The sequence below is a fragment of the Stutzerimonas kunmingensis genome (genome assembly GCF_900114065.1).
Taxonomy (GTDB): Bacteria; Pseudomonadota; Gammaproteobacteria; order Pseudomonadales; family Pseudomonadaceae; genus Stutzerimonas; species Stutzerimonas kunmingensis.
This window is the reverse complement of the sequence record NZ_FORS01000002.1, coordinates 171,953-287,295: the sequence shown is the minus strand read 5'-3', so window position 1 is coordinate 287,295 and position 115,343 is coordinate 171,953. Positions and strand designations below refer to the sequence as shown.

Sequence of the window (115,343 nt, the reverse complement as noted above, 5' to 3'; positions counted from 1 at the left end):
CGCCCTGCCCTGCAGCATCGGCGTGTTCGACCCAGCGCATGGATGGTATCTGCAACGCCGCCACGCCCGGTTGCATGCGCTCACTGAGCCAAGGATTGCGTTCCGGCAGGCGCCATTGCCATCCAGTCCTGTCTGACGGTGGCAACTGCTCGGCGACCAGGTCCAGCTCGAACCCAGCCTTTACCGGCTCGATGCGCTTAGTCCGAGCGCGACCTTCGCCGTCCACCGTCAATACGATCGGCCTGCTCGCATGAAGCTGCGCACCCAGCATCTCAAGCGCCTGCTGCACACGATTCGTATCGATCGACGGCGTCCAGGCAGCCGGGTCAATCCAGTAGCGCAACAGGGCCAGCGGCTCCTTGCCCATGAGTCCGCGCTGACGGATCTGCGCGTACTCACCCCAGAGCTCTGACCAGGCTGCCTGCGTGCTCATGAAATGCAGCCAGTCACGCACTGCGGCAACCATCTGCGCGCGTTCCGCCATGCCGCGTTCGGTCAACTGCACCTCGAAGACGGCCACACCCTGCCCGTCATGCCAGTACGGCACCCGCAACGAGACGGCATCGCACCAGTGGGCGTCGCTGAGGGTTTGGAAAAGACTCCGGTCGGCTTGCGAGCTCAACCATGAGCCGAGCACATCCAGCGCCACGCAGGCTTCATCCGGCAGCCCATCGAGGGCGAAAGCGATATCCAGATACGGTCGCGCGCCATCGACGCTCAGACGCAAGGTGCCGCCATCATCGGCGCGCAGTGGCTGTATCGGCCTCGCGACGATCGGTGCGACCGGTAGCTGGCATTCATCGCTCTGCAGCAGTTCCAGCACCTGCTCAAGGCTGCAGGGTGCGGCGACCAGCAGTTCCATCTGCCCGGTTTGATAGAAGTGCTGGTGATAGCCCGTCAGCGCTTTCTGGAACGCTGGCGCCTCTACCGGCAGCGTTTCGCGATTGCCCGCATGAAACCCTGAAAAGGGATGCGCGCAGCTCAGTGCCGTACCGATCGCGGCGTCGCACAGGGTCTCCCGGTCCCGCCCCCGTGCCAGGAATTCGGCCTGCAACACCTCGCGTTCGCGCGACTGCGCCGCAGGATCGAGCAGCGGCCGGGCGAGCATGTCGAGCAGGCGTTTGAGGGCTTCGCCGAAGGCAGCGGCAGGCACCTGGAAGAAGAAGTCGGTATGACGCTCACGGGTCGATGCGTTCAATTGCCCGGCGCAACCCTGCACGAACGGCATCAGGCCCTGGGTTGGCGCATAGGCCTGGCTACCCAGGAACAGCAGGTGCTCGAGAAAATGCGCAAGCCCTGGGTATTCGCCCGGCGCATCGTGTGCGCCGGCGTTCACGCGAACGAGGGCTGCTGCCTGACTGCCCGCTGGGAGCTGGATAAAGCCCAGCCGCAGGCCATTGGGCAGGAGGTGCCACTGCGGTAACACGGCAGGCGGAACGCTGTCTGGCGTCATGGATCGATCTCCTGTTGCCGGACAGCTGTGCGCATGACTCAGGTATCCAGCTCGCCGGCCAGGAACTGGCGCAGACGGCGCTGCATCAGCTTGCCGGAACTGCCGAGGCAGGCGATCGGCGTACCCGCCAGCGCTTCACGACCCAGTTCGGCCGCCTCCCCGGCCAAAGCCAAGGAGCAATCAAGCGCGAGGGACAGCTTGTTGAGCTGGCGCAACTGCGCCTCGCCATGGGGAACGTTGGAGAACAGCACCAGCCCCTGCGGTTTCATCTTGTCGCAGACTAGCGCGAGTTCTTCCAGCGGCTGCCCGATCGGCAACACGCTGACGGCCAGGCTGTCGCCACTGAGCATCAGACCTGCCACGAGCAATTCAAGCTCGCGACACTGCCCCGGCATCGCGGCGAGCAGTACGCGCTCGCCAGCCGGCATACGGGCCAGCTGCAGCCGCTGCAGCGCCCGGGCACGAAGGAAGGCATCGAGAAACAGCCACTCGCTGGTACCGCCAAATTCCTCCTGACGCAGCAGCAGCTCCTGCCACACCGGCAACAGGACATCCTGAAACACCACAGCCAGTGGATAGGTGGAGAATATCTGGCCGTATAGCTGCTCCAGTCGCACCTCGTCGAAACCATTCACCGCATCACGCAGTTGCCCCTGCCACTCGTTCCACTCGCTACTGGGGGTTGCGGTCGGTTCCTCTGCCTCGCGGGTCGCTGCGCTGCGCGCCAGTATGCTGCCGACCTTGCTTACCGCCACGCCACGCTCGGTCCAGGAAAGAATGCTGCGAACCGCCTCCACGTCGGCCATCGAGTACAGGCGATGGCCGCTCTCGGTCCGGGTCGGCCGGATCAGCCCGTAGCGGCGCTCCCACGCGCGCAGGGTGACCGGGTTGACCCCGGTCAGGCGGGAAACTTCACGGATAGGGAATAGATCCTGCTGCTCGAAGGCGCTCGAGGCCAGGTTCGAAGCGCCGGAAGAATCGGTCATGGGGCGGCTCGCTGGAAAAGAATGCCGAGATTGTAACCCAGCGTTTCGCAGCATACCCTCTACAAACTTTGTACAAACGCAAGGTGCGATGAAATGACGCCTGATTTGCCCCTGACGCTCTATGTCGATCGAGCCTGTCCGCTGTGTGCCCGAGAAGTTCGTTGGCTGGAACGCAGCGCCGATCCGGCAAGGCTGCGGCTGGTGGATATCAGCGCTGCCAATTTCGATCCTAAAGGGCTCGACCGGGATCTGGCGCAGCTCCGACGGCGTCTGCACGCCCGCAGCGCCAGCGGTGCCTGGCTGACCGGCGTGGACGCCACCTACTGGAGCTGGCGACTGGCAGGCCACGGTCGCTGGGCCGCACCGCTCGGCTGGCGTCCATTGCGGCCGCTGCTGTTGCTCGGTTACCAGCTGTTCGCCGTGCTGCGCCCGCATCTTGACTGGCTGCCGCATCCCGACGGTGCGAGTCGTTGCACAACCGAGTGCAATGTGCCGCAAAAGCCGTCGAAGACCAGCGCTGCAAGCGACGATCGCCTTTAGATGTCGGCAAGCAGAGGCATGCGCAGGCCAAACCCTGATTCCACAGCAGCCGGGCGGCCGATCATTTCGTCATGGCTGACCGGCTGCCGCCAGTAGACCTCACGCACACCGCACGCCCGAAGCTCCCGCTTCAAGCTGCCTTGGTCGCTCCAGACATTGCGTCTGGCCATCGGCGAACTGCCGGCGACGACCGCTGCGCTCGACCACCCAGGCGCTGTACCCGCAGCAGCGCAGACCATGCAGCTCGACCCGCTCTACTCGGCGGCGAAATAGCGCAATACGCAGCCCAAGCCTCGACACGCCCTGTTTCATACTCGGATACCTGTACAGATTCAGTTGGCCGCATAGCCCCGCAATCGCCCACCTGCCTGCCAAATGGCGGGCTCGGGCCAAGGAGTTCTTATGCAGCAGAATATTCCTGTACATTTACCTGTACAGGAAGCAATATTCGTATAGCTTTATCGCATCCCTCATCGATGCAACAGCATTCCCCTCCACGCAACAGCGCCCGGCGCACAAAAGGAACCGTCATGAACGATCTGCCTGGTCATTACCGCGAAATACTCTCCGGGGTGGGTGAAAACCCGGAGCGTGAAGGTCTGCGCGACACGCCGCAACGCGCGGCGAAGGCGATGCAATACCTGTGCGGCGGTTACAACCGCAGCCTGGAAGAGATCGTCAACGGCGCGCTGTTCGCCTCGGACAACGACGAGATGGTCATCGTCAAGGACATCGAGCTGTACTCCCTGTGCGAGCACCACATGCTGCCCTTCATCGGCAAGGCTCATGTGGCGTACATCCCCACCGGGCGCGTGCTGGGCCTGTCGAAGATTGCGCGAATCGTCGACATGTTCGCCCGCCGCCTGCAGATCCAGGAAAACCTGACCCGCCAGATCGCCGAAGCCATTCAGGAAGTCACCGGCGCCGCTGGTGTTGCGGTGGTCATCGAAGCCAAGCACATGTGCATGATGATGCGGGGCGTGGAAAAGCAGAACTCGGTGATGAACACCTCGGTGATGCTCGGCGCCTTCCGCAGCTCCTGCAACACACGGATGGAATTTCTACAGTTGATCGGGAGGGGCCAGTAATGCCGCGCCTGGAACCTGGCATGGCGCGCATCCGGGTGAAGGATCTGCGCCTGCGCACCTACATCGGCATCAACAAGGACGAGATACTCAATCGCCAGGATGTGCTGATCAATCTGAACATCCTCTACCCGGCGGTCGAGGCGGTGCGCGACAACGACATCGAGCAGGCGCTCAACTACCGCACCATCACCAAGGCGATCATTCGGCATGTCGAGCAGAGCCGCTTCGCTCTGCTCGAGCGCATGACCCAGGAAATCCTCGACCTGGTGATGGCACATCCCGCGGTGAGCTACGCCGAGGTGGAAGTCGACAAGCCGCATGCGCTGCGCTTTGCCGATTCAGTCTCGATCACCCTCGCTGGCAGTCACTGAGCACGGTGTCGTGAATATCCGCCGCGTCGTGCTCGCCAGCCTGCTTTCGCTGATCCCACTAAACGCAGCAGCGAGCTGGCGCGAAGCCGTGCCACAGGCGCGACTGATTGGCGAAGGCCAGTTGCGCTTCTTCGGCTTGCGCATCTATGACGCGCGCCTGTGGAGCGAAACCGCGCCGCTGCAAACCCGTACGGCGTTCGCGCTGGAACTGACCTATCACCGCTCCATCAGCCGCGACGACCTGGTGCGCACCAGCCTGGAAGAGATTCAGCGACTCTCCGGCGAGCCGCTCGATGCCGAACAACTGCGCCGCTGGCGCGCAGACATGCAGCAAGCCTTCGTCGATGTAAAGGCGGGTGACCGAATCACCGGCGTCTTCTTGCCCGGGCACGGCTGCCGCTTCTATGTGAATGATCGCCTGCAGCATGAGGTCGCCGACGCCGCGTTCGCCGACGCCTTCTTCGCCATCTGGCTCGACCCACGCAGCCGCGACCAGAAATTGCGGCGCAACCTGCTGGGCCAGCGATGAAAAGCCCGGCGCTGGCAGCCTATGGAATGCTCGGGCTGCCGCTGGCGATGGCCATGCTGCCGATCTATGTGCTGGTACCGAATTTCTATGCGGCCGATCTCGGCCTCGGTCTGACGCTGACCGGCGCCGTGCTGTTTCTCGCCCGTCTGCTGGATACCGTGCAAGACCCCTGGCTTGGCCGCCTTATCGATCGCCGCTCACCACGTGGCTGGACCATTCTGCTCGGCGTCGCGGCTGTGTTGCTGAGCCTGGCGATGGCGGGACTGCTGATCCCACCCGGCAACTTCGGCAGTTTTGGCCTAGCCGCGTGGCTCGGCGCGTTGCTGGCGCTCACCTATACCTTGCACAGCCTGATCAACATCACCTATCTGGCCTGGGGCGCGCGCCTCTCCGACCAGCCGGATACCCGCACCCGAGTCGCTGCCTGGCGCGAAGGTGCCGGGCTGTTCGGCGTGGTGCTCGCCAGCGTGCTGCCTACCGTACTGGCGACGCAATATGGCATGGCCGCGGCACTGGCAACCTTTGCTGCCACCTTCGCCGTGCTGCTGTTAGCCGGCACGGCGACCTTGTTATGCGGCGCCCCACGCCCCCACCGCACCGTGCGTACCGAAACCAGCAGCTGGCGACTGCCGCTGCGCAATCCGGCGTTCCGGCGCCTGGCGGGCGTCTACTTCATCAATGCCGTGGCGGTGGCGATCCCGGCCACCCTGGCGCTGTTCTTCATCGCCGACCGCCTGCAACTGGCGCGACTGACCGGCCTGTTCCTGGCGCTTTACTTCATCAGCGGCGCATTGGGTCTGCCGCTCTGGACCCGTCTGGCCGATCGCATCGGCAAACGACGCAGCTGGCGGATCGGCATGCTCACCGCCTGCGCCGCCTTTATCTGGGCGGTGCTGATGGAGCCGGGCTCGGCCTGGGCCTATGCCGGCGTCTGCATGATGTCCGGCCTTGCCCTCGGAGCCGATCTGGCCCTGCCACCAGCGCTGCTGGCCGACATCATCCCAGTCGAGGAGCGTGATTCCACTGCCGCCTACTTCGGCTTGTGGAGCTTTCTCGCCAAGCTGGCGCTCGCACTCGCCGGTCTGGCTTTGCCATTGCTGGCGTTGAGCGACTACCAACCGGGCAACGCGGCCGGCTGGAACCTTGCGCTGGTCTACGCCGGCCTGCCCTGCCTGCTGAAGCTACTGGCAGCGCGGCTACTCACTTCCCTGCCCTGCGGAGAAACGAAATCATGAAAAAGGTACTGATCCTGGCTTGCTGCCTGCTACTGCTCAGCTGCACCGCCGTCGATGTCGAGCATTACCGAGACGAGGAGCCGCAGCTGGATCTGCGCAAGTATTTCGTCGACACGGTGGATGCCTGGGGCATGTTCCAGAAGCGCTCCGGCGAGGTCGTCAAGCGCTTTCATGTCGAGATCGAAGGCAGCCTCGATGGCGACAAGCTGATCCTCGACGAACACTTCCGCTACAGCGACGGCACTACCCAGCAACGCGTCTGGACGCTGACCGAGGAACGCCCGGGGCACTGGCGCGGCACGGCTGCAGACGTGGTCGGCGAGGCCGTTGGCGAAGTGGCCGGCAATGCCCTGCGCTGGCGCTACGTGCTCAGCCTGCCGGCGGATGACAAGGTTTACGACGTAGACCTGGACGACTGGATGTACCTGATCGACGAGAACACCCTGGCCAACCGTTCGTTCATGAGCAAGTTTGGCGTCGAGGTGGGACAGGTCACCCTGTTCTTCCGCAAACGCAACGAATGAGCGGGTGGCCTGTGGTGAGTTGGTTGAGGCAAGTCCGGATGACCATGGTTCCGAGACAAGGCGCTGCGACGAGTCATAGCGGGCCATGGTGAGGAGCAGCAACGCAGTATCGGGGCCATGGGCGCAGAAATTGACCAACTGAACTTGCCAAACAGGCCACTGATGGCACCTGCAGGGCACCGAGCGGGCCAAGTTGTTCTAGAATGCGCGGCATGCCCTTTCAGGATGTCGTGACATGATCAATGCCAAGCTGTTGCAACTGGTTATCGAAGCCTCCAACGACGGGATCGTGGTCGCCGAACAGGAAGGCGATGACAACATCCTGATCTACGCCAACCCAGCGTTCGAGCGGCTGACCGGCTATGCGGTCGACGACATCCTCTACCGCGACTGCCGCTTCCTGCAGGGCGAGGACCGCGACCAGCCGGCCCTGCAGGCCATTCGCGAGGCGGTGAAGAACAACCAGCCGTGCCGCCAGATCATCCGCAACTACCGCAAGGACGGCACACCGTTCTGGAACGAGCTTTCCATTACGCCGGTGTTCAACGAGGCCGATCAGCTGACCTACTTCATCGGCATCCAGAAGAACGTCACCGCCGAGGTCGACGCCCTGCAACGCGTCGAAGCGCTGGAAGCCGAGATTCGCGAACTGAAGGCGAAGCTCGCGCAGAACTGAGCACGCCGCCCGGCCCGCGACCGCCGGGCCGTTGGCTCAACGATGCGGCAGCGCTGCGCCCTCAAGTACCCGGGCAACCCTACCTAAGTGCCGTTACTCGGTAGCGTGGATATGGGATACTGGCAAATCGCCATTTCACCATCCTGCAGTGGGCGGTTGCGCCCTAGGATTCTGTCTTGACTCTCAATGCCGTTGTACAGAACGCGGTCATGCTGCTCGCGTTGTGCTGGCTGCTGGCCTTCACTACACGCAGCTGGAACCGGAGCGGCAATCGCTCCGCACAATTGCTCGCCGGCCTCTGGTTCGGCAGCGCCTGCATCATCGGCATGCTGATCACCAGCGTCGGCCACACCGGAATCATCCTCGATGCGCGCACTGTGGTGCTGAGCATGGCTGGACTGTTCGGCGGGCCGCTGGTGGCCACGATCGCCGGCACCCTGGCTGGCGCCTATCGCCTCTGGCTCGGCGGGCCCGGTGTGGTACCGGGGCTTGCGAACGTGGCTTTGCCCATTGCGCTCGGGCTCGCCTACGGCTGTGCATATCGCAAGCGTCTGGTCGGCATCGGCTTCTGGCAATTGCTCGCGTTGGGCGTGTTGCTGCACCTTGGCGCGCTGGCGCTGGTTGCACTGATGCTGCCCAACGGGCTCGGCGCTGCCGCCGTACGGGAAGCTGCCTTGCCAGCGCTGTTGGCGCTGCCCATCGCCACCGCAACCCTCGGCGTCCTGCTCAAGGATCTGCTGGAGCGCAACAAGATCGAGCAGGCCCTGCGCTTCAGCGAAGCCCGGCTGCGCGCCATCACCCAAGCCATGCCCGACCTGCTCATGGTGCTCGACGAGGATGGCCGCTACCTGGAAATCCTCTGCGCCGAACGGAGCCTGCTGTATGACGATCCGAGCAAGCTGCTCGGTCGCCGTCTGCACGACGTCATGCCCGAAGAGGAAGAACGTCGCTTCCTCGACTTCATCCAGCTGACGCTGAACAGCGATGTACCGCAGCTGATCGAATACTGCCTGCCGACTCAGGGTGGCCTCAAGGTGTTCGAAGGCCGCGCGCTGCCGCTGGAGCAGCCGGAAGGACAGAAGCGTGCGGTGGTCTGGCTGAGCCGCGATATCACCGAACGGGTGAACACCGAGCTAGAGCGCAGGATCGCCGCCATCGCCTTCGAATCGCAGCAGGGCATGCTGATTACCGACGCGCAGAACCGCATCCTACGGGTCAACCGGGCTTTCACCCGCATCAGCGGCTACAGCCCCGCCGAGGCCATCGGTCAGACCACCGCTCTGCTCGCATCCGGCAAGCACGGCCCGGAGTTCTATCGCGCCATGTGGTCGAGCATCGAAACCACCGGCGTATGGGAAGGCGAAATCTGGAACCGGCGCAAGAGTGGCGAGATCTTTCCCGAATGGCTGACCGTCAGCGCGGTGCGCAACGCGCTCGGCGAGGTTACGCACTATGTCGCCGCCTTTACCGACATCACCGATCGTAAGGCGGCCGAAGAGCGAATTCATAATCTGGCGTTCTACGATCCGCTGACCGGTCTGCCCAACCGCCGGCTGCTGCTCGACCGCCTGCACCAGGCCATGGCCGCCAGCCGCCGCGGCAATCAGCTGGGCGCGCTGATGTTCATCGACCTCGACAACTTCAAGAACATCAACGACCTGCACGGGCACCAGACCGGCGACCAGGTGCTGCGCATCGCCGCCGAACGTCTGCACGCCGAGGTGCGCGCCAGCGACACGGTGGCGCGCCTGGGTGGCGACGAGTTCGTGGTGATGCTGGAGAACCTCGGCGATGACCCGCTACGCGCGGCGGGCCAGGCCGAGCACATCGGCATGAAGCTGCTGAACTCGCTGGATCGGCCGTATCGCCTGGCCGATCTCGCTCTGTACAGCAGCGCCAGTATCGGCGTGGTGCTGTTCGGTGCCGAAGCCAGCAGCAGCGACGAGCTGATGAAGCGCGCCGACATGTCGATGTACGAAGCGAAGATTTCCGGCAAGAACGCCCTGCGTTTCTTCGATCCGCGCATGCAGCTGGCCGTGCAGGAACGGTTGCGTCTGGAGGAAGAGATTCGCTTGGGTCTAAAGAACGGCGAATTCATACTCACTTTCCAGCCGCAACTGGAGCAGACCGAAGGCATCATCGGCGCCGAGGCGCTGGTGCGCTGGCAGCACCCGCTGCGCGGTCTACTCACTCCAGCGGCATTCATCGCCCAGGCCGAACACGCCGGTCTGATCCACACCCTCGATCAACAGGTGCTGGCGCAGGCCTGCGCACAACTGGCGCGCTGGGCCGAAACGCCGGAATTCGCCCACCTCAGCCTCTCGGTAAACCTCAGTGCACACCTGCTATACCAGGACAATTTCGTCGAGGGGGTGCTCGAGCTGCTGGAAGGGAGTGGTGCCGATCCGGCCCGGCTGAAGCTGGAGCTGACCGAAACGCTGCTGCTGGACAACATGCCCGAAGCGATCGCCCGCATGACGCGGCTCAAGCAGCACGGCATCCGTTTCGCCATCGACGACTTCGGTACCGGCTATTCCTCGATGAGCTATCTCCAGCAGCTGCCGCTGGATCAGCTGAAGATCGACCAGACCTTTATTCGCCGCCTGCCGGACGACAGCAGCAGCCTGACCATCGTGCGGGCCATCTGCGCCCTTGCGACCGGTCTGGGCCTGGAGGTCATCGCCGAAGGCGTCGAAAGCGAGCCACAACGGGCGATGCTGCTCGCCAATGGCTGCCATCGCTATCAGGGTTATCTGTTCGGCAGACCGCTATCGGCAGATGCGTTCGAGGAGCTGGTTCGCAGCACCGAGGCGGACGACGGCGTGACAGCCTGACGTGGGACGCATCGCCGGGCGATGCCCCCCGAGCCTGCGGTCAGAGCGCCAGAGGCGCGCGACCGCAGAGTGTCACCAGCGCCTTTACCCAATCCTCGTGGGTATTCAGACAGGGCACCAGCACCAGTTCCTCGCCACCCGCCTCGATGAACTGCTCACGACCGCGATCGCCGATCTCCTCGAGGGTTTCGATGCAGTCGGCGACGAAGGCCGGGCACATCACCAGCAGCTTCTTCACGCCCTGCTGCGCCAGCTCGTCGAGACGCGTCTCGGTGTAGGGCTCGATCCACTTGGCGCGGCCGAGGCGCGACTGGAAGGACACCGACCACTGATCGTCACGCAACCCGGCCTGCGCCGCGAAGCCGGCGGCGGTGCGCATGCACTGCGCGCGGTAGCAGCTGGCGAGTACCTCGCCCTCGGCACGCTGGCAACAATCATCGCCCTTCAGGCAGTGCGCGCCGGTTGGATCGGTCTTGTGCAGGTGACGCTCGGGCAGCCCGTGGAAACTCAGCAGCAGATGATCGAAATCCTGTTGCAGATGCGGCCTGGCACTGGCGGCCAGCGCGTCGAGGTACTCCGGCTGGTCGTAGAACGGCTGCAGGATCGACAACTGCAGAGACAGTCCGCGCTCGCGGATGACCCGGCGCGCTTCCTGAATGACCGTCGTCGTGGTGCTGTCGGCGAACTGCGGATAAAGCGGCGCCAAGGTGACCTGGGTGATGCCCTGCCCGGCCAGACGCGTCAGCGTGGTCTCAATGGAGGGCTCGCCGTAGCGCATCGCCAGCTCCACCGGGCCCTGCGTCCAGTGCGGACGTACCGCCTCGTGCAGACGGCGGCTCAGCACCACCAGCGGCGAACCTTCCGGCCACCAGATCGAGGCGTAGGCATGCGCCGATTGCTCGGGGCGCTTGATCAAGATCAGCGAGACCAGCAGGCGCCGCAACGGCCACGGCAGATCGATAACGTACGGATCCATCAGAAACTGGTTGAGGTAGCGGCGTACATCAGCGACTTCCGTGGAGGCCGGCGAACCCAGATTGACCAACAACAACGCCTGCTCTGTCATGCAACTTTCCTGACTACTGTTTTTAAGGTTGCGCCGTAACCCCAAGCGGGGGGCGCGCTATTTTCACACAGGGCGCACCCTTCAGGGGGGCGTCAATAGGTCGGTCAGGGCTGAATCCAGATCGTTGAAACGGAAGCGGAAACCTTCCGCCTCGACCCTCTGCGGCAACGCATGTTGCCCCCCGAGCAACAGCCCGGCCAACTCGCCGAGCAGGGGCTTGAGCACCGCTGCCGGGACTGGCAATACCGTCGGGCGATGCAGGCAGCGGCCAAGGCTGCGCGTGAACTCGACGTTGCGCACCGGGGCCGGCGCACAGGCATTGTAAGGCCCGCTTGCCGCCGGCTGGCGCAGAAGAAAATCAATCAGGGCGATTTGGTCTTCGATATGAATCCACGGCATCCATTGCCGACCATCGCCGATGCGCCCGCCCAAACCAAGCCTGAATGGCGGCAGCAACCGCTGGAGAAAGCCCCCGTCACGCGACAGCACCAGCCCGGTACGCACCAGCACCACACGCATTCCCAGCACTGTCGCCTCCATCGCGCGCTCTTCCCAGGCATTGCACAGCTGGCTGGCAAAATCGGTGGAGACCGGCTGATCGCCTTCGGTCAGGCGGTGCTCACCACCGTCGCCGTACCAACCCACGGCGGAACCGGAGATCAGCAGCGCCGGCTTCTGCTCGCACCGGCCCAGCCACTCGACCAGCTGTTCGGTGAGCTTGACCCGACTGTCCCATAGCAACGCCTTGCGCGACTTGGTCCATGGCCGATCGGCGATGGGGGCGCCGGCCAGATTGACCACCGCGTCCAGCGCCACGGCATCCAGCTGCTGCAAGCTGCCCACACCCTGCACCTCGGCACCACACAGCGCGGCAACGCGTTGCGGCGTGCGGCTCCATACCCACAGCCGATGCCCGTCCGCCAGCCAGCGCCGACACAACGCGCGACCTATCAGCCCGGTACCGCCCGTCAACAAGATGTTCATGGTGAGCTCCTGGCGCGCAGCCATTGCGCGGGTTTGACGACTTGCTTGAAAGCATACACCTATACACAGGCACATGAGCCGTACAGTATTTTCACGCCACCGCTTCGGCTGAGCCACTGACGCACATCAGGCCGGCCGACAAGCGCTGTAGATCGGTCAGCCACCAAAAACTCCCTCGGTACGCGGCGACAACTATCCAAAGCCATTCGTTGACACATTTGTACAGGATTATGCACTTACTTGTACATCATGTATTGACTTGTACAACACCGCGATTATGATGGCCACAAGTTGTACAGAAACCCAACTTGTACAAGACGAGGTCGCCATCATGCACACCAAGCTCCCCACGCCCAAGATTGGAATCAGCGCCTGCCTGCTTGGTAATCCGGTGCGTTTCAACGGTGGCCACAAGGAATCACGCCTGTGCAGCGAAACCCTGGCGCAGCACTTCGAGTTCGTGCCGGTGTGCCCGGAGGTTGCCATCGGCCTTGGCACACCTCGCGAGCCGATCCGCCTGGTCGGTGACACCGACGCACCAAAGGCTGTCGGCACCGTACGTCCCGAGCTGGATGTCACCGAAGCCCTCGCCGCCTACGGTCGGCAGATCGCCGAGCAGTTGCACGACATCAACGGCTACATCCTTATGCAGAAATCGCCGTCCTGCGGCATGGAGCGGGTCAAGGTCTATGCCGCCAACGGCCATACCCAGCCCGGAGGTGGTAGCGGCGTGTTCGCCCAGGCGCTGATGCAGGCCTGTCCGGATCTGCCGGTCGAAGAGGACGGTCGACTGAACGATGCCGTGCTGCGCGAAAACTTCCTCACCCGCGTCTATGCCCATGCCGACTGGCAGCGCCTGCGCCAGGCCGGCCTCAGCCGCCGGGCCATCGTCGATTTCCACTCGCGCTACAAGTACCAGCTGATGGCGAGCAACCCGCTGCAGTACAAGGTGCTCGGCCGGCTGGTCGCGCAACTGGCGGAACACTCGCTGGAGGAGTTCGCACCGCAGTACTTCAGCCAGCTGATGCAGGCGCTGAAGAAGCCGGCCACCCGCGGTACGCACTGCAACGTGCTGCTGCATCTAAGCGGTTACCTCAAGGACGCGCTTGGCGCGGAGGACCGCCGCGAGATGCGCCACCTCATCGATCAGTATCGCGCCGGCGTCATCCCGCTGGTGGTGCCGCTGACCCTGCTCAAGCACCACTTCCGTCGGCATCCCGATCATTACGTCGCACGCCAGGCCTACATGCAGCCGCATCCCGAAACCCTCAGCCTGCGCAACGGAATCTGAACATGAATGAATCAACGGACCTGACGCAGCTGACGGCCGACGGCCTCCTGCCGATCCGCGAAGTGGCGCGCATCACCGGCGTCAACGCCGTGACCCTGCGTGCCTGGGAGCGCCGTTACGGGCTGATCGTCCCGCTGCGCACGCCCAAGGGCCATCGGCTGTACGAAGAAGCACATATCCAGCGCATCCGCGACATCCTCACCTGGCTCAATCGCGGCGTTTCGGTCAGCCAGATCAAGCCGCTGCTGGACACCACCACGCCGCCGGAGCTGCCCAGGCAGAACCAGTGGTCGGAGCTGCTCGAAGAGCTGCTGCAGGCCATCGACCGCCTCAGCGAACGGCGCCTGGACGATGCCTTCAACCGGGCCATGGCGCTGTATCCGCCGCGCACGCTCTGCCAGCACCTGCTGCATCCACTGCTCGAGGCACTCGAACAGCGCTGGCAGGGCCAGTACGGTGCAGCGGTGGAGCGGGCGCTGGTTCATTCCTGGCTGCGCAGCAAACTGGCGACCCGCATCTATTTCAACAACCGGCAGCAGGTCGGGCGTCCGCTGTTGCTCGCCAATCTGGATAACGAGTCCTTCGCGCCCGGTCTGTGGTTGACCGCCTGGCTCGTCTCCAGCACCGACTGCCCAGTTGAAGTCGTCGAGTGGCCGGTACCGCTAAACGAGCTGAACCTGGCGATGGAGCGCATCCTGCCGCGCGCCCTGTTGCTCTATGCGAGCAACAGCCTGCCGGGCAACTGCCTGCAACGCGACCTGCCGCGTCTGATCGAGCAAAGCGTCGCGCCGCTCTGTGTGGCCGGGCCGGCCGTTCATATCCATGCACCCGAGCTGCACCGACATCGCGGGCTGATGCTCGCTGAGGGTCCCCTCGGCGCCCTGCAGCAACTGCATGGCGCCGGCCTGCTGCCCGGTAGCGAAGGGAGTGCGTCATGACCCAGCTGCTCTGGCTGCGCAGCGATCTGCGCACAAGCGACAACACCGCCCTCGCGGCTGCGATGGCTTGCGGCCCTACCGTGGCGCTGTATCTGGTGACCCCGGGGCAATGGCTCGCCCACGATGACGCCCCGTGCAAGGTCGACTTCTGGCTGCGTAACCTCGCCGAGCTGTCGACGCGGCTGGGCGCGCTCAACGTCCCGCTGCTGATTCGCGAGGTCGATGATTGGCAGACGGTACCCGACGCGCTGCTGAAGGTCTGCCGCGAACAGGGCGTGCAGCGGCTGCATTACAACGACGAGTACGGGGTAAACGAGCAGCGCCGCGATCAGGCAGTTACGACGCATCTGGAAGCGGCCGGCATCAGCGTGCGCGGCCATCTCGACCAGCTGCTGTTCACTCCGGGTAGCGTACAGACGCAGTCGGGCAGCTACTTCAAGGTGTTCAGCCAGTTCCGCAAGGCCTGCCTTGCCCGCCTGAGCGTATCGCTGCCAGCCTGCGAGCCGGTGCCTGCGGCCCAGGCGCCGCTGGGTATCACCAGTGACCCGATACCCACGACGGTCACCGGTTTTCCGCGACCCACGGACTATCTGCGCGCGCTCTGGCCAGCCGGCGAAGCCTTCGCCCAACGCCGCCTGGCAGCGTTCGTCGAAGATGACCTGAACGAATACCACCAGCGCCGCGACCTGCCCGCCGAGCCCGGCACCAGCCAGCTGTCGGCCTACCTCGCCGCCGGCGTCATTTCCATCCGCCAGTGCCTGCACGCGGCGCTTGGCTACAACCAGGGCGAGCTGGACAGCGGCAGCACCGGCGTCACCACCTGGATCAACGAACTGCTCTGGCGCGAGTTCTACAAGCACATCCTGGTCGGCTATCCGCGGGTGTCCATGTACCGCGCCTTCCGCCCGGAAACCGAGGCACTGCCCTGGCGGCGCACGCCGTATGAGCTGGAAGCATGGCAGCAGGGCCGCACCGGCTTTCCGATCATCGATGCGGCCATGCGCCAGATGCAGGAAACCGGCTGGATGCACAACCGTCTGCGCATGGTCGTCGCCATGTTCCTCAGCAAGAACCTGCTGATCGACTGGCGTGAGGGCGAGCGCTGGTTCATGCGTCACCTGATCGACGGCGACCTGGCCGCCAACAATGGCGGCTGGCAATGGAGCGCGTCCACCGGCACGGATTCGGTGCCCTACTTCCGCCTGTTCAATCCGATCAGCCAGTCGCAACGCTTCGACCCGGACGGGCAGTTCCTGCGCCGCTGGCTTCCCGAGCTGCAGCACCTGAGCAGGCGCGACGTGCATAACCCGTCGGCGCACCGCAGCCTGTTCGGCGTAACCGAGTACCCCGCCCCCATCGTCGACCTCGGCGCCAGCCGGGCGCGGGCGCTGGATGCCTTCCGCAACCTGCCGGATGCGCAAGCATGAGCGGCTTCCTGCAGTCTTTCGCCTGCGAGTTCGCCCGCCTCGACGCGAGCAATCTCGACCGCCTGCGCGACCTCTACAGCGCCGACGTGCACTTCACTGACCCGCTGCATGAGGTCTGCGGGCTCGTCGAGCTGGAACGCTATTTCAGCGAGCTGTACGCCAACGTCGAACACCTGCATTTCGAGTTCATCAGCCACGACGAGGTATGCGACGGCCAGGGCTATCTGCGCTGGATCATGAGCTACCGTCATCCGCGGCTGAACGGCGGCGAGCTGATCAGCCTCGAAGGCTGCTCGCTGCTGCGCTGGAATGGCGCAGGCAAAGTCGTCCGCCACCGCGACTACTTCGATGCCGGCGCCCTGCTCTATCAGCATGTGCCGCTGCTCGGCGCGGCCATTCGCTGGCTGCAGCGGAGGCTCGCGTGAACCTCTCGCGACGTATCTGGCTGACCGGCGCCAGCAGTGGCATCGGCCTGGAGCTGGCGCGCCAACTGCTCGCCGCCGGGCACTGCCTGGCACTCTCGGCGCGCCGTGCCGAGCCGCTGCAGGCCTTTGCCCGGCGTTACCCGGGGCGAGTACTGGTGTTGCCCGGGGATCTCACCGACAGCGAACAGGTGCACGACATCGGCACCGCCATCCAGACGCAATGGGGCGCACTGGACAGCGTGATCCTCAACGCCGGCACCTGCGAATACATCGACGCTGGCCGGTTCGACGCGGCGCTGCTGGGGCGTGTGATGGGCGCCAACGTGCTTGCCGTCGGCTACTGCATCGAGGCCGCATTGCCACTGCTGCGCCAAGGGGTGCGCCCGCATCTGGTCGGTGTCGGCAGCTCGGTGACCTGGCTGCCGCTACCGCGTGCCGGGGCTTACGGCGCATCCAAGGCTGCGCTGCGCTACCTGCTCGAATCACTGCGTCTGGATCTGGCCAGCGAGGGCATCGACGTTACCCTCGTCAGCCCCGGTTTCGTCGACACGCCGCTGACCCGTCGCAACGACTTTGCCATGCCCATGACCTGGCCGGCGGACAAGGCCGCACGGCAGATCGCCCGGCACCTGGAACGCCGCCCGCTGCACATCGCTTTTCCCGCGCCGTTCATCGCCGTACTGCGCCTGCTCTCACTGCTGCCCGCACGCCTGCAATTCGCCCTCGGCCGGCGACTAGCGCGCACGCCACTCAAGGAAGGATAACCATGAAGATCGCCATCATCGGCAGCGGTATTGCCGGACTTACCTGTGCGCATCTGCTGTCCCGTCAGCACCAGATCGCGGTGTTCGAATCCGCCAGCTGGATCGGTGGTCACACCCATACCGTCGACTTTCGCATGCACGGCCGGGACTACGCGGTGGACACCGGCTTCATCGTCTTCAACGACTGGACCTACCCCAACTTCATCAAGTTGCTGGACAAAATCGGGGGGCGCTACAAGCCGACCGAAATGAGCTTTTCGGTGAGCGACCCGCGCAGCGACCTGGAATACAACGGCCACGACCTCAACACCCTGTTCGCCCAGCGCAGCAACCTACTCTCGCCGCCCTTCTGGGGCATGATCCGCGACATCCTGCGCTTCAACCGCGAAGCGCTGGATGACTACAAGCACGGCCGCATCGGGGCCCAGGTCACCCTCGGCGACTACCTCAAGCTGGGCCGCTACAGCCAGCGCTTCATCGATCACTACATCGTGCCGATGGGCGCGGCGATCTGGTCGATGTCGCTGGCCGACATGCTGGAATTCCCGGTGGAATTCTTCATCCGCTTCTTCAAGAACCACGGGCTGCTGTCGGTGAGCGATCGCCCACAGTGGTACGTCGTCGAAGGCGGCTCCAGCGCCTATGTATCGCCACTGACGCGGGGTTTCAGCCAGCACATCCGTCTCAACTGCCCGGTGTTCGAGGTGCTGCGCGATGAGCACGGCGTAACGATCCAGAGCCCGGCCGGTGCCGAGCGTTTCGACAAGGTGATCTTCGCCTGTCACAGCGACCAGGCGCTGAGCCTGCTGGCCGAACCGAGCCGGGTCGAACGAGAGATCCTCGGAGCCATCGGCTACGCAGCAAACGACGTGGTGCTGCACACCGATACGCGCCTGCTGCCCAAGCGTCGCCGCGCCTGGGCCAGCTGGAACTACCGCCTCGGTGGGCCGACCACGCAGCAGGCCGCGGTGACCTACAACATGAACATCCTGCAGGGCATCGAGTCGCCGGAAACCTTCTGCGTCAGCCTCAACCAGAGCGAAGCGATCGATCCGGACCTGATCCTCGCGCGCTTCTCCTACGCCCACCCGCAGTACAGCCTGGCCGGCATCGACGCGCAGACCCGTGCCGACGAACTCCTCGGCGCCCGGCACAGCTACTTTTGTGGTGCCTACTGGGGCAATGGCTTCCACGAGGACGGTGTGGTCAGCGCGTTGCGCGTCGCCGCCGCCTTCGGAGAGTCGCTGTGAGCAGCGCCATCGTGCACAGCGCGCTGTACAGCGGCTGGGTGCAGCATCGGCGCTTCGCGCCGCGGGCCCATGCGTTCAGCTATCGCATGGGGTTGCTGTACCTCGACCTAGCCGAACAGGACGCCGTGCTCGGGCTTTCGCCCCTGAGTGGGCGTGCCCGCTTCGCCGCATTTTCCTTCCGCGAGCGCGACTACCTGCCGCAATACACCAGCCAGGGCATCGCGCTGGCCGACGCGGTCCGCCAGCGGGTCAGCGAAGCCCTCGGGCGGCCGGTCACCGGTGCCGTGCGCCTGCTGACCCAGCCGCGCAGCTGGGGGCTGTGCTTCAACCCGGTCAGCTTCTTCTATTGCTTCGACGAACAGGAACAGCTGACCGCGGTGCTCTGCGAAGTCAGCAACACCCCCTGGCGCGAGCGTTATCACTACGTGCTGCCGGCATCCGGCAATCGCAACCTGCGCTGCACGGTGGCGAAGACCTTCCACGTCTCGCCGTTCCTGCCCGGCGAGCTGGAATACCGCATGCGCTTCAACCCGCCGGGACGACGCATAGGCGTGCACATGGAGGACTGGCAGGGCGAGCAGAAGCTGTTCGACGCCACCCTCGGTCTGCAACGCCAGGCGCTGACTTGCGGCGCGGTGCACCGCTACCTGCTCGGCTTCCCCTGGATGACCGCCAAGACCCTGCTCGCCATCTACTGGCAGGCGCTGCGCCTGCTGCTCAAGCGCACACCAATCTTCACCCATCAGCCCGCTACCAAGGCGTACGGGCTGGCCGTCACGCAACCCACCGGAGCCCGCCATGAAGAGCCCTAGCCTGACCGTCAAAGTCCGTCCGCTGGCGGGCATGGGACTGGCCAGCAGCCTGCTGCGCCGTACCGTGCTGAATCAGCTCAAACACCTGCGCCACGGGTTGCTGAGACTGCAACACGGCGATGTCTGCCAGCAGTTCGGCGATCTGGCGAGCCCGCTCAAGGCAGAAATTCATATAACCGACAGTGCCGCCTGGGGCCTGATCGCCGCGCGCGGCTCGATCGGCGCCGGCGAAGCCTACATTCACGGCTACTGGCACAGCCCGGACCTGACCGCGGTGATCCGCCTGTTCGTCGCCAACATGGACGTGCTCGACAACATAGAGCGGGGCAGCCTGGCGCTGTTCGGCCAGCCGGTGATCAGGGCGTTGCACTGGTTCAACCGCAACACCCGCAGCGGCTCACAGCGCAACATCGCCGCCCATTACGACCTCGGCAACGAGCTCTTCGAGCAGTTTCTCGACCCGACCATGATGTACTCGGCGGCAATGTTCACCAGCCCCGAACAGGGTCTGGAACAGGCCCAGCTGCACAAGCTCGAACGCATCTGCGATAAGCTCGACCTGCAGCCCGAGGACCATCTGCTGGAGATCGGTACCGGCTGGGGAAGCATGGCGCTCTATGCCGCCATCCACCGTGGCTGCCGGGTGACCACCACCACGCTGTCGCGCGAACAGTTCGCCTACACCCAGCGGCGCATCGAAGAACAGGGCCTGCAGGACCGCATCACCCTGCTGCTGCAGGACTATCGCGATCTCGACGGTCAGTTCGACAAGCTGGTGTCCATCGAAATGATCGAAGCGGTCGGCCACGACTTCCTGCCGACTTACTTCCGACAGTGCTCGCGGCTGCTCAAGGACGACGGGCTGATGCTGCTGCAAGCCATCACCATTCGCGACCAGCGCTACGAACAGGCGCGCCGCAGCGTCGACTTCATCCAGCGCTACATCTTCCCCGGCGGTGCCCTGCCCTCCATGCAGCGCATGCTCAATGTCGTAACCAGCGACTCGGACATGAACCTGCTGCACATGGAGGACTTCGGCGAACACTACGCGCGCACCCTGCGCCTGTGGCACGAGAACTTCCGCCGCGCCCGCGGCGAGCTGGAGCGCCACGGTTACGACGACTATTTCTACCGGCTATGGGAGTTCTACCTGTGCTACTGCGAGGGCGGCTTCATCGAGCGCGCCATCGGCACCGCACAGCTGCTGCTGGCCAAACCGGGCGCTCGTCGGAAACCGCTCTACGACGGGTCAAGCGCGACATGAGGCGCCCGATAACAGGAGTGCGGACTTTCACCCGGAGTCATCCATGAACAGCGAAAGCGTCACGCTGCAAGCGCATTACCTCAAGGCCGATCGCATCATGCTGGGTGTGATCTGGTTTCTGGTCGCCTATTCGTTCGGCGTGGCGGCTTTCCATGGCACTTGGGCGCAAGCACTGGTCATCGGCGGGCTGACCGGCGTGGCCGTAACTGCGCTGTACATGCTGATCCCTGGTCAACGTCTGCTGCGCTGCCTGATCGGCGCAGCATTCATGGTGTTCTCCGCGCTGCATATCAACCAGGCACACGGCATGCTGGAGATGCATTTCGGTATCTTCGCCCTGTTGGCGTTCCTGGTGTATTACCGCGACTGGCTGCCCATCGTCGTCGCCGCGCTGACCATCGCCGTGCACCACCTGAGCTTTTTCGCCCTGCAACAACAGGGCACCGACGTATTCCTGATGCCCGATGGCAACTGGGGCGAGGTATTCCTGCATGCGTTCTACGTGGTGCTGGAAAGCGCAATCCTGGTCTATCTGGCAATCCGTGCCGCCGCCGAGGCCCGCGAAGGCGAAGCGCTGCTCGGCGCTGCCGCCGCCATCACCGCGCGTCCCGAACGCATCGATCTGAGCTACCGCAGCCAGGTCAGCGGGCCGGTCACCCAGCGCTTCAATCAACTGCTCGACCAGCTGGGCGATCTGGTCGGCGCCGTGGTACGCGACACCGCGGGGCTGGGCGGCACCGCCGCCAACCTCAGCGAGGCTACCCGCCAGCTGCGTGACGGTGCCAGCCGCCAACTGGACGAGACTGCCTACATGGTCGAAGCCATGCAGCAGATGACCGTAGCCATAGATGACGTCGCCGGCCACGCCGATCGCGCGGCGCAGGCTGCCCAGGGTGCCAGCCAGAAGGCCGGCCAGGGCCGCAGCGCGGTCAGCAGCGTACGCAGCGAGATCGGCACCCTTGCCGAACACATCGAAGGCACCGACCGCGTGGTTCAGGACCTGGCTGCGCAATCGGAGCAGATCGACCGCGTGCTGGAGGTGATCCGTACCATCGCCGAACAGACCAACCTGCTCGCCCTCAATGCCGCCATCGAGGCCGCACGGGCCGGGGAACAGGGTCGCGGGTTCGCCGTGGTCGCCGACGAGGTGCGCAATCTGGCGCAGAAGACCGCAGCTTCCACCACCGAGATCCAGGGCATCATCAGCCGCCTGCAGCAAGGCAGTCGCAAGGCCACCGAAGCGATGCAGAACAGCCGCGACAGCGTGGCCCGTTGCGTGAGCAGCAGCCAGGACACCACCGCCCTGCTGGACGCTATCGCCAGCGAGATCGAGGACATCAGCCAGATGAACGAAATGATTGCCGCCGCGACCCACGAACAGACCGCGGTTTCAGCCGATATGGGGCGTCATCTGCAGAGCGTGCAGCAGGTCGCCGAGCGTAACGCAGGGGACGCCAGCGAGCTGGATAACGATGGACGTCAGCTGCACGAGCTGGCCGGTCGCCTCGGCAGCCTCAGCGGCCGCTTCACCGTGCTGTGAAGCGGCGGCGCCAGTCAGCGCCGCCGGCGCCCGGCCGAATGACCAATCACCATTGCGTTTGGCTGTTCGAAGGCCGCACACACCGCCGGCACCAGTAGCCGAGCATGGAGCGGGATTTCCAGCCCGCTGTCGTCCAGTACGATCACCCCATCGGCATGCAGCTGCTGCAGCGCGGGCCAATGCCGCGCGTATCGCTGCCGCACATCTACGCCGCAGTGCTGGCTGAGCGCGTCGAAATCCAGCGCGAAGGTGCAGCGCAGGTGTTCGAGCAGCGACTGGTGCAGCGGATCGACATGGCTGGCGTGCAGACCGCAAATGCTCGGTAGCTGGTCCTGGTCGAGCGCCTGCTGATAGGCCTGCGCGGTGCTGGCGTTCTGACAATAAAGGCCATCGACCCGGCTTATCGCGCCTACCCCGAACCCCAGGTGATCGCATTCGCCGTGAAGGGTGTAGCCATGGATATCGTGGTGCAGCGCGCCGATCTCCTGAGCCATCGCCAGATCGTCGTGAGGCAGGACGAACTTGCCCAGCCCGATGTAGCGGTAGCCGGCGGCGCTGAGCTGCTCGACACCATGGCGGTACATCGCCAGTGTATCGGCCACCGAAGCCAGGCCGAGGCGCGCGGGATTGGAAGCGATCAGAGGCGCGTCGCGGTAATCGAACATCGTCACCTGATCGGGCGCCAGCTCGATGATCGACGCCAACTTGCGCGCGAAGCTGGCCGGCGTCTGCCAGGACCTGCCGTAGCCAAGATCCAGATTCACCGAGCGGTAATGCAACGCATGGGCGGCTTCGATCACCGCGCGGATGCGCGCCGAGCTGCGGAAGTACTCGACCGTGCTGCCGTCGTCCGCGCGCAGATCGGGCACCGCGACGCTGAGCTGGTTGAAGCCGAGCTCGTGCAGTGCGCCAATCAGCGGCCAGTCGACATGAGCCAGCTCGACTTCAGCGAGAAAGCTGCCGGCATGGGAATCGACGAAACTGAAACGGCTTCTGAGCAGCGTCATCAGTTCTCGTAACGCGGCGATGCCCAGCGTGCCGGTGCTCAGCCACAATTGCTCGACCTGCTGCAGCGGCCCGGCATGGCAACCGAGCTGTTCGATCTCGCGGTGCAGCCGCAGCTGATAGGCCGCGGCCTCGCCAGGCTGCAGCTCGACGCCACCGGGCTGGTGAATGGATATCGACAGCGGGCGGCCGGCGCGACGCCCCTCGCGCAACGCACGCAGCAGATCCAGCGGGGCGATCCGGTCGCTGAAATCGGCCGCAGCCGGATAGGTGCAGTGCCTCTGCCCAATCTGTCCGTAGCGTTGTACCAGCGCGTCGTCCCAGGTCACTGAGCCAAGCATGAGAGCCTCCCGGCTGCGAATATCGCGTCTGTTGCTTTACGCGGCATCATCCGCGAGCCGCTGCGGGCGACGTTGACGTCCGTCAAGTAGGTGACAGATGGCCACGGCGAGCAGCCGGACGGTCAGAACTCCGACGCGAAACACGATGTGCTGCTTGAACAACAGCCCCTCGCGAACGCCGTTCGACCAGCCAACGTTTTGAAAAAGCCCACAGCACGATGGTATTGATAGTGCGCCATCCATGCACCCCGGAGCCCGAACGTGATTCCAGCGTCCCTGATTTCCGCCCTGCGCTCGGCGCGCCATGTCGTCGTGTTCACCGGTGCCGGCGTTTCCGCCGAGAGCGGCATCCCGACCTTCCGCGACGCGCTGACCGGTTTATGGGAGCGTTTCGATCCGGGCGAGCTGGCCACACCCGAAGCGTTTCGCCGCGATCCGGCGCTGGTCTGGGGCTGGTATGAATGGCGGCGCATGCGCGTCCTCCAGTCCCAGCCTAATCCTGCTCATCTGGCCATCGCCGACCTCGCGCGCCATGTACCGCAACTGACGCTGATCACGCAGAACGTCGACGACCTGCACGAGCGTGCTGGCAGCGAGGATGTCATTCACCTGCACGGCAGCCTGCACCGACCGCGCTGTTTCGCCTGCGCCCGCGAGCCAGCCGAGCCACTGCCGGCCGCCGACGAGCCCGAACACGGTCGTCGCCTCGAACCGCCCCGTTGCAGCCACTGCGGCGGACGGCTGCGCCCCGGCGTCGTCTGGTTCGGCGAGAGCCTGCCCGTCGCTGCACTCAATGCCGCGTTCCAGGCGGCTGGCGAATGCGACCTGCTGCTGTCGGTGGGCACCTCCGGCGTGGTCTACCCCGCCGCCGAGGTGCCACACCGGGCGCGCGACGCCGGAGCCACCGTGGTGCATATCAATCCGCAGGGCGAACCAACTGCATGCAACCGCGAACACCTGCTTGCCCTCCCCGCCGGCAAGGCACTGCCCGAATTGCTCCGCGAGGCGTTTGGCGCCTGATGCAGAAACAATCTGCGCCCGGCCTCGGGTCCTGATCGCCCCAAAGCGGGGATCGCGCCCGCACCGTCGCACTGTTCTGGTTCAAGCCTGCCCCGCTCAGGTCGCAGTGACGGACGCTGATTCGCTCAGCGTCCAGGCAACCAGCACCGCGCAATACCCCGCAACCGCGCGCCTGGCAGCCACAAATCCACGCTATCGGACAAGCTGGCACACAACCTGCAATTACCCTCGCAACACCTGCCGCCTCGCGGCAGGACGTCCCAGACGGTCAGCGGCGACCGTCAAGCCAAGCGGCGCGGGACCGGGTGTAGCAGGCAACGAGGCCTGACCGACCACCCCACACACCACTAATTACCAGGCAAAGGCGCCTGGAGCTGATACCAGCTCCAGGCGCCTTTTTGCGTTTTGCCGGCCCAGTGCCGCAGCAGCTCGACTGAGGAAAGGCCATGAGTTCTACCGTCACTCCGCTCACGCACGAAAAACTGGTCATCGTCGGCAACGGCATGGTCGGTCACCACTGCATCGAACAGCTGATCGAGCGCGGCGCCCTCACCCGCTACGAGCTGCATGTGTTCGGCGAGGAGCGCCAGCGTGCCTACGATCGCGTGCACCTGTCCGAATACTTCGGCGGTCGCGATGCCGAGTCGCTGGCCATGTGCGAGGCTGACTACTACAGCAGCCACGGCGTCTACACCCATCTGGGCGTACAGGTGCTGGGTATCGACCGCGAACGTAAGGAGGTCGTTACCAGTTCCGGCCGCCAGCCCTACGACCAACTGATTCTTGCCACCGGCTCCTACCCCTTCGTGCCACCGATCAGCGGTGCCGAAGGCAGCGCGCGGCTGGTCTACCGCACCCTCGACGACCTTGATGCGATTCGTGCGGCCGCCAGCGGCGCCACGCGCGGTGTGGTGGTTGGTGGCGGTCTGCTCGGCCTGGAAGCGGCCAACGCGCTGAAGTCGCTCGGCCTGGAAGCCCATGTCGTCGAATTCGCCCCGCGCCTCATGCCGGTGCAACTGGACGGCGAAGGCGGCGCGGCATTGAAGGCGCGCATCGAGGCGCTGGGCGTCGGCGTGCACCTGTCGCGCGCCACTCAGGAGATCGTCGCCGGCGAGGACTACGCCTGGCGGATGAACTTCACCGACGGCGAATTCCTCGAAACCGACCTGATCGTGTTTTCCGCCGGCATCCGCCCGCAGGACGCCCTCGGCCATGTCGCGGAGCTGGAGATCGCTCCACGCGGCGGCATCGTGATCGACAGCGAATGCCGCACCTCGGATCCGGCGATCTTCGCCATCGGCGAGTGCGCCAGCTGGAACGGCAGCGTGTTCGGCCTGGTTGCACCGGGCTACAGCATGGCGCGCAGTGTCGCCGCGCAGCTGGCCGAGGAACCCCACGAGCCCTTCTACGGCGCCGACATGTCGACCAAGCTCAAGCTGCTCGGCGTCGACGTCGGCTCCATCGGCGATGCCCACGGCGCCACACCCGGCTCGCGCAGTTACCGTTTCATCGACGAGGCCAGTGCCAGCTACCGTCGACTGGTGGTATCCGCCGATGGCAAGACCGTGCTCGGCGCGGTGCTGGTCGGTGACAACAGCTACTACGACACCCTGCTGCAGTACGCGCAGAACGGCATCAAGCTGCCGGCCGATCCGTCCGCGCTGATCCTGCCGCAGACCGAGGGCGCTCCGACCCTTGGGCCGGACGCCCTGCCGGCCAGCGCGACCATCTGTTCCTGCCACAACGTCAGCAAGGGCGCGGTGTGCTGCCAGGTCGAGGCCGGCGTCACCGATCTCGGCGAACTCAAGGCGGCAACCAAGGCAGCTACCGGCTGCGGCGGTTGCAACGCCCTGCTCAAGCTGGTGTTCGATTCCGAACTGGCGGCGCGCGGCGTGGCGGTGGACAAAAGCCTGTGCGAGCACTTCGCCTACACCCGCCAGGAGCTCTACGGCATCGTCCGCGTCGAGGGCATCCAGAGCTTCGCCGAACTGCTGGCCAAGCATGGTCGCGGGCATGTTGGCTGCGACATCTGCAAGCCGACGGTGGGTTCGATCCTCGCCTCCTGCTGGAACCAGCCAATTACCGATCCGGCGCTGATTCCGCTGCAGGACACCAACGACACCTTCATGGCCAACATGCAGAAGAACGGCACCTACTCGGTGGTGCCGCGCATCCCAGGCGGCGAGATCACCCCCGAGGGGCTGATCGCCATCGGCCAGGTCGCGAAGAAATACGACCTCTACACCAAGATCACCGGGGGCCAGCGCATCGACCTGTTCGGCGCCCAGCTGCACGAGCTGCCGGACATCTGGGGCGAGCTGATCGCCGCCGGTTTCGAGACCGGTCACGCCTACGGCAAGAGCCTGCGCACGGTGAAATCCTGCGTGGGCAGCACCTGGTGCCGCTACGGCGTGCAGGACAGCGTCGGCATGGCGCTGCGCCTCGAGGACCGCTACAAGGGCCTGCGCGCGCCGCACAAGATCAAGTTCGCCGTATCCGGTTGTACCCGCGAATGCGCCGAAGCGCAGAGCAAGGACATCGGCGTGATCGCCACGGACAAGGGCTGGAACCTCTATGTCTGCGGTAACGGCGGCATGCGCCCGCGGCATGCCGAGCTGTTCGCCACCGACCTCGACGATGAAGCGCTGATCCGCACCATCGACCGCGTGCTGATGTTCTACGTACGCACCGCCGACAAGCTGCAGCGCACCTCGGTCTGGCGCGAGAGCCTGGAAGGCGGCCTGGACTACCTCAAGGCAGTGGTCCTTGACGACAGCCTGGGCCTTGCTGCCGAGCTGGAAAGCCAGATGCAGCACGTGGTCGACAGCTACCAGTGCGAATGGGCCAATGCCATCAGCGACCCGGAAAAGCTCAAGCGCTTCCGCACCTTCGTCAACGACGGCCGCGGCGACCCCGACATCCACTTCGTCAAGGAGCGCGGCCAGCGTCGGCCGGTGCGCGCCAGCGAACTTCACCTGATCCCACTTACCCAGGAGGTGCTCTGATGAGCCAGTCCAACGTCGTTCGTCTCGACTCCCGTTCCGCAGTCCCGGCGGCCTGGCAGGCACTGTGCAGCCGTGCCGATCTGGTCGCCAATTCCGGTGTAGTGGCCTGGCACGAAGGCGCCCAGGTGGCGCTATTCCACCTGCCCGACAACGCCGAAGGCGAGCAGCTGTTCGCCATCGACAATCGCGACCCCAAGTCCGGCGCCAACGTCATCGGCCGCGGCATCGTCGGCAACGTCAAGGGTGAGCTGGTGATCGCTTCGCCGCTGTACAAACAGCACTTCCGCCTCGCCGATGGCACCTGCATGGAATACCCCGAACAAAGCCTGCGCGTCTGGCCGGCACGCCTCAACGGCGATGCCGTCGAGATCGGCCTCGTCTGAGTTCCGCGCCGCCGCGCGTGCTGTCGGCGGCGCCCGGAAACACCGAATTTAAAAGCTTCTGCCAACTATTCGAGAGAAACCCGCCATGTCCTACATCATCCCCTCCGAGTTCGTCACCAAGATGGTGGACGCCGGTGAATCGAAGATCTTCATGTCCACCCGCGACACACTGATCCGCGCCTTCATGGCTGGCGCCATTCTTTCCCTCGCCGCGGTGTTCGCGGTGGCCGTGACCGTGCAGACCGGCTCGCCGCTGGTCGGCGCGATGCTGTTCCCGGTGGGTTTCATCATGCTTTACCTGATGGGCTTCGACCTGCTAACCGGGGTATTCATGCTCACCCCGCTGGCCCTGCTCGACCGCCGTCCTGGCGTGACCGTGAGCGGCATTCTGCGCAACTGGGGCTGGGTATTTCTCGGCAACTTCGCCGGTGCGCTGGTGGTCGCCTTCATGATGGCCTTCGTCTTTACCATGGGCTTTTCCACCGACCCGGGGCCGATCGGCGAGAAGATCTCGCACATTGGTGAGGCACGCACGCTGGGCTACGCCGAGTTCGGTGCAGCGGGCTGGGCGACCATTTTCCTGCGCGGCATGCTGTGCAACTGGATGGTCTCGATGGGCGTGGTCGGCGCGATGATCTCCACCTCGGTCAGCGGCAAAGTCATCGCCATGTGGATGCCGATCATGCTGTTCTTCTTCATGGGCTTCGAGCATTCAGTGGTGAACATGTTTCTGTTCCCCTCGGCGATGATCATGGGCGGCGACTTCTCGGTGATGGACTACATGGTCTGGAACGAGATCCCCACCGCGCTGGGCAACCTGGTCGGCGGCCTGGCCTTCACCGGCCTGACGCTCTACACCACCCACGTGCGCACCGCACCCAAGCGCACCGACTACTGACTTTGGAGTGAACGAAGGCCCCGGCTCGCATGCGCGCCGGGGCTTTTGCGCAGATGAAGATGCCCAGCCAACTCGCCATTTCCCTCGGCCAGCATTCGGACCGCGGGCGCAAACCGGCCAACCAGGACTTTCACGGCGCCTGCGTGCCCGCTGACGCCCAGCTCGCCAGCAAGGGCATCGCCATTGCGCTGGCCGATGGCATCAGCAGCAGCGAGGTCAGCCATGTCGCCAGCGAAACCGCGGTGGCGAGCTTTCTTTCCGACTATTTCTGCACCCCCGACGCCTGGTCGGTGAAGCAGTCGGCGCAGCGGGTACTGGTGGCGATCAATTCCTGGCTGCATGCACAGACCCGCCACAGCCCGCACCGCTATGACCGCGACCGCGGCTATGTCTGCACCTTCAGCGCGCTGGTGCTCAAGTCCGCTAGCGCGCACCTGTTCCACGTCGGCGATGCGCGCATCTATCGACTGCGCGACGGCGGCCTCGAACAGCTGACCGAAGATCACCGCGTGCGCGTGTCGGCGGATACCAGCTACCTCGGCCGCGCGCTGGGCATCGACCGGCACCTGGAGATCGACTACCGCACTCTGCCGCTGGTGGTCGGCGATCTGTTCCTGCAGGCCACCGATGGCGTCTACGAGCACATCGGCGCGCGGGAGGTGGCGCAGCTCGTTGCCGAGCATGGCGACAACCTCGACGTGGCGGCGCGACGGATCGTCGAGCAGGCGCTGGCCAACGGCAGCGACGACAACCTCACCGCACAGCTGGTGCGCATAGACAGCCTGCCGGAGCAGGCCGTCGACGATATGCAGCGACAGCTCGGCGAACTGGCGCTTCCACCACTGCTGGAGCCACGCATGCAGTTCGATGGCTATCGCATCGTCCGTGAGCTGCATGTCAGCAGCCGCAGCCATGTGCATCTGGCCGTCGACGAAGCCAGCGGCGCCAAAGTGGTGCTGAAGACGCCGTCGATGGATCTGCGGGGCGACGCGGCCTATCTGGAGCGCTTCCTGCTGGAGGAGTGGATCGCCCGCCGCCTGGACAATCCCCACGTGGTCAAGGCCTGCCCGCCGCCACGGCAGCGCCGTTACCTGTACACGGTGAGCGAATTTATCGATGGCCAGACGCTGGCGCAGTGGATGCTCGACCATCCACAGCCGGACCTGGAAACCGTGCGCGGCATCGTCGAGCAGATCGCCCGCGGCCTGCGCGCCTTCCACCGCCTGGAGATGCTGCATCAGGACTTGCGCCCGCAGAACCTGATGATCGACGCCACCGGCACGCTGAAGATCATCGATTTCGGCTCGACCCGCGTCGCCGGGCTGGCCGAACGCAACGCACCGGGCACGCAGGACAACCTGCTCGGCACCGCGGCCTATACCGCGCCGGAATACTTCCTCGGCGAGGCCGGCACGCCGCGTTCGGATCAGTACTCGCTGGCGGTGATCGCCTATCAGTTGCTCAGCGGTCGCTTGCCCTACGGCGCCGACGTCGCCAGGGCACGCACCACTGCAGCGCAGAAACGCCTCTGCTATCAGCCGCTGCGCCATGCACAGCGCGATATCCCGGCGTGGATCGACGAAGTGCTGGGCAAGGCGCTGCACCCGGACCCGGCGCGGCGTTACGCCGACCTATCTGAGTTCGTCTTCGAGCTGCGCCAGCCCAACCCGGCATTTCTCAACCGCGCCCGCCCGCCGTTGCTGGAGCGCAATCCGCTGCTGTTCTGGAAAGGGTTGTCGCTGCTATTGGCGGTGACAGTCGTCACGCTGCTGTTGCGTTGACGGCTAGCCACGCCGCGCCAGGCACTCGGTGGCGCCCTGGGCCTTGCGCGTGTACCAGAACACCCGGCTGACGCCGCGGGTGATCGCCACGTAGCCCAGGCGCAGGCTTTCATCGGCCATGGCCTGGTCATAGCTGTTGCGGAAGAAACCCGAGTAGGCATACAGCGCGTTACGCAACGGGTGTGGCTGCACCGGCGCGCAGTCGTCGACGATGATCGCCACCTCGGCCTGCAGCCCCTTGGCACGGTGGATGGTGTAGGCCTTGACCGGCAGCTTGCGGTCCAGCTGCGCCTGAATGGTTCGCAACGGCTCGTTGCGCCGGCTTAGCAGCAGCACCGCGGTGCGTTCGCGGCTTTGCCGTTCGGCCAAATGGGCACATTGCGCGGTGATCGCCTCGATCAGCTTCGGCAGGCTCTTGTTCAGGTCGAAACCGGTGATCAGCTTTACCCCGTGGTCGCCGGGCTGCGTCGGTTTGCATGGCCGGCTGGTCTTGGCCTGCTTGAACTGCACGCCGGCCAGCACCGCCTCGCCATCGCGAATCACCGGTTCGATGGAGCGGTAGTTGGTTTCCAGCAGCAGCGTCTCGCTGCCCTTGGCGCCGCGCCGCGGAAAGTACTTGTCGAAGTCCATGAACAACTCCGGCGAACTGCCGCGCCAGCCGTAGATCGACTGCCAGTCGTCACCGATGGCCATCAGGCTCGGGCCGGCCTTCTGGCGCGCCAGCTGGCGGTGCAAGGCCTGCAGCCATTGGACGATCTGCGGGGAAATGTCCTGGAATTCATCGATCAGCAGGTGCTCGAACGGCGCAAGGCTGGCCTGGGGCACATCCGTGCCCGAGCCCAAACGCTCGGTGAGCTGTTGAAAGGCCTCATTGAAGGTCATCAGCCCCTGCTCACGCAGCGCGGCCCTGAAGTAGCCATGGAAGCTCACCAGCGCTTCGACGAAATCCCGTTCGCGCGCTGCACACTGCAGCTTGCCCGGTTGCAGCTGATCGATGCGAATGCCGATGCTCTCGATAAAGCCCGCCTGGGCATGGAAGGCCTCATACAGCGGCAGAGGCGTGAACTCACCGGCCAGGGTGAAGGTATCGCCGGGCGCTTTCGGCGCGGCGCGCTTGCCCTGCTCGGCCTCAGTCGGCGGCACGGGTAGATCGAGCAACCGGTGCACCAACTCGCGGAATGACGCCTGTTCGGCGTAACACCGCTGATAGGCCTGTTTGAGCAGACGCAATTGCGCCGGGCGCAGACGTGCATTGGCCAACGGGTTGTCCGGTTCGTCCGCCGCGGCGGCCTTGTCGTCCAACTGCTCGAACCAGACCGGTCGCTCCAGCACTTCACGCGCCAGCTGCGCCATGGCCGAATGGAAGGTGCGTACGCACTGGCGCGCCTGCTGTGCATCGAACGGCACCTGCCAGAAGCCGAGCACGCGCACCAGCTGTTCGCGCAGCTGCGCGCAAGAGGCGTTGGTGAACGAGATGACCGTCAAGCGTCCGGGCTCGATGCCCATGTGGCAGAGCATGAACACCACCCGCAGCAACAAGGTGGTGGATTTGCCGGAACCGGCACCGGCGAAGATCCGCGTTACCGGGCTGCGGCTGAGGATCATTGCCCATTGCTCCTGCGACGGTGCGCTCACGATCCCGGCAGCTACCGCCTGCTCGACGCGGTCACGCATCGCCTGGACCTGCGCATCCTCAACCTTTAGTTGCGCAGCCGCATAGATGCCCTGAGCGGCGGCCTTGCGCGGCTTGGCGGTGGCATGCGGCGGCCCTTCCGACTTGCTCTTTGACTTGGTGGCAGGTTTGCCCCTGCGTTTGCTGGCCGTGGCCTTGTTCGCCTTGCCGGGCGCACCGCCCCAGCGACGAAACAACAGCTCGTCCTCATCACGCAGATGGGCCGAGGTACGTGGAAAACAGCGCTGCAGCACCCCGGCGACCAGAGCCCTGTAACGCTTGACGGCAGAAAACATCGGAAATCACCGTGGGCATTGCATATCGTTGATATGGTACGGGTTTTTCCCTGTACGCTGGCCGCTGCAAGGACGAACAGCAGCGAATGGTGCCAGCAATCGCCTGCCTCGCCGGCACGACTTCCCGGGCAATCGGCTGTCTGAGCTGAACCAGCTCTCGCCTGTACAGCCCTGCCCTGTCTTCACACCGGATACGGATCGCTACTGATGGACCCAGCAGCAAACCTCGCGCCTGACGACTCGAGCCTCGCATTTCTCCCCGCCGGCGGCGCGCTCGGCGCACTGATTCGCCGCTTCGACTGGTCGCAGACGGCGCTGGGGCCTCTGGCAGAATGGCCGTCGAGCCTGAAGACCGTCACGGCCATGCTGCTGCTTTCGCCGACGCCCATCGCGCTGCTCTGGGGCGAGCGCGGCGTCATGATCTACAACGACGCCTATTCAGAGCTCGCCGGCAGCCGACATCCGCAGTTGCTCGGTTCTGAAGTACGCGAGGGCTGGCCGGAAGTCGCCGAGTTCAACGACAACGTGATGAAGGTCGTCCTGGCTGGCGGCGCGCTGTCGTACAAGGACCAGGAACTGCTGCTGTACCGCAGCGGCCGCCCCGAGCGCGCCTGGATGAATCTGGACTATTCGCCGGTGTTTGATGATCAGGCCCGGCCGGCCGGCGTGATCGCTCTCGTGGTGGAAACCACCGAGCGGGTAATGGCCGAGCGCGAGCTGCAGCGCCAGCAGGCACGCCTGCAACAGATGTTCGAACAGGCACCGGGGCTGATGGCGATGCTGCGCGGCCCGGAACATGTCTTCGAGATGACCAACCCGGCCTATCTGCGGGTAGTGGGTGAACGCGATGTCATCGGCAGGCCGGTACGCGAAGCGCTGCCGGAGGTCGAGCGGCAGGGCTTCATCGACATTCTCGACCAGGTCTATCGCAGCGGCACGGCCTTTGTCGGCTCCGGTATCCGCGTTGGCCTGCAGCGCATCCAGGGAGAGGCGGAGGAAGAGCGCCTGCTGGATTTCGTCTTCCAGCCGGTGACCGATGCGAATGGCGATGTCTGCGGCATTTTCGTCGAGGGTCATGACGTCACCGAGCGCGCCGAGGCCGAACAGGCCCTGCGCGAAAACGAACAACGCTTGCGTTTCCTCGACGCACTGGCCAAGGAAACCGCCCGCAGCGTCGATGCCGATGCCATCCTGGCCACCACCACGCGCATGCTCGGCGAGCATCTGGGACTGTCCAGCTGCGCCTACGCCGACATGGAGCCCGACCAGGACAGCTTCACCATCCGTGGCGACTGGTCGGCGCCGGGCTGCATGAGCATCGTCGGCCATTACCAGCTCGCCGCGTTCGGCAGTCTGGCGGTACAGAAGCTGCGCGCCGGCGAAGCCTTCATCGTCGACGATCACCTTGCCCGCCTGCCCGCCGCCGACGCGGCGACCTTCCAGCAACTGGATATCTCCGCCACCATCTGCCTGCCGCTGGTCAAGGAGGGCCGACTGACCGCGCTGATGGCCATTCATGACCGCGTGCCTCGCGTATGGAGCGCCTGTGAGCTTGCCCTGCTCAGAGAAGTCACCGATCGCTCCTGGGCGCACATCGAGCGTGTGCGCTCTGCTGCGGCAGTCAGGCAACGCGAGCAGTGCTTTCTGGAACAGCTGGAAGCCAAGGTCGCCGAGCGCACCGCAGCGCTGGCCCGCAGCGAGGCCAACATCCGCGCGGTGCTGGAGACGTCGCACCTGTACATGGCGATGCTCGCGCCGGACGGCGCGATTCTCTACGTGAACGCCACGGCGCTGGCGGGCATCGGCGCCCGCTTCAACGAACTGGCCTACCTGCCATTCTGGGAATCGCCCTGGTTCGCCGCGACACCCGGCATGCCAGAGAGGGTCCGCGAGATGACGCGGCGGGTGGCGGCCGGTGCCACAGAGCGCGTGACCATGACCCTGAACATGCCGCAGGGCGTGCGCGTCTTCGTTTTCTCCGTGCGCCCGGTCACGGGCGAGGACGGCAGCATCTTCGCCCTGGTACCCGAAGCGCTGGACATCAGCGAACGGGTGAATGCCGAACAGGCACTGCAGCAGCTGCACAAGATGGAGGCGCTGGGCAACCTCACCGGCGGTATCGCCCACGACTTCAACAACCTGCTGATGGCCGTCCTCGGCAGCCTCGACCTGCTGCGTCGGCGCATGCCCGCCGACCCCGCGCTGCTGCGCCTGGTGGACAACGCCCGCGCTGGTGCCGAACGCGGCGCCTCGCTCACGGCACGCATGCTCTCGTTCGCGCGCAAGCAGGAACTGCACAAGACGCCGATCGATCTGCGCCAGTTGATCCAAGGCATGCAGGCACTGCTGCTCAGCTCGCTCGGCCCGACCATCCAGCTGGAGGTGGACCTGCCGCAGCGACTGGCGCGGGTCAAGACCGATCCCAACCAGCTGGAAACCGCCCTGCTCAACCTCGCCGCCAATGCGCGCGACGCCATGGCCGGCGTCGGCCATATCCGCATCACCGCCGAAGAACTGAGCCTGGCCGAGGAGCAGAACGGCTTGCCCGCCGCACGCTACGTGCGCCTGGAGCTCAGCGACAGCGGCGCTGGCATGGATGACGCGACCCTCAAGCGCGCGGTCGAGCCCTTCTTCACCACCAAGGGTGTCGGCAAGGGCACCGGGCTCGGGCTGTCCATGGTCCATGGGCTGGCCGAGCAATCCGGCGGCCGTCTGGTGCTGCGCAGTTCGCCCGGCGCGGGCACCACCGCCGAGATCTGGCTACCGGCCCTGGCGGCGGATAACGCGCCTGCATCGGCGCCTGTCTCCACGCCGGCACCCGATGAAAGCCCCCGGCGCACGACGAAGCCGCTAACCCTGCTGGCGGTGGACGACGACGAGCTGGTGCTGTTCAGCACCGTCGGCATCCTGGAAGCGGCCGGGCATCGAGTGCTCAGCGCGCGTTCGGCCGGCGAAGCGCTGGACCTGCTGAGGGTCAACCAGGTCGACATCCTGGTCACCGACCACGCCATGCCGCTGATGAGCGGCGCGCAGCTGGCGGCCGTGGTGCGGGAAACGCGCCCGCAGCTGCCGGTTCTGCTGGTGTCCGGCTACGCCGAACTGCCCTCCACCACACCGGCGCTAGCGTTGCACCGGCTGGCCAAGCCCTTCACCCCGGACCAGCTGCTCGACGCCATCGAGCAGCTGCGTGGCGGCTCCTGAACAGATGACGGCGGCGTGATCGTCAGCTGCCGATCACGCCGCCATCGTCCTTGGTGATCAGCACCGTGGACGAGCGCGGGCGTGATTGGCCGTCGCTGGCCGGAAAGCTCAGCCCCGGGTGCTGCACGTTGATCCACATGGCGCGATAGTCCGGGCTCCAGGTGATGCCGGTGATCTCGCAACCCCGCGGCCCGACCAGGAAACGCCGCACCTCGCGCGTTTTCGGATCGGCACAGAGCAGCTGATTGGTGCCCATGGCCTGCATCACCGATTCGTCATCGTCGAAATCGGTTTCGATCCACAAGCGCCCGTCACGATCGAAGGCCAGCCCGTCCGGCGAGGAAAAGCAGTCGCCGTCTATGGTGCCGATCAGGTTGGCGGCAACCGGCTGGCCCTGGGCATCGCGCGAACCGCGGCGCTCGCCGGCGAGCAGAAAGACTTCCCACTGGAAGCGCGTGGCGGTCGGGTCGCGGCCCTCTTCCTGCCAGCGCAGGATCTGCCCGTGCAGGTTGTTCGGTCGCGGGTTGGCCTTGTCCAGCGGCTGCTTGCTGCCGCGCCCGTCATTGTTGGTCAGGGTGACGTAGACCTCGCGGGTATCGGGATGCACTGCGACCCACTCCGGCCGGTCCATCGGCGTTGCGCCGGCACGGTCGGCGGCGGCGCGGGCGTTGAGCAGCACCTCGGCCTGGCTGGGGAAGCCGTTTTCCGCGGTCAGGCCATGCTCGCCGTGCACCAGCGCCAGCCACTGGCCACTGCCGTCGGCATCGAAACGCGCGACATACAAGGTGCCCTCATCCAGCAAGCGGCGGTTGGCCGCGTCCGCACCGGGCACGAAACGGCCGCTGGGAACGAACTTGTATACGTACTCGCCCTTGGTGTCGTCGCCCGAGTAGAACGCCATGCGCCCGTCCTCGCCCAGCGACAGCACCGAGCACTCGCGGCAGTAGCGGCCGAAGGCGGTGCGCTTGACCGGCGCGCTCTGCGGGTCGAACGGATCGACCTCCACCACCCAGCCGAACCGGTGCGGCTCGTTGACGAAGCCGCCATGGGGTTGGCCTGCCTGCGGCGTGGCATCGAAACGCGGATCGACCGTGCCCCAGCCGTAGAGCTTGCTCATGCCGCCGCCGGCGATGCCGTAGCGGTTGTGCGAGACGCGCGCGGCAAGGTCGTCGGCGTCGTGGTTGACGAAGTAGTTGTGCCAGTTCTCCTCGCAGACCAGATAGGTGCCCCAGGGAGTGAAGCCGCTGGAGCAGTTGTTCAGCGTGCCGAGCACCCTCTTTCCTTCCGGGTCGTCCATCGTCTGCATCGCTGCATGGCCGGCCAGCGGCCCGGTAATGGCCATCGGCGTCATGCCGGAAATGCGGCGGTTGTAGGGTGAATCCATCACCCGCTGCCATTCGCCCTGCGCATCCTTGCGCACCTCGATGACACTCAGACCATGAGCCGCCTGCTCCTTGCGCACCTGTTCCAGCGGGCGTCGGCCATCGACCACGGCGATGCCCTTTGGATGCAACGTCGGGTTGACGTATTCGTGGTTGATGGCCAGCAGGCCGCGGCTGTCGGGCGCGTCGGGGAACGGGAAGAAATGCATACCGTCATGGTTGTCGCCGGCCTGCTTGAGCTGGGCTTGCCAATCGTCGCCGGCATCCGGCTGCCACTCGGGTGCGTCGGCATGCACCGGATCGCCCCAGGAGAAGAACACCCGGGCGCTGTAGCCCGGCGCCACCTCGACACGGTCGAAATGCGGGTCGAGCTGGGTCGGGATACCTTCGAAGCCGAGCAGCGAATCGCCCCGGGTTGCGGCTCGCGCGCCGGCCATCCCGCCGCCGAGAAAGGCGATGCCGGCCAGGCCGAGCCCACCCTTGAGCAGCCCGCGCCGGCGGTGATCGATCGCCTGCTGCAGCGGCACGTTGCCGCTCGGATTGACCGGTTGGTCGTCATGAGCGCCCACGCTCGCGTGAAAATCGGTGAAATCCTGTTTCATCGAAAACGGTTCCTGAGTCGTAACGGCATCATTCGATGCGGTAATGGAAGGTGTTCTTTACGTCGGGCACGGCAACCGCGCGGCCTTCGACGATGCGCGGCTGGTAGCGAAAGCTCTTGGCGGCGGTGAGTGATGGGCGGATGAACAGCGGATGGCAGTCGCCGACCACTTCGGGCGAGCGCACGCGACCCTGCACATCAACCGTGTAGCTGACCGTGCAGGAACCCTGAAGCCCGGAGTCCAGCGCCCGTTGCGGGTAGACCGGCGGCTTCTTGGCAATCGGCAGGTACTGCCGGCTGGCCGCTTCGGCCGCAGCAGCCTGTCGCGCGCGCTCAGCCGCTTCCGCGCGTGCCGTTGCCTCGGCTTCGCGCGCCGCCTGCAACCGTGCCTCTTCCTGAGCCATCCGTTCCCGCTCCTGTGCCTGTTCCTGGCGGCGTTGCTCGTCGCGCTGACGCTGCTGTTCGCGCTGGCGTTCCAACTGCTCGCGCTGCTGCTTCAGCTGCTCGGCCTTGCGCTCCTCTTCGGCGCGCTTGAAGGCCAGCTCGGCCTGCTCGAGTCGCTGCTGGGCGTGGGTATCGACCTGTGGCTCGCGCGGCGGCGGTTCGACCGCGGGCTCGACGGGCGGTTCGACCGGCACTGCGCTCTCGGTTGGCGCCGGCGGCGGCAGGCTGATCAACTGGGTCTGCATCACCTGGGTGGCGACCGGCATTTCCAGCGCTGGCGACCAGCTGCCGAGCAACAGCGCGAACAGTCCGGCGTGCATCCCGAGGGTCAGCAATGCAGCCCCGGCCGGACCGATCCACTGTCGCGGGACAACTTCGCTGCCATACGCGGCGGGCGTGCTGAAGGTCATCATCACGGCTGCCCGGCTCCGGCCGGCGCCTCAGTGATCAGCCCCAGGTTGACCACCCCGCCGCGCTGCAGCTCGGCGATACCGGCAACCACGCGACCGTAGTCCGCCGCCTCGTCGGCACGGACATAGACCTGGGTGTCGCCGCGCTCGGCGATGATCGCGCCGACCTTGGCCTGCAGCTCGGCAAGGTCGACGGCGCTGTCGGTCTGGTTGTCGATGTCCAGCTCGCTGCCCAGGTTCCAGTAGAAGCCGCCATCGGCCTTTACCGAGAGCGTGAGGATCTGCCGCTCGTTCTCCACCGGCAGCGCTTCGGCTGCGACCTTGGGCAGCTCGATCTTGACGCCCTGCACCAGCATCGGCGCGGTGACCATGAAGATCACCAGCAGCACCAGCATCACGTCGATGTAGGGCACCACGTTCATTTCCGCCTTGGGCCCGTGTTTGTGCTGTGGTTTGACCATCATGAAGGCGTCCTCCTCAGGCGGCTGCGGCGACGTTGGGTGAAGCGGCGTGCAGGCGCCGATGCAGGCGCCGATGCAGGCGCGCCTGTAGCTCGTTGCCGAAGGCGTAGTAACGGCCGACCAGCGTCTGCCCACGAGCAGCGAAGCGGTTGTAGGCCATCACCGCGGGAATCGCCGCGAACAGGCCGATGGCCGTGGCGATCAGCGCTTCGGCGATGCCCGGTGCGACGGTCGAGAGCGTCGCCTGCTGCACCTGCGACAGGCCGAGGAAGGAGTTCATGATTCCCCACACGGTACCGAACAGGCCGATATAGGGGCTCACCGAACCCACGGTCGCGAGAAACTGCAGCCCCTTTTCCAGACGCTCCTCCTGCTCGGCGACGGCCACGTAGAGGCTGCGCTCGACACCCTGCGCCACCAAATCCGGCGCGATCCCCGGCTGGCGTTGCAGCTGGGCGAACTCGCCGTAACCGGCGAGGAAGATGCGCTGCAGCGCGGCCTCGTCCGGCAACGGCTGCGCCTGGCCTTCGCGATAGAGCTGGGCAAGATCGCCGCCCTGCCGGAAGCGCTGCAGGAAGCCGCGCTGCAGGCGTTCGGCGCTGCGCAACGCCACACTGCGACGGATGATCAGGTACCAGCTCGAAACCGAGGCCAGGACCAGAATCATCATCACCGCCTGGACCACGAGGCTGGCTTCGCTGATCAAACCCCAGATGGACATGTGCTCGAGAGTCGTTTGCATGAATCGTTTCCTCCTGCCCCGACTGGGGCAGCTGCTATTGGATTGCGGGTCGGTTAGCGGGCGATGACGTCAGTCCAGACCCAGCGCATCGGCGATCGCCGACCAGGGCAGGTACTTGTAGTTCTGCGTCCCCTCGGGCATGCGCTTGCGGCCGTCCTGCACCACCAGCATTCCGCGGTTCCAGATGCCGCCGAGGTTGGCCGAGGTGACTTCCAGCCCATCGGTCTCGGACGCTCCGTCGATGCCGCGCTCGGCGTTCAGGCCGATGCGGAAGGCGCCGCGCACGGCGTAGGGGGCCTGGGCATCGAGCACCACGTAGCTGTCGTTGCCCTGACTGGAAATCACCAGGTAGTCGCCGCGCTCGCCGTGGTAGATGGCCAGACCTTCGATGTCGTCGTAGACCGGCCCGCCGACACCGATGACCTGCTCCGGCACCGCCGGCACATCGGCGCGGGCATCGACCACCCACACCGCGACGTCTTCCTCACCGACGAACAGCCGCTCGCTGCGGTCGTCGGCCACGCAGCCCTCGGGCTGACTGTCCAGCTTGAAGCGCCGCACCAGCTCGCCACGCGGCTGGCCGGAGCTGCCATCGAGGCGGTACTGCAGGAAGGTGCCGTCCTTGTCGTTGGCGACGGCGTAGGTAGTGCCCTGGCGATCCTGGAACATGCACAGGCCATAGATTTCGCTCAGCGGCGTGGCGACCTCACCGACATCGCGGAGCACCCCGCTCGCCCGGTCGATGGCGAACAGGTGCAGGCTGTTGTGATCGCGATTGCTTGCCACAGCCAGGTCCACGCGCTTGCTGCCAAGGCGGAAGCCGCTGCGCACATCGACGTTGTTCAGCCGGCCGGCGCGCAGGTCCTGCACCTGACGGCCGTCCAGGTCGTACACCACCAGCCCGCCCTTCTTGTCGGTGCCGAGCACGCGGCTCTGCGCCGGATCGCGCGGATGGACCCAGATCGCCGGATCATCGGCGGCATCACCCAGGCTCGGCACCGGGCCGGTCTCAACTGCGGCCGGCAGGCTGACGATCGGCTCGGGCTGCGACAGCGCGGTCGGCTGCCAGTCCAGACGGGCCGACTGCAGGCCTCGTTCGTCCGCCAGCAGCAGCTCGACGCCCTCAGCACTGCGGCGAGCGCTGATGCGCTCCGGTTCGTCGAAACCGTCCAGTGCGATGACCTCATCGGCTTGCCAGCCGGCCTCGTTCTGCCGGTACAGATGCAGCACCGAGGCTTCGGGATCGAGCGCCAGCAGTCCGCCCGGCACCAGCGTCATGCCCGCTGCGGCATGGGCCAGGCTGCCGAAAGGCTGGCGCAGATCGACCGGCTCGCGCTGCAACGGCGCCTCGGCGTCGGCCGGGTAACGCCAGAAGCCGACGGACTCCTCGTTGACATAGAGCTGCCCACTGGCATCGTCCGTCTGGCAGAAGGCGCTTTGCGGCGGCAGGCTGAGCCCGCGCACCCGCCGCGCCTCATCGAGCAGGCGGCCCTGACTGCCGACCAGCCATTGCTCGCCGACGCCCTCCTCACCGAGCAGAAACACGAAGTCGTTGTGCGCGCTGTCGCGGTACAGGCACAGCCCCTCGATGGCGAATGCGGTGCGCGGCAGGTACAGCGGCTGGCTCCAGGCACGCGCGGCGTTCAGGCCGATCAGCATCGCCTGCTGGCGCTTGCGCTCGACCGTGGCGAGCAGCAGGCCCTGGCGGTCGACACGATGGTCCAGTCCTTCGAAGCGCCCGGCGTGGCGCGCCAGGCTGTTACCGGCGGCGTCCAGCAGCTGCAGGCCCTGGTCATCGACCTGCACACGGTCGGCACCGGCCCAAGGGGTGTCGCCGTTTAGCAGCTGGGCATACTCGAGGCCGGCCAACAGCGGTTCACTGATGTTCAGCTGGGCCGACTTCGCCGGGGTATCTGGCTGTGTGGACTGGCAGGCCGCCAATGCGATGCACAGGCCGAGCAGCATGGTTTTGTGTAATGCGTTCATGGTGTATCCATTCAGGCTGCCGCCTGCCGGCGCCCGACCGTAAAGGGGAACGGCGGGCACCGGAGCGGCATGGGGTCAGAAGTGGGTGAGGGTCAGGCCGAGCTTGTAGGTCGGGCCGTACTCTTCGTACTGGGCGTTGTAGGCGCGGCGGCCGCTGTAGACGTAGTAGGACTCGTCCGTCAGGTTCAGCGCCTCGAAGGTCAGCTGCAGGCTCGGCGTGATGAAGTAGCCCGCCTTGAAATCGACGAACAGCTGATCGTCGACGTACAGGTCGTGCGCCTCGTCGTCGATGCCGGCCACCTCGTAGAGGTAGTCCGACTTGTAATTGGCAGCCAGGCGCAGGTTGAGCCGGTCGTTTTCCCAGCCGAGCATCAGGTTGCCGACCGTGTCGGAGTGGTTTGGCAGGTCAATGCTGCGCCGCATGCCCTGCCCTTCGATGTCCGCGTCGGACTGGCTGAAGGTGGCGTTGGCGCCCAGCAATAGGCCGTTCCACGGCGCCGGCAGCCAGTCGAGCTTCTGCGAGTAGGCCAGCTCCAGGCCGTAGAGCTTCGCGCTGCTGCCGTTCTGGAAACTGAGCGCTTCGTCGAACGCGGCCCACTGGCCGGTGCCGGCCAGATCGGTGTTGTAGATAAAGTTATCGATGTCCTTGTAGAACAGGTACGCCGACACCACGCCGGCGCGGCCCATGTAGTGCTCGATGCCGAGGTCGTAGTTGGCGGACTCCAGCGGCTTGAGATCGGGGTTGCCGAACTCGGCGTCGTTGCCGTCGATGACGAAACCGGGCGCCAGCTGGCCGAAGGTCGGGCGCACTACGCTGTTGCTCCAGGCGGCACGGATCATGGTGTCGTCGGTCAGTTGGTAGCGCAGGTGCAGCCCCGGCAGCCAGTGGTCATAACGACTGCTGCTGGAGATCGACTCGAACTGGTCATCGCGCAGGCCGGTGCCCTTGGCGCGAAAGCGCGTGCCCTCGTAGCGCAGGCCGGCGATGACGCGCCAGCGGTCGATATCCACGGTGTTCATCAGGTAGGCGGCGTTGATGTCCTCGTGCATGTCGAAGTCATTGATGCGCGACTCCTCCTCGTCGTAGAACTCGCTGGCATCCAGACCGCCAATCGCGCCCTCGATAGCCGAGGCACTGATGCCTGGGCCGAAGCGGCCGAGCGCATAGTCGACCCTGCCGCCCTGGAAGTCGGCCAGGGTCAGGTCGTCGAAATCGTCGTATTTCCAGACCTCGTTATCGTTGTCCTTGTGCCGACGGCTGAGCTTGCCGCCGAACTTGGCCTGCGCGGCGTAACCCCGGATGTCGTACTCGCGCGCCAGGTCCAGGCGGACGTTCTTCTCGCGGTCGCGGGTGTCGCTTTTCTCCCACTCCACTTCATCCAACTCGAAGGACGCCGGGTCGTAGAAGGACGAATCGATCGTCAGGCGCGGCTTGCGGCTACTGGAAAAGCCGGCATCGGCGAAATTACCCTCGAAGGTCGCGCTGGCGATACCGCCCGGATTGCGCTCGCGCGACTGGCTGTAACCGGCCTGCCCGCTCAGGGTCCACAGGCCCATCATGCGTTCACCGCCGAACACGTAGGACTGCACGGTCTGGGTGTCCTCGCGGGACTTCAGCTCGCGCCAGCCCTCGGCGTCACCGGTCTCGCCCGGCAGCTGCGAATCCTCGAAGGCGACACCGGCGGCGTTACGCGTTTCGGTGTCCTTGAAGCGGCTGTACAGCGTGCGCAGGTAGTAGCTGCTGACATCGTCCGGCTTGTAGTCGAAGTTCAGCCCGAAGCCGGTGCGCTCTCGGGTGATCTCGTAGTCGCGCTGCTCGAGTTCCTCCAGCCGCGCGCCGTCGTCGGCGAAGTCCCACTTGCCGCCGGTCTCGACGTTGTCCGAGCCGAAGTCGCGCTCCTGCCAGCTGACGGCCGCGGCGACACCGAAATTGTCGACGCCATCGCCCAGGCTGAAGCGGTCGCTGATGGCGCCAGAGAATTTCGGGCTGATCTTGTCGACGTTGTCGTCATAGCTGCCCTCGCCGCTGAGGCTGTAGAACAGCCCGTCATGGTCGAAGGCCGACAGGCTCTGTACCTCAATGGTGCCGCCCAGGGAATTGGCATCCATGTCCGGCGTCAGCGTCTTGACCACCGACAGCGACTGCACCAGCTCCGATGGCAGCACGTCGAGCGCCACGGCACGGCGATCGCTCTCCGGCGATGGGACCAGCGTGCCGTTGATGGTGACGCTATTCAGATCCGGCGCGATGCCGCGCACGCTGACGAAGCGCCCTTCGCCCTGGTCGCGCTCGACCGAGATGCCCGGAATGCGCTGCAGCGCCTCGGCGGCGTTGTCGTCCGGCAGCTGGCCGATGCCGTCTGCATGCACCACGCTCTTCACGCTGTCGGAATTGCGCTGGTCCTTCAGTGCCTCGTCGATGCTGACCGCTTGGCCAATGACTTCGACGTGCTCCATGACAAGCGGCTCCTCGGCCCAGGCCGAACCGGCGCTGACGGCCAGGGCCAGCAGGCTGATGCGGAATCCTGCATGGCGGATGCCGCTGCGGTATGTGCTCATGAACAATCCCCCGAACGGTGTTTACCGGGTCCATCCCGGAACTGCAGCGGACGGTAGGTGGGGGATATGGCGGTTCTGTGACAGGAGGTTCGGGGAGGGCTTGGAACAGGGGGTTTTCGGGGATTTTGCGAGCGGGATTGAGCTGATATGACCTGTTTTTGAGCGCGACCATAGCTTTGTGGTGCGGTGGATAAGCACCGCGCCAAGTCCGATTTTTCGTGTATCCGGTAGCTCTGTTTCGCCCTGCTGGGCGACCTACTTTTTCCAGTCGCGGAAAAAGTAGGCAAAAACGCTTGCCCCTGCATCCGGCCCTTCGCTTCGCTCCGGGTTCGTTCACTACGCCGCCGTTCCGAGGGTCGCCGTACAAGGGCCATCCATGGCCCTTTACGGCTCTCGCGGCATCCATGCCGCTCGCCCCTCTACGCGACGACTCCGTTCACCCTCCTGAAGGGGCGATTGGAGTCGCCTGATAGTTTTCAATCGATCAAAAACTACAAACCAAGCCTCTCAATCTGTCAGGCATCTCGGACTAACTCCCCCGTCAGGAGGCCGAACGTAGGCGTTGCGCAGGGGGACGCGAGGCAGGACGCCGAGCGAGGAGTGAAGGGACAGGGACGTCCCTTCGCGACGGCCCCCGGAGCAGCGCCGGAGGGAGGGGAGTTTTGCGAAGCAAAACCCGGATGTCGGGGTGGCCTTCTCTTTGGTTACTTTCTCTTGGCCAGGCAAGAGAAAGTGACTCGCCCCGCAGGGCGAAACCTAAATCGCCAGGCAACTCGACAATCGGCATAGACTCGATGCAGCAAGCACCTCGTCCAGAACTGATCCGATCCATCAGGACAAACCACATTCCCGAGCCCCCCACCAAACTGTCCAATCAACCAAAAAAAACCTGAGCCAATTCAACCCCCACCCCATTCATCCAACCGTCACATCCATCTGTTTCCGTGCCCTCACGCACTGGCGCGATCCCTCGCCACGGAGACCCGATGAAATCCCTCCTCAAACTCCACACCCTCACCCTCCTCGGCCTCGCCCTGGCTGCCAACGTCGGCCTGCAGCTGCTCCTCGCCGTCGGCCAGCTCAAATCCTGGGGCGAGATCGACTGGATGGACGTGGTCGGTGAAGGCGGTTGCGCCGCCCTCGCCCTCGCCTGGCTGATCATGCTGCTGCACAGCCGCCCGGCAGGCCGGGTGACGCGGTTGCTGGCGCTGGGGCTGGCCTGCATCTGCTTTTCCTGGTGGATGGACCTGCTCGACGAATTCATCCAGATCCCCGCCAACATCGCCTGGGACAATTGGCTGGAAACGGCACCCATGCCGGTCGGCCTGATCCTGCTGACGTTCGGCATCTACCACCTGAACCAGGAACAGCGCGCCATCAACGCGCAGATGCACAAGCGCGAACGGCTTTTCCGCGAGCATCGCCTGTTCGACAACCTGACCCCGCTCGGCACCGCCGAGTACCTGCGTCGGCAACTGGACTCGGCCCTGCGCCAGGCCGCCGACGAGCAAAGGCCGCTGTCGCTGCTGGCGGTGGACCTCGACGAGTTCAGCCGGGTCAACCAGCGCTACGGTCAGGAAGAAGGGGACCTCGTGTTGCAGGCCGTGGCGCAGTTGCTGGTGCTCAACCTGCGCCATCAGGACCTGCTCTGCCGCCTCGCCGGGGATCGCTTCGTCGTGCTGCTGCCCGATACCGCCGAGCAACAGGCGCGGCAGCTCGCCGAGGAGTTGCAGACCGCCGTCGCCAGCCTCGCGCACAAGACGCGCCAGCACGGGGAACGCCTGCATCTGCGCGCCAGCACCGCGGTGGTGATGGCCTTCGACGACGATTCCGAGCTGTTGCTCAAACGCCTCAACCTCGGTTTGGCCAAGGCCAAGCAGTCCCTGCCACGCTGCGCCTGAGGCGACCATGGAAAGCCCGTTACGCTGGTACGAATGGGACACCCGCTTCATCGCCGCGCACCACCAGCCGGCGGTGTTGCTCGACCTGGCGCTCTCGCGCGGTATCGACAGCCATGCGCTGCTGCGCGGCAGCGGGCTGTTCTACGAGGACGTCGCCAGCGGCCGTGCCCGCGTCAGCCCGGAGCAGCTGCTGACGCTCATCGGCAATACCGAACGCTTGTTGGGTGCTGCGGACAGCAGCTTTCTGTTCGGCCAGCGCCTGCTGCCCGGGCACTACGGCGATGTCAGCCTTGCACTGGCCAATGCCGGCAACCTCGAACAGGCGCTGGAGCGTCTTAGCCAGTTCCGCGCCCTGCTCTGCCCGCTGCTGGCGCCAAGGCTGCTGCTGGACGAGCACCAGCTGCACATCTATTGGCTGGACAGCGGCAGCGCCGGTCGGCACCAACGGTTTCTAATCGAGGCGCATGTGACCGCTATCGTCGCACTGTGCAAGCGCGGCAGCGGCCTGCGCCTGCCGTGGCGCTTCCAGTTCGCCTACCCGCAGCCGCGCCACGTCGAGCAGTACTGGGTGCATCTGGGCGATGCATTGCAGTTCGACCGTCACCTGACCCTACTCAGCCTGCCCCGCGAGTACCTGCATCAGCCCTGGCCGGATGCCTCGGCCACGGTAGGCCAGGTCGCGCGGCAGGCCAGCCAGCAGCAGATCGAAGCGCTGGAAGGCCCCTGCGCCTTTCTCGATGCGTTTTATCAGTACCTGCATGACAACATCCGCGAGCCGCTGAACCTGGAGCGCGTCGCCTTGGCGTTCGCCATGAGTCCGGCGACGCTCAAGCGCAAGCTGGCCAAGCACGGCACGCACTTCCAGGAACAGCTCGATCTGGTGCGCACGCACGTTGCGCTCTACCTCTATCAGGCCCGAGGCCTCGGCAACGAGGCCGTGGCGCGGCACCTCGGCTTCAACGACACCACCAACTTCCGTCGCGCCTTCAAGCGCTGGACCGGCGTGGTGCCCAGCGGGCTGCAGCCGCTGTTCGACGCCCCCTGACGGCATGCTAAGGTGCCGTCCGCATTACCTTCGAGGCGAGCGGGCATGGATATCAAGCAGCTGAAGTTTCTCGTGGCGCTGGATGAAACGCGTCATTTCGGTCAGGCCGCGGCGCGCTGCCATGTCACCCAGCCGACGCTGTCGATGCGCCTGCGCGGCCTCGAAGACGAGCTCGGTCTGCAACTGGTGATCCGCAGCCAGCGCTTCGAAGGCTTCACCCCCGAAGGCGAACGCATCCTGGCCTGGGCGCGCAGCCTGCTCGCCGCACAGGACGGCCTGCTGGCCGAAGCCGCCTCCTGCCGTGGCCAGCTGGTCGGCACCTTGCGCCTGGGCGTGGTGCCGCTGGCCGGTTTCGACCCGATGCAATTGGTGCAGGCCTTCGGCGAGCGCCACCCGAATCTGCGCTTCGAGCTGTTCGCGTTGAGCAGCGATCAGATTCTCGAACGGCTCAATCGCAATCTGCTGGACCTGGGCCTGTCCTACCTGGAGCGGCTGGATGACGCGCACTTCACCAGCCTGCCGCTCGGCGAAACCCGCATGGGGCTGTTGCATGACGAGCGCCATTTTCGCTTCGACGCGCCATCGCTGCGCTGGGAAGCGCTCGCCGATCTTCCGCTAGGTCTTTTGACCGGCGGCATGCACTTTCGCCAGTCCATCGACCACGCACTGCGTAGCCGTGGCCTGAGCCTGGCACCGCGGCTGCAGACCGATGCCGTGCACCATCTGCTGCAGGCCGTAGGGGCCGGACTGTGTTGCGCAATCATGCCGCTGGATAGCGGCCTCGAAGCACTGGATAGCCGGCTGACCCTGACGCCCATCGACAATGCCAGTACCCTCGCGCCGCTGGGGCTGATCCTGCGTCGCGGCTCACCGCGATCCGCGCTAGGCGAGGCTTGCTTCAACGAGGCACGCGAGCTGTTACAGCGGCAAAGACCTGCCATCCCCTGACGGGCGATCGATACGCTCGATCACCCTATCGAACATAGCGATTGGACGATCCATCCCTGCGCTCCTAGGCTCCCTGCGTCGACCTGTCGCAGGCCATCGCCATGCAATACGCCACCCTCAATGCCCCAAGCGCCAACGCTCCGGATCTCGGCGCGGCGCCCTTGGCTGACGAATGCGCCCTGGCCATCAGCTACAACGGCCTCAATCAGGCCGTGATGATGGTGACGCCGCTGGATCTGGAAGACTTCGTTATCGGCTTCAGCCTGAGCGGCGGCTTGATCGAGCGCATCGATGATCTACGCGATCTGCGCTTGCGGGGCGATGGCAGCGCGCAGCATGCCGAAGTGCAGGTGAGCCCGCGGGCGTTCTGGCACATCAAGCAGCAACGGCGGCAGTTGGCCGGCCACAGCGGTTGTGGCCTGTGCGGTGTGCAGGCGCTGGAGCAGGCATTGCCGCAGCTCGCACCCCTTTCGCCAATCGATCTGCCGCCCGAAGGACATTTCCACGATCTGCGCCAGCGCATCGCCAACGCCCAGCTGCTGGCCCGCGACAGCGGTGCACTGCACGCGGCGCTGTATGTCGACGGCAACGGAGAGATCGCCCTGTGCCGTGAGGACATCGGCCGGCACAACGCCCTGGACAAGCTGATCGGTGCGCTGACGCTGCAGCGCCGTACCCCGAGCGAAGGCTTCGTCGTGGTCACCAGCCGCTGCAGCCTGGAGCTGATCCACAAGGCCGTGCGCGCGGGTATCGGCACCCTGGTCAGTCTGTCCGCGCCGACCCACCTGACCGTCGAGTGGGCGCGTCGCCATCACCTCAACCTCATTCACCTGCCCCACCACAGCGCGCCACGGGTCTACAGCCCGGCACCTGCGCTGCCCGAACAGAACGGATGCCAACCATGAGCCGCACGTCCCGCTTCCATCCCGCCACCCGTTTCCAGCCCTACGCCGGCCCGGCAGGCGGCTGGGGCGCGCTGCGCAGCGTGGCCAGCGCCTGGCTCGGCAGTGGCAACGCGCTGAAGAACATCCGCGCCATGCTGCGCACCAACCAGAACGGCGGCTTCGACTGCCCCGGCTGCGCCTGGGGTGATTCGCCGGAGGCCGGTGCGGTGAAGTTCTGCGAAAACGGCGCCAAGGCAGTGAACTGGGAAGCCACGCGCCGCCGCGTGGATGCCGCCTTCTTCGCCCGCCACAGCGTCAGCCAGTTACGCCAGCAGAGCGATTACTGGCTCGAATACCAAGGTCGCCTGAGTGAACCGGTCCGTTACGACGCCGCCAGCGACCGCTACCTGCCGATCAGCTGGGACGATGCCTTTGCGCTGATCGCCCATCACCTGAACGGCCTGGACAGCCCGCACCAGGCAGCCTTCTACACGTCCGGCCGGGCCAGCAACGAAGCGGCTTATCTCTACCAGCTGTTCGGTCGCAGCTTCGGCACCAACAATTTTCCCGACTGCTCGAACATGTGCCACGAGGCCAGCGGCGTCGCCCTGACCGAATCCATCGGCGTCGGCAAGGGCACGGTGACGCTGGAGGATTTCGATCACGCCGATGCGATCTTCGTCCTCGGGCAGAACCCCGGCACCAACCATCCGCGCATGCTCGAACCATTGCGGCAGGCTGTGGAGCGCGGCGCTCAGGTGGTCTGCTTCAATCCATTGCGCGAGCGCGGGCTGGAACGCTTCCAGCACCCGCAGAAGCCCATCGAGATGCTCGCCAACCAGGACGCGCCGACTCACAGCGCCTACTTGCGGCCCAATCTCGGTGGCGATCTGGCGGTGCTGCGCGGCATCGCCAAGTACCTGCTGCAATGGGAGCAGGAAGCCCAGGCCAGCGGCGCGCCGGCGGTGTTCGATCACGCGTTTCTGGCTGAGCACAGCCACGGGCTGGACGCCTATCTGGCCGAGGTCGAAGCCACGCCCTGGGCGCTGATCGAGCAGCAGTCGGGGCTCGATCGCGAAACCATTCGCCACGCCGCCACGATCTACCGCAACGCGGAAAGGGCCATCGTCTGCTGGGCGATGGGCATCACTCAGCACCGTCACTCGGTGGCGACCATCCAGGAAATCGCCAACCTGCTGCTGTTGCGCGGCAACCTCGGCAAACCCGGCGCTGGCGCCTGCCCGGTGCGCGGCCACAGCAACGTGCAGGGCGACCGCACCATGGGCATCAATGAGCGGCCGCCGCTTGCGCTACTCGATGCACTGCAGCGCCAGTTCGACCTGCCAATGCCGCGCCAGCCCGGCTACAACACCGTGGAATGCATCCAGGCCATGCTCGCCGGGCAGGTCAAGGTGTTCATCGGTCTGGGCGGCAACTTCGCCCAGGCCACGCCGGACACCCCGCGCACGCAGCAGGCGCTGCGCAACTGCGCGCTGACCGTACAGATCAGCACCAAGCTCAACCGCAGCCACCTGACCATGGGCCGCGACGCGCTGATCCTGCCGTGCCTCGGCCGCACCGACATAGACCGCCAGGCCTGCGGCCCGCAGGCGGTCACCGTGGAAGACTCGTTCAGCATGATCCACGCCTCGCGCGGCCAGCTCGAGCCCGCGTCCGCCGAGATGCGCTCGGAGCCGGCCATCGTCGCCGGCATCGCCGCCGCCACGCTGGACAAACGCCCGGTGGACTGGCTCTGGCTGGTGGAGGACTACGCCCGTATCCGCGCGCTGATCGCGGCGACCATTCCCGGTTTCACCGGCTTCGACCACCGTCTGCATCGCCCTGGCGGTTTCTACCTGGGCAACGCCGCCGCCCGGCGCGAATGGAACACCGCCAGCGGTCGCGCCGAGTTCAAGGCGCACCCGTTGCCGGCCGATCTGCTACCCGAGCAGGCCCGCCACGGCGGCGTGGAGGCCGACCTGATCCTGCAGACGTTGCGCTCCCACGATCAGTACAACACCACGCTCTATGGTCTGGATGATCGCTATCGTGGGGTGAAAGGCATGCGCGATGTGGTGTTCGTCAATCCCGCCGACATCCAGCGGCTGGGCCTGGAAGCCGGGCAGCAAGTCGATCTGATTTCGCTGTGGGATGACGGTATCGAGCGCCGCGTGCGCGGTTTCACCCTGCTCGCCTACGACACCCCGCCCGGCCAAGCCGCCGCCTACTACCCGGAAACCAACCCGCTGGTGCCGCTGGAGAGCTTTGGCGAGCGCAGCCACACGCCGACTTCGAAATTCATCGCGATTCGAGTGCTGCCGAACACGCAGAAGACCGAGCAGCCGCTGATCGCCAGCGGCCAATGACGCTCATTCGAAGCGGCTGGAGTCGTCGCGATCATGCTGGTAGCGCCGGATGAGCGGAAACGGCGGCAGCCAGCCTTCGCGACGCACGGTCCAGCATTCGTAGGTCGGCGTCAGTTGGTCGGGTGCATCCAGGGCGCCGAGATGCACCTCGAGTTCATCGGCGAGGCGGGAAAAAACCGACGAGCCACAGCACGGGCAGAAATGCCGTCCGGCATATTCGGCCGTCTCGCCCTCGACGGTTACCGCATCCTGCGGGAACACCGCAGCTGCGTAGAACAAAGCACCATGATGCTTGCGGCAGTCCAGGCAGTGGCAGATCCCGACCCGATAGGGCTGCCCCGCCGTCACGATCCGCAGGCTCGACCGCCCGAGAAGCGTAGTCGCCTCTCGGCTGCCGCACTAAAGGAGCGCGTAGCTCCAGGCCTCAGCTTCGCTTGCGCCCCTGGCCGGCGAAACGCTGGATGTCATGGGTCGGGCCCGAAACGATCAGCAGATCACCCGGCAGCACCTGGGTGCTGGGCGTCGCATGCTGAAAATCCTCATTGGCGCGCTTGAGGCCAACAACGGTCACGCCGAACTTCTCGCGCACCCCGGCTGCGGCGAGCGTCGCGTTATGAACGCGTTCCGGCGCATGGATCTTGGCGATGGCGAAGCCGTCGTCGAACTCGATGAAATCCACCATCCGCCCGGAGATCAGATGGGCAACCCGCTCGCCCATGTCCGCCTCGGGGTAGACCACATGATGCGCGCCGATCCTCGTCGCGATCTGTCCGTGCTCGGCGGTCAGCGCCTTGACCCAGATGTCTTTGATGCCCAGCTCGGTCAGCGCCATGATGGTCATCAGGCTTGCCGCCATGTCGGAGCCGATGCCGACGATCGCGTGGGGAAAATCGGCGACGCCCAGCTGCCGCAGCGCCATGACATTGGTGGAATCGGCCTGCACCGCATGGGTCAGCAGGTCGGCCCAGGTGTGCACCGGCTCCGCCGCCTGATCGATACCCATCACATCATGGCCCAGACGCGTCAATGAGCGCGCCACCGAACTGCCGAACCGCCCCAGCCCGATGACCACCACGCTGTCGCCTTTAGAGAACGAAAACTGTTCTGAAAACAACAATTTAGCCAACAATTGGGTGTTCCTCCGGATAGCGGTATGGCATGCGGTGCTCGCCCAGTGCGAGGGAAGCGGCCAGCGTGATGGTGCCGACCCGACCGACATACATCAGTAGGGTCAGCATGAGCTGACTGGTTTCCGGCAGGTCCGCGGTAATGCCGGTGGACAGGCCGACCGTGCCGAATGCCGAAATGACTTCGAAGATGACCTGATCGGTCGGGATATCGGTGTCGCGCAGGATGACCAGCGTACCCAGCACCACCAGCGCGCTGCCCAGCACCAGCACGGTGATAGCCTGGCGCTGCGCCGAACTGCCGACCCGACGGCCGAACACCTCGACATCGGGCCGGCCGCGAATCTCGGCGATCACCATCAGCGCCAGGATGGCCACTGTTCCGACCTTGACCCCGCCCGCGGTACCGGCACTGCCACCGCCAATGAACATCAGAAAATAGTGCAGCGCCCAGCTCTCGTGGGTCAGCGCGCCGATGTCGATGGCATTGAAGCCGGCTGTACGCGCCGAGACGGAAACGAAGGCCGCCGAGAGCATCTTGTCCGCCCAGGTCATCGGGCCGAGCGTGCCCGGGTTGGACCACTCGAACAGCAACACGGCCAGGAAGCCGCCTGCCAGCAATACCCCAGTCCCGGACAGCGTCAGCTTGGTGTGCAGCGACCAATGCCGCGGATCGGTCCACTTGCTGCGCAGATCGTAGAGCACCGGAAAGCCGATCCCGCCGATCACGATGGCGCTCATCACCGGGGTCAGGATCAGCGCATCGGTGGCATAGCGGACCAGGCCGTCGCCGTGAATCGAGAACCCGGCGTTGTTGAATGCCGACACCGCGTGGAACAGCCCGCTCCAGGCTGCATCGCCCCAGGCGAGGCCGTAGGTCAGATGCAAACGCAGGGTGAGCAGCAGCATCACCGCCAGCTCCATTACCAGCGTCACCACCAAAACAAGCTTCGCCACGCTGGTGATGTCACCCAGCCCCAGCACGTGGGATTCGGCCTGGGCGATCAGCTTGGTTCGCAGGTGAAACGAGCGGTTGACCAGCAACCCAAGCAGCGTGGCCAGGGTCATCATGCCGAAACCGCCGAGCTGGAACAGCAGCATGATCACCACCTGGCCGAAAGTGGACCAATAGGTGCCGGTGTCGACCACCACCAGACCGGTAACGCTGACCGCTGAGACGGCGGTGAAGAAGGCGGTGATCCACGGCGCCGACTCGCCCTGGGCTTGGGCAGCGGGCAATGACAGCAACGCTGTACCGCAGAGAATGGCGAAGAGAAAAACGAGCGAGACAACCCTGCCTGGGTGCAGCAGTGATTTCATTCGACCCACACTGACGGATCCGAAGAGTGAGAACCGCCGGAATCGGCGGCCCTGAAAGCAGAGCGAGAGGCTAGGCGCATTGCTTCGATTCTTCAACTGGACGGCCGAAATAGAACGCTCGAAGCCTGACCTAGCCTTTCATCACCTCGAGCACCCGGGCAGCGAGGACATCTATCGCGAAAGGCTTGGTCAGCACCTGCATGCCAGCGCCGAGCGAGCTGTTGCCCAACGCGGCGCTCTCGGCATAACCAGTGATGAACAGCGTCTTCAGACCGGGGCGCACCTGGCGACCGGCATCGGCCATCTGCCGGCCGTTCATCCCACCGGGCAAGCCGACATCGGTGATCAGCAGGTCGATGCTCACATCCGACTGCAGCAGCTTCAGCCCGGCCACGCTGTCCGACGCTTCGATCAGTGTGTAGCCGAGATCGCCCAGCACATCCATCAGCAGCAGGCGCACAGTCGGCTCGTCGTCGACGATCAGAATCGTGCCGCAGGCGCCAGCGAGTGCGGTCGCTGAGTTGGTCTGTGCGGACGTGCCGGCCCCGGCATTGCCGTGGTAGCGCGGCAGGTAGATGCACATCGAGGTTCCGCGACCGACCTCGGAATCGATGCGCACCTGCCCGCCGGACTGTTTGGCGAATCCGTAGATCATCGAAAGCCCCAGCCCGGTGCCTTCGCCAATCGGTTTGGTGGTGAAGAACGGGTCGAACGCTTTTGCAATCACGCTGGGCGTCATGCCGGTCCCTGTGTCGGTGACGGACAGCGACAGATACTCGCCGGCGGGTAGGTCATAGGCCTGCGCCATCTCGGGACCGAGCACGCGGTTGGCGGTCTCGATGGTGATCCGACCGCCGTCGGGCATCGCGTCGCGCGAGTTGATGCAGAGATTGAGGATCGCGTTCTCCAGCTGACTGGCATCGACCGACGCCGGCCAGAGGTCGGGCGCACTGATGGTTTCGAGGAGGATGCTCGGCCCCACCGTGCGCTGGATCAGCTCGGTCATACCCTCCATCAGCATGTTGACGTCAACCGGCCGCGGGTCGAGAGTCTGCCGGCGGGAAAAGGCGAGCAGCCGATGGGTCAGCGCCGCGGCACGCCTGGCGGCGCCCTGCGCAGCCGCCATGTACTTGTCGATATCGTCCAGCCGCCCCTGGGAAATCCGCAGATTCATCAATTCCAGCGCGCCGCTGATACCGGCCAGCAGGTTGTTGAAGTCATGGGCAAGACCGCCAGTCAGCTGGCCGACCGCTTCCATCTTCTGCGACTGACGCAACTTCTCCTCGGCCTGGATCAGCTCTGCCGTCCGCTCGGCCACGCGCTGCTCCAGCGTGTCGTTGAGTGCGCGCAGCGCAGCGGTGGCGCGATCCCGCTCCGCCTCGATGGAGCGCCGGTCCTCGACGTCGATCAAGACGCCGGGAAAGCTCAAGGGCGTGCCGTCCTCGGCATGATCGACGCGCCCGTTGGCCTCAAGCCAGTAGAACCTTCCATCAGCGCGGCGCACACGGTACTGGTGCGCATAGGCACCACCGCGGGCGATGACTTCTTCGATCGCTGCAATCAGTCCGTCCCGGTCCTCAGGGTGCACCGTTGCGATGATCTGCTCGAGGCTAAGCCCGTCACGAGCAAGGGTGGGATCGAGGCCGAAGGCGCTTGCAAACCCCTCATCCACGGTGAAGCGGTCGGTTGGCAGATGCCAGTTCCAGGTACCGATGATCGCGCCCGCCTCGAGCGCCAACTGGACGCGCTGAACATTCTCCCGCGCAAGAGCTTCGCTGATGCGCAGGCGTTCTTCGGCGTTTCTGCGTTCGGTTACGTCGTTGAAGAGGATGGCGATTCGCCGCTCGGCGGGATCGCCGACGCGTACGGCGCGAACGTCGAACCAGCGTTCGAACGCCTCGGCATAATTCTCGAAGTTGGTAGGCTCACCGGTCTTGGCGACGTGGCCGTAAATTTCGAACCAGAATTGCTCGAGATCCGGCGCGAACTCGGTGACCCATTTACCGCGCAGGTCTACGCCGGCCTGGCGCTCGAACGCAGGATTGGCCTCGAGGAAGCAGTAATCCACGGGATTGTCGTCGGCGTCGAACTTGACCTGAACGATGGCGAATGCCGCCTCGATGGTCTCCAGAATGGTGCTGAAGCGTTCCTCACTCTGGCGCAAGGCCGCCTCGGCAGCGCGCATGCGCGTCAGGTCGAGCATCGCGCCAATCATCCGCACGGCCTGGCCGTGAACGTCACGAATCACATGACCGCGGTCGAGGATATCCGCGTAGGAGCCATCCAGACGGCGAAAGCGATACTCGTCGGTCCAGGTCGTCCCGCTGCCATCGATGACCGCATGGATCGACCGGTGAATACGTGCACGGTCATCCGGATGGATATGCGCCAGCCACCAGTCACCGGAGCTGTCGACGTTTGCCAGCGGATGGCCGTACGCCTGCTCCAGCGCGTCATTCCACAACACGTGATTGTTGAGCAGATCCCAGTCCCAGACCGCATCGTTGGTCGCCTTCGCGGCCAGCCGATAGCGCACCTGGGTATCTTCCATGGCGAGGCCCGCAAGATGCTCGCTGGTGCGGTCACGCAGGATTTTCATGAAGCCGAGGTGTGCACCGTTTTCGTCATGGATCGGCGAGAGTTCGCCCGCTGCCCAGAACTGCTGACCGTCCTTGCGCAGGTGCCAGCGCTCGTCCAGAGCGCGGCCCTCACGTAGCGCGCTCTGCATCTCTTCGCCGAGCCAGTCGCAGGCCCGATCGGCTGGCGTGAAGAAGCGCTCGGCGCTTTGCCCGCGCATCTCGTCTGCGGTCCAGCCCATCACCTGCTCGGCGCCGGCGTTCCAGTCGGTGATGATGCCAGCGGTGTCGGTCAGGATGATGGCGAAGTCGATCGCGCTCTCGAATATCGCGCGTTGTCGTGCCTCGCTGCCAGCCAGTGCCAGAAGGCTGGCATGCAGCGTTTCGGGGAGATGTTTGGAGGCACCCAACTGTGCGGGTGTCGGGCGCTGACGATGCTGCTCGCGGGCGGGCTGACTATCACGGTGAACTTGAGATAGGGCCGGATCCGGATCGATTCCAGCCCGGTCCAGAACCGTGCGCAGGCGCGCCACCTCAGCCACCAGCTCCTCTCGGGTCAGATTTTCCAGAGCTATTTCCACTATGCATCGTGATGAATGGGCGGGCGGTAATCCCGCAGCGTGCTGCAGGTCATAAAAGCAGAAACCGCCAGGCTTTGCACTTGCAGCTGCCCAGGCGGTTGCACGAAATCAAGCGGCCTGGCTCGCCGAACTGTGGCGCCCCAGGTGCATCATTTCCGCCAGGACCCTGCTCTGCCCAGATGGGCACCGCACGCGCGGCGGTCGCCGTCGAGCACTGAATCGATTTGATACAAAGCGGTCCAAAATGGGGCTCTATTACGGATTGCCTTGCAGCTATGCTCGCGCACCCGCCAGACGCGGGATCGTCGTCACTCACGCTAGAGATCCATATGGAATCGCTTATCCAGCTCTTCTCCGAACCCACCACCTGGGTTGCCCTGGCAACCTTGATCGCCATGGAGGTGGTTCTCGGCATCGACAACCTGATCTTCATTTCGATTCTGACGAACAAGCTTCCGGAACATCAGCGTGAGCGCGCGAGGCGCATCGGCATCAGCCTGGCGCTGGTCCTGAGACTAGGCCTGCTCGGCACGGTGGCCTGGATCGTTCAGCTCACCGAGCCGGTCATCGAACTGTTCGGCAATGCGTTTTCCTGGAAGGACATGATTCTGATCGCCGGCGGCCTGTTCCTGCTCTGGAAGGCCACCAAGGAGATTCACCACAGTGTCGACCCGACACCCGGCGGCGACATGTTCGAAGGCAAGCAGCTCGACAATGCCGTCACGATGGGCTTCAGCGCCGCGATTGCGCAGATATTGCTGCTCGACCTGGTGTTCTCGGTGGACAGCATCATCACTGCGGTGGGTATGACCGATCATGTTGCGATCATGGTCATTGCCGTGGTCGTCGCGGTAACCGTGATGCTCCTGGCGGCGAACCCGTTGGCCAAATTCATCAACGAGAACCCGACCGTCGTGATGCTCGCGCTCGGCTTCCTGTTGATGATCGGCATGACCCTCATCGCCGAGGGCTTCGGTGCCCACGTACCAAAGGGCTACGTGTATGCCGCCATGGCATTCTCCGCCGGAGTCGAGATGCTGAACATGATGGCCCGGCGCGCACGGCAGAAGCAGCTCGGTCTCGCTCAACAGCAATCGAAATAAACTGACGGTGGGCCTGCATCAGCGAACAGGAGTCACGCTGGAGCAGGCCCGCCGCGCCGAAGCTCTCATAGCCATGCTGGCATAGAGATCGGCTCGGTCTCGCACCGCCCCACACCGCGGTTTAGCCGCTTGCGGCTGGCATCGACTACAGCTGCCGAGCTCGCCGCCCCTCATCGCCAGCATTCTCAGCCCGACAAAAACCGCCTGAACTTTCGCCAGGGAAGACTGTCAGTCAGCTGATGCACCCTACGGAGCGCCTGCGTTTTAGTGCCGTTTGCACGTCGGCCCCCGGCCCGTGGCTGCCACCGACTCAGGCCACGTTCAGCGTGCTTCTCGCTGCGTCCGAGCCTGCGTCTCGCGCGCCAGACAAGCCGACCTCACTACCCTCACGCTTGGGTCCTATTCTTCCAATAACGCGAATTTTTCATGTCCATATCTCTTCATCTTTTTGCCTTGCTCTCCCGGTTCAGCTTTTCCCAGCCGCGCCAAGTCATCGGCGCCAGTCTGTTCGGCGCCCTGCTCATTGCAGGGCCTGTGGACGCCCAGGAATCGTCCGATAACGCGCGCTGGGTCAGCGACAGCCTGAACACCTATGTACGCAGCGGCCCCACGGATGGCTATCGCATCGTCGGCACGCTTACCTCGGGGCAGAAGGTCGAGCTGATCAGCACCCAGGGCGACTACAGTCAGGTCCGCTCGGAGTCCGGCAGCAACGTCTGGATACCCAGCAAGGAACTGCAGGACGTTCCCGGCCAGGCCGAGCGCCTGCCGCAGCTTGAACAGCAAGTCGCCGAACTGAGCGAGGAACTCAAGACCATCGACGATAGTTGGAAGGTGCGCGTGCAAGGCATGCAGGAAACCCTGGACTCGCGCAAAGCTCTGATCGACGAACTCGACGCCCGCCGCATCGCCCTCGAGGCGGAGCTGACCGAAGCACAGTCCGAACTGCGTACGACCCAGGCGCGGCTCGGCGACGAAAACAAGCAGGTGCTCATGCAGTACATGGTCTATGGCGGCAGCATCGCCGGTGCTGGGCTGCTAGTGGGCCTGATCCTGCCAATGCTCACCCGCGGCCGTAAGCGTAACGATCGCTGGTTCTGACGATAAGCGGCCCGGCCGAAAGGCGCACGGTCGCCGACTCGCTCAGGTGCTGATGGACATTCGCGGCTGATTGGTACCCGGTGGCCAGTAGCTGTGTCTCCGTTCTCGCAAGGCGGGTCCGTCAAGCAGAGCGCAGATATGAATCACGCCCCATTCCGGCGCTCCATGCGCCGGACTTTATAAGCATGCCGAGGCGCCCCACCGCCTCCGCTTCAAGGCTCGTGCTTGAGCCGCTCCGTTCGTCAAACCGCCATCGCTTAAGCCGTGCGGGCGAACTATGCTTGCCGTAGAGCACTGCTAGGAAGCCAGGCACACATGGGCGCAGTATGGCGGTCCGACAATACATCCCAGGATGGGCGTAACAAGCGCGCCCCTTCCCCCAAATCATCCCGCACATCAGCTAAAGGCCGTCGCAAGACGGCACGCCGATTGGCGCTGCTCGTCGGCATTTCGCTGCTGGCAGGCGGTGGCTATCTCGGCTGGCAGGAGCTGGACAGCGCCCGGTGGCAATCGCACTGGTTAAGCCGCTATGCGGCCGATCTGGATTACGCGGTCAAACCCGGGCCGAGCCCACGCATTCAGTTCCCCGAGGACGGTCCGTTCGACCGCCGCCTGGGCTACGTCGATCTGCCGCGCTTCATTCAACAGCTGTCACAGCGCAACTTCAGAATCGAGGAGCAGGCACGCTTCTCGCGGGCACTGCTGGATTACACCCACCGCGGATTCTTTCCGCCCTACCCCGAGGATTCCCAGGCCGGGTTGACCATCAATGACTGCCGCGGTGTGCCGATCTACACCAACAGCTATCCACGCCAGTATTACGAGCGCTTCGAGGACATCCCACCGCTGGTGGTGATGAGCCTGTTGTTCATCGAGGACCGTGGCCTGCTGGACGCCAGCCGTCCCCACGCCAACCCGGCGGTTGACTGGCCGCGCTTCACCAAGGCAGCGATCAGCCAGCTGGAGAAGCGCCTTGGCCTCAGCGGCCAGGCCGCCGGCGGCAGTACCCTGGCCACCCAGGTCGAGAAGTATCGGCATTCGCCCGAAGGCCGCACCGGCGATCCGCAGGAAAAGATCCGGCAGATGATCTCCGCCAGCGTGCGTACCTATCGCGAGGGCCCGCAAACCCTGGCCACCCGTCAGCGCATCGTGCGCGACTACCTCAACAGCGTGCCGCTCTCCGCGGCGCCCGGACACGGTGAAGTGCATGGCATCGCCGATGGCTTGCGGCTGTGGTTCGGCGCCGACTTCCGTGAAGTCAATCGCCTGCTCGATCCACGCAGCGCCGACGAGGTCGATGCGCAGGCGCGCGGTCTGGCGCTGCGTCAGGTGCTGTCGCTGCTGATCGCACAGCGGCGTCCGTCGTACTACCTGGGTGCCGGTCGCGAGGAAATGGCAACGCTGACCGACAGTCACATCCGCCTGCTGGCCAACGGCGGCATCATCGATGCCGGCCTGCGCGACGCAGCGCTGGGCCAGCGCGTCCTCGGACAAAGCCCGAGTCGCGACTCGGCGATCCGGCAGGTGGAAGCCACCAAGGGCATCACCGTCGCGCGCATGCGTCTGGCCGGGCTGCTCGGCTTGCCGCTGTACGACCTGGATCGCCTGGACCTCACCGCCAGCACGCCGCTGCAGGGTGATCTGCAGGCACAGATCAGCGAATACCTGGTGCGCCTGGCCGATCCCGCTTTCGCTGAAACGGTCGGGCTGTTTGGTGATCGCATGCTGTCCCCGGAGAAGACCGCCGCCGTGCGTTACAGCTTCACGCTGTTCGAGCGCGGCGAGGAAGGCTTCCAGGTGCGGGTGCAGACCGACAACACCAACCAGCCGTTCGACATCAACGAGGGCAGCAAGCTGGAGCTGGGTTCAACCGCCAAGCTGCGCGTGCTGACCACCTATCTTGAGGTTATCGCCGAGCTGCACCAGCGTTACTCGGACCTCACGCCGGGCGAGCTGCGCAAGATCGACACCAAGGCCAATCTCAGCCGCTGGGCCATCGATTACCTGGCCACGCACAGCGACCGCAGCCTGGAGCGCATGCTCGACGCCGCGCTGGATCGGCGCTACTCGGCCAGCCCCGCCGAACGCTTCTTCACCGGCGCCGGCATGCACCGCTTCGGCAACTTCCGCCGTGAAGACGACGGGCGCATCCCCACCGTGCGCGAATCGCTGCGCGAATCGATCAATCTACCCTTCGTACGGCTGATGCGTGATCTGGTGAGTTACAGCACCTACGAAACCATCAACAGTGCCGAGCTGCTGGGTGACGACAAGGACCCGCGCCGCCAGGAATACCTGACCCGCTTCGCCGATCGCGAGGGCTCGGTGTTCCTGCAACGTTTCTGGAAGAAGTACCGCAACAAGAGCGCCGAGCAGCGCATCGAGACCTTCCTGCAGGGCATGCGGCCGACACCCGTGCGCCTGGCGGCCGTGCATCGCTACCTGATGCCGGATGCCGAGCGGCCGGTCTTCGACAGTTTTCTCAAGCAGCATCTGCCGGACTCCGATCTCAACGACAAGAAGCTGGATGCGCTCTACACCCGCTATGGCCCGGGCGCCTACAGCCTGCCCGATCAGGCCTACATCGCCCGCACGCACCCGCTGGACCTCTGGCTGCTGGGCTACCTGATCGCCCACCCGCAGGCGACGCTCTCCGAAGTGGTTGCCGACAGCCGCGCGCAGCGCCAGGAAGTCTACGGCTGGCTGTTCCGCAGCCGGCACAAGAGCGCGCGCGACAGCCGGATTCGCATCATGCTGGAGGTCGAGGCCTTCACCGACATTCATCGCCGCTGGCAGCGGCTGGGCTATCCGTTCGACAACCTGGTGCCGTCACTGGCGACCGCGCTGGGTAGTTCCGGTGATCGACCGGCCGCGCTGGCCGAGCTGATGGGCATCATCCTCAACGATGGTGTCCGCCTGTCCAGCGTTCGGATCGACAACCTGCACTTCGCTCAGGGCACGCCCTATGAAACCCGCATGGGCCTGGTCGCCGGGACCGGCAAGAGGGTGATGCCGGTCGAAGTGGCCCGCGCGCTGCAGGATGCGCTGGCCAATGTCGTCGAAGGCGGTACTGCGCGGCGTTTGCAAGGCAGTTTCGTGCAGCAGGACGGCAGCGCTTTGCGAATGGGCGGCAAGACCGGCACCGGTGACAATCGCATCCAGAGCGTCGGCGCTGGCGGCCGGCTAATCAGCTCGCTGGCGCTGAACCGCACCGCTACCTTCGTCTTCTATCTCGGGCCCAATCACTTCGGCACGCTGACGGCCTATGTACCGGGACGCGCCGCCGACAGCTTCCGCTTTACCTCGGCGCTGCCCGTGCAGACACTCAAGGGCATGGCGCCCATCCTGCAACCCTACCTGCAAGGCCAGAACACGCTGTGCCGACCGGAAAACCTGCCGGCACTGACCAGCGGCATGCTTTCGGCCGAAAAGTGATCCCCAAACGCCCGCATCGGTGCCCTTCCCGGCGCCGATTTCGGCGCACGCACCGGCAAAAACTGGACGTAATCCGAATTCGTTTGCGACGCTTCGCCTGATTGCCTGTCGAATACCCGGTCCTGGAACCAATCTGGAGTGCACACCTGATTGCCGAACTGATCGGCCATAACGGGAAACGTCATGATCGAAGGGATACTGCTGCTCACCACGGGACTCTTTGTGCTCGTCACACTACTGCCGCTGTGGCGGCATCGCGCCTGGTGGGTGCGCGTATGGGAGTTTCCGCGCCTACAGCTCGGCGCGCTGCTGGTCGCCCTGCTCGTCGCTCAAGGCATGCTGCTCGACTACAGCCAGCCGTGGCATTACCTGATCTCTGCCCTGGCCGGCGCCTGTCTGGCCTACCAGCTCGCATGGGTCGTGCCCTACACACGCCCCTGGCGCAACGAGGTGCGCCGGGCGGAGGCAGATGCCGCAGGGCCGCGCATCCGGGTGATGTCATCCAATGTGCTGGGGCCGAACCGACAGTCCGATCGGCTGCTGGCGCTGGTTCGCGAGTACCGCCCGGACGTTCTGGTGACGCTCGAATCGGACCAGTGGTGGGAAACGCAGCTCGGGCAACTCGCCGAGCAATACCCGCACAGCATCCGCTGCCCGCTGGACAACCTCTACGGCATGCATGTCTTTTCATGTCTGCCGCTGGAAGAGCCGGAGCTGTGCTTTCTGGTGGAGGACGACGTGCCCTCCATGCACGCTCGGGTGCCTGTCAGCGACGAGCTCACGGTGCGCATGCACTTCCTCCATCCCGCACCGCCCAGTCCAACCGAGAACGAGGAATCCACCGAGCGCGACGCCGAGCTGTTGGTGGTCGCCAGGAGCATCCAGAACAGCAATGACCCGATCATCGTCAGCGGCGATCTCAATGATGTCGCCTGGTCGCCCACCACGCGCCTGTTCCGCAAGATCAGCGGGCTGCTCGATCCGCGTGTGGGCCGCGGCATGTACAACACCTTCCATGCCCATCACTGGTTTCTGCGCTGGCCGCTGGATCACTTCTTTCACAGCGCGCATTTCCGCTTCATCCGCATGCTGCGGCTGCCTGATATCGGCTCCGACCATTTCCCGGTGTTCATCGAGTTGCAGTACGACCCCAAGCACACTGAAGAACAACATGGCCTCGAAGCCGACCGCGAGGACGAACAGCAGGCCGAGGAAACCATCGACGAGGAGCCGGTCACCCCGGGCGAGGTGCCGCAGCCTGCGGCCGGCCCGCGACGCTGAGCCGCCGTCCATCAGCCGCGGCGGTCGGCCTATGCTGGAAAACACCGTGCGCCCAGTTCAGACGAGAGAGCCCGCATGACGCCTGCATCCGAACGCCCCTCCATCACCCCGGAAACCCTGCGCCAGCTCGCCTTTGACCAGTCCATCCGCTGGACCAGCCAGAACGATGACCTGTGGCAACTGATCGACAACGATCTGTGGCAGCTCACGCGCAATCCCAGCCTGGTGCTCAGCACGGTGCCGCTGCAGAAGCTGGAAGCACTGCTGCAGCGCGCTGAATGCCATCGTCTGGTGGAGGGCATCGTCGAAGCTCAGCAGGCACGCCTGGAGCGGGCGACCTGGTTCGCCAGTCAAAGTCACGGTGACCAGAGTTACAGCGAACAACTCGCGCGAGTCGCCTATTTCTCCATGGAGTACATGCTCAGCGAGGCGCTGCCGATCTACTCCGGCGGGCTCGGCAATGTCGCCGGCGACCAGCTCAAGGCCGCCAACGACCTCGGCGTGCCGATAACCGCAGTAGGCATGCTCTGGCAGCACGGCTATTTTCGCCAGAGCATCGGCCCGGATGGTCGCCAGCAGGCACTCTACCCGGTCAATGACACCCGGCAGATGCCCATCGAACCGCTGCTCGACGCCAGCGGAACAGCATTGCGTTTCGCGATCCAGCTGCCCGGCGTGCAGATCTGGCTGCGCGGCTGGCAGGCCAGGGTCGGCCGCCACCGCCTGCTCCTGCTGGACACCAACGACCCTGCCAACCCGCCCATCGCGAGACTGATCACCAGCGAACTCTACGGCGGCGACAACGAAATGCGTCTGCGCCAAGAGCTGGTGCTGGGCATCGGCGGCTGGCGGTTGCTCGAAGCCGCCGGCCTGCAGGCCGACGTGCTTCACCTGAACGACGGCCACGCCGCATTCGCCGTCCTGGAGCGCGCCCGCAGCTACATGGCCAGGGAGCGCGTGTCCTTCGAAGTGGCGCTCCACGCAACCCGCGCGGGCAATCTGTTCACGACCCATACGCCCGTCGAAGCCGGTTTCGACCGCTTCCCGCCGGAGCTGCTGAGCAAATACCTGGAGCGCTATGCCGAGTACGAACTGGGCATCCCGCTGCAGGCGCTGCTGGCCATGGGTCGCAAACATGTGCACGACCTACACGAGCCATTCAACATGGCCTACCTGGCAACGCGCGGGGCCGGGGCGGTCAACGCCGTCAGCCAGCTGCATGGCCGCACCAGCCGCTACATCTTCCGCGAGCTTTATCCGCGATGGCCGCTCGAGTCGGTGCCGGTCGGTCATGTCACCAATGGCATCCACCTGCCGACCTGGGTATCGCCGGACGCCGAAGCCCACTGGTATGAGCTGCATGGCGATGAAATCCCCTGGCGCGGCACCGACCAGGCTTCCGTGGACGACCTGCTGGCGCAGGTCGATGACCGCTGGCTGTGGCAGATCCGCCAGCATGCCCGTGGCGAACTGCTCAGTTTCGTACGCAGTCACCTGGCCCGCAGCCTCGCGGTGCACGGCGCCTCGCCTGCGGAGATCGAATTCGCCGGCTCGCGCCTGCACCCGCAACGGCTGACGCTGGGCTTTGCCCGGCGCTTCGCCGCCTACAAGCGCCCCAACCTACTGCTGCAGGACCCGGAGCGACTGGCGCGCCTCCTCACCCATCGCGATTACCCGGTGCAGCTGCTGGTTGCCGGCAAGGCGCACCCCGCCGATCGCGCCGGCCAGGCGCTGCTCAGCGAATGGCAGCAGTTCGCCGCGCGCCCCGATATTACCGGCCACGTGGTATTTCTCGAGGACTATGACATGCGTATCGCCCGGCACATGGTGCAGGGCGTGGATGTCTGGCTGAATACCCCGCGTCGCCCGTGGGAAGCCAGTGGCACCAGCGGCATGAAGGTCCTGGCCAACGGTGGGCTGAATCTTTCGCAGCTCGACGGCTGGTGGGCCGAAGCCTATGCCGCCGACCTCGGCTGGGCGGTCGGCGACGGCCTGGAGCACGAACCCGAACACGATGCCGCGGACGCCGAACAGCTGTATCGGCTACTCGAAGAGCACGTTGTGCCCAGCTTCTACCAGCGCGACCAGCAGAACATCCCCACCGCCTGGGTGAAACGCATGCGCCGCAGCATGAGTGCTCTGGTGGAGCGCTTTTCCGCCGACCGAACGGTGCGTGAGTACACCGAGCGCTATTACCTGCCGCTGTCCAGTAACTACCGACAGCGCTGCGCGGATGGCTCTGCGTTGGCCACCGAGATGTCGCGCCGAATCACCAACCTGCGCAGCTACTGGCACGAATTGTCCTTCGAGCAGCTTGAGTGGCGGAGCGAGGGCAACATCCACAACATAGAGGCGCGCCTGCACCTCGGCCGAATCGAACCGGAGCAGATTGCCGTGCAGCTGTTCGCCGAATCGCAGGGAGACGAGCCGGCTACCGTTCAACCATTGAAACTCCAGCACCGCGACGGCACCTACGCCACCTTCCGAGCGGAGCTGAGCACCCAACGACCTGCAGCCGACTACACGGCACGGGTCGTCCCCAGCCCCGACCTGGGCCTGGCGGTGCCGCTGGAGCTGCCGCTCATTCTCTGGCAGCGATGAACAGCCGGAACGCTGCCCGCACGCCGCAGTCATCTATAAACCACCCGCATAGAGGATGCCGCGTCATGATCAAGCAAATGTTCGACAAAACCGCCCCACAGAACGTCCACGGCTGGGAGCGCGCCGCGTCGCTGGCGGGCGGCCTGGTGATGATGGGCAAGGGGCTACGCCGTGGCGGATTGATCGGGATCGCCGAGCTGGCCATGGGCGGCATGGCGCTGGCTCGTGGTATCAGCGGTCGTTGCGAGGCCAAGCGCATGCTCGCGGAGATGGAAAGCAAGCCGGCGCTGCCGAGCCAGCGCTACAGCCATATGCCAATGGATTCCGAAGTGCACAGTTCGGACTTCACCGATACCAGCGTACAAATGCCGGACTCCACCCCCATGGGCAACGAAAGCCGCACCACGCCGCGCGTCTGATCGACCGGGCAGCGCCTCGATGATGCGCTGCTCGCTAACCGCCTCTACAAGCGGCAAAAGTGCAAACCTCACGGCGCTCTAGCGGCGCCGTGGCTGCAATGCGGTCAATCATCGATAACTACTGGCCCAACAATCGGTCCTGATTCTGCTGCGCCATTTCCTTCAGGTAATCCCAGGTCGTGCGCATGCGCGCCAAGTCCTTGAACTCGATCGGCATCAGCATCCAGAAGGTGCGGGTAAAGCTGACCTCCTCCGGCAGCAGCAGTCGCAGCCGTGGATCGGCGTCGGCGGAAAACGCCGGCAGGATCGCAATCCCCGCCCCCATCGCCACTGCTTCCTGCTGCGCCAGCAGGCTGGTGCTGCGCAAACCGATGGAGCGAGCGTCGGCGATGCCATCGAGAAACAGCAGCTCCTTGCTGAACAGCAGGTCATCCACGTAGCTGACGAAGCGGTGCGCGGCCAGGTCATCGCGGTTGCGGATCGGCGGGTGTTCGTCGAGATACGCCGGCGACGCATACAGCCGCAGCACGTAGTCGGTGAGCCGGGTGATGATGAACGGTCCACGCTCCGGGCGTTCCAGGGTAATGACGATGTCCGCCTCGTGGCGCGACAGGCGCACCGCCCGCGGCAACGCCAGCAGGTCGATGTTCAGGTGCGGATAGCGCCGGCTGAGTCCGGTGAGTTGGCCGGCAAGCATCACCGTGCCGTAACCCTCGGTGGCGCCGATGCGTACCTGCCCCGAAAGGCCATCACCCATGCTCGGCAACGAATGCTCGATGGCCACGCTGGCGCTTTCCATCGCTTCCACTCGCGGCAGCAGATTGCGCCCGGCTTCGGTGAGCTTGTAACCACCCGGCTCGCGCAGGAAGAGCTGCAGGCCCATGCTTTTTTCCAGCGCCTGCAAACGACGGGACACGGTGGTGTGGTCGACAGCAAGCCGGCGCGCCGCGGTCGTCAGCCGCCCCGCTCGGGCGACCTCGAGGAAATAGCGCAGATTGTCCCAGTCCATGGTTGAAGCCTCCATTAGCTCCTGTGCATTTATGCAGAACGACTCTGCAGTAGATCGCATTGTAATGTGGTTTTTTGCATTGCTACATTCGATGCACCTGGTCGCAGCCGTCCGCGAGCCATAACAACAACAGTGCCTTCTCAGGCGGAGAGCCTTATGACAACGTCCAGCTCCATTCCTACCGTCAAATTGCTGATCGACGGTGAATTTATCGAATCGACCAGCCAGGACTGGCGCGATGTCGTCAACCCGGCGACCCAGGAAGTCCTGGCGCGCGTGCCTTTTGCGACTGCCGAGGAAATCGACCGTGCCGTCGCCAGCGGCCAGAAAGCCTTCAAGACCTGGCGCAAGACACCGATCGGCGCGCGGGCGCGCATCTTCCTCAAGTACCAGCAGCTGATCCGCGAAAACATGAAGGAGCTGGCGGCGATCCTCACCGCCGAACAGGGCAAGACCCTGGCCGATGCCGAAGGCGATGTGTTCCGCGGCCTGGAAGTGGTCGAGCACGCTGCTGGCATCGGCAACTTGCAGCTCGGCGAGCTGGCCAACAACGTCGCCGCGGGCGTCGATACCTATACCCTGCTGCAGCCGCTGGGCGTCTGCGCCGGCATCACCCCGTTCAACTTCCCGGCCATGATCCCGCTGTGGATGTTCCCGATGGCCATCGCCACCGGTAACACCTTTGTCCTCAAGCCGTCCGAGCAGGACCCGATGGTCACCATGCGCCTGTGCGAACTGGCGCTGGAAGCCGGCGTGCCACCGGGCGTGCTCAACGTGGTGCACGGCGGGCCGGACGTGGTGAACGCGATCTGCGACCACCCGGATATCAAGGCGGTGTCCTTCGTTGGCTCGACCAGGGTCGGCACACATGTCTACAACCGCGCCAGCCAGGCCGGCAAGCGCGTGCAGTGCATGATGGGCGCGAAGAACCACGCCATCGTGCTGCCCGATGCGCACAAGGAACAGACCCTCAACAACCTCGCCGGTGCCGCTTTCGGTGCGGCCGGCCAGCGCTGCATGGCGCTGTCGGTGGTGGTGCTGGTGGGTGAAGCGCAGGCCTGGATTCCCGATCTGGTAGCCAAGGCGCAGACGCTCAAGGTCAACGCCGGTGTCGAGGCCGGCACCGATGTCGGCCCGCTGGTTTCCTGCGCGGCGCTGGATCGCGTCAGCGGACTGATCGAACGCGGCGTACGCGAAGGCGCCAAGCTGGAGCTGGACGGCCGCAACCCGAGCGTCAGCGGCTACGAAAAGGGCAACTTCGTCGGCCCGACGATCTTCTCCGGCGTTACCCGCGAGATGAGCATCTATCAGGAAGAAATCTTCGGCCCGGTCCTCTGCGTCATGGCGGCAGCGACCATGGACGAAGCCATCGCGCTGATCAACGCCAACCCGAACGGCAACGGCACCGCCATCTTCACCCGCTCTGGCGCGGCCGCGCGGCACTTCCAGGAAGAGATCGACGTGGGTCAGGTCGGCATCAACGTACCGATCCCGGTGCCGGTGCCGATGTTCTCCTTCACCGGTTCGCGCGCTTCCAAGCTCGGCGACCTCGGCCCCTACGGCAAGCAGGTAGTGCAGTTCTACACCCAGACCAAGACCATCACCGAGCGCTGGTTCGATGAAAACGAGGTCGGCGGCCCGGTCAACACCACCATCAACCTGAAGTGACATCACCCACCGGGCCGGCGGACGCGCCGGCCCTCAAGGACGCTGAAATGACATTCGAAACCCTGCTCGTAGAAATCAAAGAACGCGTTGCTCTGATCACCCTGAACCGGCCGCAGGCGCTCAATGCGCTCAATGCCCAGCTGATCAGCGAACTGAACCAGGCCCTGGGCCAGCTCGAGGCCGATCCGCAGATCGGCTGCATCGTGCTCACCGGCTCGGCCAAGGCCTTCGCCGCCGGCGCCGACATCAAGGAAATGGCCGAGCTGTCCTACCCGCAGATCTATCTTGATGATTTCTTCGCCGAAGCCGACCGCATTGCCACGCGCCGCAAGCCGCTGATTGCCGCCGTCGCCGGTTACGCCCTGGGTGGTGGCTGCGAGCTGGCATTGCTTTGCGACATGATCTTCGCCGCCGACAACGCGCGTTTCGGCCAGCCGGAAGTCAACCTCGGCGTGCTGCCGGGTATTGGCGGCACCCAGCGCCTGACCCGCGCAGTGGGCAAGGCCAAGGCGATGGACATGTGCCTGACCGGTCGCCAGATGGACGCCGCCGAAGCCGAGCGCGCCGGCCTCGTCGCCCGTGTGTTCCCGGCCGAAAGCCTGCTGGAGGAAACCCTCAAGGCCGCCCGGGTGATCGCCGAGAAATCCCTGCCCGCCACCATGATGATCAAGGAAAGCGTCAACCGCGCCTTCGAGACCACGCTGGCAGAAGGCATCCGCTTCGAGCGTCGAGTGTTCCATGCGGTGTTCGCGACCGCCGACCAGAAGGAAGGCATGGCCGCGTTCAGCGAGAAGCGCAAGCCTGAGTTCACCAATCGCTGAGCCGCATCTGGCCATAACAACAAGAGGAAACACGCCATGCATATCGGATTTATCGGCCTGGGCAACATGGGCGCACCCATGGCCCACAACCTGCTCAAGGCAGGCCACCAGCTCAGCGTCTTCGACCTCAACGCCGCGGCCGTGGAGAATCTGGTCGGCGCTGGTGCGCTGCCGGTCGACTCCCCGACCGCAATCGCCCAGGGCAATGCCGAGCTGATCATCACCATGCTGCCGGCCGCCGCCCATGTGAAGAGCGTGTATCTGGGCGAGAACGGCTTGATCGCCCACAGCCGTCCGGGTGTGATGCTGATCGACTGTTCCACCATCGACCCGCACAGCGCGCGCGAAGTGGCCAAGGCTGCCGCCGAGCATGGCAACCCGATGCTCGATGCACCGGTTTCCGGCGGCACCGGCGGCGCCGCGGCCGGCACCCTGACCTTCATGGTAGGTGGCAGCGATGCGGACTTCGATCGCGCACAGCCGATTCTCGCGGCCATGGGCAAGAACATCGTGCACTGCGGTGCAGCCGGCAACGGCCAGGTGGCCAAGGTCGCCAACAACATGCTGCTGGGCATCTCCATGATCGGCGTCGCCGAAGCCATGGCGCTGGGCGTCGCGCTGGGCATGGATGCCAAGACCCTGGCCGGCGTAATCAACACCTCCAGTGGCCGCTGCTGGAGCTCGGATACCTACAACCCCTTCCCCGGCGTGCTGGACAACGTTCCGTCCTCACGCGGCTACAGCGGCGGCTTCGGCAGCGATTTGATGCTCAAGGACCTCGGCCTGGCCACCGAGGCCGCCGAGCAGGTGCGCCAGCCGGTAATCCTCGGCGCCCTGGCCCAGCAGCTCTACCAGAGCTTCAGCGCCCAGGGCCATGGCGGCCTGGACTTCTCGGCGATCATCAACCAGTACCGCAAGGACACCTGACCATGAGTGCAACCGAACGCCCCGTGCTGGCCGCCGTACGCAACCACGTCGGTCACCTCACCCTCAACCGCCCGGCCGGGCTGAATGCGGTGACCCTGGAAATGGTCCGTCTGCTGCAACAGCAGCTCAGCGCCTGGGCGGCCGATCCGCAGATCCATGCCGTGGTGCTGCGCGCCAATGGCGAGAAGGCGTTCTGTGCCGGCGGCGACATCCGTTCGCTGTACGACAGCTTCCAGCGCGGCGACACCGAGCACGAAACCTTTTTCGAAGAGGAATACGCCCTCGACCAGTACATCCACGCCTACCCAAAGCCGCTGCTGGCGCTGATGGACGGTTTCGTCCTTGGCGGCGGCATGGGCCTGGTCCAGGGCGCGTCGCTGCGCGTGGTCACCGAGCGTGTGCGCATGGGTATGCCGGAAGTCGGCATCGGCTATTTCCCGGATGTCGGCGGCAGCTATTTCCTCTCACGCCTGCGGGGTGAGCTTGGCACCTACATGGGCGTCACCGGCCTGCAGATCCGCGCCGCTGATGCTTTGCACGTTGGCCTGGCGGACTGGTGCGTCAGCCACGACCAGATTGCCGAGCTGGATCGCTGCCTGGACCGCATGAGCTGGTCGGTCCATCCGCAGGAAGCGTTGCGCACCCTGGTGGCGACGCTGGGCAGCAACAAACTGCCGGGTTCCGAGCTGAAGGCCCTGCATCAGGCCATCGACGAGCATTTCGGCAAAAGCAACGTGGCGGCGATTCGCGCATCGCTGGCCGCCGAGTCGCGTCCGGAGTTTGCCGACTGGGCCGAGGAAACGCTCAAGGTGCTCGACAGCCGCTCGCCCCTGGCCATGTGCGTCACGCTGGAGATGCTGCGGCGCGGCCGCGAGCTGCCGATCGCCGACTGCTTCGCCCTGGAGTTGCATCTGGATCGTCAGTGGTTCGCCAAGGGCGACATCATGGAAGGCGTGCGTGCGCTGATCATCGACAAGGACAAGTCACCGCGCTGGAACCCGCCGGCGCTGGCAGAGGTCACGCCGGAGCGCGTGCAGGCGTTCTTCGACGGCTTCAAGGCCACAACCGGCAAGGCACGCCGCAGCGCCACGGCCTGAACCTCTTTTGCAGCACAACAACAAGAAGAGACCGCGCAATGCATGACCTCGAACTCAGCGAAGACCAACGCATGATCCGCGACATGGCGCGCGACTTCGCCCGCCGCGAGATCGCACCCCATGCACAGGCCTGGGAAAAGGCCGGCTGGATCGACGACGCCCTGGTCGCCCAGATGGGTGAGCTTGGCCTGCTCGGCATGGTCGTCCCGGAAGAATGGGGCGGCAGCTACATCGACTACGTCGCCTACGCCCTGGCCGTGGAGGAAATCTCCGCCGGCGATGGCGCCACCGGCGCGCTGATGAGCATCCACAACTCGGTGGGTTGCGGCCCGGTGCTGAACTACGGCTCGCAGGCGCAGAAGGACGAGTGGCTGGCGGAACTGGCCAGCGGTCGCGCCATCGGCTGCTTCGCCCTCACCGAACCGCAGGCCGGCTCCGAGGCGCACAACCTGCGCACCCGCGCAGAGCTGGTGGACGGCCAGTGGGTACTCAACGGTAGCAAGCAGTTCTGCAGCAATGCCAAGCGGGCGAAGTTGGCCATCGTTTTCGCGGTGACCGATCCGGACCTCGGCAAGAAGGGACTTTCCGCCTTTCTGGTGCCCACCGACACGCGCGGCTTCGCGGTGGAGCGCAGCGAACACAAGATGGGTATCCGCGCCTCGGACACCTGCGCGGTCTCGCTCAGCGACTGCCGAATCCCGCAGGCGAACCTGCTTGGCGAGCGCGGCAAGGGCCTGGCCATCGCATTGTCGAATCTCGAAGGCGGCCGTATCGGCATCGGCGCGCAAGCCCTGGGTATCGCCCGTGCCGCCTTCGAAGCCGCCCTGCTCTATGCCCGCGAGCGCGTACAGTTCGGCAAGCCGGTCGCCGAGCACCAGAGCATCGCCAACATGCTCGCCGACATGCAGACCCAGCTGAATGCGGCGCGTCTGCTGATTCTGCATGCCGCGCGGCTGAAGAGCGCCGGCCTGCCCTGCCTGTCCGAAGCCTCGCAGGCCAAGCTGTTTGCCTCGGAAATGGCGGAGAAGGTCTGTTCGCAGGCCGTGCAGATTCACGGCGGCTACGGCTATCTCGAGGATTATCCGGTCGAGCGCTACTACCGCGACGCACGGATCACGCAAATCTACGAGGGCTCGAGCGAAATCCAGCGCCTGCTGATCGCGCGGGAGCTGGCGAACTACCCGCTGTAAGCGCCACTGCGTGCTGGACGAATGCCGTGCTGCAATGTGACAGCTCGGCATTCGTCACAAGGGCGCCGTAACTCGCACGGCAAAGCCAGCCTGGCTGTATCGAAGCCCACTCAATTACACAATCAATGCCCACAACGCCTGACAGCGCGGCCGCTGCCTTGCGGCCCAAATAAAAAGGGGAGCCGCTAGGCTCCCCTTCAGGTCGTGTTGCTTTGTTCTTCTTCTGCTGACGGGCTTGTTGTTTTTGTTGGCAGCCCGGTCGGACATCGTCCGAGTAGCAGTCCCATAAGGGACATAAAGAACAAACGGATTATTTTGGTCGCTGATGTTGCCACTACCCTCGCGGGCTCAACCGGTTCTGGAGCTGCCTCAAGGCAGTTTTATTGTTCTCGGTCCGGTCGACAGGAAACCTGTCGGGCAATTCCTCTCCAAAAGAATCAGTTTGCTACGTCTCCCACCTGCTTGTTTTTATTGTGTCGGAGTCGCTACGTGTTGTTCTTGTTATGGGGTGTGCTTTCTTGTTCTTGTTATGCCAATAACACAGCATTCGTCGTGCCAGTTTCGATAACTCCATATTTTTCAATAGGTTACGATTTAGGCATGCAGAGAGAGCACAGAATCCGCGCCTGATTCGTTACCGCCCACCTCAGTGACCGTTACGCTGTACGAAAGGAGTAACACCTTTGGGTAACCGCCTCTGTGCGCAGCGACGTGCAAGGGCGCGATAGTGATATGAAAGGGTCTGCCAGCCGATTCGCGGCTGCATAACGCAGGACACCCCGGCAGTGGTTCACTGTCAGGGTGTCTATCGCTCGATGGGCATAAAAAGGTTCTTCGGCTGGTTAGCGCCTGTGTCGTATCAGGCGTCTGCTGTCTGCACAGCAGTTTCCTTGCGTCTCGCTAGGTAATCGCAGGCCATGATGGCGAGCAAAGGGACGACACCTACACTGAGGGCAGCGTGCCAGGATCCGACGAGGGCCACGAACAGCATCCCCACGACAACGATCGCAGCGACGCAGTGGGCCAGGAAACGGCACAGTTCAAGTGCAACTACTTGTTGTTCGGCATCATTAATCATGACGTTGTACTCCCCGTTTTTGTTGTAATAAGCAGCCTCCGTTTTCATAGTAGTCAGCTGGTGCCAACTCGCAAACCAAAACCGACGTGCGGCACGTCTAGGCCGCGCTTTACGGGCGCTGCACACTACTTTGGTCGACCCCGAATGATTACTTTGAACAGTGTTGCGATATAAGCGTTATATATTCAGGAATCATTTTCCTGACTGCTTGCCCAATAATGGACGCGCTTTTTTTCGCAGCATGAAAATCGTCGACTTCGATACTCGCGCGCAAGCCTGCGTGCGTCGTAACAGTGCTTACCGTCAGCTGCGCAGCTCAGTCCCACCCCTCCTCCGCACCGCAACGTAACGTCCGCCTCGCCTTGCCTGGCGTGCGGGAAAAACGCGGAGCCGGTGCTGCCTGCAACACGCCCTCAACGTCCTGGTAAACGCCACGCTGGCGCAGATGCGGGTGCTGCGCCGCTTCTTCCAGTTCAAGCACCGGCGCGAAGCAGGCGTCGCTGCCCTCGAGCAAGGCGCACCACTCGGCTCGCGTGCGGGTCGCGAACAGCCGCTCCAGCAGCTCGCTCTGCACAGGCCATTCGCCTGGATCGGCACAGCCCGCCCAGAGCGCTTCCGGTGCGTCTATTCGCTCCAGCAGCTCGTGCCAGAACTGCGACTCCAGCGGCCCGATTGCAATCTCGCGACCATCGGCGCAGCGATAGCAACGGTAGTTCGGCGCAGCGCCTGCCAGCGGATTGCGTTCGCGTTGCATGTCGATCCGCCCGCTCGGCAGCAGGCCGGCGAAGAAAGTCATCAACGACGACACGCCATCGACGATCGCCGCATCGATCACCTGCCCCTGCCCCGAACGTTCGCGCTCCCACAGCGCGGCGAGGATGCCGACGGCGAGAAAGAGCGAGCCGCCGCCGAAATCACCGACCAGGTTCAACGGCGGAATCGCCGTCCCGCTCTCGCCGCGGATTGCCGCCAGCGCGCCGGTCAAGGCGATGTAGTTTATGTCGTGCCCGGCAGCCCTGGCCAACGGCCCAGTCTGCCCCCAACCGGTCATGCGTCCGTAGATCAGCCGCGGATTGCGCGCCAGCAGTTCGTCCGGGCCCAGCCCCAGCCGTTCCATCACCCCGGGGCGGAAGCCTTCGATCAGCACGTCGGCGTCCACGGCCAGCGTCAGACAGCGCTCTCGCCCAGCCACACTGCGGATGTCGAGGGTCAGCGTCTTGCGCCCGCGATCGACCACCGGGTTCGGCCAGCCATTGCCGCCTTCGCGCTCGATGCGCAGCACCTCGGCGCCCATGTCGGCCAGCAGCATGGCGCAATGCGGGCCGGGGCCGATGCCGGCGAACTCCAGCACGCGCAGGCCGCACAGCGGTCCGCTACGGGTGTCGTCGTGTTCGTTCATGGGTCGATCTCCTCGATGCACACGCACGCAGACGCGCCCCGCACCGAAGCACGGAGCGCGTATGGGTAACAGGCGTTACTGGTTCGCGGCGCTGGGCTGGTTCTCGACCAGATGGTTACGATAGCGCTCGCGCAGCACCTTCTTGTCGATCTTGCCGGTAGCAGTCAGCGGCACCGCGTCGAAGATCACCGCATCCGGCATCCACCACTTGACGATGTTCGGCTCCAGATGGGCGAGGATTTTCTCCACGGTGACCTCGGCATCGGCATGCGGCTCGATCACCAGTACCGGGCGCTCCTCCCATTTGGGGTGGAATACGCCGACCACCGCGGCCACCTTCACACCGGGACAGGCCGCCGCGACGTTCTCGATATCAATGGAGCTAACCCATTCGCCGCCGGACTTGATCACGTCCTTGCTGCGGTCGGTGATACGCATGAAGCCATCGGCGTCCAGCGTGGCGATGTCACCGGTGTCGAACCAGCCGTCTTCGTCCAGTGCGCTCACTTCGCTGCGGTAGTAGCGCTCCACCGTCCAGGGGCCGCGCACCTTGAGGCTGCCGGAGCTGACGCCGTCGCACGGCAGTTCGCGTCCCTCCTCGTCGACGATCTTCAGCTCGATGCCGAATTGCAGGCGCCCCTGACGCGTCCAGATGGTGTCATTGGTGGCCTGCTGACCACGTTCGGCCAGCTTGGGCGTTGGCGTTGCCACCACGCCCAGCGGGCTTGTCTCGGTCATCCCCCAGAGCTGGCAGACTGCGACGCCGTACTTGGTTTGGAAGGTTTCGGCCATCGCCCGCGGCACGGCGGAACCGCCGATCACCAGCCGCGCCAGGCTGCCGGAATCCTCACCGCTACGTCCCAGATGGGCGAGGTACATGGTCCAGATGGTCGGCACGCCGCCGGACAGGGTCACGCCTTCGGTCTTGATCAGTTCCTGCAGGCTCGCGCCGTCCATCTTGTCGCACGGCAGTACGAACTTGCAGCCATTGATTGCAGCCGCAAATGGGATGCCCCAGGCGGTGCCGTGATAGAGCGACGAGCACGGCATGATGCAATCGAAGGCGGACAGGCCGAACGCGCCGGACAACCCAGCGGCCATCGCATGCAGCACCACCGAACGGTGGCTGTAGAGCACGCCCTTGGGGTCGCCGGTGGTGCCGGAGGTGTAACAGAGCACCGCGCCGGCGTTCTCGTCGAACCGCGGCCAGTCCAGCGGCTGCTCGTTGGCGATCAGCTGCTCGTAGCCCAGGACATCCTGCAGACCGGAACTCGGCTGTGCGGCCAGTTCGATGAAATGGCGGATATTGCCCAGACGTGGCCGCAGCCGGGCGACGCACTCGGCAAAGCTGCTGTCGAACAGCAGCACCTTACTGCCGGCGTGGTTGATGGTGTAGACGATCTGTTCGTCCGACAATCGCGGGTTGGCCGTGTGCAGCACGGCGCCGATGCCGGGCACGGCGAAGAACAGCTCGTAGTGACGGTGAGTATTCCAGGCCAGCGACGACACGCAATCGCCGGGGCCGATGCCGAGCTTGCCCAGCATGCTGGCGGCCTGCGCCGAACGGGCGGCGAGCCCGGCATAGTCATAACGCCAGAGGGATTCGTCGACCAGCCGCGAGACGATCTCGCGATCACCGTGAGCACGGGCGGCGTGGGTGACGATGCTGCTGATCAACAGCGGGGCGTTCTGCATCAATCCTGGTTGCATGTTTCCTACCTCTATCTTGTTTTTATTGTGCAAGTGCCGGTCGAGGAAACGGCGTTCTACCGGCACCACTGAAATCATGTATCGATGCGCCGTAAGGCACGCAGGCGCAGCTGGTCTCGGTCAGGCCGGCCCTCCGAGGTTGCGCGCGATGACCAGGCGCTGGATGTCGCTGGTGCCTTCGTAGATCTGGCAGACCCGCACATCGCGGTAGATGCGCTCCACCGGGAAGTCGGCCAGATAGCCGTAGCCACCGAGCGTCTGGATTGCTGCCGAGCAGACCTTCTCCGCCATCTCCGATGCAAACAGCTTGGCCATCGAAGCCTCCACCAGTGCTGGCCGCCCGACCTCGCGCAACGCGGCGGCGTGATGCACCATCTGCCGCGCCACGGCAATCTGCATCGCCATGTCGGCCAGGCGGAACGCCACCGCCTGATGCTCGATGATCGGCTTGCCGAAGGTTTCCCGGTCCCGGGCGTAATCACGCGCCGCCTCGAACGCCGCGCGCGCCATGCCGACCGCCTGGGCGGCGATGCCGATGCGTCCGCCTTCGAGATTGGCCAGGGCAATGCGATAACCCTCACCCTCCTCGCCCAACCGGTTGGCCACCGGCACGCGCAGGTCCTCGAAGGCGATCTGGCAAGTATCCGACGCGTGCTGGCCGAGCTTGTCCTCCACCCGCACCACCTGATAACCCGGGCTGTCGGTCGGCACGATAAAGGCACTGATACCGCGCTTGCCGGCGTCCGGATCGGTCACCGCGAAGACGATCACCGTGCCGGCATGCTTACCGGAGGTGATGAACTGCTTGGCGCCGTTGAGCACGTAATGATCGCCGTCGCGACGGGCGCGGGTGCGCAGGCTGCTGGCGTCGGAGCCCGCTTGCGGCTCGGTCAGCGCAAAGGCGCCGATCTGCTCACCACGGGCCAACGGAGTAAGGAAGTCACTCTTCTGCTGGTCATTGCCGAAACGCAGGATGGGCACGCAGCCCACCGAGTTGTGCACGCTCATGATGGTCGAGCAGGCGCCGTCACCGGCGGCGATCTCTTCCAGCGCCATGGCATAGGCCAGATAGCCGGTGTCGCTGCCGCCCCACTGCTCCGGCACCAGCATGCCGAAGAAGCCGAGCGCGGCCATTTCGCCAATTGCTTCGGCGGGATAGCGATGCTCGCGACTCCACTGTTCGGCAAAAGGCTTCAGCCGCTCCTGGGCAAACTGGCGGGCCATCTCGGCGATCGCGTTTTGATCTTCATTGGGCAGCATGGGTGCCTCCTCAGATCAGTTCGACGGCCATGGCGGTGGCTTCGCCGCCGCCGATGCAGATCGCCGCTACGCCACGGCGCAGACCACGTGCACGAAGGGCCGAAAGCAGCGTCACCAGGATCCGCGCGCCCGAAGCACCGATGGGATGGCCGAGCGCGCAGGCACCGCCGTTGACGTTGACCTTGGCGTGGTCCAGCCCCAACTCGCGCATGCTGGCCATGGCGACCACCGCGAAGGCTTCGTTGATCTCGAACAGATCCACGTCTCCGGTGGACCAACCGGTGCGCTCCATCAGCTTGCGGATCGCCCCGATCGGCGCGGTGGTGAACAGGTTCGGCGCATCGGCGTAGGCCGCGTGGCCGTGGATCACCGCCTGTGGCTGCAGGCCCCAGCGCTCGGCTTCGGAACGGCGCATCAACAGCAGCGCGGCGGCGCCATCGGAAATCGAGCTGGAGTTGGCCGCAGTCACCGTGCCGCCCTCGCGGAACGCCGGCTTCAGGCTGGGAATCTTTTCCGGCATCGCCTTGGGCGGCTGCTCGTCATCGCGGATCTGCCGCTGCTGTTTGCCCTGAGTGACGTCCAGCGCGACGATCTCATCGGCAAAGTGCCCTTCGGCGATTGCCGCCTGGGCCCGTCGCAGCGATTCCAGCGCGAACGCATCCTGCTCCTCACGGGTGAAGCCGAAGGCGTCGGCGCACTCCTCGGCAAAGGTGCCCATCAGGCGGCCCTTGTCGTAGGCGTCTTCCAGACCATCGAGAAACATGTGGTCGAGCACCCGGCCGTGCCCCATGCGATAGCCGCCACGGGCGCGGTCGAGCAGGTAAGGCGCGTTGGACATGCTTTCCATCCCGCCGGCGACGACGATATCGGCACTCCCGGCGAGCAGCTGGTCGTGGGCCATGATCACCGTCTGCATGCCCGAGCCGCACATCTTGTTGACCGTGGTGCAGGTGGTGGCGCGGGTCAGCCCGGCGCTCAATGCCGCCTGGCGCGCCGGTGCCTGGCCCTGGCCGGCAGGCAGCACGCAGCCCATCAGCACATCCTGCACGTTCTCGGCCGGCAGGCCGCTGCGTTCCACGGTGGCACGGATGGCGGCAGCACCGAGCTGCCAGGCGGTCATCCCCTGCAGGTCGCCCTGAAAACCGCCCATGGGCGTGCGCGCACTGCTGACGATTACGATCGGATCATCTTTCATCTCTGCTTCCTTTACTTGGCGGCCATGCGCAAGGCGCCGTCGAGGCGAATCACCTCACCGTTGAGCATGCTGTTCTCGAAGATGTGCCGCACCAGCGCGGCGTATTCGGCCGGATGGCCCAGGCGTGGTGGGAACGGCACGCCGGCGGCCAGCGAGTCACGGATTTCCTGGGTCATGCCGGCCATCATCGGTGTCTCGAACACACCGGGGGCGATGGTCATCACGCGAATGCCGAAGCGCGCCAGCTCGCGCGCGGCCGGCAGGGTCATGCTGACCACACCGCCTTTGGACGCAGCATAGGCGGCCTGGCCGATCTGCCCGTCAAAGGCGGCAATCGATGCGGTATTGATGATCGCGCCGCGCTCGCCATCAGCGTCTGGCGCGTTCTCCGCCATCGCCTCGGCGGCCAGCCGCAGCATGTTGAAGCTGCCGATCAGGTTGATGCCGACGATGCGGCTGAAAGCGTCGAGGCTGTGCGGACCATTGCGTCCGAGCACTTTTTCGCCACCGGCGACGCCAGCGCAATTGACCAGCCCGTGCAGCCCGCCGAAATGTTCGCGCGCGGTGGCGACGGCATGGCGCGCGGCCTGTTCATCACGAATGTCGGCGGCGACGCCGAGGGCGCTAGGCCCGAGCGCCTGTGCCGTGGCGTTGGCCGCGGCTTCGTCCAGATCGGCGAGCACGACCTTGCCGCCCGCCTCGACCAGCGCCTGCGCCGCCGCAGCGCCAAGGCCGGAGGCGCCGCCAGTAATGAGGAATACCTTGTCGCGAATCTGCATGGCTGTCTCCCGTGCTTGTTGTTATTCGGTGCGAAGCCGGGGTTATCTTTGGACAGCGACACGGGTGCGGCAATGGTCGATGTTCTCAACCTGCCTGACCGTTTTGGCCAATGGCAAAAGGCAATCTTCCCGCTATCGCTAAAGGCGTGAGGACAGCTGGAGGCCTCAGGCCCAACAACGCGCTATCAGGCGCGCGCCGGCGCCAGAATCAGGTTGCGGTAGTGCCCGGGATTGATACCTGTCCACTTGCGGAACGCCTTGTAGAACGAACTGACATCGGCAAACCCCAGCCGCTCGGCGATTTCGCCATAGCTGATGGCGGCGTCGGCCAGCCATTCGGTGGCCATTTCCTGGCGCAAGCCGTCCTTGATGGCCTGATAAGGCTGCCCCGCCTCCGCCAGCCGGCGACGCAGGGTCGAGGCCGAGATGCACAGGGTCTGTGCCAGCGTCTCGCTGTCTGGCCAGCGTTCGGCAGGCAGGCTGCGCAGGTGCTGTTTGATGCGACTGGCCAGGCTGGAGTGGTCGCGATAACGCACCAGGATGTTGGCTGGCGCTTCGGCGAGAAAGACCTGCAATTCTGCTTCGCTACGACGGATCGGCAGATCGAGCACTTCGGCAGCGAAAATAATCCGCGTCGACGGCCGGCCGAAACGCAGGTTGTCGGAGAACATCACCCGGTAATCATCCGTGTAGTCCGGTTCGGCACAACGCAACTCGACCGCCAGCAGCGGGATACGCCGCCCCACCAGCCAGCAGGCCAGGCCGTGCAGGAGCATCCAGAAGGTGAAGTAGCAAAAGGCTCGCGCCGGCTCGGGGTTGCGTTCGCGCAGCAACACTTCAGCCAGGCTCTGGCTGCGGATCAGCTTGCCACGCAGGTCCTCCAGGCCCAGCCCGAGAAAGCTCAGTGCGTGAACCAGCGCCTTCTCCAGTGTCGGCTGCTGGATGCAGCTGCGGCTGAGAAAGACGAAGCTGCCCCAGCGCAGCCGGCGCGGGTCCATGCCGAAGAATTCGTCATCGAAGCGCCGCGCCAGTCGCAGCCAGAGTTGCGAGTAGTCACGCACGTTCATGCGGCCGTCGGGATCTTGCAGGCAGGCGGGGTCGAGACCGATCTCATCCAGCAGCTGCCCGGTGGATAGCCCGGGCTGCACGAAACCCAGCAGCGCCTCGGCTACCAGGCGGACGCTGATGCTGTCCCGGCGGGCTATCGCCGAGACGGCTGCCTCGTCTGCTGTCGTTTGCGCCTCGCTGGTCATGCGGCTCGGTTTCCTGGCCTGTAGTCGTTGGCCGCCATGATCGGCCAGGCACGGTCGCGCTGTCAGCCCTTGCGTCACATCCAGCCCAGGGTCAACCCCATCACCATGAGGTAGCGCGCGGTCTTCGCCAACGTGACGATCAGCAGAAAGCTCCATAGCGGCTCACGCATCACGCCGGCGACCAGGGTCAGCGGATCACCAATGATCGGCACCCAGCTGAGCAGCAAGGTCCAGCGACCGTAGCGATGGTAGCTGTGCTGCGCCTTCGTCAGTTGCCGCTCGTTGACCGGAAACCAGCGCTTGTGGCGAAAATGCTCGACGTAACGCCCGAGCAGCCAGTTCACAACCGAGCCCAGCACATTGCCGAGGCTGGCCACGGCGACCAGGGCCCAGACCGTGTAGCGTTCGGAAAGAAGGAGGCCGGCGAGCACCGCCTCGGACTGCATCGGTAGCAGCGTGGCGGCACCGAACGCCGCGAGAAAAAGGCCGAGATAGCCGGAGAGCGACACCATCAATATGCAACCGTAACCATGCTGACTGACGGCGCGCAGTATGCGGGAAAGCGCATCGCTTGGGCGGTGACTGCGGCTGGGATGATGCTTGAGTAAGAACCTCCAAGCCCGCGGCGATTCACTCGCGACAGACTAGCCGGCGTCACTGTGTCACCTTGCAACAGGGCAACAGGGCAACAGGGCAACAGGGCAACAGGGCAACAGGGCAAATTTACATGCGGCACCGGTGTTGCCGAGATCGGACATTGCCATGGACGGCAGGACGGGCCGCACTGACATCACATCTCGTGAATACGGCTCACCTGACGAGCAAGACGCATGGTCTCGTGCTCTTCCATGCGTAGAAGGTCCTCGGCGAGATTGCGTGCACCATCAATTTCGGCGCGACGCGCCAAGGAGCGGTAGAGATCGATCACCTGGTTATGAATGGTGAAGATATCCAGGGAAATCTCCTCCACCGTCATGGTGTCGTAAGCCTTACAGGCCTGATTGCGCAACACGGGATTGCGTGTCAGATAGTCGTAGATCCAGGTATGCAATGCCTTCGGGTCGGCATGCTTCTCGATCTTGTCGACCGTTTCCGCCAGTGCTCTCTCGTGGTCGGCTATGTATACGAGCAGCCATTTGGCGCGGGTCTCGTCATGCTTGTCGGAACAGCGCGCCATGCATCGCGCCAGCATGGCGTGGGTGTCGCGTGTCCAGTCGACCAGGTCTTCGAATCGCTCGATCTTCATCGCCAAAATCTCCGCTGGTAGGACGGCAAACAGCACGGCACAGGCCTGTCTCACCGGTGCCTGATTCTGTCCGCTTGCCAGGTCCGGTTACATGACGCTGATTAAGAGATTAGTCCACCCTGCTGTGCCAAGGCCGCTCACACCGCGCAACCTTGCTATAGATCATTGCCGGCCGGAAAAGGACGGTCGAGGATGGGCGTGGATTCGCAAACCATGTGCCATCGCCCCGCCGGCGGCTAGGCCAGCATCTGGGAAGCACGCTCATGTACCACGTCGTGTTGCGCGGGGCTCTGTTGATGCTTCTGGGGATACTGGCCAGCGCTCATGCCTTCGCTAACGCAACGGTGCTTAAGGTATTCGTGCGTGACGGCTGCCCGCACTGCAGCGCAGCCAAGGCCCATCTCGCGGAGCTCTCCACGCAGCATCCGGCGCTGGAGATTCGCCTGCGGGAAGTCGATCGCGATCCTGCCGCTCGCGCCGATCTGCTGCGCCTGTCCCGTGACGCCGGCATCTGGCCGCCGGCAGTGTCGACATTCGTCATCGCTGATCAGATGTACTACCTGTTTCGCCGTGCTCGCGCTGAGCAGCCGCAAGCTCACAAAACGACCTGGCGGCACGCTGAAGCTCATCAGCGGTGCGGTGATGCTCCCGCGGGTCAGCTGCTACCAGCCGCAATGGCTGCAGTAGCAGATTGCCAGAGGTGACCTATGCTGGACCCTAGCGCCGCTGCCATGCAGCAAGGGAGAGGCAAATGAGAGCATTCCGCCAGCGCACCATCGCCCTGCTACTAGCGCCGCTCCTGCTTGCTGGCGGCCTGGCGCAAGCATCCACCGCCAATCACGCTCGTTTCGATGCCCTGCTGGGTCCTTTCGCCAGTGGCGAAGAAGTAACGCGGGCCTGTCTGAGCTGCCACGGCAAGGCAGCCAAGCAGATCATGGCCACGCGACACTGGACCTGGGACTACATAAACCCAGATACCGGTCAGCGTCTGGGCAAGAAGACCATGCTCAATGGCTTCTGCATCGGCGACCGTTCCAACGAGGCATTCTGCCAGTCCTGCCACATTGGCTACGGTTGGAAGGACGCCAGTTTCGACTTTACTGACGAAACCAAGGTCGACTGCCTTTCCTGCCATAACACCGGCAACTACCTCAAGCTTGCGGGCCTCGCCGGGCATCCGCCGCTGGTGCGCAGCGAAACCGCACCCAGCTCAGGCAAATTCATCGAACCGGTCGACCTGGCCGCCGTGGCACGCCATGTTGGTGCAACCACACGCCGGACCTGCGGGACCTGCCATTACTACGGCGGCGGTGGCGACGGCGTGAAGCACGGCGATCTCGATTCGTCGCTCAATGCGCCGTCGCGTGAGCTGGACGTACACATGGCCGCCGAGGGTCTCGATTTCACCTGTTCGACGTGCCACGTTGCCGAGGAGCACCGGATCGCCGGCAGTCGCATCAACGTTACTGCCAGCGACCCGCACGGCGCAGTCACCAGAGGTGAGCGCAGCGAGCGCAATCGTTCGACCTGTCAGTCCTGCCATGGTGACAAGCCGCACCAGGGAAACCTGCTGCACGCGGGGCGCCTTAATGACCACACCAGTGTGCTTGCCTGCCAGAGCTGTCATATCCCGGCCTTCGCCCGCGGCGGCGTGCCTACCAAAATGGCCTGGGACTGGTCCAGCGCCGGAAGAATGGACGCCAACGGCAAGCCATTCCAGACGCGCAACGAGCGCGGTCAGGTTCTTTACGACAGCAGAAAGGGCAGTTTCGTACTCGGCGAGAATGTAGTACCCGACTATGTCTGGTTCGACGGTCGGGTTAGCTATGTGCAACCCGATACTGTAATAGACCCAAGCACCCGGGTACCGATCAATAGCTTTCACGGCACACCGGGGGCCACTGATGCACGCATCTGGCCGGTCAAAACCTTTCACGGGCGCCAGCCTTTCGATACCGAACTCCTGACATTGCTGGTGCCGCATACCGCGATCCCGAACGATACGGCGTTCTGGTACAACTTCGATTGGGGCAAGGCCCTGCAGGCTGGAGCCGGCGCTTCTGGCGCACCCTACAGCGGAGAGTTCGACTTCGTCGACACGTCGATGCTGTGGCCGATCACCCATATGGTCGCACCGAAGGAACAGGCGCTCGATTGCGCGCAGTGCCATGCCCGGCAAAGCCGGCTCGGCGCTGTACCCGGCATCTGGCTGACTGGCAAGCACCACAGCCCCCTGCTCGACCGGATCGGTTTTGGGCTGGCTGGCCTCACTCTGCTGGGCGTCCTCATGCATGCCGCCTTGCGCGTACTCTCGCGCCGTCGCAGAAGGAGTCACTGACATGGGCGAGCGTCTCTACCTGTTTACCCGTTTCGAGCGCTTCTGGCACTGGTCGCAAGCCACACTGATCATCACGTTGTTGTTCAGCGGCTTCGCGGTTCATGGCAGCCACGCGTTACTGGAGTTTCGCACTGCGGTTGAAATCCACGAGGTATCCGCCTGGCTGCTGATGCTGTTGTGGGTGTTCGGCATCTTCTGGCATTTCACCACCGGCCAGTGGCGCCAGTACATTCCCACGCTGAACAGCATCGACCGGATGCTGCGCTACTACGTCCACGGGATTTTCATCGGCGCCCCCCATCCGTACAAGATCACGGTGGAGCGCAAGCACAACCCGTTGCAGCGCCTGTCGTACCTGTTCGTCAAAGTGATGATCGGCCCGCTGCTGTGGCTGACCGGGCTGCTCTATCTCTTCTGGGAGCAGGTACAGGAGCTACTCTCGCCCTGGTTCAGCTTGCAACAGGTCGCACTGCTGCACACGGCGGGCGCGTTCATGATGCTGATCTTCCTGATAGCGCATGTATACCTGGCCACAACCGGGCGGACGCCCCTGGAACACATCAGAGCCATGCTGAGCGGGTGGGAAGAGAAGCAATGAATGATCAATGAGTGGATAAATACCCCCACCGGTATAAGATGAGCCGAACATCTACGTCCTTTCATGTCGGAGCTCCGGATGAAATCCTCATTGATCGCCCTTTCCCTCAGCATGCTGGCTTTCGCGGCCCAGGCAGTAGAACTCGAAGTCACCCCGCAAGACGCCTACGCTCGCGCCCAACAGGAGGATGCAAAGATCCTCTTCGTCGACGTCCGCGACCCGGTGGAGATCATGTTCGTCGGCTTCACCGACGCCGTGGATACCAACATTCCGTATCTGCTCGTCGATCGGGACGCCTGGAATGACGAGCGCGGTGCGTTCCAGACCAACCGTAATCCGAAGTTCCTCGAGCAGATCCAGGCCGAACTGGACAAGCGTGGGCTGGGCGCCGACACCGAAATCATCACCATGTGCCGCTCGGGCAGCGAGCGTGGCAAACCCAGTACGGATTTCCTGCGTGAGAACGGTTTTCCCAATGCGCGGTATGTCGTCGATGGATTTCAGGGCGCGGCGATAAAGGAAGGACCGCAGGCAGGTTTTCGCCTACAGAACGGCTGGCAGAACGCCGGCCTGCCGTGGAGCCCGAAGATGAATCCGGAAAAGATCTACCGCACCGATCGCAAGTAAACCCTCGCGTAGCGCGGCACCTCGGCGATGAACATCGGTAACGCACACCGCCGATCGGCCATCAGCCAAAAACGGTCACCGTTTGCCGGCTCAGCGCGACCAATTCTCCGGTTGGTGTCCACAACGCCGCGGCGCAGTGGCCGTAGCCGTCACGGGCATGCTCGATAACGGCGCGGTACATGCACCAGTCGTGGCTGTCGAGTTCAGGCAACGGCTGGATGAATTCGATGGTCCAGGTCAGTGAACTGCCGGGCGCGAAGCTCTTCAGATGCGGCAACACGGCAGGCGGCCAGGCATCGACCAGCGCCAGCAGGTGCGCTTCAGTCATCGGCTCGCGGGGTACATCACCACGCTGGCGCACCCAGCCGCCCATTTCGCGGGACGCGTTGCCAGAAAATGGCAGCCCGCCGATGCCCCAGCGCATGGCCAGGTAACGGGTAAATTCCGGCGTTACGCCTGCTACGTAAGGCAGTTCCTGGCAGGCTTCGACCGGTGGCATGGCTGGCGCCGGCTCGGCCGCGACATCCACGACGGAACTGCGCGCTGCGCCGAAGCTGCCCTGGACTATGGTGACCACCTGCCCGTCCTGCATCACCCGGCCGAGCATCTGGCTCACGGCCTTGCCTTCTCGCAATACCTCGGCCTCGAAGCTCGCCGGCGTGTCCAGCGCCAGCGGCCCGACGAAGGTAATCGCCAGCGAACGCAGCGGTCTACCGTCGGGCACCTTGGCGCGCATGCTTTCGAAGACCAGCGCGGCGACCAGACCGCCGAAACCGGCACGCCCCTGTCCCCAGCTGGCCGGTACCACCACACTGCCGGGGTTGTCACGCACCGCCTGCAACAGCTCGCAAAGCTCCATATCCACCTCGTTATCGTTCGTTATGCGAGCGATGTTAAAGGGGCGCCGGTGAGGGTGCGAGCCTGCCTGGCAGAAGCGGCCGCATGAAATGTCGAATCATCCATGCCGGCAATGGACGTCAGCCACGTTGTGCCGGCGCGGCGGGACGCCAGGGCAGCGCCCGGCGTAGCCGGCTCAAGGCGCGTGACAGGTCGTCAGTCGCATCAGTTTGCTGGGCGTAGCGCTGCGCCTCGTAGAGGCTGACGAACGCAAGAATGGCCGGCGCCTGCTCGGGCAGCATCGCTGCGGCGCGCTGGGCGAAACTACGGGCGCCCTCGCCTTTGTGGCGGCGCGCGCCATGACGTGCCAGAAGGCGTTCGAAGCGCCGGAACAGGCGCTGCTGAACGTCCGTTTCGCGCCGCCAAGGCTTGAACAGCAGCAGCGCGAGCACGCCGGTCAGCACACCCAGCAGCGCCACCAGGCCAAGACCGAGCGTCTGCCCGTCCAGCTTGCCGAACCAGCGCTGCAGCATCTGCGACTGCTGCTCGTCCTGATAGTTGAGTACCCAGCGCTGCCAACCGTAATTGAGGCTGTCCCAGCGCAGGCGCAGCGCGTTCATCCAGCCGATATCACGGTAGCGCAGCAGTGACATCGGTTCGTCTGCGAGAAAGCTCTGCTCACGGGCGAGCGCCTGCTCCAGGCCCTGCTCCACCCGCTCGGGCGCAACTTGGAAGGTCGGGTCGACACTGACCCAACCGCGCTCGGCGACCCAGTATTCGACCCAGGCGTGTGCGTCGAACTGATGAACGGAGAGATAATTGCCCGCCGGGTTGACCTCACCGCCCTGATAGCCCGCCACCACCCGGGCCGGAATGCCGGCTGCGCGCAGCACGAAAGTCATGGCGCCGGCGTAGTGTGCGCAGAAACCGCTGCGCGTCTCGAACAGGAAATCATCGACGATATCGCTCCCCACCGGCGGCGGCTCCAGAGTGTAGTGATAGGGCTGGTGGTTGAAGTGCTTCAACAGCGCATCCACCATCGCCTGCGGCTCTTGCGCAGAGCGCCGTAGCTCGGTCGCCCAGGCGCGAGTACGTGGATTGCCCTGTTCCGGCAGCTGCAATGCGGGCCCGAGGCTCGCCGGTGCGCTGGTCGCTTCGCGACGCGCGTCCAGCCATGAAGTCGCCTGATACATCAGCGGCTTGTTCACCGGCTGGCGGCGCTGGAGATGAAAATCTGCCATCAGCTGCGCCTCGCCGCTCGCGACCTGCGGCACATCCAGCGCGAACAGCCAGGGCTGACCGCTGGGCTGCATGACGATGCTGTAACTGAGCGGCTCAACAGCCGCCTGCCACTCCGGCGCCTGGGGAAGCTGTGAGGCGTAGGACTGCGACCAGCGACGACCGTCGAAGCGTTCGAAGGTCACCGCGCGCCAGTAGAGCTGGTCGCGGGGCGGAATGCCGCCGTCGAAGGTGACGCGAAAGGCCAGCTCCGCCGAACGGCCAAGACGGGCGATATCGCCGGGCGCCATGTGATCGGCCAAGCCGGTTGTGCCGCGGTCGCCGGCCTGCGGCAACGACCACAGTGGCGGCAGGCGGGGGAAGAACAGAAACAGCACCAGCATCAGCGGAATCGCCTGCAACAGCAGCGAACCGGCCAGGCGTACCGTCGGCCATGGTCGGGTGACCAGGCTACTCTGCTGCAGCCCGATCATCGCGGCCAGCAATGCGGTGACGGGCAGCAGGCTATACAGTCCGGCGACCAGGCTGTCCTCGAACAGGTAGCTGGTCACCACCGCGAAGAAGCCGAGGAAGATCAGCACCAGCGCATCGCGACGGGTGCTCATCTCCACGAGCTTGAGAATGAACGCAGCGATCAGCAGCACCACGCCGGCTTCCAGGCCGACCAGGCTGCCGCGCGAGAAATACACGCCGAAGCCGGCGCCAATCATCAGCAGCGCCTTGAGCCAGCTGCGCGGATAACGCGCACGCATGCGGAATATCTGGATCCGCCAGCTGGCGCAGCCCAACCACAGGCCGATGATCCATAGCGGCAGATGAGTGAGGTGCGGCAGGATCACCAGCACCTGCGCCACCAGCAGCCAGATCAGGCTGTTGCGCGGAATTCCCGGCTTCGCGCTCACTTCACGCCCTCCTCGCTCAGGCCATGCAGCGCCAGTGCACGCAGGCAGGCATCCCGATGAGCCTGCCCGCCATCGGGTCCGACCAGCTCACCCGGCAGGCGCAGTGCGAACGGTTGCTGCTTGTCGCTGAGGTCGACGACCCAGTGGCAGAGCCTCGACAGGCGCTGCTCGATGTCGCCGTCCAGGGCATCGAAGTCGAGCAGCGGATCGTTGCCGAGCAGGCTGGCGAAATCCTTCACCAGCAGGCCCTGGCCACGGGAATAGGCCTTCCAGTGCAGGCGTCGGCGCGGATCGCCCGGCTGCCAGGCCCGTAGCCCTTGATAGTCGTCGACACCGGCGCCGCGCGTCAGTGTGCCCTCATCCTCGGTTTCCGGCGCACTGCCGCCAGGAGGGCGCTCGGCAAACGATGGCTGCGGGTAGACCAGCGCCGCCAACTCCAGATCGATCCAACTCCAGGCCACCAGCAGGCCCAGCGGAAACCGGCTCTCGACCCGCACACGCCCCGGTCGCAGCCAGCCGCGGCGTTGCGTCGGCAGGCTCAATTCGACTTCGACGGCGCCGCCCGCCGGCACATCGACCAGGCGCAAGCCGCTGGCCGGCCAGCCGAGCGCCACCGCCTGATAGGCGCGACCGGGACTTTCCAGACGCACCCGCAACAGCGCCTGCTCACCGACGAATGCTGCGGTGGTTCCGCCCGCCTGCAGGACCAGGCCGGCAAGATTGCGCCAGGTATGCAGGATGGTGACGAGATACAACGACCCGAGCAGAAAGGTCAGGCCGTAGGCCAGGCTGTTCTGGTAGTTGATCGCGGTCAGCAGCATCAGCAGCAGCGCCACCAGGAACGCGAGCCCGACCGCGGTGGGCATGATGAAGATGCGCCGCTGGTTCAGGCGCACGCTGGAAGCGGGCGGGATGCGCCGTAGCAGCCAGCGGTCACGAAAGCGCGGCAACAGCCTCACGATGGTTGCCCGCCATCATGCGCGAATGTCGCTGTCACAGCGCAGGCACTTCGCGCAGCAACCACTGCACCAGCGCGCCGCCGCCGTGACCGGTAGCATCCGCGCGCTCGCGCAGGCGATGACCGACCACGGTTGGCAACACCGCCTGCACGTCTTCCGGGATCACGTAGTCGCGACCGTCGAGAAACGCCCAGGCACGTGCAGCCGCAAGCAGGGCCAGGCTGCCACGCGGCGACAGTCCCCAGGCGAATTGCGGCTGCGTGCGGGTGGCCTCCACCAGTCGCAGCACGTAATCGACCAGCGCATCGCTGACCCGCACGTTGCCCACTGCGTCCTGAATGGCACGTAGCTCGTCGTGTTCCAGCAGAGGTTCGAGGCGGGTCAGCAGATCGCGTCGCGACTCGCCCAACAGCAGCGCCTTTTCCGCTGCCTTGGCCGGATAGCCCAGGGAAACGCGCATGAGAAAGCGGTCCAGTTGCGATTCCGGCAATGCAAAGGTGCCGCCTGAACTGACCGGGTTCTGTGTGGCAATGACGAAGAATGGGTCAGGTAACGGGCGCGTCGCCCCCTCGATGGTGACCTGCCCCTCCTCCATGGCTTCAAGCAGCGCGCTCTGGCTCTTCGGCGTGGCGCGATTGATCTCGTCGGCCAGCACCAGCTCGGCGAAGATCGGACCCGGGTGGAAGACGAATTGCCCGCTGTCCTTGTCGAACACCGAGGTGCCGAGAATGTCGCCGGGCAACAGATCGGAGGTGAACTGGATGCGCTGGAACTCCAGTCCCAGCACCTTGGCCAGGGTATGACTCAGGGTGGTCTTGCCCATGCCCGGCATGTCTTCGACCAGCAGATGACCTCGGGCCAAGAGACAGGCAAGGGCCAGTCGAACCTGGGCTTCCTTGCCGAGCAATACTTCGTTGACTGCTCGCAGGCAGGCGTCCAATCGGGTGCGCATAGACTCTCCTTCGTTCGTCGCCCTGATGCTACTGGTCAGTTGCGGCCAGGCAAAGCAAAGGAAATGCCCGGTGACGAGTTTGTGATCCTGGCACCGTTGCAGCGCTCACGCCGCTGCGCCTGATTCCAGACGATGGAAAGCAGCTGCAGACATTACTTGTGAGATGACGGCCGCGAAAAAGCGGTAAGCGAGCCGGAAGGCTCGAAGGCAATTGCCGGCCCGTGCGCTAGCGAACGGGCCGGCAACTGAGGACGCCGGCTCAGCGACCGGCGCGGGATTCGCGAAGGTAGAAGCGCGCCTTCTGCGCCTTCTGCGTGCAGCCGCGGAAGGCTTCGAACTGCTGCTGCGTCTTGGCGCCGGTCAGCAAGGCCATGGCCTTGGAGTAGCTGACCGTACCGGCGAAGCCTTCGGCTTCTGCCAGGCTCTGCTCCCTCCACGCCGCATTCAGCTCCGCGGCGCAGCTGTCACGATATGCCGTCTTACCAGCACAACCGGCCAGCAACAGAACCAGCAAAGGCAAAGATAGCCAGGTTTTCATCGCATGATCCCTCGTATGCCATTCAGGAATTAAGGCGCCGCTCGCGCCTGACGGTGCCGCAGATACTCGACCACGGACGGCTGGTCGCCAGCGAACTCGATACGCTCGGCCTTGCTCTCGCGCTGATAGGCGTACATGGGGTCGTAATACTCACCCAGCAGCGCCTCAATCCAGGCGCGATGCAGGTCGACAGAGCTGCTACGCGCCTGTTCCGCCAGCGCTTGATCCATCAGCAATGCCAGGCGCTGGTAACGCTCGCCGCCAAGTCGCTTACTGATATTGACCAGACTTTGCTGCAGACGCTCGGCGAATGCAGCGAAACCGTTTTCACCCTCCTCGGCGATGAATTCGGCGCAGAGGTCGATCACGTAGTCCTTGAGGATCCGCTCAACGCGCCCTTCCAGGCTGTCCTCCAGCCAGACCAGCGGAAATTCCTGCATGCCGTTGAACAGCGGCAATGGAATCGAGCAACGCCCGACCAGACGCGCCTCGTCCTCGACAACGAACGTCTCGATGCCCATGGCACGCATCTTCAGCAGCCGGATCGCGAGGGCGTTCTCGAAATCGATCTGCGCCGGCTGTGGTGTCGCGCGCTTGCCGAAGCTGGAGCCACGGTGATTGGCCAAGCCTTCCAGGTCCAGGCTGTTATCCAGCTGCGCCAGCACTTCGGTCTTGCCGGTACCGGTCATCCCGCCCACCAGCACGAAACCGCACTGCTCGACAGCCTGATCAATGGTGTCCAGCAAGAAATGGCGCATCGCCTTGTAGCCGCCGACGACCCGCGGGTACTCGATGCCCATCTCGTCCTTCAGCCATTGCTGGACGATCTTCGAACGCAAACCACCACGGAAGCAGTACAGGTAGCCGTTCGGATGAGCCCGGGCGAAATCGGCCCAGGCCTGAAGCCGCTCCGCCTTGGTCTTGCCGGACACCAGCTGATGGCCCAGCTCAATGGCGGCTTTCTGGCCGTGCTGCTTGTAGCAGGTGCCGACCTTCTGCCGCTCGATGTCGCTCATCAGCGGCAGGTTGACCACGCCGGGAAACGCGCCCTTGTCGAATTCCACCGGCGCACGGGCATCCATCATCGGGGTGTCGTTGAGGAACAGCGCGCGAAAATCTTCGGTATCGCTGCGCATCAACGCACCTCTACTGCATGGCTACGCGCATCCACCAGCTGGCCGATCGGCTCCAGGGCGAGGCCGAGCTCGGCGCAAACGGCGAGGAATTCAGCTTCGCCTTCCGGCGCCACGGCGACCAGCAAGCCACCACTGGTTTGCGGGTCACAGAGCAGCTGCTTGTGGCGTTCGTCGAGCGTGGCGATGCGTTCACCGTAGCTGTCGAAATTGCGCTGGGTGCCGCCGGGCACGCAGCCCTGCTCCAGGTAATATTCGATGCCCGGCAGGCGCGGGACGCGAGGGTAGTCGATCTCGGCGGTCAGGCCGCTGCCGTCGGCCATTTCCACCAGATGGCCGAGCAGGCCGAAGCCGGTGACGTCAGTCATGGCGCGAACGCCTTCAAGCTTGCCGAAACGGCTGCCGGCGGTGTTCAGCGTGCACATCCAGTCGCGGGCCAAGCCGATGTCCTCGGCGCGCAGCTTGGCCTTTTTCTCCGCGGTAGTGAGGATGCCGATGCCCAGCGGCTTGGTCAGGTACAGCTTGCAGCCGGCGGTAGCGGTGTCGTTGCGCTTCATCTGATGCTTGTTCACCAGGCCGGTGACGGCCAGGCCGAAGATCGGCTCGGGCGCATCGATCGAATGGCCGCCGGCGAGGGGAATGCCTGCGGCATCGCAGACGGCGCGGCCACCGGCGATCACTTCTCGGGCGACTTCCGGCGGCAGCACGTTGACCGGCCAGCCGAGGATGGCGATGGCCATGAGCGGATCGCCACCCATGGCGTAGATGTCGCTGATGGCATTGGTCGCAGCAATGCGACCGAAATCGAACGGATCGTCGACGATGGGCATGAAGAAGTCTGTGGTCGACACCACGCCGCGCTCTTCATCGATGCCATACACCGCGGCGTCATCACGCGAGGCGTTACCGACCCAAAGGCGCGGATCGAGGTTCTGCGCACCGCTGCCGGCAAGAATCACATCCAGCACCTTGGGCGATATCTTGCAGCCGCAGCCGGCGCCGTGACTGTACTGGGTGAGGCGGATCGGTTCGCTCATCAGGCTCTCTCGTGACACGTGCACAAACGGGCGGCGATTGTAGCAAAGGCCACCGTGATTTCGCCGGTTGCCGCTGGATTCTGGCACGCGGTGACAGGCTCGCACATGACGAGTTCCCGATCAGCGCTTGCAGGCTCGCCGGCCAGGCATGAAGCTATCGCGAGTGCCACAGGGAGAACCGCATGAGTAAGAAAGTTGCACTGGTATTGGGATCCGGTGGCGCACGGGGCTATGCGCACATCGGCGTGATCGAGGAACTGGAGGCACGTGGCTACGAGATCGCCTGCATCGCCGGCTGCTCCATGGGCGCGGTCGTGGGCGGCATCTATGCAGCTGGCAAGCTCGACGAGTACCGCAGCTGGATCGAAAGCCTCGATTACCTGGACCTGCTGCGCCTGGTCGACCCAAGCTTCAGCCTCGGCGCGATCCGCGGCGAAAAGGTGTTCGGCCGCATCCGCGACATGGTCGGCAAGACCCGCATCGAGGATCTGCCGATTCCGTTCACGGCGGTCGCCACCGACCTGACCAATCAGCAGGAGATCTGGTTTCAGGAAGGCAGCCTGGAACTGGCGATGCGCGCCTCAGCGGCCATCCCGAGCCTGTTCACGCCGGTCATGCAGGGCAATCGCATGCTGGTCGACGGCGGCCTGCTCAATCCCCTACCGATCGTCCCGGTGGTGTCGGCGCATTGCGACATGATCATCGCGGTCAACCTCAACGCCAACAATCACAAGCAATACCCGCTACCGGAGATCGAGCGCCCCGGCCGCTTCGACTCGCTCATGACCTCGATCAGCTCGCACATCCCGTTCTGGCGCAAGGACGAAGCCGAGCTGACCGAACAGATCGAGGATATCCGCGCAGGCGAACTGACTCGCGGGGATCAGCCACCGGCCGCACCGACCAGCCGCGGCGCGCCGCGTTCGGCAGAGGGCTCGACGGTAATCGATGTGACTGGCCCCGCGTCGCTGCTGGAGCTGATCAACCAGAGCTTCGATGTCATGCAGTCTTCGCTGGCGCAGTACAAGATCGCCGGCTATCCGCCGAATGTACTGGTCAATATTCCGAAGCGGGCCTGCCGCTTCTACGAGTTCTACAAGGCGCCGGAGCTCATAGCGCTGGGCCGCATCGTCGCCCACGACGCCCTCGTGCGCTACGAAGAGGAGCAGTGACCGGCAGACGCCACCTCACCGTCTGGCAGGTTCCCGCCGCTCGTTCGCGAGCTGCGTCGATTCGTGCGGTGGCATCTGCGGCACCTCCTTGATCAGCCAGTCACCCAGCAGGCTATAGGCCACCGCGAGCAGGGTCGGACCGAGGAACAGCCCCATGAAACCGAACGCGAGAATGCCGCCGAACACACCGAGCAGCACCACCACCAGCGGCAGATTGCCCCCTCGGCTGATCAGATAGGGTTTGAGCACGTTGTCCACGCCGCTGATGATGAACATCCCCCAGATGCCGAGGAAGATCGCCATACCGTAATCGCCCTGCCAGGCCAGCCAGGCAACGGCAGGCCCCCAGATCAGCGGCGGCACCATGATGAAGCTACAGGCGAAGGTCAGCAGCCCGAGCACCAGCGCTCCCGGCACCCCGGCGATGAGAAAACCGATGTAGGCCAGAATCGCCTGAGCCGCGGCAGTGCCTATCACCCCGTTGACCACGCGCTGCACCGTCCCCGCAACGAGTTCCAGATAATGATCCGCACGGTCACCGATCAGCCTGTGCAACAGGCTATGGACGAATGCCGACAAGCGTGGCCCATCGCGATAGAAAAAGAACACCAGCACCAGGCTCAGCGCCAGTTCGAGCATCCCGCCGCCGATGCGCGCGCTGCGCACCAGGAGCCAGTTGGCGACTTGGCCGATGTAGGGCCGAATGCTGGCGATCAGCGCCGTGCCCTGCTCGTCCACGGTGCTCCAGAAATTCAGCAGTGCATCGCCTATCAGCGGCACCTCACCCAGCCAGGCCGGCGCCGGCGGTAGTCCCTCAACCTGCAGATCGTGCAGCAATGCATTGGCATCGCGTATCTGGTCGGCGATGTTGAAGCCCAGCCAAACCAGCGGCACCGCCACCAGAACCATCCAGCTGAACGTGAGCAGACCGGCGGCGAGCGTGGCATTGCCATTCAGCCAACGGGTCAGCACGCGCATGACCGGCCAGCTGGCGAATGCCAGAACGGCAGCCCAGAACAACGCGGAAGCAAAGGGCGCCAGTACCCAGAGACAGGCGGCCAGCAGCCCGAGGAGCAGAATCTGCACCAGCAGGCGATCATTGTTGAGCATGCGAAGTTACTCTACTGAAAAGAGCCGGCGCGTTCTGTCAGCAACGCGCCAGCGAAGACGGCTATTGCAGCCGTTACGCAGGATCAGCGCAATAGTCTGATGAGCAAACCGGGTTGCTCCGACTCATCCACTTCCAGGCGGCCGCCACGAATGCGTTCGGCGACCAGCGCCTCACGCCAGGCCGCTGCGCTGCGGCCGGCCAGGCTCACCCGCGTTGTGCTGTCCAGGCGCATGACGTTGGCTAGCAGCGCACCCCACTCGGCCGTCGGCTCATCGGCCAGATCCGGTAGACGCAGTTCGCCAGTGCTGCGCAGCTGTCGTTGTAATGTCGCCGCAGTCGGCAGTACACCCGTCAAAGGCCGGTCGGAGAGAAGTTGTTCGACATGCAGATAAGGCCTACCGTTGCCACGGGTAATCCCGTACAGCGCGATCAGTTCGCCCTCACCCCCGGGCATGCGCGCCAATAGATAGGCCTGCTGCGCCTCGGGACCGTAGAGCATCGACTTGTCGAAGATTGCGTTGGCCCACAGACTGCTGGAACCACACTCACGCCCTTCGCACCAAAAGAGCAACTCGGCGCCCCGTTGCAACAGCGTGCCGCGAGCCTCGGTAAAGGCTTCAATACCCGTGTGCGTGGCTGGCAATTGATAGGTGATCGCGGTCAGCTCGCCAGAGACGACCACCTGGGAGGCCATCCGCAGGTTGCCACTGATGCGACGTATCGAGTCCTGCGGATACACCCGCTCCTGAACCTGGGTTTGCCGGTAATCGACGATCTGCGCCTGGGCAAAACGAGGCAGGCGCTCCAGATCGGCGCTCCCGGTAACGTCAGCCGCCAGCACAGCGGCGGAGAAAAACGCCGCCGCTGCTATCCATGCACTTCGCATAACTCTCCTCAACGGGACACCTTCGACTGCTTGCCGAAGCTCAACCGGCGTATCGCGTCGCATGGACCCGATAGGCTCAGAACGTCAGCAGGCCGGTGCTCGCAGGGAAACGTGGCACTGTAGCGATCGATCATTGCGCTGGCTCTGCTGGAACATTGCTTCCCAGCCTCGCCAGTTGGCAAAAGCAAGTCAAGCAAGGGTTTGCGAGAGAGTATTGCGAGCCCGCCGGATACGTCAGTCGTGCAAGAAGCTGTTGAATACCCTGGCGACCGCCTCAGCGCCAATGTCATCGTCCAGATGCAAATGATGCCCACCCACCAGGCGGCGGATATCGAACGGGAAGCTTTCGACAAGCTCAAGCAGCTCAGGCTGCATCATCAACCCCTGCTCGGCCAGCACCAGGCTGGTCGGGCAAGCGACCCGACTGACGAAGGCCAATGCATGGGCGCGGGTCAGCCGCATTGCCGAGGGAAGCATCAGGCGTGGATCGGTGCGCCAGGTGTAGCCGCCGGGCACAGGCATCAACCCGCGCTGTGCGAGCATCTCGGCCGCCTCGCGACTGACCGCGCCGACACCTTTCAGCCGCGCTTCCACAGCCTGGTCGAAACTCGCGTAGACCGGCTTGCGCTTGTCGTTCACCGCGAGCAGCGCCTCGAGGGCGGAACCAAGCTTCTGCGGCGCGCTATCCGCCTCGCCGGTGTAGGGAATCACGCCGTCGATCAATGCGAGCCGCTCGACGCGCTCGGGTAGCGCACCGGCGAGCAGCACGGAAACGATCGCGCCCATGGAGTGCCCGAGCAATGAAAAGCGCTGCCAGCCAAACTGCTCGGCGACCTGCAGCACGTCATGGGCGTAGTCCCAGATGTTGTATCCGGCCCCGATCGGACGATGATCGGAATGGCCGTGACCAGGCAGATCCAGCGCCACGATGCGCAGCCCTTTCAGCCTGGGCGCCAGCCGGCTGAAGGTCGCCGCGTTATCCAGCCAGCCATGCAACGCAATCACCGGCTTACCATCGTCGGGCCCGTAAAGATGCGCCGCCACCTCGAGATGCGGCAGGCTCAGCCGGACTTCTTCGAACAGCACGCTCATGCAGCCCCCTTGGAAAGCTCGGTATAGCTGCCCCAGCGGCCAAGTAGTTCACGCAGCTTTTCGGCGGTCTGCTGCGGCTGTTCGAACGGAAACATGTGGCCTCCTGGCAAGCTGTGCGCTTCGCCACGCGACATCAGCCGCAGCAGATAACCATGATGCGGCAGCACGACACGACTATCGCGCCCGCGAATCATCGCCAGCGGAATCTTCAAGGCCGGCGGCCAACCGGGAGTGAGATGAGGCACGCTGCGATAGATGCTGATTTCGGTCTGCGGATCGAAACGCAGGCGCACCCCCTGCCCCACAGGCTCCAGACCATGCTCGATATAGGCTTCGAGGCATTCCGGATCAAAGCTGCTGAACAGGGCTTTACCGGCGAAATAGGCGCGTGCCTCTTCGACACTGGCGAACTGTTCGCGCCGTCCTAGCGTGCGGCCAGCCGGCGTCAGCCGGTCGATGAAACCGAGGCGCTTGGCCGCCCAGATCACCGTCTGGTCGAACCAGGTCGGTATCGGCGAATCCAGCATGACGACCCCGTGGTACAGCTCCGGGCGCAGCAGCGCGGCGCGGTAGTGCAGCATGCCACCGAACGAATGCCCTACCCCCCACACCGGCTCGTGCAATCGATCTAGCTGCTCGAACAACTCGTCGAGCAGGTTGTTCCAGTTATCGTCGACCGGAAAGCGCGGGTCGTGCCCATGGCGGTCCATGTGCGTGACCCGGTATTCCGGCGCCAAGGCGTCGAACAGCTTGCGATAGGTGGCCGAGGGAAAGCCATTGGCGTGGGCGAAGAAGATGCGTTGCGACATGAAAGGCATTGCCGGACAGACTGAAGCCTCATTGTCTGGCAGGCCTCGGCAGGCGGCAATCGCCATAGCCCTGCCGAATGAAGGGCATTCAGGCCAATCAGCAGGCCGCAATGTCCCAAGTTTGCTGTCAGCCCGCCGAAGCACCTTTTTCCAGCGGCACGATCGCGACAGTCAAACGCGAAATGCAGCTTGGCTTGCCGTCCTCGCCGCTGAGACGGATATCCCAGACATGGGTCGAACGTCCCAGGTGCACCGGCCGGCATACGCCGGTCACGCGTCCGCTGCGCAAACCGCGCAGATGGTTGGCGTTCACTTCGAGGCCAACGCAATAGAACTTGCTGCTGTCGATGCAGTGATAACTGGCCATCGAACCGAGGGTTTCAGCCAGCACTACAGAGGCACCGCCATGTAGCAGGCCGTAAGGCTGATGGGTGCGTGCATCGACCGGCATGCTGGCGGTGATGGACGAGTCATCGAAGGTCTCGAAGCGGATGTCCAGCAATTCGGTGATGGTGTTCTTGCGGGTACTGTGAAGCTCTTCCAGGTTGGGCTGACGGTGCCAGATACTCAAGGCGCATACTCCTGACGTCTATTGTTGTTCTTGATTGATGTGCCGCCGTGAGCAAAACAGCCTGGCGGACCGGTCAACCCTAACCAACGTGACGCAAGGACACCAGCCGCATCAGCCCTCCGGCAATTGCCTCACCCTCCAGCTCCGCCAGGGACGCTGTCGCCATCGGCACAGGCTCCGCATAGTTGCCGTTCACCAGCCAGCCGGCAAGATTGCCGACGAAGGGCTGGTGGGTAACCAGTAGCAGATCGCTTTCGCCGCGCAGATCTAGCTGCCGCAATGCCTCGGCAAGATCGGATTCCGGTGTCGCCCAGTCAACCGTCTCACACTGGCCGACGAAGCCGAGAGCCTTGCGCACCTCATCCGCAGTCTGCTGCGCGCGCTGGAACGGACTGACCAGAATCGTCTTCAGCGGCTTGCCGCGAAGAAAGGTGGCGCTGCGGCGCACGTCGCGGCGCCCTCCCTCGGTCAGGTTGCGCTCCGCATCGGTGCGCGCACGGGGCTCGGCTTCGCCGTGTCGTAGCAGCCACAGCTTCATGCCGTCGGACCCTGCTGGGAGTCCTTCGGCTCGTTCGGCGCAACGGGCGGAGTCGGGGTGGTCAGCTCGACATCCGCCGGACGTGGGGTCGGCCAGTCCGAAAGCGGCCAAGGCTTGCGTTCGGTATTGAAGGTGGCGAAACGGCCAATCTGCGCGATGTACTGGCTGAGGCTGTCGCCAAAGCCCTGCAGGCTGGTGTCCGGCCCCCCCTTGACCAGGCGCATTACCAGCTGCAGCACCACGACCACCAGCAGGGCCAGTTCGGCCAATTGCCAGACGAAGAAGAAGATCAGCATCCAGACGGCTCGCAGGATAAGCGATTCCCGGTCCGTTGCCTGGTTCGATTGACTCATGGAATGTCCCCTACGCTCGGCTCAGAAACCGTCGGTTGAAATGAAGTCCACATCGGTCTTGGGCTCGCCACGCATCAGCACACCGATGATCTGATCGAGCGTACGCCCCTCGAACAGGATGGCATGCAGACCCGCGACCAGTGGCATGTACACCTGCAGCTCCTCGGCCTTGCACTTGAGCACCTTGATAGTGTTGACGCCTTCCGCGACCTCGCCCAGCCGGGAAACCGCCTCATCAAGGCTGAGGCCTTCACCGAGCGCAAAGCCCACTTGGAAATTGCGGCTTTTCTGCGATGTGCAGGTGACGATCAGGTCGCCGACGCCGGCCAGGCCGAGAAAGGTCATGGGATTGGCGCCCAGCTTCACGGCGAAACGAGTCATTTCCGCAAGAGCGCGGGTGATAAGCATGCTACGGGTGTTCTCACCCATGCCCAGAGCTGCGGCCATACCCGCCATGATCGCGTAAACATTCTTCAACGCCCCACCCAACTCGACGCCGAAGCGATCCGAGCTTGCGTAGACGCGGAAGGTGCGGCCGTGCAGCACCTGCTGGACGCTGCGGCAGAGCGCCTCGTCCTGACTTGCCACGACCGTTGCGGTCAGCGCGTGCTCGGCCACCTCACGCGCCAGGTTCGGGCCAGACAACACGCCGATGCGCGCCTGCGGCGCGATCTGCTCGAGAATCTGGCTCATCAGCATGAAGCCGTCAGCCTCGATGCCCTTGGTGGTACTGACCAGCATCTTGCCGCCGAGCTGCGCCGCGAACGGCTGCAGTGCCTGGCGCAGCGCGCTGGACGGCAGCGCAACGAAGATCAGCTCGCAGGCATCGAGGGTCGACGAGAGATTGGTGGTCGGCTCGACCTGCGCAAGGATCTCGACGCCTTTCAGATAGCGCGGGTTCTGTCGCAGCGTCCGGATACTTTCGGCCTGCTCCGCATCGCGCATCCAGAGCAGGACGTGGTGACCATTCTCGGCCAGCAGATTGGCAATCGCGGTACCGAAACTGCCGCCGCCGAGTACCGCGATGGGTTGCTGTCGTGTCATGTGGAATCCGTTGTTGGCCATCCGAAATGGCAGTGCCGGGCATTATACGTTTCATCTTCACAGCGGCCAGCGCAACTACGGGGCCCAGTGAAATCATTTGGTTACAGTCGTCACGAAGGCTAGTCCAGAGCCTCCCGGGGGCCTTTGGATCGGTATTCGTTCACGCCATGCAACCGTCACTGCAACGATTGTCTATAGAGGACACGCTGTCGCAAGGTCCTCGTTCGCCGTTAAGGAGTGTTAAAGTAGCCGCCCAATTCTGTCTTTGCGCGTTCAGCCGCAGGTACGGGTTGAATGGCGTCGCTGTTGGCGGGCTGTGACTTTAGCCACAACGCGGCAGTCTATGACTAGTCTTGATGATCAGGCCTTGAATTCTGGCCCGGTATGTAAGCAGCAAAGCCCTTCGCAAGGGGCCCATTGAGGAATACGCATGACCAAACAACACGCCTTTACTCGGGAAGACCTGCTTCGTTGCAGCCGCGGCGAACTCTTCGGTCCCGGTAATGCGCAACTGCCCGCGCCGAACATGCTGATGGTCGATCGTATCGTTCACATCAGTGAAGTGGGCGGCAAGTATGGCAAGGGCGAACTGGTCGCCGAACTGGACATCAACCCTGATCTCTGGTTCTTCGCTTGCCATTTCGAAGGCGATCCGGTCATGCCCGGCTGCCTGGGCCTGGATGCTATGTGGCAACTGGTCGGCTTCTACCTCGGCTGGCAGGGCAACCCCGGCCGTGGCCGTGCCCTCGGCTCCGGCGAAGTGAAGTTCTTCGGTCAGGTTCTGCCGACCGCCAAGAAAGTCACCTACAACATTCACATCAAGCGCACCATCAACCGCTCGCTGATTCTCGGCATTGCCGATGGCACCGTCAGCGTTGATGGCCGCGAGATCTATAGTGCCGAAGGCTTGCGCGTCGGCCTGTTCACCTCTACCGACAGCTTTTGAAGGACATCCGCATGCGTCGCGTCGTGATCACTGGCCTGGGTATCGTTTCTTGCCTGGGCAATGACAAAGAGACCGTCTCCGGCAACCTGCGCGCCGGCCGCCCCGGCATCCGCTTCAACCAGTCCTACGCGGACATGGGGTTGCGCAGCCAAGTTTCCGGTTCCGTCAACCTCAACCTCGAAGAGCTGATTGACCGTAAGGTCCTGCGCTTCATGGGTGACGCTGCCGCCTACGCCTATCTGGCAATGGAGCAGGCCGTGAAAGACGCCGGCTTCACCCTCGATGACATCTCCAACCCGCGCATCGGCCTGGTGGCCGGCTCTGGTGGTGCTTCGACCATCAACCAGATGGAAGCCATCGACATCCTGCGTGACAAGGGCGTCAAGCGCATTGGCCCATATCGCGTGCCGCGCACCATGAGCAGCACGGTATCCGCCTGCCTGGCCACGCCGTTCCGCATCAAGGGCATCAACTACTCCATCGCTTCGGCCTGCGCCACCAGCGCGCATTGCATCGGCCATGCCATGGAACAGATCCAGATGGGCAAGCAGGATGTGGTCTTCGCCGGTGGCGGCGAGGAAGAGCATTACAGCCAGAGCTGCCTGTTCGACGCCATGGGTGCGCTGTCCAGCCAGTACAACGATACGCCGGAGAAAGCCTCCCGCGCCTACGATGCCAAGCGTGACGGTTTCGTAATTGCAGGCGGCGGCGGCATGGTGGTGGTCGAAGAGCTGGAGCACGCCCTCAAGCGCGGCGCCAAGATCTACGCGGAAATCGTCGGCTACGGCGCCACTTCCGACGGCTACGACATGGTCGCCCCGAGTGGCGAAGGCGCCCTGCGCTGCATGCAGCAGGCGATGTCCACCGTCGATACCACCATCGACTACCTCAACACCCACGGCACCTCCACGCCGGTAGGCGACGTGGCCGAGATCAAGGCCGTGCGAAACATGTTCGGCGACAAGATCCCGACCATCAGCTCGACCAAGAGCCTGTCCGGTCACTCTCTGGGCGCCGCTGGCGTTCACGAAGCGATCTACTCGATGTTGATGATGGAAGGCAGCTTCATTGCCGGCTCGGCCAACATCGACGAGCTGGATCCGGAAGTCGCCGACATGCCGATTCTTCACGAAACCCGCGAGAACGTGCAGCTCGACACCGTGATGAGCAACAGCTTCGGCTTCGGTGGCACCAACGCTACGCTGGTGCTGCGCCGTTACAAAGGCTGAATCGACTAGCGACAAACAAGAACGGCGCCCTAGGGCGCCGTTTTTTGTTTCCACCTCACGCCGTCACACCCGGCGCTCGGCGCCCCCATCGATATCGCCATGGGCAATACATGAAGCGGCGGTGAACAACACATCGGTAGAGGAGTTGAGCGCGGTTTCCGCCGAGTCCTGGACGACCCCGATGATGAAGCCGACAGCCACCACCTGCATCGCCAGGTCATTGGAGATGCCAAACAGGCTGCACGCCAGCGGAATTAGCAGCAGCGAACCACCGGCGACACCCGACGCACCGCAGGCACATACCGCAGCCAGAAGGCTGAGCAGCACCGCCGTGGCGATATCCACCTCGATACCCAGAGTGTTGACCGCCGCCAGGGTGAGCACCGTGATGGTGATCGCCGCGCCGCCCATGTTGATCGTCGCTCCGAGCGGAATGGATACCGAATAGGTGTCCTTGTGCAGCCCGAGCCGCTGGCAGAGCTGCATGTTCACCGGAATGTTCGCGGCAGAACTGCGCGTGAAGAACGCCGTGATACCGCTTTCTCGCAGGCAGGCGAATACCAGCGGATACGGGTTGCGACGGATCTGCCAGAACACGATCAGCGGATTCATCACCAACGCCATGAACAGCATCGCGCCGACCAGCACCAGCAACAACCGCATGTAGCCCAGCAGCACGTCGAAGCCCGATTCGGCCAACGTGCCGGCTACCAGCCCGAATACCCCCAGCGGGGCGAAGCGGATGACCACCTTGACGATCAAGGTGACGCCATCGGAAAGGTCACTGATCAGATGCCGGGTGCTTTCTTGTGCATGACGGAAGGCGAAGCCAAGTCCGATGGCCCAGGCCAGGATGCCGATGAAGTTGCCGTCGAGCAGCGCCTGCACCGGGTTAGCCGTGATATTGAACAGCAGCGTCTGCAATACGGCCCCAACGCCCGACGGCGGCGTTACATCCGCAGCACCGCTGACCAGCGTGAGCGTGGTTGGAAATATGAAGCTCGCCAGCACGGCAACGGCCGCCGCACTCAGCGTGCCGAGCGCGTACAACAAGATGATGGGGCGGATGTGGGTCGGCTGGCCGCGCTTGTGGTTGGCCAGTGAAGAGGTCACCAACACGAACACCAGAATCGGTGCTACCGCTTTGAGCGCCTGCACGAACAGATCACCGAGAAGAGCTACGGATTTTGCTGCGCCAGGCAGCAGTAGCGCAAGCAAGGCGCCAGCCACCAGGCCCACGACGATCTGGGCAACGAGGCTGGTACGGCTGATGAAGCGAATGAATCGAGGCATATCGGACATGGGCGCATCTCGCAGCTCGGCAGGTACGGCCCGAAACAGCCCGTGCCTGCCATGGAAAAACGCCGGATGGTACGCCGCTCTCCCGCCCATGCCCAGCGTTGTGCTGTCACGGGGGCACAGGAGGCTGCTGAAGCGCCTACAGACGGCGGGAAGGCGCCATTGCGGCTAGCGCATGTCACACCTGAAAGCGCGCCACCAGACCGTTCAGGTCGATGGCCAGGCGCGCCAGTTCCTGACTGGCCGCGCTCGTCTGATTGGCACCTGCCGAGGACTGCAGCGACAGGTCACGGATATTGACCAGATTCCGATCCACTTCCCGCGCGACTTGCGCCTGTTCTTCTGAGGCGCTGGCAATCACCAGGTTGCGCTCGCTGATCTGGCTGATCGCCGAGGTGATGCCATCAAGAGCTTCGCCAGCCGCCCGAGCCATTTCCAACGTGGTACGGGCACGCTCGTTGCTCGATTGCATCGCGTGCACGGCCTTGTCCGTGCCCTGATGCACGCTGCCAATCATCTGCTCGATCTCACCGGTGGACTGCTGGGTACGATGCGCCAAGGCACGTACCTCGTCGGCCACCACCGCAAAGCCGCGGCCGGCGTCGCCAGCCCGAGCCGCCTCGATCGCGGCGTTCAGCGCGAGCAGATTGGTCTGTTCGGCAATCGAGCGGATCACTTCCAGCACCTTGCTGATGTCCCGCACCTGACCAGCCAGATGCTCCACTTCTCCGGCGGTGTTGGTCACGTCGCTCGCCAGCAGATTGATCGACTCGACTGTCTGCAGCACCTGCTTGCGCCCGCGCTGTGCGGTGTCGTTGGAGTCCTGGGAGGCCTCGGAGGTAGCCACCGCGTTGCGCGCCACTTCGTCTACGGCTGCGGTCATCTCATTCACGGCGGCAGCCGCTTGTTCGATCTCGTGGTTCTGCTGGTGCAGGCCGCGGGTGGAGTCTTCGGTGACCGCGTTGAGCTCCTCGGCTGCCGAGGCAAGCTGATTGGACGAGTCGGCGATGCCCTGAATGGTCGAGCGCAGATTGGCATGCATGGCTTTCAGTTATGTCAGCAGGCGGGCCGGCTCGTCCTTGCCCTCGACCACAAAATCGCCGGTCAGATCACCACCAGCGATACGCTCGGCTACCGAAACAGCAGCTCCCAGCGGGCCCACGACGCTGCGGGTGAACACCCAGGCCAGGGTAACGGTGATAGCGGCAGCGAACACCAGCGTCGCTGCCACCCAGCTGAACGCCGTGTCGTAATGTGCAGACGCGCGACCCGCCGCCCCGCCGGCTTCCTCGCTGTTGATGGTCAGGAGCTGGTTCAGTGACGCAGTCACGTTATCCGCGTGCCCGTTGATTTCGCCGTTGATTATCGTCACGGCCTGGGCGCGCTCACCGCGGAGCACATGCTCGACGACACGTTGCTGAAGCAGCAAGTACTGTTCGAAGCTCTGCTTGAAGCGTTCATACGCAGCACGTTCAATCACTTGAGCGTTGGCGCCAACTTTTTGCCTCTCGCCCTACCCACACCGACTAACGGTTCGATTGCCCAGCCGGACCGGACAGGATGGCCATCACCGGACGTCGAACATCTGCTCGGCCAACTTGCGGTCCCCTTGGAACACCATCAGATGCCATCTGCCGACCACAATCTCATGAGGCTCGGTGAATTCGAATGCCATCACGTCCGTTTCGGCGCCCGACACCAGCGCTTGCACGACCTCGAACTTGTCATGCCGCTTGCCATCGGGTGTCACCACACCTGGCGTCAGGTATAGCAAGGTCAGCGGCGTATCGGCTTCGTGCTTACCAGCGAGGCGATAGCGCAGGCCGAACTTGCTTCCGAGCCGCGCCGGCACCTCAGTCGTCTGGCGAATGGGCTGGTCACGACGAGTCAGCACGCGCTCGCCTGGCTCGAAATCCTCTTTGACGGTTTCGAACACGCCGTACTCCACGGCACCCACGACCTCGACCTGCGCCAGCGCTGCGGGCGAACTCACACCCAGTACCATGGCGACGAGCGCCCAACGACTGAACGACATGGAACCTGCTCCTTCCTGTTTGCGAAGCAGGCAGGTTATGACGCCCCGATTACAGTCTCATGACGCTCAACGTAGCTCAGCCTGACGCTTGCGGGGCAGCAGCGCGAGAAAGTTATCTCGCGCCACGCCTTGCGCTACGGAGGCTGGAAGTGCATCGAGGAAGGGAGCGAAGGCGTGCATGCCGGTCGCCAGGTTATCGAAATGGCCGACCACGTCCGAGCCGATCACGAAGCGCTTGGGATGCCGCTTCACCAACGCGACCCACTTCGGGTCGGGACGCTTCTCTTCGTCCAGCAGATAAGGTTGCAACATCGTCCAGGAAAGGTCGATGTACAGATTCGGATAGTCATCGAGCAGGCGGCTGACCGTATCGTGCAGGAATTCAAGCTTCTCCTGGTGTCGGTGCAGCTCCATGCTGGTTCCGGCATGAGCCCAGATAAAGCGCGTATGCGGATGATTGCGCAGCGGCTCCTCCAGCTCGACCAGGTAGAGCGGATTGCGCTCTCGCTTGGAGGTGATGTTGGAATGCAGCATCACCGGCAGATCGAACTCCGCCGCCAGGTGATAGACCCTGGCCAGCGCCTCGTTGTTGGCCCGCGGGGTGTCGCCCTCGGTCAACGCGGTCACGTCATCGTGCCGGGTGAATACCTCCCCCAGACCCTGCCAGAGGCCCGGGTTCAGCTCCAGCATGCGGCGGATATGCGCGTCGGCGTTCTTGTCGTTAGGGTTGAAACCGGAAAGAAACGGATGGAAGCGCTTGCGCTGCTCCTCATCCAGATCTTCCAGCGCTGCGGCGACCAGCACGTCGGTCGCGCTGTACCAGTACACCGGCGCATCGTCACCTGCGTAGTAGCGAGGCCGCTTGGGCTCGTTCTCGTGCCATTTCTTCGCCACCGGAATGCCGCTGATCATCACGTGATCGATGCTGCCCGCGTCCATCGCTGCAAGCAGATTTTGCATGCCATCGGTTTCCTGGAAAAAATCCACATAGTGCAGATGCGCATCGCTGTAACGATAGTTACGCCCTTCCCCTACCGCGACGGACGACAACGTAACGAGGGCTACAACGGAAAATATTCTGAAAATGTACAAAGCTCGGTCCTCCTGACAGCCAGCGAGTAGACCGCCAGGAGGGCTACCCGTTCAGCTTTGCCGTGCTGCGGGACACGACCAGAAGCTCAGCCGAGGCATACCCCCAACAGTATTTGACTGAAATCAACGACCATCCATCGCCATCAAACTAGTCTCATGATCACCACAGCCGCGCAGCCGCTACCTCACTGCGCGCTGCTTTTCTTCCGCCTCACAAAAGGACCCATCGCATGGCAATGAAAACCATCAGCGCGCACGGAACATTGAATGCCGGAATGGCAATCGAGGTGCAATGCGGCAACCACCGCCTGATCATGGACCAGCCAAAGAGCGCGGCGGGCCAGGACCTCGGCCCGACGCCGCTGGAAGCCATTCTGGCGGCAGTGGCCGGATGTTTCGGCACCATCGGCCGCTTCATCGCTCACCAGCAGAAGATCGAACTGCGCGGCATGCGCTTCGAGATCGAAGCCGATTACGATCCCACCGGACTGCTCGGACGCGATCCTGCTGTACGGCCGGGCTTTCAGGAGTTGCGCATTAAGGTGGACATCGACGCGGATCTGGATCGGGCCGGCAAGCAGGCATTGCTGGAGCAGATCGAGCAGCGTTGCCCGGTAGCCGACAATCTCACCCACGGCACTCGTCTGATCAGCGTCCTGCTCTGAAGCAACCCGAAACGAAAACGGCCCGTCACTTGACGGGCCGTTCGTACATCGCTGCCTGGGATCAGGCCGATAGTTCGACCAGCAGTTTGTTCAGACGCTGCACGTAAGCAGCGGGATCCTTCAGGCTATCCCCCGCCGCCAGCGCAGCCTGGTCGAACAGGATGTGCGACAGATCCGCGAAGCGATCCTCGTCCGGCTCGGCATCGAGCTTTTCGATCAGCGGATGCTGCGGGTTGATCTCGAAGATCGGCTTGGACTCTGGCACCTTCTGCCCGCTTGCCTCGAGAATCTGCCGCATCTGCAGGCCCAGATCCTGCTCGCCAATGGCGAGAATCGCCGGCGAGTCGGTCAGACGATGGGAGACGCGCACCTCGGCGACTTCATCACCCAGCGCGCCCTTCAGGCGCTCGATCAGCCCTTCCTTGGTCTTGGCGATTTCTTCCTGAGCCTTCTTGTCCTCTTCGGAATCCAGCTTGCCCAGATCCAGGTCGCCGCGCACAACATCGGCGAACTGCTTGCCGTCGAACTCGGTCAGGTAGCTCATCAGCCATTCGTCGATACGATCAGTGAGCAGCAGTACCTCGACGCCTTTCTTGCGGAAGACTTCCAGGTGCGGGCTGTTCTTGACCTGCGCGTAGCTTTCGCCAGTCAGGTAGTAAACCTTGTCCTGACCTTCCTTCATGCGCGACAGGTAATCGGTCAGCGAAACCGACTGCTCGCCCGACGCGTCGCTGGTGGAGGCAAATCGCAGCAGGCTGGCAATCTTCTCCTTGTTGGCAAAATCTTCCGCCGGACCTTCCTTGAGTACCTGGCCGAACTGCGACCAGAACTTCTTGTAGTCCTCGGGCTTGTCCTTGGCCAGCTTCTCCAACATGTCCAGCACGCGCTTGGTCAGCGCCGACTTCATCGAATCGATAACCGGATCCTTCTGCAGGATTTCGCGGGACACGTTGAGCGACAGGTCGTTGGAATCGACCACGCCCTTGACGAAGCGCAGGTACAGCGGCAGGAACTCGTCCGCCTGATCCATGATAAACACGCGCTGTACATAGAGCTTCAGGCCTTTCGGCGCTTCGCGGTGATACAGATCGAATGGCGCACGGCCGGGCACATAGAGCAGCGAGGTGTACTCGAGCTTGCCCTCGACCTTGTTGTGGCTCCAGGACAGTGGATTGTCGAAGTCGTGAGCGACGTGCTTGTAGAACTCCTGATACTCCTCGTCCTTCACCTCGGTGCGCGGACGGGTCCAGAGGGCGCTGGCGCGGTTGACCGTCTCCCACTCCTGCTCGGCCGGCTTGTCCTTCTCCTCGCCGTGGAACTCTTTAGGCAACTCGATCGGCAGCGCGATGTGATCGGAGTACTTCTTGACGATGTTGCGCAGGCGCCAGCCATCGGCAAACTCTTCTTCGCCCTTCTTCAGGTGCAGGACGATGCGGGTGCCGCGTTCGGCCTTTTCGACGGTGGCGACTTCGAATTCGCCCTCGCCCTTCGACGACCAATGCACCCCTTCGCTGGCCGGGGTACCGGCGCGGCGGCTGTAGACGTCGACCTTGTCGGCGACGATGAACGCCGAATAGAAGCCCACACCGAACTGACCGATCAGGTGCGAATCCTTCTTCTGGTCGCCAGAGAGATTTTTCAGGAAGTCGGCAGTACCAGACTTGGCGATGGTACCCAGATGCGCGATCACGTCATCGCGGTTCATGCCGATGCCGTTGTCTTCCAGGGTGACGGTATTGGCATCCTTGTCAAAGCTGAGGCGAATCTTCAGATCAGCGCCACCCTCAAGCAGCTCCGGCTTGGCCAGCGCTTCGAAGCGCAGCTTGTCGGCGGCATCGGAGGCGTTGGAAATCAGCTCGCGAAGGAAGATTTCCTTGTTGGAATACAGCGAATGGATCATCAGATGAAGCAGCTGCTTCACTTCGGTCTGGAAGCCCAGGGTTTCTTTTTGAGTCTCCACACTCATCGTCTACAAACTCCACATCAGCGTAATGGCACGGACCGCGGTTGCGGCGATGTCTGGCAGATGGGGGCGTGGCGATGATTTTCAAGGGCAGCCGACGCGTCGCAACGCCGGCCAGTCCAGTCAAGGGTCAACGAGTTCGAGCAGCACGATCTCCCCGGGAGCCAGGTTATAGGTCGCTTCGCCTGGGCCGCTGATGACCCGCCTGATGATCAGATTGCCCTCGCTATCCAGACCAGCGAAGCGCCCTTCTGCAACACCGCCGCGCTCGGTGTGCGCGCGCATCAACAGGTGCTGATAGCGGTCAGGCGTGCGCAGGACCTGCTCCATCGAGAAGCGCAGTCGCCGATCCAGACTGCTTTGCGGCACCGTCGCAGCAACGGGCTCAGCCGCCTTGATCGTCGTTACAGGTGTCTCCACCGCAGGTTCGGTCAGGGGCGGATAGTCATCGCCCCTGACGTGCCAGCCCTGCTCGTTCTTTGCCAGGGGCAGCGTGAACGCCTGCATCTCGCCCTTCACCTGAGCCTGGACCTCAACCTCCAACTCTTCGGCCGGCAACGTGACGACGGGCGTCGATTGCAAAGCGACGTCCCGGCTCGCGTGACGACGCTGCAGGTAGTCCTCGATCACGAAGGCCAGGGTGTCCCGCGAATCATGGCGGCGGTCGACCTGACCGTTCAGGTAGCGCAGGCGATCGGTGTACAGCTCGATGACGCCGGTGATGCTGGTGTCGAACTGTGGCGGCAGCACGAGATGGAAATCGCCACGCAGCTTGTTCGGCGCCACCGGTTGCAGATCAAGATGCAACGTGTAACCGCGATCGAGGCGTCGCGTCTCCGGCAGCTCCTGATCGGGGTTCAGCCAGGCGATTTCGACCTCAGGCACTGCGCCGATGTCGTCGGGCAGAACGTCGATGCGCAACGCACCCTCGATCGGTTCGCGCAGGCGAATCGTCACCTCCTGGCGAGCGAAGAAGCCCTTCCCCTCACGCAGATTCAGTACGCCATTTATGAGCTCACCCTGTTGCGGCGCGAATCGACGTCCGTTCAATTCCCCGCGCACCCCCATGGCAAGATCCGGCTCGACCTGGGTTGGCAGCCAACGCAGACTGAAAATCGCCTCCAGCCGCTCGGCATCGCGACTGGCCAGCAGCGACAGCCCCACGATCAGCGGAATGAAACCCAGACAGGACAGGATCAGTGCCTTGCGCGCAACGCGCCAGTGACTGAATACGAACGCCAACGTCAATGGAGGCAGCAGGCTACCCAAGCCCCAGAGCAAGCTCGTCGAGAATGCCAGGCTGATGAGCCAGACGGCGCCAGCAAGAATCAGCAGCAAGCCGCCGAGGATGAGAAGTGCTTCCATTCAAGTTCCTTCACGCAATCGCACAAGGTGACGCCGCACACCGCAACGCCACCCTGACGAATGCGTCAGGGCTCGTCGATCTTGAAATGGCAGCGGGCGGTGGCGATGGGCTCGGCCTGATGGGTCTGCCAGGCGGTGATCGCGACATTGGCGACCCTGCGACCCTGGCGCCAGACCTGGCAGGCGGCAAAGGTGTCACGATAGTGACCGGCGCGTAGATAATCTATCGAGAAGTCGATGATTTTGGGCAAATGTGGCGCGCCCATGAACATCAGCAGATGCAGCATCGCCGCGTGCTCCATGAAGCCTGCGATGACCCCGCCGTGAATGGCCGGCAGCGGATTGCCGATGTTGTCCTCGTTCTGCGGCAGACGAAAAACCATTTCGTCACCGAGCCGCAGGCACTCGATGCCGATCAGCTTGGCGTACGGCACCAGTTTGATCAGCGAGTCGTAATCGTTGTTGGCGTGTGCATGCTGGACCAGCTCGTTGAGGTTGAGATCGCTCATGCGCCGCCCTCCTTGCCCATGGCTGCCGGTGCAGCCTTGCCCATGCGCATGAAGGTGCCTACCACATGAGCGATCGGTTCGTTGATGTCGCGCTGATAGGCGACGCCACGAGTAAAGATGACCGTTGGGGTGACGCGGTAGCACTCGGCGAAGCCGAAGATATCGTGTCCGGCCTCGGCGGGATGCATGTAGTCGATTCGCAGATCGAGCGTCGGGCAAACTTCCAGCTCCGGCAGGGCGCAGGCCGTTGAAATGCCGCAGGTGGTGTCCATTAGCGTGGTGATCGCGCCGCCATGGACTCCGCCGGTTTCCGGGTTTCCGATGATCTTCTCGCTGTATGGAAGGCGCAGGGTAAGGCCGCGGCTGTCGGCATGCTCGACTGTAAGCCCCAGCACCTGACAGTGTCGCAGAAAGGACAAGAAGCGCTGGGTGCGCTCGAGTATCTGGCTATCGCTCATTCGAATTCTCGGGGGATGGCTCAAGGCGCGCATGATACCGCCTTGCCATGCACGCGCCCTATTCCTTGGGCATTTCGGCCGGGGAAGTTGGCGTGAATACCATCACCCCGAGCACGTCCGAGTGGAATTCGCGGCGGTAGAGGATCAGGACCACGCCTGTGGTGACCAACATGAAGAACCAGGGGTGAACGAACCAGGCCAAGGTGGCCATGCCGAAGTAATAGGCGCGCAAGCCGAAGTTGAACTGGTTGGCCGCCATGGACAGGACCCGCGCCGCACGCTCGGCGAAAGCCCTGCGCTCCTGATCACTGACGTTGCGCTCGCCCACCATCGGCGCCGAAGCAACCAGTACCGCGGCGAAGTTGTACTGGCGCATGCACCAGCTGAAGGTGAAGAACGCATAGACGAAGACGACCGCCAGACACAGCAGCTTGACTTCCGAAAGACCGCGGCTGACCGGTTGCGCAAATGGCAGGTCGGCCAATAGCGAAACCGCTCGATCGGATGCACCCAACGCGGTCAGGATGCCTGCAAGGATGATCAGCGTGCTGGATGCAAAGAACGATGCGTTGCGCTCCAGATTGCCGATCACGTTGGCATCGGCGATACGGTTGTCACGCAACAGCAGGCGCTGCATCCAGTCCTGCCGATAGAGGTGCAACACACTCGCCAGACAAGCCGTATCCCGACCGCGCCAGCTCGCGTAGCGGGTGTATCCAGCCCAACAGACGATGAACCAGAGCACGGCGATCAGATGCGGCAGGGTTGAATCGGATAACGTCATGGCGCGCCCTCGGAGACATCACGCGATTATAGCCAGCACCGCGTCGCCGAAGCTTGCGCCTAATGTCAGCGCTACCCCGCGACCGATCTATCGTCAGCCGCGGCGCAGCGCGAGAACAAGTCAGGCGTGATGCTGTGCCTGATCGGCGCGACTGAGCAGGCGATCAGTGACGACTGCAAACACCAGCATCACCAGAACCGGAACCAGCCAGCCCATGCTCTGATCGGCCAATGGCAACTGCGTGAACAGCACCGGAACCCAATCGGTGAAGCCCGCGGCGGCAAGTCCATCGACAACGCCGAAGATCAGCGTCACCGCCATGACCGGCACGAACACCCGCGAGGGCGAAACCCAGAAGCGATCCAGCAAGCTCAGAGCAACCAGGACGATGGCCAGCGGGTAAAGGCCCACCAAGACCGGCACCGACACACTGATCAACTGCGTCAGACCCTGGTTGGCCGCCAGCAGGCTGAACAGAGCGAAAACGACCACCACTGTGCGATAGGAAACCGGCAGCAATGCGCTGAAGAACTCGCCACAGGCCGTGGTCAGGCCGACCGCCGTGGTCAGGCAGGCCAGCGTGATGACTACTGCGAGCAGCAGGCTGCCCGGTGTGCCGAACGTATGTTGCACGTAGGTCGTCAGAATCTGCACGCCGTTCTCCGCACCGGCGGCGATGCCCTGGCTGGTAGCACCGAGATAGAACAGAGCGAGATAGACCAGCGACAGCCCGACCGCAGCTATCACGCCGGCAATCA

Annotated in this window: 97 protein-coding genes and 1 pseudogene (2 of these 98 running past the window's edge); 47 read left to right on the top strand and 51 right to left on the bottom strand. The window is 64.2% G+C overall.

Going from position 1 to position 115,343, the window contains the following annotated elements; all coding sequences use genetic code 11:
- Both pqqF and BM275_RS05785 read right to left on the bottom strand, forming a co-directional pair.
- Positions 1–1,453, bottom strand: partial view of a pyrroloquinoline quinone biosynthesis protein PqqF gene (gene pqqF / locus BM275_RS05790; RefSeq protein ID WP_090519890.1) — the 5' portion only. Its footprint begins 1,064 nt before the window's first position; only the first 1,453 of its 2,517 coding nucleotides appear in the window; it begins with the start codon at positions 1,451–1,453; its stop codon lies beyond the left edge, outside the window.
- 38 nt (positions 1,454–1,491) lie between these two features.
- On the bottom strand, positions 1,492–2,439 hold the full coding sequence (locus BM275_RS05785; RefSeq protein ID WP_090519887.1) for a MerR family transcriptional regulator: 948 nt from the start codon (positions 2,437–2,439) through the stop codon (positions 1,492–1,494).
- Between the two features lie 93 nt (positions 2,440–2,532).
- Here BM275_RS05785 and BM275_RS05780 point away from each other — a divergent pair, with 93 nt between their 5' ends.
- The 8 genes from BM275_RS05780 (at position 2,533) to BM275_RS05740 (ending at position 10,236) form a co-directional block, all read left to right on the top strand.
- Entirely contained in the window at positions 2,533–2,979 is a 447-nt protein-coding gene (locus BM275_RS05780) for a thiol-disulfide oxidoreductase DCC family protein (protein WP_090519883.1), read from the top strand.
- 530 nt (positions 2,980–3,509) lie between these two features.
- Positions 3,510–4,067 carry a GTP cyclohydrolase I FolE gene (gene folE / locus BM275_RS05770; protein ID WP_014820374.1) on the top strand — a complete coding sequence of 186 codons (558 nt, stop codon included), beginning with the start codon at positions 3,510–3,512 and terminating at the stop codon, positions 4,065–4,067.
- Positions 4,067–4,438: a dihydroneopterin triphosphate 2'-epimerase gene (folX, locus tag BM275_RS05765; RefSeq protein ID WP_090519877.1), complete on the top strand. Its 372-nt coding sequence runs from the start codon at positions 4,067–4,069 to the stop codon at positions 4,436–4,438. The genes folE and folX overlap by 1 nt, the downstream gene beginning before the upstream one ends.
- A 10-nt stretch (positions 4,439–4,448) precedes the next feature.
- On the top strand, positions 4,449–4,967 hold the full coding sequence (locus BM275_RS05760) for a chalcone isomerase family protein (protein ID WP_090519875.1): 519 nt from the start codon (positions 4,449–4,451) through the stop codon (positions 4,965–4,967).
- Positions 4,964–6,202 (top strand): MFS transporter, encoded by a 1,239-nt coding sequence (locus tag BM275_RS05755; RefSeq protein ID WP_090519873.1) that lies wholly within the window; start codon positions 4,964–4,966, stop codon positions 6,200–6,202. Before BM275_RS05760 ends, BM275_RS05755 begins: the two co-directional genes overlap by 4 nt.
- Positions 6,199–6,726, top strand: coding sequence for a DUF3833 domain-containing protein (locus tag BM275_RS05750; RefSeq protein WP_090519869.1), 528 nt, complete (start codon positions 6,199–6,201; stop codon positions 6,724–6,726). The genes BM275_RS05755 and BM275_RS05750 overlap by 4 nt, the downstream gene beginning before the upstream one ends.
- 235 nt (positions 6,727–6,961) lie before the next feature.
- Positions 6,962–7,402, top strand: a complete 441-nt coding sequence (locus BM275_RS05745; protein WP_014820379.1) for a PAS sensor domain-containing protein — start codon at positions 6,962–6,964, stop codon at positions 7,400–7,402.
- A 176-nt stretch (positions 7,403–7,578) separates the two neighbouring features.
- Positions 7,579–10,236 (top strand): EAL domain-containing protein, encoded by a 2,658-nt coding sequence (locus BM275_RS05740; protein ID WP_090519866.1) that lies wholly within the window; start codon positions 7,579–7,581, stop codon positions 10,234–10,236.
- Between the two features lie 40 nt (positions 10,237–10,276).
- Here BM275_RS05740 and hemH read toward each other — a convergent pair whose 3' ends face one another.
- Together hemH and BM275_RS05730 are read right to left on the bottom strand one after the other, a co-directional pair.
- Positions 10,277–11,302, bottom strand: coding sequence for a ferrochelatase (gene hemH, locus BM275_RS05735; protein WP_090519861.1), 1,026 nt, complete (start codon positions 11,300–11,302; stop codon positions 10,277–10,279).
- An 81-nt stretch (positions 11,303–11,383) separates the two neighbouring features.
- Positions 11,384–12,286 (bottom strand): TIGR01777 family oxidoreductase, encoded by a 903-nt coding sequence (locus BM275_RS05730; protein ID WP_090519857.1) that lies wholly within the window; start codon positions 12,284–12,286, stop codon positions 11,384–11,386.
- A 331-nt stretch (positions 12,287–12,617) separates the two neighbouring features.
- On the opposite strand from BM275_RS05730, the gene BM275_RS05725 reads away from it, so the two are divergent.
- From BM275_RS05725 to BM275_RS05685, 9 genes are read left to right on the top strand one after another with little or no spacing between them, the layout of a single operon-like run.
- Positions 12,618–13,577 (top strand): YbgA family protein, encoded by a 960-nt coding sequence (locus tag BM275_RS05725; RefSeq protein ID WP_023443726.1) that lies wholly within the window; start codon positions 12,618–12,620, stop codon positions 13,575–13,577.
- A 2-nt stretch (positions 13,578–13,579) separates the two neighbouring features.
- The gene (locus tag BM275_RS05720) at positions 13,580–14,515 is read left to right on the top strand and encodes a MerR family transcriptional regulator (protein ID WP_014820384.1); all 936 of its coding nucleotides are present in this window, start codon (positions 13,580–13,582) and stop codon (positions 14,513–14,515) included.
- On the top strand, positions 14,512–15,942 hold the full coding sequence (phrB, locus tag BM275_RS05715; protein WP_090519853.1) for a deoxyribodipyrimidine photo-lyase: 1,431 nt from the start codon (positions 14,512–14,514) through the stop codon (positions 15,940–15,942). Before BM275_RS05720 ends, phrB begins: the two co-directional genes overlap by 4 nt.
- Positions 15,939–16,367: a nuclear transport factor 2 family protein gene (locus tag BM275_RS05710; RefSeq protein WP_090519850.1), complete on the top strand. Its 429-nt coding sequence runs from the start codon at positions 15,939–15,941 to the stop codon at positions 16,365–16,367. The genes phrB and BM275_RS05710 overlap by 4 nt, the downstream gene beginning before the upstream one ends.
- Positions 16,364–17,131, top strand: coding sequence for an SDR family NAD(P)-dependent oxidoreductase (locus tag BM275_RS05705; RefSeq protein ID WP_090519847.1), 768 nt, complete (start codon positions 16,364–16,366; stop codon positions 17,129–17,131). Before BM275_RS05710 ends, BM275_RS05705 begins: the two co-directional genes overlap by 4 nt.
- Before the next feature lie 2 nt (positions 17,132–17,133).
- Entirely contained in the window at positions 17,134–18,381 is a 1,248-nt protein-coding gene (locus BM275_RS05700) for an NAD(P)/FAD-dependent oxidoreductase (RefSeq protein WP_090519845.1), read from the top strand.
- Between the two features lie 11 nt (positions 18,382–18,392).
- On the top strand, positions 18,393–19,193 hold the full coding sequence (locus tag BM275_RS05695) for a DUF1365 domain-containing protein (RefSeq protein ID WP_014820389.1): 801 nt from the start codon (positions 18,393–18,395) through the stop codon (positions 19,191–19,193).
- Entirely contained in the window at positions 19,180–20,457 is a 1,278-nt protein-coding gene (locus BM275_RS05690) for an SAM-dependent methyltransferase (RefSeq protein WP_090519843.1), read from the top strand. The genes BM275_RS05695 and BM275_RS05690 overlap by 14 nt, the downstream gene beginning before the upstream one ends.
- Before the next feature lie 43 nt (positions 20,458–20,500).
- Complete coding sequence (locus BM275_RS05685) at positions 20,501–21,997, top strand: methyl-accepting chemotaxis protein (RefSeq protein WP_090519841.1); 1,497 nt, start codon at positions 20,501–20,503, stop codon at positions 21,995–21,997.
- 14 nt (positions 21,998–22,011) lie between these two features.
- Here BM275_RS05685 and BM275_RS05680 read toward each other — a convergent pair whose 3' ends face one another.
- On the bottom strand, positions 22,012–23,343 hold the full coding sequence (locus tag BM275_RS05680) for an oxygen-independent coproporphyrinogen III oxidase (protein WP_090519840.1): 1,332 nt from the start codon (positions 23,341–23,343) through the stop codon (positions 22,012–22,014).
- A gap of 261 nt (positions 23,344–23,604) precedes the next feature.
- On the opposite strand from BM275_RS05680, the gene BM275_RS05675 reads away from it, so the two are divergent.
- From BM275_RS05675 to BM275_RS05655, 5 genes are all read left to right on the top strand, one after another.
- Positions 23,605–24,363 carry an SIR2 family NAD-dependent protein deacylase gene (locus tag BM275_RS05675; RefSeq protein WP_090519838.1) on the top strand — a complete coding sequence of 253 codons (759 nt, stop codon included), beginning with the start codon at positions 23,605–23,607 and terminating at the stop codon, positions 24,361–24,363.
- Positions 24,364–24,809: 446 nt separating this feature from the next.
- Positions 24,810–27,368 (top strand): nitrite reductase large subunit NirB, encoded by a 2,559-nt coding sequence (gene nirB, locus BM275_RS05670; protein ID WP_090519836.1) that lies wholly within the window; start codon positions 24,810–24,812, stop codon positions 27,366–27,368.
- Positions 27,368–27,751 carry a nitrite reductase small subunit NirD gene (gene nirD / locus BM275_RS05665; protein WP_090519834.1) on the top strand — a complete coding sequence of 128 codons (384 nt, stop codon included), beginning with the start codon at positions 27,368–27,370 and terminating at the stop codon, positions 27,749–27,751. The genes nirB and nirD overlap by 1 nt, the downstream gene beginning before the upstream one ends.
- 85 nt (positions 27,752–27,836) lie before the next feature.
- Positions 27,837–28,649: a formate/nitrite transporter family protein gene (locus tag BM275_RS05660; RefSeq protein ID WP_090519833.1), complete on the top strand. Its 813-nt coding sequence runs from the start codon at positions 27,837–27,839 to the stop codon at positions 28,647–28,649.
- A gap of 59 nt (positions 28,650–28,708) precedes the next feature.
- Positions 28,709–30,430 (top strand): bifunctional protein-serine/threonine kinase/phosphatase, encoded by a 1,722-nt coding sequence (locus BM275_RS05655; RefSeq protein ID WP_244153856.1) that lies wholly within the window; start codon positions 28,709–28,711, stop codon positions 30,428–30,430.
- Positions 30,431–30,433: 3 nt separating this feature from the next.
- Here the strand turns inward: BM275_RS05655 and BM275_RS05650 are convergent, their stop codons facing one another.
- Entirely contained in the window at positions 30,434–32,398 is a 1,965-nt protein-coding gene (locus BM275_RS05650) for a DEAD/DEAH box helicase (protein WP_090519829.1), read from the bottom strand.
- Positions 32,399–32,605: 207 nt separating this feature from the next.
- On the opposite strand from BM275_RS05650, the gene BM275_RS05645 reads away from it, so the two are divergent.
- Positions 32,606–35,599, top strand: coding sequence for a PAS domain-containing protein (locus BM275_RS05645; RefSeq protein ID WP_090519827.1), 2,994 nt, complete (start codon positions 32,606–32,608; stop codon positions 35,597–35,599).
- Between the two features lie 22 nt (positions 35,600–35,621).
- On the opposite strand, the gene BM275_RS05640 is transcribed toward BM275_RS05645, so the two are convergent.
- The 6 genes from BM275_RS05640 to BM275_RS05615 all read right to left on the bottom strand — a co-directional run bounded on the left by BM275_RS05640 (position 35,622) and on the right by BM275_RS05615 (position 44,184).
- Positions 35,622–37,583, bottom strand: a complete 1,962-nt coding sequence (locus BM275_RS05640) for a PhoX family protein (RefSeq protein WP_090519825.1) — start codon at positions 37,581–37,583, stop codon at positions 35,622–35,624.
- 28 nt (positions 37,584–37,611) lie between these two features.
- Positions 37,612–38,439: an energy transducer TonB gene (locus BM275_RS05635; RefSeq protein ID WP_090519823.1), complete on the bottom strand. Its 828-nt coding sequence runs from the start codon at positions 38,437–38,439 to the stop codon at positions 37,612–37,614.
- A complete protein-coding gene (gene tolR / locus BM275_RS05630) occupies positions 38,439–38,900 on the bottom strand; it encodes a protein TolR (protein WP_090519820.1) in 462 nt (153 codons plus the stop codon). The genes BM275_RS05635 and tolR overlap by 1 nt, the downstream gene beginning before the upstream one ends.
- A 13-nt stretch (positions 38,901–38,913) precedes the next feature.
- Positions 38,914–39,639: a protein TolQ gene (tolQ, locus tag BM275_RS05625; protein ID WP_090519818.1), complete on the bottom strand. Its 726-nt coding sequence runs from the start codon at positions 39,637–39,639 to the stop codon at positions 38,914–38,916.
- A 69-nt stretch (positions 39,640–39,708) separates the two neighbouring features.
- A complete protein-coding gene (locus BM275_RS05620) occupies positions 39,709–41,625 on the bottom strand; it encodes a phytase (RefSeq protein WP_090519816.1) in 1,917 nt (638 codons plus the stop codon).
- Positions 41,626–41,700: 75 nt separating this feature from the next.
- On the bottom strand, positions 41,701–44,184 hold the full coding sequence (locus BM275_RS05615; protein WP_090519814.1) for a TonB-dependent receptor: 2,484 nt from the start codon (positions 44,182–44,184) through the stop codon (positions 41,701–41,703).
- A gap of 986 nt (positions 44,185–45,170) precedes the next feature.
- On the opposite strand from BM275_RS05615, the gene BM275_RS05605 reads away from it, so the two are divergent.
- The 5 genes from BM275_RS05605 to BM275_RS05585 all read left to right on the top strand — a co-directional run bounded on the left by BM275_RS05605 (position 45,171) and on the right by BM275_RS05585 (position 51,328).
- Positions 45,171–46,085, top strand: a complete 915-nt coding sequence (locus tag BM275_RS05605; protein WP_090519809.1) for a GGDEF domain-containing protein — start codon at positions 45,171–45,173, stop codon at positions 46,083–46,085.
- A gap of 7 nt (positions 46,086–46,092) precedes the next feature.
- Positions 46,093–47,130: an AraC family transcriptional regulator gene (locus BM275_RS05600; protein WP_090519804.1), complete on the top strand. Its 1,038-nt coding sequence runs from the start codon at positions 46,093–46,095 to the stop codon at positions 47,128–47,130.
- A 45-nt stretch (positions 47,131–47,175) separates the two neighbouring features.
- Positions 47,176–48,078: a LysR family transcriptional regulator gene (locus BM275_RS05595; protein WP_090519800.1), complete on the top strand. Its 903-nt coding sequence runs from the start codon at positions 47,176–47,178 to the stop codon at positions 48,076–48,078.
- 101 nt (positions 48,079–48,179) lie between these two features.
- Positions 48,180–48,983 carry a formate dehydrogenase accessory sulfurtransferase FdhD gene (gene fdhD, locus BM275_RS05590; RefSeq protein WP_046619496.1) on the top strand — a complete coding sequence of 268 codons (804 nt, stop codon included), beginning with the start codon at positions 48,180–48,182 and terminating at the stop codon, positions 48,981–48,983.
- On the top strand, positions 48,980–51,328 hold the full coding sequence (locus tag BM275_RS05585) for an FdhF/YdeP family oxidoreductase (RefSeq protein WP_090519797.1): 2,349 nt from the start codon (positions 48,980–48,982) through the stop codon (positions 51,326–51,328). Before fdhD ends, BM275_RS05585 begins: the two co-directional genes overlap by 4 nt.
- 3 nt (positions 51,329–51,331) lie before the next feature.
- Here the strand turns inward: BM275_RS05585 and BM275_RS05580 are convergent, their stop codons facing one another.
- The 4 genes from BM275_RS05580 to BM275_RS05565 form a co-directional block, all read right to left on the bottom strand.
- A complete protein-coding gene (locus BM275_RS05580; protein ID WP_090519794.1) occupies positions 51,332–51,685 on the bottom strand; it encodes a GFA family protein in 354 nt (117 codons plus the stop codon).
- 67 nt (positions 51,686–51,752) lie between these two features.
- Positions 51,753–52,457 (bottom strand): potassium channel family protein, encoded by a 705-nt coding sequence (locus BM275_RS05575; protein ID WP_031297088.1) that lies wholly within the window; start codon positions 52,455–52,457, stop codon positions 51,753–51,755.
- Positions 52,447–53,775: a TrkH family potassium uptake protein gene (locus tag BM275_RS05570; protein WP_090519792.1), complete on the bottom strand. Its 1,329-nt coding sequence runs from the start codon at positions 53,773–53,775 to the stop codon at positions 52,447–52,449. Before BM275_RS05570 ends, BM275_RS05575 begins: the two co-directional genes overlap by 11 nt.
- 130 nt (positions 53,776–53,905) lie before the next feature.
- The gene (locus BM275_RS05565; RefSeq protein ID WP_090519790.1) at positions 53,906–56,932 is read right to left on the bottom strand and encodes a PAS domain-containing hybrid sensor histidine kinase/response regulator; all 3,027 of its coding nucleotides are present in this window, start codon (positions 56,930–56,932) and stop codon (positions 53,906–53,908) included.
- Positions 56,933–57,261: 329 nt separating this feature from the next.
- Here BM275_RS05565 and BM275_RS05560 point away from each other — a divergent pair, with 329 nt between their 5' ends.
- From BM275_RS05560 to BM275_RS05535, 6 genes are all read left to right on the top strand, one after another.
- Positions 57,262–58,035 carry a TerC family protein gene (locus BM275_RS05560; protein ID WP_014820417.1) on the top strand — a complete coding sequence of 258 codons (774 nt, stop codon included), beginning with the start codon at positions 57,262–57,264 and terminating at the stop codon, positions 58,033–58,035.
- 426 nt (positions 58,036–58,461) lie between these two features.
- Positions 58,462–59,136: a TIGR04211 family SH3 domain-containing protein gene (locus BM275_RS05555; protein ID WP_014820418.1), complete on the top strand. Its 675-nt coding sequence runs from the start codon at positions 58,462–58,464 to the stop codon at positions 59,134–59,136.
- Positions 59,137–59,451: 315 nt separating this feature from the next.
- Positions 59,452–62,571, top strand: a complete 3,120-nt coding sequence (locus BM275_RS05550; RefSeq protein WP_244153854.1) for a transglycosylase domain-containing protein — start codon at positions 59,452–59,454, stop codon at positions 62,569–62,571.
- Between the two features lie 183 nt (positions 62,572–62,754).
- Entirely contained in the window at positions 62,755–63,852 is a 1,098-nt protein-coding gene (locus BM275_RS05545; protein WP_090519788.1) for an endonuclease/exonuclease/phosphatase family protein, read from the top strand.
- Between the two features lie 75 nt (positions 63,853–63,927).
- The gene (gene glgP / locus BM275_RS05540; RefSeq protein ID WP_090519787.1) at positions 63,928–66,453 is read left to right on the top strand and encodes an alpha-glucan family phosphorylase; all 2,526 of its coding nucleotides are present in this window, start codon (positions 63,928–63,930) and stop codon (positions 66,451–66,453) included.
- A 65-nt stretch (positions 66,454–66,518) separates the two neighbouring features.
- On the top strand, positions 66,519–66,872 hold the full coding sequence (locus tag BM275_RS05535; protein ID WP_003300491.1) for a YgaP family membrane protein: 354 nt from the start codon (positions 66,519–66,521) through the stop codon (positions 66,870–66,872).
- A 118-nt stretch (positions 66,873–66,990) separates the two neighbouring features.
- Here BM275_RS05535 and BM275_RS05530 read toward each other — a convergent pair whose 3' ends face one another.
- A complete protein-coding gene (locus BM275_RS05530; RefSeq protein ID WP_090519786.1) occupies positions 66,991–67,881 on the bottom strand; it encodes a LysR family transcriptional regulator in 891 nt (296 codons plus the stop codon).
- 156 nt (positions 67,882–68,037) lie between these two features.
- Here BM275_RS05530 and BM275_RS05525 point away from each other — a divergent pair, with 156 nt between their 5' ends.
- From BM275_RS05525 to BM275_RS05505, 5 genes are read left to right on the top strand one after another with little or no spacing between them, the layout of a single operon-like run.
- The gene (locus BM275_RS05525) at positions 68,038–69,549 is read left to right on the top strand and encodes a CoA-acylating methylmalonate-semialdehyde dehydrogenase (protein ID WP_090519785.1); all 1,512 of its coding nucleotides are present in this window, start codon (positions 68,038–68,040) and stop codon (positions 69,547–69,549) included.
- Positions 69,550–69,596: 47 nt separating this feature from the next.
- Positions 69,597–70,370, top strand: coding sequence for an enoyl-CoA hydratase (locus tag BM275_RS05520; RefSeq protein WP_090519784.1), 774 nt, complete (start codon positions 69,597–69,599; stop codon positions 70,368–70,370).
- A gap of 36 nt (positions 70,371–70,406) precedes the next feature.
- The gene (mmsB, locus tag BM275_RS05515) at positions 70,407–71,297 is read left to right on the top strand and encodes a 3-hydroxyisobutyrate dehydrogenase (protein WP_090519783.1); all 891 of its coding nucleotides are present in this window, start codon (positions 70,407–70,409) and stop codon (positions 71,295–71,297) included.
- A gap of 2 nt (positions 71,298–71,299) precedes the next feature.
- Positions 71,300–72,394: an enoyl-CoA hydratase/isomerase family protein gene (locus BM275_RS05510; protein WP_090519782.1), complete on the top strand. Its 1,095-nt coding sequence runs from the start codon at positions 71,300–71,302 to the stop codon at positions 72,392–72,394.
- A gap of 38 nt (positions 72,395–72,432) precedes the next feature.
- Positions 72,433–73,584: an acyl-CoA dehydrogenase family protein gene (locus BM275_RS05505; RefSeq protein ID WP_090519781.1), complete on the top strand. Its 1,152-nt coding sequence runs from the start codon at positions 72,433–72,435 to the stop codon at positions 73,582–73,584.
- 859 nt (positions 73,585–74,443) lie between these two features.
- Here BM275_RS05505 and BM275_RS05500 read toward each other — a convergent pair.
- The 9 genes from BM275_RS05500 to BM275_RS05460 form a co-directional block, all read right to left on the bottom strand.
- A complete protein-coding gene (locus BM275_RS05500) occupies positions 74,444–74,710 on the bottom strand; it encodes a hypothetical protein (RefSeq protein ID WP_014820432.1) in 267 nt (88 codons plus the stop codon).
- Between the two features lie 268 nt (positions 74,711–74,978).
- Positions 74,979–76,061: a CaiB/BaiF CoA transferase family protein gene (locus BM275_RS05495; protein WP_090519780.1), complete on the bottom strand. Its 1,083-nt coding sequence runs from the start codon at positions 76,059–76,061 to the stop codon at positions 74,979–74,981.
- Positions 76,062–76,136: 75 nt separating this feature from the next.
- Positions 76,137–77,756 (bottom strand): long-chain fatty acid--CoA ligase, encoded by a 1,620-nt coding sequence (locus tag BM275_RS05490; protein ID WP_090519779.1) that lies wholly within the window; start codon positions 77,754–77,756, stop codon positions 76,137–76,139.
- Between the two features lie 135 nt (positions 77,757–77,891).
- The gene (locus BM275_RS05485; RefSeq protein ID WP_090519778.1) at positions 77,892–79,031 is read right to left on the bottom strand and encodes an acyl-CoA dehydrogenase; all 1,140 of its coding nucleotides are present in this window, start codon (positions 79,029–79,031) and stop codon (positions 77,892–77,894) included.
- Between the two features lie 10 nt (positions 79,032–79,041).
- Entirely contained in the window at positions 79,042–80,226 is a 1,185-nt protein-coding gene (locus BM275_RS05480; protein WP_090519777.1) for an acetyl-CoA C-acyltransferase, read from the bottom strand.
- Positions 80,227–80,237: 11 nt separating this feature from the next.
- Positions 80,238–81,005, bottom strand: a complete 768-nt coding sequence (locus tag BM275_RS05475; RefSeq protein ID WP_090519776.1) for an SDR family NAD(P)-dependent oxidoreductase — start codon at positions 81,003–81,005, stop codon at positions 80,238–80,240.
- A 185-nt stretch (positions 81,006–81,190) separates the two neighbouring features.
- The gene (locus tag BM275_RS05470; RefSeq protein ID WP_090519775.1) at positions 81,191–82,258 is read right to left on the bottom strand and encodes an AraC family transcriptional regulator; all 1,068 of its coding nucleotides are present in this window, start codon (positions 82,256–82,258) and stop codon (positions 81,191–81,193) included.
- Between the two features lie 74 nt (positions 82,259–82,332).
- The gene (locus tag BM275_RS05465) at positions 82,333–82,770 is read right to left on the bottom strand and encodes a YqaA family protein (protein ID WP_090519774.1); all 438 of its coding nucleotides are present in this window, start codon (positions 82,768–82,770) and stop codon (positions 82,333–82,335) included.
- A 278-nt stretch (positions 82,771–83,048) separates the two neighbouring features.
- On the bottom strand, positions 83,049–83,504 hold the full coding sequence (locus BM275_RS05460) for a hypothetical protein (protein WP_090519773.1): 456 nt from the start codon (positions 83,502–83,504) through the stop codon (positions 83,049–83,051).
- A gap of 263 nt (positions 83,505–83,767) precedes the next feature.
- On the opposite strand from BM275_RS05460, the gene BM275_RS22400 reads away from it, so the two are divergent.
- The 4 genes from BM275_RS22400 (at position 83,768) to BM275_RS05440 (ending at position 87,067) form a co-directional block, all read left to right on the top strand.
- Positions 83,768–84,208: a glutaredoxin family protein gene (locus BM275_RS22400; protein ID WP_341864678.1), complete on the top strand. Its 441-nt coding sequence runs from the start codon at positions 83,768–83,770 to the stop codon at positions 84,206–84,208.
- Between the two features lie 47 nt (positions 84,209–84,255).
- Positions 84,256–85,842 (top strand): tetrathionate reductase family octaheme c-type cytochrome, encoded by a 1,587-nt coding sequence (locus BM275_RS05450; protein ID WP_090519772.1) that lies wholly within the window; start codon positions 84,256–84,258, stop codon positions 85,840–85,842.
- Between the two features lies 1 nt (position 85,843).
- Positions 85,844–86,440, top strand: a complete 597-nt coding sequence (locus BM275_RS05445; protein ID WP_090519771.1) for a cytochrome b/b6 domain-containing protein — start codon at positions 85,844–85,846, stop codon at positions 86,438–86,440.
- A 78-nt stretch (positions 86,441–86,518) separates the two neighbouring features.
- Positions 86,519–87,067: a rhodanese-like domain-containing protein gene (locus BM275_RS05440; RefSeq protein WP_090519770.1), complete on the top strand. Its 549-nt coding sequence runs from the start codon at positions 86,519–86,521 to the stop codon at positions 87,065–87,067.
- Positions 87,068–87,128: 61 nt separating this feature from the next.
- On the opposite strand, the gene BM275_RS05435 is transcribed toward BM275_RS05440, so the two are convergent.
- From BM275_RS05435 to selD, 7 genes are all read right to left on the bottom strand, one after another.
- Complete coding sequence (locus tag BM275_RS05435; RefSeq protein ID WP_014820445.1) at positions 87,129–87,926, bottom strand: acyl-CoA thioesterase; 798 nt, start codon at positions 87,924–87,926, stop codon at positions 87,129–87,131.
- A 118-nt stretch (positions 87,927–88,044) separates the two neighbouring features.
- Positions 88,045–90,045: a transglutaminase TgpA family protein gene (locus tag BM275_RS05430; protein WP_090519768.1), complete on the bottom strand. Its 2,001-nt coding sequence runs from the start codon at positions 90,043–90,045 to the stop codon at positions 88,045–88,047.
- Positions 90,042–91,004 carry a DUF58 domain-containing protein gene (locus tag BM275_RS05425; protein WP_090519766.1) on the bottom strand — a complete coding sequence of 321 codons (963 nt, stop codon included), beginning with the start codon at positions 91,002–91,004 and terminating at the stop codon, positions 90,042–90,044. Before BM275_RS05425 ends, BM275_RS05430 begins: the two co-directional genes overlap by 4 nt.
- A 34-nt stretch (positions 91,005–91,038) precedes the next feature.
- Entirely contained in the window at positions 91,039–91,956 is a 918-nt protein-coding gene (locus BM275_RS05420; RefSeq protein ID WP_014820448.1) for an AAA family ATPase, read from the bottom strand.
- 259 nt (positions 91,957–92,215) lie between these two features.
- Entirely contained in the window at positions 92,216–92,494 is a 279-nt protein-coding gene (locus tag BM275_RS05415) for a hypothetical protein (RefSeq protein WP_090519764.1), read from the bottom strand.
- Positions 92,495–92,523: 29 nt separating this feature from the next.
- Positions 92,524–93,630, bottom strand: coding sequence for a tRNA 2-selenouridine(34) synthase MnmH (gene mnmH, locus BM275_RS05410; RefSeq protein WP_090519762.1), 1,107 nt, complete (start codon positions 93,628–93,630; stop codon positions 92,524–92,526).
- Complete coding sequence (gene selD / locus BM275_RS05405) at positions 93,630–94,664, bottom strand: selenide, water dikinase SelD (protein WP_090519760.1); 1,035 nt, start codon at positions 94,662–94,664, stop codon at positions 93,630–93,632. Before selD ends, mnmH begins: the two co-directional genes overlap by 1 nt.
- Before the next feature lie 182 nt (positions 94,665–94,846).
- On the opposite strand from selD, the gene BM275_RS05400 reads away from it, so the two are divergent.
- Positions 94,847–95,836 (top strand): patatin-like phospholipase family protein, encoded by a 990-nt coding sequence (locus BM275_RS05400; RefSeq protein ID WP_090519758.1) that lies wholly within the window; start codon positions 94,847–94,849, stop codon positions 95,834–95,836.
- A gap of 15 nt (positions 95,837–95,851) precedes the next feature.
- Here BM275_RS05400 and BM275_RS05395 read toward each other — a convergent pair whose 3' ends face one another.
- From BM275_RS05395 to BM275_RS05360, 8 genes are all read right to left on the bottom strand, one after another.
- Entirely contained in the window at positions 95,852–96,946 is a 1,095-nt protein-coding gene (locus BM275_RS05395; protein ID WP_090519756.1) for an AI-2E family transporter, read from the bottom strand.
- 83 nt (positions 96,947–97,029) lie between these two features.
- Positions 97,030–97,833: a DUF4892 domain-containing protein gene (locus BM275_RS05390; RefSeq protein WP_023447214.1), complete on the bottom strand. Its 804-nt coding sequence runs from the start codon at positions 97,831–97,833 to the stop codon at positions 97,030–97,032.
- Positions 97,834–98,067: 234 nt separating this feature from the next.
- Positions 98,068–98,925, bottom strand: coding sequence for an alpha/beta hydrolase (locus BM275_RS05385; protein WP_090519754.1), 858 nt, complete (start codon positions 98,923–98,925; stop codon positions 98,068–98,070).
- Complete coding sequence (locus tag BM275_RS05380; RefSeq protein WP_046620181.1) at positions 98,922–99,734, bottom strand: alpha/beta fold hydrolase; 813 nt, start codon at positions 99,732–99,734, stop codon at positions 98,922–98,924. Before BM275_RS05380 ends, BM275_RS05385 begins: the two co-directional genes overlap by 4 nt.
- A 127-nt stretch (positions 99,735–99,861) precedes the next feature.
- Entirely contained in the window at positions 99,862–100,305 is a 444-nt protein-coding gene (locus BM275_RS05375; RefSeq protein ID WP_044314286.1) for a hotdog fold thioesterase, read from the bottom strand.
- 79 nt (positions 100,306–100,384) lie between these two features.
- Positions 100,385–100,843 carry a phosphohistidine phosphatase SixA gene (gene sixA, locus BM275_RS05370; protein ID WP_044314285.1) on the bottom strand — a complete coding sequence of 153 codons (459 nt, stop codon included), beginning with the start codon at positions 100,841–100,843 and terminating at the stop codon, positions 100,385–100,387.
- The gene (locus tag BM275_RS05365; protein WP_090519753.1) at positions 100,840–101,196 is read right to left on the bottom strand and encodes a DUF4389 domain-containing protein; all 357 of its coding nucleotides are present in this window, start codon (positions 101,194–101,196) and stop codon (positions 100,840–100,842) included. The genes sixA and BM275_RS05365 overlap by 4 nt, the downstream gene beginning before the upstream one ends.
- A gap of 21 nt (positions 101,197–101,217) precedes the next feature.
- Positions 101,218–102,240 carry an NAD(P)H-dependent glycerol-3-phosphate dehydrogenase gene (locus tag BM275_RS05360; RefSeq protein WP_090520512.1) on the bottom strand — a complete coding sequence of 341 codons (1,023 nt, stop codon included), beginning with the start codon at positions 102,238–102,240 and terminating at the stop codon, positions 101,218–101,220.
- Between the two features lie 430 nt (positions 102,241–102,670).
- On the opposite strand from BM275_RS05360, the gene fabA reads away from it, so the two are divergent.
- Both fabA and fabB read left to right on the top strand, forming a co-directional pair.
- The gene (fabA, locus tag BM275_RS05355) at positions 102,671–103,186 is read left to right on the top strand and encodes a 3-hydroxyacyl-[acyl-carrier-protein] dehydratase FabA (RefSeq protein ID WP_003285418.1); all 516 of its coding nucleotides are present in this window, start codon (positions 102,671–102,673) and stop codon (positions 103,184–103,186) included.
- An 11-nt stretch (positions 103,187–103,197) separates the two neighbouring features.
- Entirely contained in the window at positions 103,198–104,415 is a 1,218-nt protein-coding gene (gene fabB / locus BM275_RS05350; protein WP_046620178.1) for a beta-ketoacyl-ACP synthase I, read from the top strand.
- A 63-nt stretch (positions 104,416–104,478) separates the two neighbouring features.
- Here the strand turns inward: fabB and sstT are convergent, their stop codons facing one another.
- The 4 genes and pseudogenes from sstT to BM275_RS05330 form a co-directional block, all read right to left on the bottom strand.
- Positions 104,479–105,717 carry a serine/threonine transporter SstT gene (gene sstT / locus BM275_RS05345; RefSeq protein ID WP_046620177.1) on the bottom strand — a complete coding sequence of 413 codons (1,239 nt, stop codon included), beginning with the start codon at positions 105,715–105,717 and terminating at the stop codon, positions 104,479–104,481.
- A gap of 175 nt (positions 105,718–105,892) precedes the next feature.
- Positions 105,893–107,188, bottom strand: a pseudogene (locus BM275_RS05340) (methyl-accepting chemotaxis protein); the annotation flags it as partial.
- A 93-nt stretch (positions 107,189–107,281) separates the two neighbouring features.
- The gene (locus BM275_RS05335) at positions 107,282–107,749 is read right to left on the bottom strand and encodes a DUF3859 domain-containing protein (protein WP_090519751.1); all 468 of its coding nucleotides are present in this window, start codon (positions 107,747–107,749) and stop codon (positions 107,282–107,284) included.
- A 66-nt stretch (positions 107,750–107,815) separates the two neighbouring features.
- On the bottom strand, positions 107,816–108,841 hold the full coding sequence (locus BM275_RS05330; RefSeq protein ID WP_090519749.1) for an amidohydrolase family protein: 1,026 nt from the start codon (positions 108,839–108,841) through the stop codon (positions 107,816–107,818).
- Positions 108,842–109,071: 230 nt separating this feature from the next.
- On the opposite strand from BM275_RS05330, the gene BM275_RS05325 reads away from it, so the two are divergent.
- Positions 109,072–109,506, top strand: coding sequence for an OsmC family protein (locus tag BM275_RS05325; protein ID WP_090519747.1), 435 nt, complete (start codon positions 109,072–109,074; stop codon positions 109,504–109,506).
- 61 nt (positions 109,507–109,567) lie between these two features.
- Here BM275_RS05325 and htpG read toward each other — a convergent pair whose 3' ends face one another.
- From htpG to brnQ, 6 genes are all read right to left on the bottom strand, one after another.
- Positions 109,568–111,472, bottom strand: coding sequence for a molecular chaperone HtpG (gene htpG, locus BM275_RS05320; protein ID WP_023447226.1), 1,905 nt, complete (start codon positions 111,470–111,472; stop codon positions 109,568–109,570).
- A gap of 120 nt (positions 111,473–111,592) precedes the next feature.
- Positions 111,593–112,834 carry an MFS transporter gene (locus BM275_RS05315; protein ID WP_090519745.1) on the bottom strand — a complete coding sequence of 414 codons (1,242 nt, stop codon included), beginning with the start codon at positions 112,832–112,834 and terminating at the stop codon, positions 111,593–111,595.
- A gap of 65 nt (positions 112,835–112,899) precedes the next feature.
- Positions 112,900–113,343 (bottom strand): PaaI family thioesterase, encoded by a 444-nt coding sequence (locus BM275_RS05310; RefSeq protein WP_014820469.1) that lies wholly within the window; start codon positions 113,341–113,343, stop codon positions 112,900–112,902.
- Positions 113,340–113,801 carry a PaaI family thioesterase gene (locus tag BM275_RS05305; protein WP_041014092.1) on the bottom strand — a complete coding sequence of 154 codons (462 nt, stop codon included), beginning with the start codon at positions 113,799–113,801 and terminating at the stop codon, positions 113,340–113,342. The genes BM275_RS05310 and BM275_RS05305 overlap by 4 nt, the downstream gene beginning before the upstream one ends.
- A gap of 58 nt (positions 113,802–113,859) precedes the next feature.
- Positions 113,860–114,585, bottom strand: a complete 726-nt coding sequence (locus BM275_RS05300; protein ID WP_014820471.1) for a DUF599 domain-containing protein — start codon at positions 114,583–114,585, stop codon at positions 113,860–113,862.
- Between the two features lie 120 nt (positions 114,586–114,705).
- Positions 114,706–115,343: the end of a branched-chain amino acid transport system II carrier protein gene (brnQ, locus tag BM275_RS05295; RefSeq protein WP_046620163.1), read on the bottom strand. The gene runs 682 nt beyond the window's last position; only the last 638 of its 1,320 coding nucleotides appear in the window; its start codon lies beyond the right edge, outside the window — the gene reads right to left on this strand; the stop codon is at positions 114,706–114,708.

Coding starts and splice junctions, on each gene's coding strand:
- sstT (WP_046620177.1), bottom strand. CDS start 105,717: ATGTCCGATATGCCTCGATTCATTCGCTTCATCAGCCGTACCAGCCTC.
- BM275_RS05635 (WP_090519823.1), bottom strand. CDS start 38,439: ATGATGACCTTCAGCACGCCCGCCGCGTATGGCAGCGAAGTTGTCCCG.
- BM275_RS05450 (WP_090519772.1), top strand. CDS start 84,256: ATGAGAGCATTCCGCCAGCGCACCATCGCCCTGCTACTAGCGCCGCTC.
- BM275_RS05325 (WP_090519747.1), top strand. CDS start 109,072: ATGGCAATGAAAACCATCAGCGCGCACGGAACATTGAATGCCGGAATG.
- BM275_RS22400 (WP_341864678.1), top strand. CDS start 83,768: ATGTACCACGTCGTGTTGCGCGGGGCTCTGTTGATGCTTCTGGGGATA.
- BM275_RS05645 (WP_090519827.1), top strand. CDS start 32,606: ATGGACCCAGCAGCAAACCTCGCGCCTGACGACTCGAGCCTCGCATTT.
- BM275_RS05585 (WP_090519797.1), top strand. CDS start 48,980: ATGAGCCGCACGTCCCGCTTCCATCCCGCCACCCGTTTCCAGCCCTAC.
- BM275_RS05385 (WP_090519754.1), bottom strand. CDS start 98,925: ATGAGCGTGCTGTTCGAAGAAGTCCGGCTGAGCCTGCCGCATCTCGAG.
- selD (WP_090519760.1), bottom strand. CDS start 94,664: ATGAGCGAACCGATCCGCCTCACCCAGTACAGTCACGGCGCCGGCTGC.
- BM275_RS05395 (WP_090519756.1), bottom strand. CDS start 96,946: ATGCTCAACAATGATCGCCTGCTGGTGCAGATTCTGCTCCTCGGGCTG.
- BM275_RS05315 (WP_090519745.1), bottom strand. CDS start 112,834: ATGGAAGCACTTCTCATCCTCGGCGGCTTGCTGCTGATTCTTGCTGGC.
- BM275_RS05505 (WP_090519781.1), top strand. CDS start 72,433: ATGCATGACCTCGAACTCAGCGAAGACCAACGCATGATCCGCGACATG.
- folE (WP_014820374.1), top strand. CDS start 3,510: ATGAACGATCTGCCTGGTCATTACCGCGAAATACTCTCCGGGGTGGGT.
- BM275_RS05605 (WP_090519809.1), top strand. CDS start 45,171: ATGAAATCCCTCCTCAAACTCCACACCCTCACCCTCCTCGGCCTCGCC.
- mnmH (WP_090519762.1), bottom strand. CDS start 93,630: ATGCGCAGCGATACCGAAGATTTTCGCGCGCTGTTCCTCAACGACACC.
- BM275_RS05390 (WP_023447214.1), bottom strand. CDS start 97,833: ATGCGAAGTGCATGGATAGCAGCGGCGGCGTTTTTCTCCGCCGCTGTG.
- BM275_RS05560 (WP_014820417.1), top strand. CDS start 57,262: ATGGAATCGCTTATCCAGCTCTTCTCCGAACCCACCACCTGGGTTGCC.
- BM275_RS05470 (WP_090519775.1), bottom strand. CDS start 82,258: ATGACCAGCGAGGCGCAAACGACAGCAGACGAGGCAGCCGTCTCGGCG.
- BM275_RS05650 (WP_090519829.1), bottom strand. CDS start 32,398: ATGTTTTCTGCCGTCAAGCGTTACAGGGCTCTGGTCGCCGGGGTGCTG.
- BM275_RS05500 (WP_014820432.1), bottom strand. CDS start 74,710: ATGAAAACGGAGGCTGCTTATTACAACAAAAACGGGGAGTACAACGTC.
- BM275_RS05700 (WP_090519845.1), top strand. CDS start 17,134: ATGAAGATCGCCATCATCGGCAGCGGTATTGCCGGACTTACCTGTGCG.
- BM275_RS05420 (WP_014820448.1), bottom strand. CDS start 91,956: ATGCGCACCCGATTGGACGCCTGCCTGCGAGCAGTCAACGAAGTATTG.
- BM275_RS05480 (WP_090519777.1), bottom strand. CDS start 80,226: ATGAAAGATGATCCGATCGTAATCGTCAGCAGTGCGCGCACGCCCATG.
- BM275_RS05755 (WP_090519873.1), top strand. CDS start 4,964: ATGAAAAGCCCGGCGCTGGCAGCCTATGGAATGCTCGGGCTGCCGCTG.
- BM275_RS05530 (WP_090519786.1), bottom strand. CDS start 67,881: ATGGACTGGGACAATCTGCGCTATTTCCTCGAGGTCGCCCGAGCGGGG.
- fabB (WP_046620178.1), top strand. CDS start 103,198: ATGCGTCGCGTCGTGATCACTGGCCTGGGTATCGTTTCTTGCCTGGGC.
- BM275_RS05615 (WP_090519814.1), bottom strand. CDS start 44,184: ATGAGCACATACCGCAGCGGCATCCGCCATGCAGGATTCCGCATCAGC.
- BM275_RS05380 (WP_046620181.1), bottom strand. CDS start 99,734: ATGTCGCAACGCATCTTCTTCGCCCACGCCAATGGCTTTCCCTCGGCC.
- BM275_RS05415 (WP_090519764.1), bottom strand. CDS start 92,494: ATGAAAACCTGGCTATCTTTGCCTTTGCTGGTTCTGTTGCTGGCCGGT.
- BM275_RS05780 (WP_090519883.1), top strand. CDS start 2,533: ATGACGCCTGATTTGCCCCTGACGCTCTATGTCGATCGAGCCTGTCCG.
- fdhD (WP_046619496.1), top strand. CDS start 48,180: ATGCAATACGCCACCCTCAATGCCCCAAGCGCCAACGCTCCGGATCTC.
- BM275_RS05300 (WP_014820471.1), bottom strand. CDS start 114,585: ATGACGTTATCCGATTCAACCCTGCCGCATCTGATCGCCGTGCTCTGG.
- phrB (WP_090519853.1), top strand. CDS start 14,512: ATGACCCAGCTGCTCTGGCTGCGCAGCGATCTGCGCACAAGCGACAAC.
- BM275_RS05720 (WP_014820384.1), top strand. CDS start 13,580: ATGAATGAATCAACGGACCTGACGCAGCTGACGGCCGACGGCCTCCTG.
- BM275_RS05595 (WP_090519800.1), top strand. CDS start 47,176: ATGGATATCAAGCAGCTGAAGTTTCTCGTGGCGCTGGATGAAACGCGT.
- BM275_RS05545 (WP_090519788.1), top strand. CDS start 62,755: ATGATCGAAGGGATACTGCTGCTCACCACGGGACTCTTTGTGCTCGTC.
- BM275_RS05460 (WP_090519773.1), bottom strand. CDS start 83,504: ATGAAGATCGAGCGATTCGAAGACCTGGTCGACTGGACACGCGACACC.
- BM275_RS05440 (WP_090519770.1), top strand. CDS start 86,519: ATGAAATCCTCATTGATCGCCCTTTCCCTCAGCATGCTGGCTTTCGCG.
- BM275_RS05445 (WP_090519771.1), top strand. CDS start 85,844: ATGGGCGAGCGTCTCTACCTGTTTACCCGTTTCGAGCGCTTCTGGCAC.
- tolR (WP_090519820.1), bottom strand. CDS start 38,900: ATGATGGTCAAACCACAGCACAAACACGGGCCCAAGGCGGAAATGAAC.
- BM275_RS05485 (WP_090519778.1), bottom strand. CDS start 79,031: ATGCTGCCCAATGAAGATCAAAACGCGATCGCCGAGATGGCCCGCCAG.
- BM275_RS05730 (WP_090519857.1), bottom strand. CDS start 12,286: ATGAACATCTTGTTGACGGGCGGTACCGGGCTGATAGGTCGCGCGTTG.
- BM275_RS05335 (WP_090519751.1), bottom strand. CDS start 107,749: ATGTCGTTCAGTCGTTGGGCGCTCGTCGCCATGGTACTGGGTGTGAGT.
- folX (WP_090519877.1), top strand. CDS start 4,067: ATGCCGCGCCTGGAACCTGGCATGGCGCGCATCCGGGTGAAGGATCTG.
- BM275_RS05525 (WP_090519785.1), top strand. CDS start 68,038: ATGACAACGTCCAGCTCCATTCCTACCGTCAAATTGCTGATCGACGGT.
- nirB (WP_090519836.1), top strand. CDS start 24,810: ATGAGTTCTACCGTCACTCCGCTCACGCACGAAAAACTGGTCATCGTC.
- fabA (WP_003285418.1), top strand. CDS start 102,671: ATGACCAAACAACACGCCTTTACTCGGGAAGACCTGCTTCGTTGCAGC.
- nirD (WP_090519834.1), top strand. CDS start 27,368: ATGAGCCAGTCCAACGTCGTTCGTCTCGACTCCCGTTCCGCAGTCCCG.
- BM275_RS05570 (WP_090519792.1), bottom strand. CDS start 53,775: ATGAAATCACTGCTGCACCCAGGCAGGGTTGTCTCGCTCGTTTTTCTC.
- BM275_RS05435 (WP_014820445.1), bottom strand. CDS start 87,926: ATGGAGCTTTGCGAGCTGTTGCAGGCGGTGCGTGACAACCCCGGCAGT.
- BM275_RS05690 (WP_090519843.1), top strand. CDS start 19,180: ATGAAGAGCCCTAGCCTGACCGTCAAAGTCCGTCCGCTGGCGGGCATG.
- mmsB (WP_090519783.1), top strand. CDS start 70,407: ATGCATATCGGATTTATCGGCCTGGGCAACATGGGCGCACCCATGGCC.
- glgP (WP_090519787.1), top strand. CDS start 63,928: ATGACGCCTGCATCCGAACGCCCCTCCATCACCCCGGAAACCCTGCGC.
- BM275_RS05365 (WP_090519753.1), bottom strand. CDS start 101,196: ATGAGTCAATCGAACCAGGCAACGGACCGGGAATCGCTTATCCTGCGA.
- BM275_RS05520 (WP_090519784.1), top strand. CDS start 69,597: ATGACATTCGAAACCCTGCTCGTAGAAATCAAAGAACGCGTTGCTCTG.
- BM275_RS05305 (WP_041014092.1), bottom strand. CDS start 113,801: ATGAGCGATAGCCAGATACTCGAGCGCACCCAGCGCTTCTTGTCCTTT.
- BM275_RS05750 (WP_090519869.1), top strand. CDS start 6,199: ATGAAAAAGGTACTGATCCTGGCTTGCTGCCTGCTACTGCTCAGCTGC.
- BM275_RS05600 (WP_090519804.1), top strand. CDS start 46,093: ATGGAAAGCCCGTTACGCTGGTACGAATGGGACACCCGCTTCATCGCC.
- BM275_RS05655 (WP_244153856.1), top strand. CDS start 28,709: ATGCCCAGCCAACTCGCCATTTCCCTCGGCCAGCATTCGGACCGCGGG.
- BM275_RS05725 (WP_023443726.1), top strand. CDS start 12,618: ATGCACACCAAGCTCCCCACGCCCAAGATTGGAATCAGCGCCTGCCTG.
- BM275_RS05550 (WP_244153854.1), top strand. CDS start 59,452: ATGGGCGCAGTATGGCGGTCCGACAATACATCCCAGGATGGGCGTAAC.
- BM275_RS05745 (WP_014820379.1), top strand. CDS start 6,962: ATGATCAATGCCAAGCTGTTGCAACTGGTTATCGAAGCCTCCAACGAC.
- BM275_RS05475 (WP_090519776.1), bottom strand. CDS start 81,005: ATGCAGATTCGCGACAAGGTATTCCTCATTACTGGCGGCGCCTCCGGC.
- BM275_RS05680 (WP_090519840.1), bottom strand. CDS start 23,343: ATGCTTGGCTCAGTGACCTGGGACGACGCGCTGGTACAACGCTACGGA.
- BM275_RS05310 (WP_014820469.1), bottom strand. CDS start 113,343: ATGAGCGATCTCAACCTCAACGAGCTGGTCCAGCATGCACACGCCAAC.
- BM275_RS05640 (WP_090519825.1), bottom strand. CDS start 37,583: ATGAAACAGGATTTCACCGATTTTCACGCGAGCGTGGGCGCTCATGAC.
- BM275_RS05660 (WP_090519833.1), top strand. CDS start 27,837: ATGTCCTACATCATCCCCTCCGAGTTCGTCACCAAGATGGTGGACGCC.
- BM275_RS05400 (WP_090519758.1), top strand. CDS start 94,847: ATGAGTAAGAAAGTTGCACTGGTATTGGGATCCGGTGGCGCACGGGGC.
- BM275_RS05490 (WP_090519779.1), bottom strand. CDS start 77,756: ATGCAGAACGCCCCGCTGTTGATCAGCAGCATCGTCACCCACGCCGCC.
- BM275_RS05535 (WP_003300491.1), top strand. CDS start 66,519: ATGATCAAGCAAATGTTCGACAAAACCGCCCCACAGAACGTCCACGGC.
- htpG (WP_023447226.1), bottom strand. CDS start 111,472: ATGAGTGTGGAGACTCAAAAAGAAACCCTGGGCTTCCAGACCGAAGTG.
- BM275_RS05685 (WP_090519841.1), top strand. CDS start 20,501: ATGAACAGCGAAAGCGTCACGCTGCAAGCGCATTACCTCAAGGCCGAT.
- BM275_RS05510 (WP_090519782.1), top strand. CDS start 71,300: ATGAGTGCAACCGAACGCCCCGTGCTGGCCGCCGTACGCAACCACGTC.
- tolQ (WP_090519818.1), bottom strand. CDS start 39,639: ATGCAAACGACTCTCGAGCACATGTCCATCTGGGGTTTGATCAGCGAA.
- BM275_RS05465 (WP_090519774.1), bottom strand. CDS start 82,770: ATGGTGTCGCTCTCCGGCTATCTCGGCCTTTTTCTCGCGGCGTTCGGT.
- BM275_RS05495 (WP_090519780.1), bottom strand. CDS start 76,061: ATGAACGAACACGACGACACCCGTAGCGGACCGCTGTGCGGCCTGCGC.
- hemH (WP_090519861.1), bottom strand. CDS start 11,302: ATGACAGAGCAGGCGTTGTTGTTGGTCAATCTGGGTTCGCCGGCCTCC.
- BM275_RS05360 (WP_090520512.1), bottom strand. CDS start 102,240: ATGACACGACAGCAACCCATCGCGGTACTCGGCGGCGGCAGTTTCGGT.
- sixA (WP_044314285.1), bottom strand. CDS start 100,843: ATGAAGCTGTGGCTGCTACGACACGGCGAAGCCGAGCCCCGTGCGCGC.
- BM275_RS05785 (WP_090519887.1), bottom strand. CDS start 2,439: ATGACCGATTCTTCCGGCGCTTCGAACCTGGCCTCGAGCGCCTTCGAG.
- BM275_RS05620 (WP_090519816.1), bottom strand. CDS start 41,625: ATGAACGCATTACACAAAACCATGCTGCTCGGCCTGTGCATCGCATTG.
- BM275_RS05555 (WP_014820418.1), top strand. CDS start 58,462: ATGTCCATATCTCTTCATCTTTTTGCCTTGCTCTCCCGGTTCAGCTTT.
- BM275_RS05710 (WP_090519850.1), top strand. CDS start 15,939: ATGAGCGGCTTCCTGCAGTCTTTCGCCTGCGAGTTCGCCCGCCTCGAC.